This window comes from Mesorhizobium sp. M0029, assembly GCF_040323735.1.
In the GTDB taxonomy this organism is placed as follows: Bacteria; Pseudomonadota; Alphaproteobacteria; order Rhizobiales; family Rhizobiaceae; genus Mesorhizobium.
This window is the reverse complement of the sequence record NZ_JAMYVF010000008.1, coordinates 1-113868: the sequence shown is the minus strand read 5'-3', so window position 1 is coordinate 113868 and position 113868 is coordinate 1. Positions and strand designations below refer to the sequence as shown.

100 protein-coding genes, 1 tRNA gene and 2 pseudogenes (1 of these 103 only partly in view) are annotated in these 113868 nt (G+C 63.3%); 37 read left to right on the top strand and 66 right to left on the bottom strand.

Going from position 1 to position 113868, the window contains the following annotated elements:
• From NKJ76_RS15660 to obgE, 5 genes are all read right to left on the bottom strand, one after another.
• On the bottom strand, positions 1-927 hold the 5' portion of the coding sequence (locus NKJ76_RS15660; protein ID WP_352537830.1) for an MFS transporter. Its footprint begins 354 nt before the window's first position; the window shows 927 of its 1281 coding nt (coding positions 1-927); the start codon lies at positions 925-927; its stop codon lies off the left edge, out of view.
• A gap of 74 nt (positions 928-1001) precedes the next feature.
• On the bottom strand, positions 1002-1634 hold the full coding sequence (locus tag NKJ76_RS15655; protein ID WP_352537829.1) for a nicotinate-nucleotide adenylyltransferase: 633 nt from the start codon (positions 1632-1634) through the stop codon (positions 1002-1004).
• A 203-nt stretch (positions 1635-1837) separates the two neighbouring features.
• The gene (locus NKJ76_RS15650; RefSeq protein WP_352537828.1) at positions 1838-3124 is read right to left on the bottom strand and encodes a glutamate-5-semialdehyde dehydrogenase; all 1287 of its coding nucleotides are present in this window, start codon (positions 3122-3124) and stop codon (positions 1838-1840) included.
• Between the two features lie 3 nt (positions 3125-3127).
• Positions 3128-4306 (bottom strand): glutamate 5-kinase, encoded by a 1179-nt coding sequence (gene proB, locus NKJ76_RS15645; RefSeq protein ID WP_023712014.1) that lies wholly within the window; start codon positions 4304-4306, stop codon positions 3128-3130.
• A 2-nt stretch (positions 4307-4308) separates the two neighbouring features.
• Entirely contained in the window at positions 4309-5340 is a 1032-nt protein-coding gene (gene obgE, locus NKJ76_RS15640; protein ID WP_023737906.1) for a GTPase ObgE, read from the bottom strand.
• Between the two features lie 167 nt (positions 5341-5507).
• On the opposite strand from obgE, the gene NKJ76_RS15635 reads away from it, so the two are divergent.
• Positions 5508-6371 carry an endonuclease/exonuclease/phosphatase family protein gene (locus tag NKJ76_RS15635; RefSeq protein ID WP_352537827.1) on the top strand — a complete coding sequence of 288 codons (864 nt, stop codon included), beginning with the start codon at positions 5508-5510 and terminating at the stop codon, positions 6369-6371.
• A gap of 191 nt (positions 6372-6562) precedes the next feature.
• Here NKJ76_RS15635 and NKJ76_RS15630 read toward each other — a convergent pair whose 3' ends face one another.
• The 3 genes from NKJ76_RS15630 to NKJ76_RS15620 all read right to left on the bottom strand — a co-directional run bounded on the left by NKJ76_RS15630 (position 6563) and on the right by NKJ76_RS15620 (position 8359).
• Positions 6563-7150: a GNAT family N-acetyltransferase gene (locus NKJ76_RS15630; protein WP_023688901.1), complete on the bottom strand. Its 588-nt coding sequence runs from the start codon at positions 7148-7150 to the stop codon at positions 6563-6565.
• 132 nt (positions 7151-7282) lie between these two features.
• Positions 7283-7552, bottom strand: a complete 270-nt coding sequence (gene rpmA / locus NKJ76_RS15625; RefSeq protein ID WP_015315190.1) for a 50S ribosomal protein L27 — start codon at positions 7550-7552, stop codon at positions 7283-7285.
• Between the two features lie 99 nt (positions 7553-7651).
• A complete protein-coding gene (locus NKJ76_RS15620; RefSeq protein ID WP_023688900.1) occupies positions 7652-8359 on the bottom strand; it encodes a 50S ribosomal protein L21 in 708 nt (235 codons plus the stop codon).
• A gap of 369 nt (positions 8360-8728) precedes the next feature.
• Here NKJ76_RS15620 and NKJ76_RS15615 point away from each other — a divergent pair.
• A tRNA-Ser gene (locus tag NKJ76_RS15615) sits at positions 8729-8818 on the top strand.
• 144 nt (positions 8819-8962) lie between these two features.
• Here the strand turns inward: NKJ76_RS15615 and NKJ76_RS15610 are convergent.
• The 8 genes from NKJ76_RS15610 to NKJ76_RS15575 form a co-directional block, all read right to left on the bottom strand.
• Positions 8963-9211, bottom strand: a complete 249-nt coding sequence (locus tag NKJ76_RS15610) for a sulfurtransferase TusA family protein (protein WP_352537883.1) — start codon at positions 9209-9211, stop codon at positions 8963-8965.
• Positions 9212-9219: 8 nt separating this feature from the next.
• Entirely contained in the window at positions 9220-10740 is a 1521-nt protein-coding gene (locus tag NKJ76_RS15605) for a DNA translocase FtsK (protein WP_352537826.1), read from the bottom strand.
• Positions 10737-11252 carry a hypothetical protein gene (locus tag NKJ76_RS15600; RefSeq protein WP_352537825.1) on the bottom strand — a complete coding sequence of 172 codons (516 nt, stop codon included), beginning with the start codon at positions 11250-11252 and terminating at the stop codon, positions 10737-10739. The genes NKJ76_RS15605 and NKJ76_RS15600 overlap by 4 nt, the downstream gene beginning before the upstream one ends.
• Positions 11253-11260: 8 nt before the next feature.
• Complete coding sequence (locus tag NKJ76_RS15595) at positions 11261-12805, bottom strand: AAA family ATPase (protein WP_352537824.1); 1545 nt, start codon at positions 12803-12805, stop codon at positions 11261-11263.
• 19 nt (positions 12806-12824) lie between these two features.
• Positions 12825-13040 (bottom strand): DNA modification system-associated small protein, encoded by a 216-nt coding sequence (locus NKJ76_RS15590; protein WP_352537823.1) that lies wholly within the window; start codon positions 13038-13040, stop codon positions 12825-12827.
• Positions 13033-14172 (bottom strand): DNA phosphorothioation system sulfurtransferase DndC, encoded by a 1140-nt coding sequence (gene dndC, locus NKJ76_RS15585; RefSeq protein WP_352537822.1) that lies wholly within the window; start codon positions 14170-14172, stop codon positions 13033-13035. Before dndC ends, NKJ76_RS15590 begins: the two co-directional genes overlap by 8 nt.
• A gap of 62 nt (positions 14173-14234) precedes the next feature.
• A complete protein-coding gene (locus NKJ76_RS15580; RefSeq protein ID WP_352537821.1) occupies positions 14235-15302 on the bottom strand; it encodes a class I SAM-dependent methyltransferase in 1068 nt (355 codons plus the stop codon).
• 302 nt (positions 15303-15604) lie between these two features.
• Complete coding sequence (locus tag NKJ76_RS15575; RefSeq protein WP_352537820.1) at positions 15605-17584, bottom strand: putative bifunctional diguanylate cyclase/phosphodiesterase; 1980 nt, start codon at positions 17582-17584, stop codon at positions 15605-15607.
• Between the two features lie 267 nt (positions 17585-17851).
• On the opposite strand from NKJ76_RS15575, the gene NKJ76_RS15570 reads away from it, so the two are divergent.
• Positions 17852-18898: a class I SAM-dependent methyltransferase gene (locus NKJ76_RS15570; RefSeq protein ID WP_352537819.1), complete on the top strand. Its 1047-nt coding sequence runs from the start codon at positions 17852-17854 to the stop codon at positions 18896-18898.
• Positions 18899-19174: 276 nt separating this feature from the next.
• On the opposite strand, the gene NKJ76_RS15565 is transcribed toward NKJ76_RS15570, so the two are convergent.
• On the bottom strand, positions 19175-20068 hold the full coding sequence (locus NKJ76_RS15565) for an SDR family oxidoreductase (RefSeq protein WP_352537818.1): 894 nt from the start codon (positions 20066-20068) through the stop codon (positions 19175-19177).
• Positions 20069-20194: 126 nt separating this feature from the next.
• On the opposite strand from NKJ76_RS15565, the gene NKJ76_RS15560 reads away from it, so the two are divergent.
• Positions 20195-21133, top strand: a complete 939-nt coding sequence (locus NKJ76_RS15560; protein WP_352537817.1) for an AraC family transcriptional regulator — start codon at positions 20195-20197, stop codon at positions 21131-21133.
• A 345-nt stretch (positions 21134-21478) separates the two neighbouring features.
• On the opposite strand, the gene NKJ76_RS15555 is transcribed toward NKJ76_RS15560, so the two are convergent.
• The gene (locus NKJ76_RS15555; RefSeq protein WP_352537816.1) at positions 21479-22519 is read right to left on the bottom strand and encodes an alpha/beta fold hydrolase; all 1041 of its coding nucleotides are present in this window, start codon (positions 22517-22519) and stop codon (positions 21479-21481) included.
• Positions 22520-22746: 227 nt separating this feature from the next.
• Between NKJ76_RS15555 and NKJ76_RS15550 the strand changes: the two genes are divergently transcribed.
• From NKJ76_RS15550 to NKJ76_RS15540, 3 genes are all read left to right on the top strand, one after another.
• Positions 22747-23160, top strand: coding sequence for an organic hydroperoxide resistance protein (locus NKJ76_RS15550; RefSeq protein WP_023715919.1), 414 nt, complete (start codon positions 22747-22749; stop codon positions 23158-23160).
• A 136-nt stretch (positions 23161-23296) separates the two neighbouring features.
• Positions 23297-24034, top strand: a complete 738-nt coding sequence (locus NKJ76_RS15545) for a response regulator (RefSeq protein WP_352537815.1) — start codon at positions 23297-23299, stop codon at positions 24032-24034.
• Positions 24035-24039: 5 nt separating this feature from the next.
• Positions 24040-25377, top strand: a complete 1338-nt coding sequence (locus tag NKJ76_RS15540; protein WP_352537814.1) for an ATP-binding protein — start codon at positions 24040-24042, stop codon at positions 25375-25377.
• Here the strand turns inward: NKJ76_RS15540 and recQ are convergent, their stop codons facing one another.
• The 9 genes from recQ to uxaC form a co-directional block, all read right to left on the bottom strand.
• Entirely contained in the window at positions 25378-27210 is a 1833-nt protein-coding gene (gene recQ, locus NKJ76_RS15535; RefSeq protein ID WP_352537882.1) for a DNA helicase RecQ, read from the bottom strand. It lies immediately after the preceding gene.
• Positions 27211-27470: 260 nt separating this feature from the next.
• A complete protein-coding gene (locus tag NKJ76_RS15530; protein WP_352537813.1) occupies positions 27471-27809 on the bottom strand; it encodes a cupin domain-containing protein in 339 nt (112 codons plus the stop codon).
• Between the two features lie 10 nt (positions 27810-27819).
• Entirely contained in the window at positions 27820-28587 is a 768-nt protein-coding gene (gene kduD / locus NKJ76_RS15525; RefSeq protein ID WP_352537812.1) for a 2-dehydro-3-deoxy-D-gluconate 5-dehydrogenase KduD, read from the bottom strand.
• A complete protein-coding gene (kduI, locus tag NKJ76_RS15520) occupies positions 28584-29441 on the bottom strand; it encodes a 5-dehydro-4-deoxy-D-glucuronate isomerase (RefSeq protein WP_352537811.1) in 858 nt (285 codons plus the stop codon). The genes kduD and kduI overlap by 4 nt, the downstream gene beginning before the upstream one ends.
• 20 nt (positions 29442-29461) lie before the next feature.
• Complete coding sequence (locus NKJ76_RS15515; RefSeq protein ID WP_352537810.1) at positions 29462-30238, bottom strand: FadR/GntR family transcriptional regulator; 777 nt, start codon at positions 30236-30238, stop codon at positions 29462-29464.
• Positions 30239-30276: 38 nt separating this feature from the next.
• Positions 30277-31557 carry a TRAP transporter large permease gene (locus NKJ76_RS15510; protein ID WP_352537809.1) on the bottom strand — a complete coding sequence of 427 codons (1281 nt, stop codon included), beginning with the start codon at positions 31555-31557 and terminating at the stop codon, positions 30277-30279.
• Positions 31558-32121, bottom strand: coding sequence for a TRAP transporter small permease (locus tag NKJ76_RS15505; protein WP_023668678.1), 564 nt, complete (start codon positions 32119-32121; stop codon positions 31558-31560).
• 70 nt (positions 32122-32191) lie between these two features.
• Entirely contained in the window at positions 32192-33169 is a 978-nt protein-coding gene (locus tag NKJ76_RS15500) for a TRAP transporter substrate-binding protein (RefSeq protein ID WP_023668677.1), read from the bottom strand.
• Between the two features lie 37 nt (positions 33170-33206).
• Positions 33207-34616, bottom strand: a complete 1410-nt coding sequence (gene uxaC, locus NKJ76_RS15495) for a glucuronate isomerase (protein WP_352537808.1) — start codon at positions 34614-34616, stop codon at positions 33207-33209.
• A 175-nt stretch (positions 34617-34791) separates the two neighbouring features.
• On the opposite strand from uxaC, the gene NKJ76_RS15490 reads away from it, so the two are divergent.
• Positions 34792-36294 (top strand): mannitol dehydrogenase family protein, encoded by a 1503-nt coding sequence (locus NKJ76_RS15490; RefSeq protein ID WP_352537807.1) that lies wholly within the window; start codon positions 34792-34794, stop codon positions 36292-36294.
• A gap of 100 nt (positions 36295-36394) precedes the next feature.
• Here the strand turns inward: NKJ76_RS15490 and NKJ76_RS15485 are convergent, their stop codons facing one another.
• The 6 genes from NKJ76_RS15485 to NKJ76_RS15460 form a co-directional block, all read right to left on the bottom strand.
• The gene (locus NKJ76_RS15485; protein WP_352497658.1) at positions 36395-36802 is read right to left on the bottom strand and encodes a F0F1 ATP synthase subunit epsilon; all 408 of its coding nucleotides are present in this window, start codon (positions 36800-36802) and stop codon (positions 36395-36397) included.
• A 109-nt stretch (positions 36803-36911) separates the two neighbouring features.
• Complete coding sequence (gene atpD, locus NKJ76_RS15480; protein WP_023668673.1) at positions 36912-38483, bottom strand: F0F1 ATP synthase subunit beta; 1572 nt, start codon at positions 38481-38483, stop codon at positions 36912-36914.
• Between the two features lie 70 nt (positions 38484-38553).
• Complete coding sequence (locus tag NKJ76_RS15475) at positions 38554-39438, bottom strand: F0F1 ATP synthase subunit gamma (protein ID WP_023668672.1); 885 nt, start codon at positions 39436-39438, stop codon at positions 38554-38556.
• A 34-nt stretch (positions 39439-39472) separates the two neighbouring features.
• A complete protein-coding gene (gene atpA, locus NKJ76_RS15470) occupies positions 39473-41002 on the bottom strand; it encodes a F0F1 ATP synthase subunit alpha (protein WP_352537806.1) in 1530 nt (509 codons plus the stop codon).
• The gene (locus NKJ76_RS15465; RefSeq protein ID WP_023688887.1) at positions 41002-41562 is read right to left on the bottom strand and encodes a F0F1 ATP synthase subunit delta; all 561 of its coding nucleotides are present in this window, start codon (positions 41560-41562) and stop codon (positions 41002-41004) included. The genes atpA and NKJ76_RS15465 overlap by 1 nt, the downstream gene beginning before the upstream one ends.
• 246 nt (positions 41563-41808) lie before the next feature.
• The gene (locus NKJ76_RS15460) at positions 41809-42204 is read right to left on the bottom strand and encodes an AGROH133_08824 family phage infection protein (RefSeq protein ID WP_023684099.1); all 396 of its coding nucleotides are present in this window, start codon (positions 42202-42204) and stop codon (positions 41809-41811) included.
• A 138-nt stretch (positions 42205-42342) separates the two neighbouring features.
• Here NKJ76_RS15460 and NKJ76_RS15455 point away from each other — a divergent pair, with 138 nt between their 5' ends.
• Positions 42343-42531 (top strand): hypothetical protein, encoded by a 189-nt coding sequence (locus NKJ76_RS15455; RefSeq protein ID WP_023726136.1) that lies wholly within the window; start codon positions 42343-42345, stop codon positions 42529-42531.
• Positions 42532-42547: 16 nt separating this feature from the next.
• Here the strand turns inward: NKJ76_RS15455 and NKJ76_RS15450 are convergent, their stop codons facing one another.
• The 5 genes from NKJ76_RS15450 to NKJ76_RS15430 all read right to left on the bottom strand — a co-directional run bounded on the left by NKJ76_RS15450 (position 42548) and on the right by NKJ76_RS15430 (position 49350).
• Positions 42548-43243 carry an aspartate/glutamate racemase family protein gene (locus NKJ76_RS15450; protein WP_023726135.1) on the bottom strand — a complete coding sequence of 232 codons (696 nt, stop codon included), beginning with the start codon at positions 43241-43243 and terminating at the stop codon, positions 42548-42550.
• A 110-nt stretch (positions 43244-43353) separates the two neighbouring features.
• Entirely contained in the window at positions 43354-44688 is a 1335-nt protein-coding gene (locus tag NKJ76_RS15445; RefSeq protein WP_023726134.1) for a lysine N(6)-hydroxylase/L-ornithine N(5)-oxygenase family protein, read from the bottom strand.
• Entirely contained in the window at positions 44685-46505 is a 1821-nt protein-coding gene (locus tag NKJ76_RS15440; protein ID WP_352537805.1) for an IucA/IucC family protein, read from the bottom strand. The genes NKJ76_RS15445 and NKJ76_RS15440 overlap by 4 nt, the downstream gene beginning before the upstream one ends.
• On the bottom strand, positions 46502-47566 hold the full coding sequence (locus NKJ76_RS15435) for a GNAT family N-acetyltransferase (protein WP_023684094.1): 1065 nt from the start codon (positions 47564-47566) through the stop codon (positions 46502-46504). The genes NKJ76_RS15440 and NKJ76_RS15435 overlap by 4 nt, the downstream gene beginning before the upstream one ends.
• Positions 47563-49350 (bottom strand): IucA/IucC family protein, encoded by a 1788-nt coding sequence (locus NKJ76_RS15430; protein ID WP_352537804.1) that lies wholly within the window; start codon positions 49348-49350, stop codon positions 47563-47565. The genes NKJ76_RS15435 and NKJ76_RS15430 overlap by 4 nt, the downstream gene beginning before the upstream one ends.
• 121 nt (positions 49351-49471) lie before the next feature.
• On the opposite strand from NKJ76_RS15430, the gene NKJ76_RS15425 reads away from it, so the two are divergent.
• Positions 49472-50638 (top strand): MFS transporter, encoded by a 1167-nt coding sequence (locus tag NKJ76_RS15425; RefSeq protein ID WP_352537803.1) that lies wholly within the window; start codon positions 49472-49474, stop codon positions 50636-50638.
• 11 nt (positions 50639-50649) lie between these two features.
• Here NKJ76_RS15425 and NKJ76_RS15420 read toward each other — a convergent pair whose 3' ends face one another.
• From NKJ76_RS15420 to NKJ76_RS15405, 4 genes are all read right to left on the bottom strand, one after another.
• Positions 50650-51933: a RhtX/FptX family siderophore transporter gene (locus NKJ76_RS15420; protein ID WP_352537802.1), complete on the bottom strand. Its 1284-nt coding sequence runs from the start codon at positions 51931-51933 to the stop codon at positions 50650-50652.
• Complete coding sequence (locus tag NKJ76_RS15415) at positions 51930-52310, bottom strand: hypothetical protein (RefSeq protein ID WP_352512157.1); 381 nt, start codon at positions 52308-52310, stop codon at positions 51930-51932. The genes NKJ76_RS15420 and NKJ76_RS15415 overlap by 4 nt, the downstream gene beginning before the upstream one ends.
• Positions 52311-52318: 8 nt before the next feature.
• On the bottom strand, positions 52319-54523 hold the full coding sequence (locus NKJ76_RS15410; RefSeq protein ID WP_352537801.1) for a TonB-dependent receptor: 2205 nt from the start codon (positions 54521-54523) through the stop codon (positions 52319-52321).
• Between the two features lie 279 nt (positions 54524-54802).
• Positions 54803-56986, bottom strand: a complete 2184-nt coding sequence (locus NKJ76_RS15405) for a primosomal protein N' (RefSeq protein ID WP_352537800.1) — start codon at positions 56984-56986, stop codon at positions 54803-54805.
• A 90-nt stretch (positions 56987-57076) separates the two neighbouring features.
• Here NKJ76_RS15405 and fsa point away from each other — a divergent pair, with 90 nt between their 5' ends.
• Entirely contained in the window at positions 57077-57733 is a 657-nt protein-coding gene (gene fsa / locus NKJ76_RS15400; RefSeq protein WP_023688874.1) for a fructose-6-phosphate aldolase, read from the top strand.
• A gap of 83 nt (positions 57734-57816) precedes the next feature.
• Here the strand turns inward: fsa and NKJ76_RS15395 are convergent, their stop codons facing one another.
• Positions 57817-58413 (bottom strand): LPS assembly lipoprotein LptE, encoded by a 597-nt coding sequence (locus tag NKJ76_RS15395; RefSeq protein ID WP_023698237.1) that lies wholly within the window; start codon positions 58411-58413, stop codon positions 57817-57819.
• On the bottom strand, positions 58400-61027 hold the full coding sequence (gene leuS / locus NKJ76_RS15390; protein WP_352537799.1) for a leucine--tRNA ligase: 2628 nt from the start codon (positions 61025-61027) through the stop codon (positions 58400-58402). Before leuS ends, NKJ76_RS15395 begins: the two co-directional genes overlap by 14 nt.
• Before the next feature lie 148 nt (positions 61028-61175).
• Here leuS and NKJ76_RS15385 point away from each other — a divergent pair, with 148 nt between their 5' ends.
• From NKJ76_RS15385 to NKJ76_RS15370, 4 genes are all read left to right on the top strand, one after another.
• On the top strand, positions 61176-61838 hold the full coding sequence (locus NKJ76_RS15385) for a YggS family pyridoxal phosphate-dependent enzyme (RefSeq protein WP_352537798.1): 663 nt from the start codon (positions 61176-61178) through the stop codon (positions 61836-61838).
• A gap of 89 nt (positions 61839-61927) precedes the next feature.
• Positions 61928-62182, top strand: coding sequence for a type II toxin-antitoxin system Phd/YefM family antitoxin (locus tag NKJ76_RS15380; RefSeq protein ID WP_023684084.1), 255 nt, complete (start codon positions 61928-61930; stop codon positions 62180-62182).
• A complete protein-coding gene (locus NKJ76_RS15375; RefSeq protein ID WP_023728699.1) occupies positions 62182-62583 on the top strand; it encodes a type II toxin-antitoxin system VapC family toxin in 402 nt (133 codons plus the stop codon). The genes NKJ76_RS15380 and NKJ76_RS15375 overlap by 1 nt, the downstream gene beginning before the upstream one ends.
• Before the next feature lie 132 nt (positions 62584-62715).
• Positions 62716-63765, top strand: coding sequence for an aldo/keto reductase (locus tag NKJ76_RS15370; protein ID WP_352537797.1), 1050 nt, complete (start codon positions 62716-62718; stop codon positions 63763-63765).
• A 106-nt stretch (positions 63766-63871) separates the two neighbouring features.
• Here the strand turns inward: NKJ76_RS15370 and NKJ76_RS15365 are convergent, their stop codons facing one another.
• Entirely contained in the window at positions 63872-64783 is a 912-nt protein-coding gene (locus NKJ76_RS15365; RefSeq protein WP_352537796.1) for a LysR family transcriptional regulator, read from the bottom strand.
• Between the two features lie 126 nt (positions 64784-64909).
• Here NKJ76_RS15365 and NKJ76_RS15360 point away from each other — a divergent pair, with 126 nt between their 5' ends.
• Both NKJ76_RS15360 and NKJ76_RS15355 read left to right on the top strand, forming a co-directional pair.
• A complete protein-coding gene (locus tag NKJ76_RS15360; protein ID WP_352537795.1) occupies positions 64910-66091 on the top strand; it encodes an MFS transporter in 1182 nt (393 codons plus the stop codon).
• 43 nt (positions 66092-66134) lie between these two features.
• Entirely contained in the window at positions 66135-67169 is a 1035-nt protein-coding gene (locus NKJ76_RS15355; protein WP_352537794.1) for an aldo/keto reductase, read from the top strand.
• Between the two features lie 60 nt (positions 67170-67229).
• Here NKJ76_RS15355 and NKJ76_RS15350 read toward each other — a convergent pair whose 3' ends face one another.
• Entirely contained in the window at positions 67230-67502 is a 273-nt protein-coding gene (locus NKJ76_RS15350) for an usg protein (RefSeq protein ID WP_023668649.1), read from the bottom strand.
• Between the two features lie 306 nt (positions 67503-67808).
• On the opposite strand from NKJ76_RS15350, the gene acs reads away from it, so the two are divergent.
• Together acs and NKJ76_RS15340 are read left to right on the top strand one after the other, a co-directional pair.
• On the top strand, positions 67809-69764 hold the full coding sequence (acs, locus tag NKJ76_RS15345; RefSeq protein WP_352537793.1) for an acetate--CoA ligase: 1956 nt from the start codon (positions 67809-67811) through the stop codon (positions 69762-69764).
• Between the two features lie 9 nt (positions 69765-69773).
• On the top strand, positions 69774-70511 hold the full coding sequence (locus tag NKJ76_RS15340) for an MOSC domain-containing protein (protein ID WP_352537792.1): 738 nt from the start codon (positions 69774-69776) through the stop codon (positions 70509-70511).
• Positions 70512-70577: 66 nt separating this feature from the next.
• Here NKJ76_RS15340 and NKJ76_RS15335 read toward each other — a convergent pair whose 3' ends face one another.
• On the bottom strand, positions 70578-71846 hold the full coding sequence (locus tag NKJ76_RS15335) for a class I SAM-dependent methyltransferase (protein WP_352537791.1): 1269 nt from the start codon (positions 71844-71846) through the stop codon (positions 70578-70580).
• A gap of 387 nt (positions 71847-72233) precedes the next feature.
• A complete protein-coding gene (locus tag NKJ76_RS15330; protein ID WP_023693194.1) occupies positions 72234-73103 on the bottom strand; it encodes a transglutaminase-like domain-containing protein in 870 nt (289 codons plus the stop codon).
• A 180-nt stretch (positions 73104-73283) separates the two neighbouring features.
• On the opposite strand from NKJ76_RS15330, the gene NKJ76_RS15325 reads away from it, so the two are divergent.
• Entirely contained in the window at positions 73284-73949 is a 666-nt protein-coding gene (locus NKJ76_RS15325; protein ID WP_023684076.1) for an HAD-IA family hydrolase, read from the top strand.
• Positions 73950-74091: 142 nt separating this feature from the next.
• On the opposite strand, the gene NKJ76_RS15320 is transcribed toward NKJ76_RS15325, so the two are convergent.
• Complete coding sequence (locus NKJ76_RS15320) at positions 74092-74298, bottom strand: DUF1674 domain-containing protein (RefSeq protein ID WP_023688862.1); 207 nt, start codon at positions 74296-74298, stop codon at positions 74092-74094.
• A 105-nt stretch (positions 74299-74403) separates the two neighbouring features.
• Between NKJ76_RS15320 and htpX the strand changes: the two genes are divergently transcribed.
• Both htpX and NKJ76_RS15310 read left to right on the top strand, forming a co-directional pair.
• Positions 74404-75429 (top strand): zinc metalloprotease HtpX, encoded by a 1026-nt coding sequence (gene htpX / locus NKJ76_RS15315; RefSeq protein WP_023818258.1) that lies wholly within the window; start codon positions 74404-74406, stop codon positions 75427-75429.
• Positions 75420-76805, top strand: coding sequence for an RsmB/NOP family class I SAM-dependent RNA methyltransferase (locus NKJ76_RS15310; protein WP_352537790.1), 1386 nt, complete (start codon positions 75420-75422; stop codon positions 76803-76805). Before htpX ends, NKJ76_RS15310 begins: the two co-directional genes overlap by 10 nt.
• 19 nt (positions 76806-76824) lie before the next feature.
• Here NKJ76_RS15310 and NKJ76_RS15305 read toward each other — a convergent pair whose 3' ends face one another.
• Positions 76825-77676 carry a phytanoyl-CoA dioxygenase family protein gene (locus NKJ76_RS15305; RefSeq protein WP_502902308.1) on the bottom strand — a complete coding sequence of 284 codons (852 nt, stop codon included), beginning with the start codon at positions 77674-77676 and terminating at the stop codon, positions 76825-76827.
• Between the two features lie 175 nt (positions 77677-77851).
• Between NKJ76_RS15305 and NKJ76_RS15300 the strand changes: the two are divergent.
• From NKJ76_RS15300 to purH, 3 genes and pseudogenes are all read left to right on the top strand, one after another.
• Positions 77852-78694 (top strand): annotated as a pseudogene (locus tag NKJ76_RS15300) (helix-turn-helix transcriptional regulator).
• A 217-nt stretch (positions 78695-78911) separates the two neighbouring features.
• Positions 78912-80672: a heparinase II/III family protein gene (locus NKJ76_RS15295; protein WP_352537788.1), complete on the top strand. Its 1761-nt coding sequence runs from the start codon at positions 78912-78914 to the stop codon at positions 80670-80672.
• Between the two features lie 65 nt (positions 80673-80737).
• Positions 80738-82354, top strand: a complete 1617-nt coding sequence (purH, locus tag NKJ76_RS15290; RefSeq protein WP_352537787.1) for a bifunctional phosphoribosylaminoimidazolecarboxamide formyltransferase/IMP cyclohydrolase — start codon at positions 80738-80740, stop codon at positions 82352-82354.
• Between the two features lie 44 nt (positions 82355-82398).
• On the opposite strand, the gene NKJ76_RS15285 is transcribed toward purH, so the two are convergent.
• Entirely contained in the window at positions 82399-83778 is a 1380-nt protein-coding gene (locus NKJ76_RS15285; RefSeq protein WP_352537786.1) for an MFS transporter, read from the bottom strand.
• 262 nt (positions 83779-84040) lie between these two features.
• On the bottom strand, positions 84041-88831 hold the full coding sequence (locus NKJ76_RS15280) for an NAD-glutamate dehydrogenase (protein ID WP_352537785.1): 4791 nt from the start codon (positions 88829-88831) through the stop codon (positions 84041-84043).
• A gap of 131 nt (positions 88832-88962) precedes the next feature.
• On the opposite strand from NKJ76_RS15280, the gene NKJ76_RS15275 reads away from it, so the two are divergent.
• A complete protein-coding gene (locus NKJ76_RS15275; RefSeq protein ID WP_352537784.1) occupies positions 88963-89526 on the top strand; it encodes a peroxidase-related enzyme in 564 nt (187 codons plus the stop codon).
• 26 nt (positions 89527-89552) lie between these two features.
• On the opposite strand, the gene NKJ76_RS15270 is transcribed toward NKJ76_RS15275, so the two are convergent.
• Positions 89553-90164, bottom strand: a complete 612-nt coding sequence (locus NKJ76_RS15270; RefSeq protein WP_352537783.1) for a LysE family translocator — start codon at positions 90162-90164, stop codon at positions 89553-89555.
• A gap of 143 nt (positions 90165-90307) precedes the next feature.
• On the opposite strand from NKJ76_RS15270, the gene NKJ76_RS15265 reads away from it, so the two are divergent.
• Both NKJ76_RS15265 and NKJ76_RS15260 read left to right on the top strand, forming a co-directional pair.
• Positions 90308-91342: an L-idonate 5-dehydrogenase gene (locus tag NKJ76_RS15265; protein ID WP_352537782.1), complete on the top strand. Its 1035-nt coding sequence runs from the start codon at positions 90308-90310 to the stop codon at positions 91340-91342.
• Between the two features lie 340 nt (positions 91343-91682).
• Positions 91683-92312, top strand: a complete 630-nt coding sequence (locus NKJ76_RS15260; protein ID WP_023712046.1) for a DUF1062 domain-containing protein — start codon at positions 91683-91685, stop codon at positions 92310-92312.
• A 55-nt stretch (positions 92313-92367) separates the two neighbouring features.
• On the opposite strand, the gene typA is transcribed toward NKJ76_RS15260, so the two are convergent.
• A complete protein-coding gene (gene typA / locus NKJ76_RS15255; RefSeq protein WP_023681424.1) occupies positions 92368-94197 on the bottom strand; it encodes a translational GTPase TypA in 1830 nt (609 codons plus the stop codon).
• A 197-nt stretch (positions 94198-94394) separates the two neighbouring features.
• On the opposite strand from typA, the gene NKJ76_RS15250 reads away from it, so the two are divergent.
• The gene (locus NKJ76_RS15250) at positions 94395-94673 is read left to right on the top strand and encodes a hypothetical protein (RefSeq protein ID WP_352537781.1); all 279 of its coding nucleotides are present in this window, start codon (positions 94395-94397) and stop codon (positions 94671-94673) included.
• Between the two features lie 47 nt (positions 94674-94720).
• Here the strand turns inward: NKJ76_RS15250 and NKJ76_RS15245 are convergent, their stop codons facing one another.
• Both NKJ76_RS15245 and NKJ76_RS15240 read right to left on the bottom strand, forming a co-directional pair.
• On the bottom strand, positions 94721-96295 hold the full coding sequence (locus tag NKJ76_RS15245; protein ID WP_023830139.1) for an alkaline phosphatase D family protein: 1575 nt from the start codon (positions 96293-96295) through the stop codon (positions 94721-94723).
• Positions 96296-96558: 263 nt separating this feature from the next.
• Positions 96559-97842 (bottom strand): MFS transporter, encoded by a 1284-nt coding sequence (locus NKJ76_RS15240; RefSeq protein ID WP_031199478.1) that lies wholly within the window; start codon positions 97840-97842, stop codon positions 96559-96561.
• Positions 97843-97914: 72 nt separating this feature from the next.
• On the opposite strand from NKJ76_RS15240, the gene NKJ76_RS15235 reads away from it, so the two are divergent.
• Together NKJ76_RS15235 and NKJ76_RS15230 are read left to right on the top strand one after the other, a co-directional pair.
• The gene (locus tag NKJ76_RS15235; protein WP_352519149.1) at positions 97915-98532 is read left to right on the top strand and encodes a TetR/AcrR family transcriptional regulator; all 618 of its coding nucleotides are present in this window, start codon (positions 97915-97917) and stop codon (positions 98530-98532) included.
• A gap of 229 nt (positions 98533-98761) precedes the next feature.
• The gene (locus NKJ76_RS15230; protein ID WP_352537780.1) at positions 98762-99355 is read left to right on the top strand and encodes a hypothetical protein; all 594 of its coding nucleotides are present in this window, start codon (positions 98762-98764) and stop codon (positions 99353-99355) included.
• Positions 99356-99582: 227 nt separating this feature from the next.
• Here the strand turns inward: NKJ76_RS15230 and ppa are convergent, their stop codons facing one another.
• The 7 genes and pseudogenes from ppa to NKJ76_RS15195 all read right to left on the bottom strand — a co-directional run bounded on the left by ppa (position 99583) and on the right by NKJ76_RS15195 (position 104630).
• The gene (ppa, locus tag NKJ76_RS15225; protein WP_023668623.1) at positions 99583-100116 is read right to left on the bottom strand and encodes an inorganic diphosphatase; all 534 of its coding nucleotides are present in this window, start codon (positions 100114-100116) and stop codon (positions 99583-99585) included.
• A 123-nt stretch (positions 100117-100239) separates the two neighbouring features.
• Positions 100240-100746: a GNAT family N-acetyltransferase gene (locus NKJ76_RS15220; RefSeq protein ID WP_023688843.1), complete on the bottom strand. Its 507-nt coding sequence runs from the start codon at positions 100744-100746 to the stop codon at positions 100240-100242.
• 168 nt (positions 100747-100914) lie between these two features.
• Positions 100915-101553 carry a TPM domain-containing protein gene (locus tag NKJ76_RS15215; protein ID WP_023668621.1) on the bottom strand — a complete coding sequence of 213 codons (639 nt, stop codon included), beginning with the start codon at positions 101551-101553 and terminating at the stop codon, positions 100915-100917.
• A 6-nt stretch (positions 101554-101559) separates the two neighbouring features.
• Complete coding sequence (locus NKJ76_RS15210) at positions 101560-102447, bottom strand: TPM domain-containing protein (protein ID WP_352537779.1); 888 nt, start codon at positions 102445-102447, stop codon at positions 101560-101562.
• 35 nt (positions 102448-102482) lie between these two features.
• Positions 102483-102938: pseudogene (locus NKJ76_RS15205) on the bottom strand (TPM domain-containing protein); the annotation flags it as partial.
• A 49-nt stretch (positions 102939-102987) separates the two neighbouring features.
• Positions 102988-103758 carry a TPM domain-containing protein gene (locus tag NKJ76_RS15200; RefSeq protein WP_352537881.1) on the bottom strand — a complete coding sequence of 257 codons (771 nt, stop codon included), beginning with the start codon at positions 103756-103758 and terminating at the stop codon, positions 102988-102990.
• 239 nt (positions 103759-103997) lie between these two features.
• Complete coding sequence (locus NKJ76_RS15195; RefSeq protein WP_023681434.1) at positions 103998-104630, bottom strand: LemA family protein; 633 nt, start codon at positions 104628-104630, stop codon at positions 103998-104000.
• 150 nt (positions 104631-104780) lie between these two features.
• On the opposite strand from NKJ76_RS15195, the gene NKJ76_RS15190 reads away from it, so the two are divergent.
• The 6 genes from NKJ76_RS15190 (at position 104781) to NKJ76_RS15165 (ending at position 110229) form a co-directional block, all read left to right on the top strand.
• The gene (locus NKJ76_RS15190) at positions 104781-105032 is read left to right on the top strand and encodes a hypothetical protein (protein WP_023698736.1); all 252 of its coding nucleotides are present in this window, start codon (positions 104781-104783) and stop codon (positions 105030-105032) included.
• Positions 105033-105165: 133 nt separating this feature from the next.
• Positions 105166-106050, top strand: a complete 885-nt coding sequence (gene pdxY / locus NKJ76_RS15185; protein WP_352537778.1) for a pyridoxal kinase PdxY — start codon at positions 105166-105168, stop codon at positions 106048-106050.
• Positions 106047-106811: a DUF429 domain-containing protein gene (locus NKJ76_RS15180; RefSeq protein ID WP_352537777.1), complete on the top strand. Its 765-nt coding sequence runs from the start codon at positions 106047-106049 to the stop codon at positions 106809-106811. The genes pdxY and NKJ76_RS15180 overlap by 4 nt, the downstream gene beginning before the upstream one ends.
• Positions 106812-106960: 149 nt before the next feature.
• On the top strand, positions 106961-107605 hold the full coding sequence (locus NKJ76_RS15175) for a carbonic anhydrase (protein ID WP_023681438.1): 645 nt from the start codon (positions 106961-106963) through the stop codon (positions 107603-107605).
• 67 nt (positions 107606-107672) lie between these two features.
• On the top strand, positions 107673-108086 hold the full coding sequence (locus NKJ76_RS15170) for a hypothetical protein (protein WP_023668612.1): 414 nt from the start codon (positions 107673-107675) through the stop codon (positions 108084-108086).
• An 88-nt stretch (positions 108087-108174) separates the two neighbouring features.
• Positions 108175-110229 (top strand): M3 family metallopeptidase, encoded by a 2055-nt coding sequence (locus NKJ76_RS15165; RefSeq protein ID WP_352537776.1) that lies wholly within the window; start codon positions 108175-108177, stop codon positions 110227-110229.
• A gap of 159 nt (positions 110230-110388) precedes the next feature.
• On the opposite strand, the gene NKJ76_RS15160 is transcribed toward NKJ76_RS15165, so the two are convergent.
• From NKJ76_RS15160 to NKJ76_RS15150, 3 genes are read right to left on the bottom strand one after another with little or no spacing between them, the layout of a single operon-like run.
• Positions 110389-111864: a M81 family metallopeptidase gene (locus NKJ76_RS15160; RefSeq protein WP_352537775.1), complete on the bottom strand. Its 1476-nt coding sequence runs from the start codon at positions 111862-111864 to the stop codon at positions 110389-110391.
• Between the two features lie 25 nt (positions 111865-111889).
• Positions 111890-112714, bottom strand: a complete 825-nt coding sequence (locus NKJ76_RS15155; RefSeq protein WP_352537774.1) for a carbohydrate ABC transporter permease — start codon at positions 112712-112714, stop codon at positions 111890-111892.
• Entirely contained in the window at positions 112711-113580 is an 870-nt protein-coding gene (locus tag NKJ76_RS15150; protein ID WP_352537773.1) for a carbohydrate ABC transporter permease, read from the bottom strand. The genes NKJ76_RS15155 and NKJ76_RS15150 overlap by 4 nt, the downstream gene beginning before the upstream one ends.
• Positions 113581-113868: the final 288 nt, after the last annotated feature.

Sequence of the window (113868 nt, the reverse complement as noted above, 5' to 3'; positions counted from 1 at the left end):
CACCACCAGCACCGCCAGAGCGCCACCGTCAAAGCCGATAGCCAGAATACCGGCAACGATGGCCAGTGCCGCAGCGCCGGCCAGCACGTAACGGCGATCGGTACGATCCGAAATCCAGCCGAGCGGGATCTGCAGGATCAGCGTGCCGACGGGCATGGCCGACAAAAGCAGCGCCACATCGGCCTGGCTGTAGCCCTTGGCCGTGGCATGGATCGGTGCGAACCCGGCGATCGCCATCGACAGGCCGCCGACGGCCAGCATGCCGGCCACGCCGACCGGCGAGATCCGCCAGGCGCGGCCAAGCGCCACGGAGGCTGCGCGAGGTGGCGGCGGTTGAGCCAACCGCGTCATGCCGACCGGCAGGATCGACACCGCGGTGAAGGCAATGCCGATCAGCGGCGCCTGCGCCGTCGCGATGTCGACCGCCGCCAGCAGGGCATAGCCGACGCCAAGTCCGGCGACATAGGCGACGTAAAACACCGCCATCACCCGGCCGCGAATGGCGTTTGCGACGGCATCGTTGAGCCAGCTCTGGGCGACGATGAACAGGCCGCATATTGCAAAACCGTAAAGCGCGCGCGCCGCGATCCACAGCAGCGGGTAGGTGCCGGCGCCAATGGCAGCATTCGACAGCGCTATCAGCGCCGACAGCACCATGAAGGCGCGGGCGTGCCCGACGCGGCGCACCAGCGGCCCGGTCAGGATACAGCCGGCAAGTCCGCCGGCAGACAGGCCGGTGATGATCAGCCCGGCCCAGGTCGGATCGAAGCGCTCGACGCCAAGCCGGACCGGGATATAGGCGAACATCAACCCGTTGCCGACCGCGATCAGCGCCATCGACACGATTACGCTGGCAATGGCGATCACGGGCGCCGGCGGGGCGCCATGATTGGGGTCGATGTCGGTCTGGTTCACTGAAGTGGCCATATCCAGCGCAGCATCGCCCAGCCAATCGCGAAAGGCCGCCGTAAAAGCGACATCGGCGATCTGGTCTTACGGAGTTACCCCTTGGCTTGCTGGCGAATAGCACTCGATGACAGCGACGAACGCGGGCCGTGAATAAAAGTCCAGGCCGGCGCCTTCATGCGGGCGAGCCGGGGCGCGTCACCCTCGTCGACGCGGGCATAGTCGAAGGTTTTGGCCACGACCGAGGACAGGAAGGACAGCGTCGCGCCCGGGCGGTCGATGACGGCGATCGGGAAGGTCATGACGATCTGGCGCCAGCGCTGCCAGCGGTGGAAATCGCGAAGCGAGTCGGCGCCCATGATCCAGACGAAATCGACGCCGGGATTGCGTGCCTTGACCAACGCCAGCGCGTCGGCGGTGAAGCGGATATGATGCGCCGCCTCGAAGGCGGTGACCTTGATCTTCGGGTTCTTGGCAATCTGCTCCGACTGCAGCAGCCGGTCGCTCAGCGGCGCCAATTCCCTCGTGCTCTTCAGCGGATTGCCTGGCGTCACTATCCACCACAATTGGTCGAGCGCGAGGCGCCGCAAGGCAATTTCCGCCACCAGCGCATGGCCGGCATGCGGCGGGTTGAACGATCCGCCGAACAGGCCGACGGCGAGGCCTTTCTCGGCATGCGGCATGCGGAGGTAGTGCGAGGGGATGGCGGGCTGAAGGGACGACAGCATGGTGCTAGGCACCCCCCTCTGCCCTACCGGGCATCTCCCCCGCAAGGGGGGAGATCAGCAGCTTCGGCAAAGGCACTTTTCTTGCAACGTTAGTGATTGGCGAAAGCGGAAGAAAAAGCTGATCTCCCCCCTTGCGGGGGAGATGTCCGGCAGGACAGAGGGGGGTGTCTGGGCTCAATGCCTCAAGCCCTGACGCGAATGATTCAAGGCCTCACCTGTCCCGACCCGCGCACGCGGTATTTGAACGAGGTCAGCTGTTCGACGCCAACCGGTCCGCGCGCATGCATCTTGCCGGTGGCGATGCCGATCTCGGCGCCCATGCCGAACTCGCCGCCATCGGCGAACTGGGTGGAGGCATTGTGCAGGAGAATCGCCGAGTCGATCTCGTTGAAGAAGCGCTGCACAGCCTCTGCATCCTCGGCGATGATCGCCTCGGTGTGATGTGAGGAGAACGTCTCGATATGGTCGATGGCACCGGCAATCCCGTCTACCAGCTTTACCGCGATGATGGCGTCGAGATATTCGGTCACCCAGTCGGCATCGGTCGCCGGCTTGGCGTCGAAGAACAGCTTCATCACTTCCTGATCGGCATGGATCTCGCAGCCGGCTGCGCGTAGCGCGTCGAGGATCGGCACCAGATGCGTGGAGGCCACCGCGCGGTCGACCAGCAAAGTCTCTGCAGCGCCACAGACACCGGTGCGCCGCATCTTGGCGTTGACGGCGATCCTGACCGCCATGTCAAGATCGGCCGAGCGGTCGATGTAGAGATGGCAGATGCCTTCAAGATGGGCAAAGACCGGCACCCGCGCCTCGCTCTGGACGCGCCCGACCAGGCTCTTGCCGCCCCGCGGAATGATGACGTCGAGATTGCCGGAAAGCCCTTTCAGCATCTCACCGACGGCGGCGCGGTCAGTGGTCGGCACCAGCTGGATGGCGTCTTCGGGCAGGCCGGCGGCCTTCAACCCCTCGACCAGGCAGGCATGGATGGCGGCGGATGAATTGAGCGAGTCCGAGCCGCCGCGCAGGATCACCGGATTGCCGGCCTTGAGGCAGAGTGCGCCGGCATCCGCCGTCACATTCGGCCGGCTTTCATAAATGACGCCGACAACGCCGAGCGGCGTGCGCACGCGCTCGATCTGCAGGCCGTTGGGGCGATCCCAGGCGGCAATCACATCGCCGACCGGGTCCCTGAGCCCGGCGATTTCACGGATGCCATCCGCCATGGCACGGGTGCGCGCCGGATCGAGCTTCAACCGGTCCATGAAGGAGCCGGACAAGCCCGATTCGTGTCCGTTAGAGACATCGATGGCGTTGGCATCGAGAATCTGCTGCTGGCGCGCGATGATCGCGTCGGCCATGGCGAGAAGTGCGGCATCCTTGGCGGCGGCGGTCGCAATCGCCAACGGTCGGGCGGCCGCGCGGGCGCGGCGGCCGATATCAGCCATCAGCGCGACGGTGTCATCCCCGGATTGTTCATGCAACTTCAGCATGTCTCATCCTCCGCTTACCTCGCCCCCGGCCCATACCTGGCCGGCAGCCCGTATCTGGTCACCCGGATCGCTCACCACCAGATCGTCGCGGTGGATCATCGCAGAGCGCGCCTCGTAGCCGAGCACGGTTTCGATCTCGGCGGTCTTCAGGCCTGCGATCCTTACGGCATCGGCGGCATCATAGGCAACCAGCCCGCGCGCGATCTCGCGCCCTTCGGGCGACAGGATCGCCACCGTGTCACCGCGTGAGAAATTGCCGCTGACCAGCCTGACGCCCGCCGGCAGCAGCGATTTGCCGGACAGCAGCGCACCGATGGCGCCGGCGTCGACGGTGAGCCGCCCGGCCGGTTCGAGCTGGCCGGCGATCCAGGTCTTGTAGCCTTTCACCGGATTGGCGCTCGGCCTGAAGAAGGTGGCGCGCTCGCCACGCTCGATCGCCATCAGTGGCGACAGCCTGGTGCCCGAGGTGATGATCATGGCGGTGCCGGCGGCGGTGGCGATCTTGCCGGCATCGAGCTTGGTGCGCATGCCGCCGCGCGACAGTTCGGAAGCGGCCGCCCCCGCCATTGCTTCGATATCGGGTGTAATGCGGTCGACCACCGGAATGAATTTCGCAGCGGGATCGCGCGCCGGCGGCGCCGTATAGAGCCCGTCAATGTCGGAGAGAAGCACCAGCAGGTCGGCGCCCATCATGGTCGCCACCCGGGCCGCCAGCCGGTCATTGTCGCCATAGCGGATTTCGGAGGTCGCCACCGTGTCGTTCTCATTGATGACCGGCACCGCCTTCATCTTGAGCAGCGTCGAGATCGTCGCGCGGGCATTCAGATAGCGACGGCGCTCCTCGGTGTCGCCGAGCGTCAGCAGGATCTGGCCCGATTTCAGCGAGCCCTTGCCCAGCGCATCCGACCACGCGCCGGCCAGCGCGATCTGGCCGACGGCCGCAGCCGCCTGGCTTTCTTCCAGCTTCAATGCCCGTTTGCCGAGACCGAGAATGGTCCGGCCGAGCGCAATGGCGCCGGAGGACACGACCAGGATCTCGGCGCCGCCATTGGCCAGCACTGCAATATCCTCGGCAAGCGAAGCCAGCCAGTCGCGCTTCAGGCCGCTGGTGCGGTCGACCAGCAAGGCCGAACCGATCTTGACCGTGATGCGCCGGTATTTTGTCAGCGACTGCGCCGTCATCGCTATCGGTCCCAGCGGGTCTCGACGGGAGCGGCAGCCCTGTCGCGCGCTTCGCCGACAACCGCCATCAGCGCGCGCAGCACCGCTTCGACGCCCTCGCCGGTGGCCGCCGACAGCAGCATCGGCGCGCGGCCGGCAGCGCGTTTGAGCGACGCAACCTTCTTCTTGCGCTCATCGGCGTCAAGGATATCCACCTGGCTGAGCGCGACGATTTCGACCTTCTCGATCAGCCCATTGCCATAGGCGTCGAGCTCGGCGCGCACGGTCTTATAGGCTTTGCCCGGATTTTCCTCGTGCGCCGAAACCAGATGCAAAAGCACACGCGTGCGCTCGACATGGCCGAGGAACCGGTCGCCGATGCCGACACCCTCATGCGCGCCCTCGATGAGGCCCGGAATGTCGGCGATGACGAATTCGCGCGCATCGATCCGGGCAACGCCGAGACCTGGATGCAGCGTGGTGAAGGGGTAGTCGGCGATCTTTGGCTTGGCCGCGGTGACGGTTGCCAGAAAAGTCGACTTGCCGGCATTGGGCAGCCCGACCAGGCCGGCGTCGGCAATCAGCTTCAGCCGCAGCCAGACATTCATCTCTTCGCCGGGCTGGCCCGGATTGGCGCGGCGAGGCGCCTGGTTGGTCGAGGTTTTGAAATGCTGGTTGCCGAAACCGCCATTGCCGCCCTTGGCCAGCAGGAAGCGCTGGCCGACCACGGTCAGGTCGCAGATCAGCGTCTCATTGTCCTCGGCAAACACCTGGGTTCCGGCCGGCACCTTGAGCGTCACATCGGCGCCCTTGGCGCCGGTCATGTTGCGGCCCATGCCGTGGACGCCGGTCTTGGCCTTGAAATGCTGCTGATAGCGATAGTCGATCAGCGTGTTGAGGCCGTTGACCGCTTCCAGCCAGACATCGCCGCCGCGGCCGCCGTCGCCGCCATCCGGGCCGCCGAATTCGATGAATTTTTCGCGCCGGAACGACACAGAGCCGGCGCCACCGTCGCCCGAGCGGATATAAACCTTGGCTTGATCGAGAAATTTCATTGGACTACGCAGTTTCTGTTGGCCTTGCGGCTTTGCTATAGATCTTGCGCCTTGCTCTAAACCAAGGCGCGGCCAAGGGCGAGGCCGTTTTGCGACTAAAGCGCCGGATGCCCTTTTGTCGGGGACGCGGTAGCAGTGTTCGCGGACGGAGCTTGAGGGGCGCGGGAATGAAGGTTGTAAGCTACAACATCCAGTACGGTATCGGTCTGGATGGCCGCTACGATCTCGGCCGCATCACCGAGGCGGTTCGCGGCGCCGACGTGATCGCGCTGCAGGAAGTGACCCGCAACAATCCGAGGAACGGCAACCGCGACATGGTGGCCGAGATCGGCGAGGCGCTGCCCGAATATTTTGCCGCCTACGGCAGCAATTTCGAGGTCAATGTCGGCTCGCGCCTGGAGGCCGGCCGCGCCATCACCACCACTTTCCAGCTCGGCAACATGGTGCTGTCGAAGACACCGATCCATCTGTCGCGCAATCTGCTTTTGCCGCGCAGCCGTAGCCTGGAGGCGATGAACTTCCAGCGCGGCGCACTCGAGGCGCTGGTCGAGACCCCGCTCGGCTTCATCCGCTTCTATTCCACGCATCTTGACCATCGCAGTCCGGTTGAGCGCGCCAGCCAGATCCGGTTCCTGCGCCAGCGCCTGTTGAACTATGCCTTCGAGGGCGGCGGTCTCTCCGGCATTCCCGAGATCGGCCTGCCGGACCTGCCCTATCCCGAAGCCTTCATCGTCATGGGCGACTTCAACATGCTGCCCGGCTCGGCCGAATATGTCGAACTCGTCGGCCGCCCGGATCATGAATTCGGCATGCCCTTGACCGCCGATCTCGCCGTCGACGTCGCCCAGCGCCTCAACACGCCGGACGTCGTCACCTGGGTCGATCCCACGCGACCCGAAGACACAAGGCGCCACAAGCGCATCGACTACATCTTTACCTCGGCCTCGCTCGCCGGATCGCTGAAGCGCCTGCGGGTCGACCCGCAAGCGGTCGGTTCGGACCATCTCCCGATTTGGGTCGAGATGGGCTGAGTTGAGTCCGATCCACAACCAACGTTTCCAAACCTGTCGTTTGGAGGCACGCGCCTAGGTGTGTTGAGATTCAGGTCAGGCCGAGCCGAAAACACTGGTTTCGAGAACCGGAGCGGAGTGTACTTAAGTACGTGCACCTGAAGCGCATAAACCCGCGTTTGCAGGCCGGCCTCACCTGAATATCAAAACACCTAGAAATGCACCCAGTTTCGAAGACTGATCCAGGTCTTTCTGTCCAGCCGGTACCGCTCGACCGGCACCTGGCCGGCGACGATCGAGTTCAGCATGCCCTGGCCGGCATACTGGAAGCCGCATTTGTGGATGACGCGGCGCGAGGCCGGATTGATCACCCGCGTCGAAGCCTGCAGCACCTGGATCGAGGTCCGTTGGAAGGCGAGGTCGACCAACGCGTGCGCGGCCTCCGTCGCATAGCCGCGCTTCCAATAGGGCTCGCCGATCCAGTAGCCGAGCTCCAGCCCGCGGTCGGTCATGTTGAGGCCGGCGCAGCCGACGAAAATGTCGGTGCCGGCGAGCGTCAGGGCGTAGGCGATGCCGGCCCGGCGCGACCGGGTCATGGCCAGGAAGGCGCGTGCCTCGGCCTCGCCATAGGGGTGCGGCATGCGGGCCAGCATCTCGGCGACATGACGGTTGTCGGCAAGCTCGACCAGTTGCGCGATGTCGGCTTCGCAGGGAGCGCGCATCACCAGCCGCTCCGTGGCCAGCACCGGGCAATCTATCGCGTAACTTTCGTCTTCGGTGTCTTCCGCTTCGGCAACCATTCGACGTCCTCCAGGCAAGAAAAAAGGGGAGATGGAAAACCCATCTCCCCTGATCCTTTTCCTGGCTCCATTCACTGGTTTGGCCAGACACCGGTTCCCGAGATGGGCGCCGGTTTTATAGTGCGGAACCGGCTACTCCGCGGCTTTGGTAATCGGGTTGACCGATACGTAGGTTCGGCCGTTGGCTTTTTTGTTGAAGGTGACTGCGCCGGTCTCGAGCGCAAAAAGGGTGTGGTCCGTGCCCATGCCGACATTGACGCCGGGATGCCAGGTGGTGCCGCGTTGACGGATGATGATGTTGCCCGGGATGACGGCTTCGCCGCCGAACTTCTTCACGCCCAGACGCTTGGAATGCGAGTCGCGACCGTTGCGCGACGAGCCGCCAGCTTTCTTGTGTGCCATCTAACTAACTCCGATGCGCCCTGGGGCGCTTGAATGGTCTTATGAACGCGTTCGCGTTCCGTTTCAAGTCCGATCCGGCAACCTTGTCGCCGGTTCGTTTTACTTCTTCGCCAGTTCCTTGGCCTGCTCGCGCCAGTCGTTGATCTGGTCGGTGCTGAAGGGCATGTGCGCGTCGATCTTGGCCACGTCCTTGTCCGACAGCTTGGCAAGCTGGGCGAAGGTGGTGATGCCCTGCTCGTGCAGCTGGCCGGCGGCAACCGGGCCGATGCCCTTGATCACGGCCAAATCGTCCGGCTCGCCCTTCGGCGCCTTGAACAGCGGCGCGGCGACGGCGGTCTCCGTCTTGGCTTCATCCTTCGGAGCAGCCTCGGCTTTGGCTTCCTTCTTCGCCTTGGCTTCCTTCGGCGCGGCCTCAGCCTTCGCCTCGGGCGCTACGTCAGCCTTGACTTCATTGGCTTCCACCTTGGCTGAGGCCTTCTTGGAAGGCTTGGCGCCACCGAGCAGGATCTCGGCGATCCGCACGGTGGTCAGAAGCTGGCGGTGGCCGATCTTGCGGCGCGAATTCTGCCGGCGGCGCTTCTTGAAAGCGATGACGGTGCGGTTCTTGCCCTGCTCGACGACTTCCGCCGTGACCAGAGCGCCATCGACGAACGGGGCGCCGAAGGTGACATTTTCGCCTTCGCCATGGGCGAGGACGCTGCCGATTTCGACGATATCGCCGACATTGGCTTCGAGCTTCTCGATCTTCAGGAGATCGTTGGCGGCAACGCGATACTGCTTACCGCCCGTTTTAATGACTGCGAACATTTTTTGCCTTTCGCTGTTCGGTCGGCCTCGATGAGCCGCGTCACGCGGTTCGGCCGTCTTTTTGTCAGTCTGCGGGTTCGAAAAACAAGCGGCGTGGAAGAACCCTCCACGCCGATTGCGCGCTTCCCCTAACCGAAGGTTCGGTACGAGTCAAGGCAAGCGGGCGGAATCCTTGGCCACGCCGCCTCCTTGCCGCCCCCGATCTCTCCGGTCGAGGACCGGTTGGCCCCATCTGCCGACGTGGCCGCAACGCAGCCCTCCAGACAGAGCCCGCACAGGAAGCTGAATTCCCCCGCGGATTTGGCCTTGTAACCTGCCCGCCCAGCCGTTATCTAGTGCGCCGCGCCGGCAACGGCCGACCATGACCGCGGAGAGGTGGCAGAGTGGTCGAATGCACCGCACTCGAAATGCGGCATGGGTGCAAGCCCATCGGGGGTTCGAATCCCTCCCTCTCCGCCATATAAATAAGCTAACGGTTTGTTCCTATTTAGCTTTTTTGGAAGGAATGCCCGAGGATGCACCTTTGGCTGCACCTTAAGGAGTTTTGCACGTCTGGCGGCAGCGCCCTATGCCCGCCTAGCGGAAGGCGTTACTTCGTTCAAGTCACCTTCCGCTAATCCGAATGTTGAACCATAGTTCGCCGTCCCTTTCACCCGAGGAAACAAGGTCATGGCGATCGGTCTTTGCAAAGTGCGGTATGTCGATCTTGGCAAGGGGGTCAGTACAAAGGATAAGCATTTCCGTACCCTCAGCCAGGGTCTTAGCTGCTCGCCTCGCCCGGAGCACAGGCAATGGGCAATTCAGACCACGAGCATCAACTTCAAAGGGAGCCCATGACGGCTTTGCAGGCATAAATGGGCTCATATCATTGCTTCCACGTCTGAAAGAGACAGATAGAATCCATGTCCACGGACAAGGTCTTCTCCCGGCCGCTTAATAAGCATGTCACCCCGGCCCAATAGGTCTTCGGCGCCCGTGTCATCCAAGATGATCTGCGACTCGGAACTTTTCTGCACCGTTAGAGCAATGCGCGATGGAATGTTGCTTCGGATCAATCCGCTGAATGTCTTCGCGTCCGGACGCTGTGTGGCAAGTACCAGATGAATGCCAGCCGCGCGGGCTGCTTGAGCAAGGCGGACAATTTTCGATTCGACGGTACGGTCCTGGATAATCAAATCGGCCAGCTCATCAATGAAGGCGACGATGAACGGAAATCCGCCCGCCTTCTTGCGCGCATCGAGGACATTGTTCACGCCTAGCGCCTTCATCCGCGCATAGCGGCTGTCCATTTCAAGAACAAGCGCGTCGATCGCGTTTCGGGCCTCCGTGATTCCGGACGTCACTTCATCGTTCCAGAGATGCTTGCTGCCGCTATAGACAGGAAACTCAACCTGCTTGGGGTCGATCAGACACAGCCGAAGAGTGTCGGGCGTGTGGCGATAAATAAGCGACACGATCAGCACGTGCATGCAAACACTCTTGCCCTGCCCAGTTGCACCGCCGACAAGCAGATGTGGAGCGGTAGCGAGATCGAAATGGATCACGTTCCCCGTCACTCCCTGGCCGGGGAACACCTCCAGTGTCGACGCACTACGCGGAACACCGTTCATGGCGGATTCCAGCTCGCGACGGCCGGCATTAATCCACGTTGATCGAGGACGCGGAACATCAAGCGCAACCGTTCTCGCCTCATCGGAAGGTCCAATAGTGGGCATCATATTTTGCAAGTTCAGCGCCAGTGCCAATCTCTCTAGTCCCTTACGAAGACGATCGAGCTGGTTTACGTCACGCAAGAGGACGCGGTATCGCGAAACTCGGGGACCATGGATGACACCCCTGACCTCAGCGCTCACACCAATATCAGACAATGCCTTTACCAGCTGGTTGGAGATGTCTTCAGACGCAGCCAGTGGCGCATCCGACGTACCTGACCGCAAAGGATCTGAAGGATATTCCGGGAGGTCCGCGCGGCGATTTAGCAGCATGCTGATAAAGGCATCATAGTCTTCGTTTACATCGCGCCAATCGTTCATGAGCAAGGCTGCGCCGCGATGCCAGTGCCCGCGAACTGCTCCCCTGAATGCGTCCATGCTATCCATTGGAGCGCCACCATGCTGAGCCGCGTGTGTAGCCAGTAGTCCAACCCAGGTCGCAACGTCGCTTTGCGTGAAAAGTGATGTCGCTGGAATCTCCAACCCCTTTGCGTCCACGCCATCGTCAGGGAGCGGCCCTCCGGAGAGAGAGCGCCCTATTGCAAGTCTTGCCACATTGGCCTTAGTCGACAATCCAAGCCCTTCCATAAGAGCCTTAGTCTTGCCGTCAGCGTCAGCGCTGGTCCGAAACCGGGACGACATAATTTGCTGAATGGTAAGGGCATTCATTCGGCGGCTTCCATGAAATAACGGTCTTCGCGCGCACTTGTTCGACCGACACCGTCACCAACATCCGTGTGCTCCAGCAAATAGGTCTTGGCCACATGCTTCGAGATACGGCGATGAAATTCCACATCGATTTCCTTATCTTGGCTCAGGAGGATGACCTGCCTGCTCTCGTCGCTTGTCCAAAACTGAAGGATGTTGTGACGGTGGCGACTGTCGAGACGGCCCAGCGGCGTATCGACAACCAGTGGCGCCTTGATTCCGGACACTTTTGCAAGGCCAGCGATTAGTGCCGTGGCAAATATCTGGTTCTCGCCTGCCGAACGGTCAAAGGTGATGGGCTTGCCTGACTTGCCGAGGATTTGTGCGGTTCCGTCATTGGCGATGGCGATCTTCGATACTTGATCCTTGTGCGCAAGCTGGCGGTACACCTGCGTCATTGATGACGCGAGTTCCTTGACCTTGAGAGGAAAGAGGGCCGGAACTAGTTCTTCAATCGCGGTGCGGATACGCACCGACTTCTCTATAGTCGAACGCGCTGGGGAGGATTCGTCCAACTTTTTTCGTCGCGTTCGTAATCAGCCCGTTGCGTGACGATCTGCGTTTCGAGCGCGGTCTTACGGCGCTCGTCAGAACGAATTTCCTCGTCAAGGGCATCGCCCCTTTGCTGCACCTCTTTAAGTTGTTGCGTGAGCGCAGCGAGCGTGCCGTCCCGGTCGATCCCTTCGAGCTTGGATATCTTGCGACCGAGGTCGTCTATGCGCTGCGTGAGCTGCGCATGTTCGGACAAAAGGTCCCCAACCTCGCGTTGGCTGACAGCAATCGAGTCCAGAAACTCCAAGGTTTTGGCTCGGTCCTGAAATCCCAAATATGAGTGTATGATCCTTTCCGCGCAATCATCCGGCGGAGGGTAAAACAGGCAGGCCCATGCCGCGTCGAGCCGGGCTCTCAATGCAGCCATCTGCTCGTCCGACAAGGGCGGCCGAATAATAGGACTGGCTTGCGCTTCCAACGCTGCACGGAATTCATTTTTTCGTGGCTCAAGCGCCTGCTTCTCCCCTTCCCATTTGAAGAATCGAACTTCGGCCTCAAGCTGTCGGCGCATGGCCTCAAGAAGGGGCTTAGAGGCGAGATGAAACGGAAGGCGGCCCGACAGTATCTCTTCCTGAGCGCGCATATTCTCGCGCTGCTTCACACGAAACTGTTCACGCTCTTCGACCAGTTCCTTGTACGTGGCGGTATCACCCCCACCCCCGCCTGCCGACGTGACTCTTTCAAGAAGAGACTGGAATTCGTCGGCGAGAAGCCGCTTCTGTTCCCTAGCTGCATCAATATGATGGCTGAGCTCCTGATCTTGCTTTTCATGCTCACTCAAACTGCGCTCTAGTTGGCCGAGCCGTTCTTCATCGACTGTGACAACGCCCTGACGCCGCGAGTTCTCGAACTGCCGCAGCCGGTCCGCGAGAGAGCGTAAAAGCACGACGCCTAATAAGCCTTCGAGCCCCTGCTTTACCTGCTCGATGCGGCTTTGATCTGCGAGCTTCTTTACTTCTTCGCCATCAAAGAAAAAGAAGGGAGCAATGTGGGCGGGCACGAAAAAGTCGTCCAGCGTGTCTGCAAGATTGAAGCCGTTCTTGCCGTCAGACCGCGGCATGTCGGGCACATTGCGTGTTATCGTGCGTACCGTGGCCTCTTCGTCGGTCCAACTGCCATTGCTCCGAAAATACCACTTTCGGGTGATTTCAATGGCTTTCGCTTTGCTCCGGTTGACGGTGACGCGAACCAGCATCGTGTCGCGCCCGTCTCGAAGAGCCTCGCCATTGAACGCCTTCTCTAGAAAAGTCGGGTAGCCTCGGACGTCATCCGTCTTCAATCCGGCGCGGGCCAGATGCGCCATAGCGTCCTTGCCATAGAGGCAGAGATAAAGGGCCTCCAGCACCGACGTTTTTCCATAGCCGTTCATCCCGCCGATGAGGACAACATTCTTACCGTTGGCAGGCTCAGGGAAAATGAACTCCTGGTGCTGGTAAGACTTAAAACAAGTAAGCTCAATCTTCGAGATCCACATGGCCCCGGTCCCCTTTGATTCAGTCCATGCGCCCAAGTATTTCTTCAATTCGTGGATAAATTCCTGATGCTCGCTCTTGATGCTGGCGCTCTCGTTGTAGGGTAACTAGCTCGGTCAAGACGTCGATGGGGATCTTGTATTGATTGCATATCCGTTCAAGTATCGCGAGTGCATCCTCATCTGCCCATAGCGGGAGGTCGCTCAAAGAATTTTCCGCCATATTTTCATCAGACACTGGCCAAACTCCCACTGTTTTGCAGCTCATCAGCCCAAATCTGACGAATCTGACGTATCTCAGATTCAGAGATCAGCTCCCCGTCGAAGTTCTCTTGAATCTGCATTAGCCTGTCAAATATCTCCTTTCGAGCGGCAATGGTGAAGGGTCCAGGGATATGCCTGCCATTGACGTCAAAGGTGAGTCGGCCGTTTCGACGAAAGGCTTGCCGCATATCCGTTCGGTTGCGGATGGACTTCAACCAATCGCGGAACTCTATCAGAGGCTGATAGTAAAACATCCCAGAGTCGACGAACCCCTGCAGACTCTTATCCTTCTCCACAACAGTGCAAGTCCAGCAGCCAAATCTGCTGTTTGATGTTCCGCAGCCGGGCGCTTCGTCAGCAGAGAGGACTACAGGGCATTCGCCGCCCTCCGAATCTCGATAGAGCTGAATTAACGAAGCGTGGCTACCGCCCCATGGCGCATGGGTAGTGCCAAGAATTTCCCAAACTTCGTCGATTGCGAGGTCCAGGATGGGCCGGAAAATAAAAGCTCCCGGCAGTCGGTCATGCTCCGATAGATTTTCGCCGCGCATGTTGCGGCGACGATCTATCGATCTCTGCCTGCTTTGGCTTTCGTCGCGACGAACGCCAAGGACAACAATTGCTGCACCCGAAGCAGAAACTTGGCGCTTGATGTAGCCGCTAGTCGGTTGAATTTTTAGCCGATCCGTGCACCAGCGCATCGTCATATTTGGGCTTGGATAGCCTTTGCCGATGAGAAGGACCCAAAACGTCTTGTCAGGGTCGGGATGAGTGCGCGCTACAGTCATAGGAAAACCGAGCGCTATGGCAGCATCCTCAATCTGGCGTGTCACTGTGTTGAGGTGCGACATAACCAAAGGCGACTCGACGAGCGTATCGTTGGATACGATGTGTATCGGGCGCGTGCGCTGGGATGGCCTAATCCCCATCAACATCTCGAAGATAGCATGAGTTACGAGAGTGCTGTCTTTCCCGCCGGAGAAGCCAACGATCCATGGAAATCTCTGGCTTTCAGAAAGGTATTCTTCCCTTACGTGATCGACCGTCGCTCGCCAAAGGCCCTCTACCGTAGCCGATTGATCCGCTTCTCTTACCGCAATACCCATGTTCGACTGGCTCACTTTGCTGGTGCACGCACTTCTGTTCGCTGATTTTGGGCGGCAGCTCCCTACGACCCAATCAGCAACTTGTGGGGTTGCCCGTCCTTGAAAAGGACGACTCGCTGCCACCTTACGTCCGGCCTCGACAACAAGTCCGCCGCCTCGCTGATTGACGACGTTGTCAGCCCGGCACCGGCAGCGAGGTCCTTGAGTTCTTCAAATGAGACGGCGTAAATACCACGCTTTGGATCGGTAGGGCCCAGGCGTAGCGTGACGTATAGCAGCCCGTCATCCTTAAGCAGTTCTAACATGCGTCGGATGGCGGCAGCACGATCGGCGCTCGGCAAATGCATCCAGACCGCACTTAAGATAACCAGATCATACTTCCGTTGCTGCACTCTGGCGAGTGTCGGCAACCGATCCTGAAGCCAACTAATCTTCTCGGAGTCATGAAGTCTCTGGGCGAGCTTTAGCATGCCGCTGGATGGTTCAACGGCAACCACAGTATTACCCTCCACAGCCATCCAGGCCGCATCACGACCACTGCCTGCCCCAATATCGAGAATATCCAAGGGGGCCGATGCGCGGAGTGCGTCGGCAAGTTCAGGGTGTGCCCTCTCAAAGGGCATCGATTCATATGCGTCAGCCAATTCCTCGGCGCGGGAGTCATAATAGGCAACGGCTTGCGACTTGGATGCGTACACTTGGATTCCTGTAACAAAAAGCTGTAGTAGACTGACTGCAGCAGCGCCACCTAGCACCCATTGGAAGACCCTCTTCACAACCGTCCGGCCTGAGAAGAGGCCATCACCGCAGAGTTTCCCGTCGCCTTCCGCCTTCACGAACCCATTGGGATAGGCGGCTTCGAACCATTTCAGATAGCCGCCCATTATGAATCGTATCCGGCTTAGTGCAATGAGCAACCCGAAATTGCCCGCCGCTGCAAGGGCGAGCAAGCAAGCCTGCGTGAACATAGATGATTGAGACGTGGAGACACCGTACCACAGCCCGCCCGTGAGAGTCATGGCTATCAACGGAACTTGCCACATCAGCGTATTCAATGAGCGGAAATGTTCCGCGTTTTGATTGTAAGCCGCTAAAAATAGCTCGTCCTTCTTTTCTTGTCCTTCGTTCACAACGCTCCCCACGAATCAACACCTTCAACATATCGTACGTCAGAATGTGCGACACGAATGCTTCGGATTGGAGCTTTCCCCGCAGAACGTTGGGAACTGTCACCCATCTATCGGGGAAGGGCATTTTCGCTTGAACGGAAGTTTCTTTCCACCATGGGAAATTCCGGTTCGATGCTCGTGCCGATCTTCGATCGGCCGCTGCTAGAGCAATGTCAGGAAACCTGTGAAACGGTTTTCCGTCCGAGTTTGCGTTGAATCAAAGAGACAAAGCGTTTCGCCGTTCCGTGAAACGGTGAAACTCTCTAGGCAACGAGGCCTTGCCTGACCTGGTCTATTTCTTCGATCGGGACCGGATGCCCGGTCAGGAAGCCCTGCATCAAATGTACCCCCAGGCGCTGCAGCAATATGTACTGCTCCTCGGTTTCAACGCCCTCGGCGAGCACGACATGGCCGAGATTGCGAAGCAGTCCGACCATGTCCCGCAACAGGCTCAAGCCACGAGACGTCTGGCAATCATGGAGGAAGCTGCGATCGATCTTGACCACGTCGAATTTGAAACGGCGCAGCCATGTCAGGCCGGCAAATCCCGTTCCGAAGTCGTCCAGCCAGATCTGGACGCCCAATTTTCGCAGCCGCTCCACGTTTCTGACCGCTTGCGCCTCCAGAAAGATGTCACTGCCTTCGGTGATTTCGATGGCCAGTCTCTGGGGCGCAAGGCCGTGCCTGCCAAGGATTTCGGTGATCCGGAGTGAAAAGTTGGGAGCCTTGAGCTGAAGAACGGATACGTTCACCGTCACGACCGAGCCCAATCCGTATTCCGCCATGTCACCGCAGGCTCGATCGATCAGCCATGTACCCAGTTCCACGATCGCTCCGGTCTGCTCGGCAACGGGTATGAATACGGACGGACTGATCATGGTGCCGTCGAAGTCGCATACACGCATCAGACTCTCGTGCCCCAGCACGCGGCCCGACGCCAGCTCGCGAATTGGCTGGTAAGCGACAGAAACGAGCTGGTTGGAAACTGCCACCTTCAGCAGTTCTGAAAGATTTTCGCCGGAGCGATCCTGGCTGGTGGCGTGCGGGTCGTAAATCGTGAACGTAGCCCGACCGGCAAACTTGGACGCGTAGAGCGCGCGGTCAGCTTCCTGCAGCAGGATTCTAAGCTCTATGCTCTGATCGGCGCGCGTCAACGACGCCCCGGCACTGATCGTGACGATGTTGAGCTTGTCGCCCCGATCAGGGTGGTAGATATCCAAATCCTCTACAGCGCGACAGAATTTCTTCGTTATCTCATGAAGGTGAGCCCGCCCGGTGACCTTGCAGAGAATGACGAATTCTTCTCCGCCATAGCGGGCCGCGATGGCGTTGTTGGCAGCCGCCATCTCGGAAAGGACATGGGCGAGTTTGATCAGGCAATCGTCGCCGGCCTGGTGACCAAGTCCGTCATTAAACCTTTTGAAGTAGTCGACGTCGATCAGAATGAGCCCTATCTCGTCGTCGTCCGCGGCCCAGTCTTCGCGCAGCTCCGAGAATTCTCGAATGATCGCCCTGCGGTTCTTCATTCCCGTGAGCGGATCGGTGTCGGCGATTTCAGTTAGCTTTTGCCCCTTCTTGATAGCAGCCTGCTCCTGGAATTGTGCCCGAAGCGCGTGCAGGAAAGTCTGGTACCGCTCCAGACTCAGCCGCCAGGAAAGATAAAGCGACAAGACGAGGCAGTTCACGAAATAGGCCGACAACACGACCCGACCGGCGATGTCGGCCTGAAGGGAGAACATCGCGGCGTACACAAAGCTTGCGGCGACCGTCGCGGAGGCAAGGGCTGAAAGCCAAAAACGGAAGTTGAAGAACAGATTCGCACCCAGGATGAACACGGTGCCAAAAACCATGAAATGGGAGAGGGCATCCTGATGCTCTGTTCCAACAGCGGAGACGAGCCACCCAAGGGCACCGGATACAATCGCCAGCGCTGCTACAAGGTGCAAGGTGGCAAGGGCAAAGCCCCGTCGGGCGACAAATTCGACAAGCGCAAGGGAGGTGATCCCTAGCGTAACGCGCGTCAAAACAAGCCGGCCGGCGACATCCGGAAAGAGAAACCAATCGAAAAGGCCATAGGCCACATAGCTGAATACAGCAGCCGCAATACCCCATCGCACAAGACTGCGATTCTCATCGGCATCCTTCTGCAGGAACAGTGCCAGCAGTTCCGGATCGGCGGAATGCCACCGCGGACGTCCAATCGCTGCCGCCACCTTCTGGGCAACGTCCTCGCTCAGTTGCATCGCAACGCTCCTCCGCGATCTGCAGTAGCGAATGCAACAGCCGACGTCGCCTGCGGTCGGGGAATGAAGGCGTCCCTGTCCGCAAGAAAAGTCAGATGTCGCTAACCGAGGGTAAACGGGCGGTTCGGATTTAGCCAGTTTGCAGGATTGATGGCCGTTCCATTGATTAAAATTTTACTTAAATTTTATTAAAATTGTTAGCATTGGTTGGCGGCGCACCTATGCTGCTGGCCGGGGACCGGGGCGGTAAACCGGAGAGTAAACGGCATGCCTATCAAGCCAAAACTGCAGCTCGACCAATACAGCCTGGTCACCACTAGGCTGATGAAGAAACATGTTGCGACCTCCGAAGAGGCGGCTGACTCCGACGAGTTGAGGGACAGCACGGCCCAGCTCGCCCTGATACTGGACCTTGCTCATCAAGCCTTTGCGCGAAACAAACCGGCCGCCCCCGTCGTCCATCGTTTGGCGGGGCGACTCCACAAGCTCCGCCGGCAGGTTGCTACCGCGGTTTGGCAGAAACTCGTTCCTTTGGCTCAGCAGCATCGGGTCGCGGAATATTTGCTCCAGGACCCGTTCACGCGGTGGTCGGTCGAAAAACCGCGCGGGTATTCGGGCGATGCAGGCCTGCTGGATATTTACTACAAGCATCCGATCGCCGACGAGATCGTGGCCTCGTCGACCTTACTTGGTCGGCAAATCTATGCGTACACCAGTGAAGCTGCCAGTTCGGTGGCGGGGCGCGAGCGGCGGGATATTCTGGCCAGGACCGTGGACGAGACGGCCAGCAGTGTGGAAAAGGCTGAGGTGCTGGCGATTGCCTGCGGCCACCTCAGGGAAGCCGAACGCTCCGACGCGTTGGCCAGGCATAAACTGCAGCGTTGGATCGGCCTGGATCAGGACCCCGTCAGCGTAGCCACGGTGAACCACGACTTTGCCGGCACGGCAGTCGAGGCAGTCCAGGGTTCCGTACGCGGCATCCTGCGCCGCGCCTACGCCCTTGGCACATTCGATCTCGTCTACGCATCGGGGCTTTACGATTACCTGCCGCGTGCCATCGGCGTCCGCCTGCTTCAAAGAGCCATGGAACTCGTCAAGCCCGGTGGCGAATTCCTGTTTGCCAATTTCAGCGACGAGATAACGACGGATGGTTACATGGAGACTTTCATGGATTGGCCGCTCATCCTACGTTCGGCCGACGATATGTGGGACATCATCAATGCCGCCCTCGGCGGGAGTCCTTTCGACGCGAAAGTCTACTATGGCTCGAACCGGAATATCGTTTACGGCAAGGTGAGGAAGGGCGATTTCTAACTAGGCGCGGGAATCGCGCGCGCATCCCCGTAACAAGGTAGGTCTGCCATGACGAGGCCATACCTTCGCCGGCTTTCCGGCGACGGGCGAGCAGGTCGTCCGGGCTGCGGGCGGCCTACGCCGTGTTCGTTCTGATTGCCGCCATACAGATGTGGCGGCGGTTCCAGCAGCACGACAGTGCTGCCCGCTCGGCGGGCTGCGTCTGGCCGTGTTGCTGGCACTGCCGCTGATCGCCAGGCTGTCGGTCGTGCAATGCAACGCGACTGGCCGGCCTGATCAGGCCTCGAAATAGCGGGCACGATCGAGATCGGCGATGAGCCCCGGCCCGGTCGGCTGCCATCCCAGTGCAGTGCGGGTCTGCTCACTTGACGCCGACAAGTCCCTGCCGATGAAATGCCCGAGAAAGCCGAAATGCGCAGCCGCGTCCTCGGGGCCTATGGAAACGACCGGCAGGCCGAGCCGGCGGCCGATGATCTCGGCGATCTCTTTGCTCGCCACGCCCTGTTCGGCAACCGCATGATAGCTGACGCCGCCCGCCCCCTTCTCCACCGCCAGCCTGTACAGGGTGGCGGCGTCGAACCGGTGCACCGCCGCCCAGCAATTTGCGCCGTCGCCGACATAGGCCGAGACGCCCTTTTCACGCGCAATGGCAATCAGCATCGGCACGAAACCGTGATCGCCCTCGCCATGGACGGTCGGCGCCAGCCGCACCGTCGATGCGCGCACCCCGCGCGCTGCGAGCGCCACGGCCGTTGCTTCCGAAGCGCGCGGCATGGCGGCCGATGGAGGCGCGGGTTTGTCGTCTTCGGTTGCCGGCCTTCCCTGCGCAAAACCGGCGAGGCCGGAGGTGACAAGCAGCGGCCGCTCGGAACCCTCGAGCGCCGCGCCGAGCGTTTCGATGGCGCGCTGGTCAACTGCGCAACTGGCGGCGAATCTCGAAAAGTCGTGGTTGAAGGCCGTGTGGATGACGCCATCCGATTGGGCAGCGCCGCTGCGCAGGCTGTCGAAATCTTCGATATCGCCGCGATGCGCCTCGGCACCCGCGGCCACGATCGACTCCGCACCTGCTTCCGACCGCGCGAGGCCAAGCACCTGATGGCCCGCCCCGAGCAATTCCTGCACAACAGCCGAACCGACAAAACCGGTAGCCCCGGTAACGAACACACGCATGATGATTTCTCCTTGGTTTTTGTCGAGGGCCGTACAGGCAGCCCGTTGCGAAGGAGATAGAAGTTTGAGATCATACGATCTATACTGTAAAATCTGAGATATCTTCGCAATCGTCCGAGAACGCTCATGGATCCGCTGTCAGACGTGCTGTCGCTACTGAAGCCGCGCAATTACCTGTCGGCTGGGCTGGAAACCGGTGGCGACTGGGCGATCCAGTTTCCTGACCAGCAGGCCGCCATCAAATGCGGCGCCGTGGTGTCCGGCCGATGCTGGCTGTCGGTCGAGGGCGTCCCTGACGCGGTGCGGCTGGACGTGGGCGACTGTTTCCTGTTGCCGCGCGGCCGCCCTTTCCGGCTTGCCAGCGATCTCGGCCTGACGACGGTCGATGCCCGAACGATCTTTTCACCGGCGCGGACCGGCGGCATCACCGTCCATAATGGCGGCGGCGATTTCCTCCTGGTCAGCAGTCGCTTCACGCTGTCCGGCGACCATGCCGGCATCCTCTTGCGGATGCTGCCGCCCATCGTCCACATCCGCGGCGAGAGCGACCATTCGGCGCTTCGCTGGCCGGTGGAGCGGATGATGCAGGAATTGCGCCAGCGGCGTCCCGGCGGCTTTCTCGTCGTCGAGCACCTCGCCCACATGATCCTGATCGAGGCCTTGCGCCTGCATATGACCGCGCAAGGCAATGTCGGCTGGCTGTTCGCACTGACCGACAGGCAGATCGGCGCGACGATCGGCGCCATGCACGAGGACCCTGCACATGGCTGGACGCTGCAGCAACTTGCGGAGCGCGCTAACATGTCGCGATCGACTTTTGCGCTCAGATTCAAGCAGACGGTCGGGGCCTCACCTCTGGATTATTTGACGCGCTGGCGCATGATGCTCGCCGGCGACCGGCTGATGCATTCCGGCGATCCGGTTTCCGTCATCGCGCTGGCGCTCGGCTACGAATCCGAAAGCGCCTTCAGCACGGCATTCAAGCGCGTCATGGGCTGTTCGCCGCGGCAGTACAGCCGCCGGGAGCCGGACCTGACTGCGCAGGCCGAACGCGATGCCGCCTGAGGCGGCGATCCGATCGCCTTGATTACCTTGCCCTTAGAGGCTGTAGCGCGAACGAAACTCGGTGAACGACATCGCCAGATGGTTCTCGTCCATGCCCTGCTCCCATAGCCAGACGGGCGCCGAAAATTCGGCGCGCCCCGTTCGTTTCATGCAAGCTGTAAACGTCGCCCGAAGCTCAGCGAACGCAATACGAATGGCGGTCTATTGCCTTCGCTGAATTCGGGCATATTAGCTGTATCTACGGCCGCCTCTGTGAAACCCTTCACCAGAACTGTCTAGGAGGCGCTTCGTGTCTTCCCACAAACGGACGGCCACTGGCCGCCCGTTTCGTTTCCAGCGACAGGATCAATAGCTGTCGACGTCGATGACGGCCTGGGCGAAAGCCTGCGGCGCTTCCTGCGGCAGATTGTGGCCGATGCCGCCCGCGATCGTCCGATGCTCATATTTGCCCGAGAACTTGTTGCGATAGGCCTTTGGGTTAAGGTGCGGCGCGCCATTGGCGTCGCCCTCCAGCGTGATTGTCGGCACGCCAATGATGGGGCCAGCGGCAAGCCGGTTTTCGAGCTCATTATATTGCGGATCGCCCGCCGCCAGCCCGCCGCGCCAGCGGTAATTGTGAATGACGATGGCGACATGGTCAGGATTGTCGAAGGCCGCGGCGCTGCGGTCGAAAGTGGTGTCGTCAAAATTCCATTTCGGTGACGCCGTCTGCCAGATCAGCTTGGCGAAATCATGCCGGTATTTGTCGTAGCCGGCCGCGCCGCGCTCGGTGGCGAAATAGAACTGGTACCACCAGTCATGCTCGGCGCTCGGCGGCAGCGGCACCTTGCCGGTCTTGATGTTGCTGACGAGATAGCCGCTCACCGAGACCAGCGCCTTTGCACGCTCCGGCCACAGCGCCGCAATGATGCAGGCGCAACGCGCGCCCCAGTCGAAACCGGCAAGGATAGCCTTGGGGATACCGAGCACATCCATCAGGGCTACAATGTCCTGGGCGACCACCGATTGCTGGCCGTTTCGCATCGTTTCAGCTGACAGGAAGCGCGTCGTGCCATAGCCGCGAAGATAGGGCACGATCACCCGGTAGCCCGCCGACGCCAGCAGCGGCGCGACTTCGACAAAGGCGTAGATATCATAGGGCCAGCCATGCAGGAGAATGACCGGCGGCCCATCGGCCGGACCAGCCTCGGCATAGCCGATATCGAGGACGCCGGCCTTGATCTGCTTCAGCGCGGCGAAGGTCGTATTCGCCCCCGGCGTGGGCAGGGTCGCCGCCTTTGCCGTACTGGCCAGTGCGCCGGCCGAGCCGGCCAGGCCGGCGGCGGCGAGGGTTAGGGCCGCCGTACCGAAGAAGCGGCGGCGGTCGTGGTTGATTTCGTCGGTCATGGTTTCTCCTACTGATTTGATACCGGCTGGAAAGGATGGCCCCGGTGTATCTCGCATGTGTTCCCATGCGCCGAAATTGAAAGCTGAAGTAGCAATCCGGCACCCGGACACACTGAGATACATTTCCAGCCGATCAGCACACATTCGGGATACGTCGTGCGCCTCTTATGCGGATATCGCGGGCCTCCTGGCCTTCGACGCAACGCTATCCTCCCTCAATGATCCCCATGACCACGATCGAAAAAGTTCTCTACACCGGCAAGACCCACACCACGGGCGGCCGCGACGGTGCATCCCGCAGCTCGGACGGCCACCTCGACATCAAGCTTTCACCGCCCGGTACCGGCGCCGGCACCAATCCGGAGCAGCTGTTTGCCGCCGGCTGGTCGGCCTGCTTCATCGGCGCCATGGGCCTGGCGGCACGCAAGATGAATGTCGCCTTGCCGTCCGATGTCGCCGTCGATGCCGAAGTCGACCTCGCGACATCGGAGGGTGGCTATCTGCTCCAGGCTCGTCTCAATGTCAGCCTTCCCGGTGTGGATCGGGAGACTGCCCGCGCTGTGGTGGAAGGGGCGCATCAGACTTGCCCCTACTCCAAGGCCACGCGTGGTAATATCGGCGTCACCATCGAGCTGGTCTAGCCAACTGGCAAAAACAACGGCATCGCAGCCGGCAGCTTATCGCGTCTCGCGGATACACTGCCGGCGGCGCTTGATGCACTTTCCCCAGGGAAAATGTACAGGTGACATCAGGCGAAGAAGACAGGAAGCATCCACGATGGATCATGTCGATCACATCCTGATCGTCGATGACGATCGCGAAATCCGCGAGCTGGTCTCGGGCTACCTCAAGAAGAACGGCCTGCGCGCCACCGCCGTGCCGGACGGCCGGCAGATGCGCGCCTTCCTCGAGACGGATTCCGTCGACCTCATCATCCTCGATGTGATGATGCCCGGCGATGATGGCCTCGTTCTGTGCCGGCAATTGCGCGCCGGCAAGCACAAGGCAACGCCGATCCTGATGCTGACCGCCCGCAACGACGAAACAGACCGGATCATCGGCCTGGAGCTGGGCGCGGATGACTATCTGGTGAAACCTTTCGCCGCGCGCGAGCTTCTGGCCCGCATCAACGCCGTGCTGCGGCGAACCCGCATGCTGCCGCCAAATCTCCAGGTGACGGAGACCGGGCGTCTGCTGAAATTCGGTGCGTGGCGTCTCGACACGGTGGCACGTCACCTTCTCGACGAGGATGGCACCGCGATCGCGCTCAGCGGCGCCGAATACCGGCTGCTCTGCGTCTTCGTCGACCATCCGCAGCGTGTCCTGAACCGCGACCAGTTGCTCAACCTGACGCAGGGGCGCGAAGCGGAGATCTTCGACCGCTCCATCGACCTGCTGGTCAGCCGCCTGCGCCAGCGCCTGCGCGACGACGCGCGCGAACCGGCCTACATCAAGACGGTGCGCAGCGAAGGCTATGTGCTGTCCACGCCTGTCGAAATCAGCGAGCCGGGCTGAGCCCGATGGCAAGTTTCCGGCGCTTCCAGCCCTGGCCGCGCACATTGCGCTCGCGGCTGTTCCTGATCCTGCTCGCCGGCCTGATCGTGGCGCAGGGTCTTTCCTTTGTGCTCCTGATCGCAGAGCGCTTCGCCTCGGCCCAGACGATCATGACCGATACGCTGGACAGGGATGTGAAGGCTGCGATCGCCATCCTCGACCGCGTTCCCGCGGCGGAACGGGCGCAATGGCTGCCGCTGCTCGACCGCAACACCTATCGCTATGAGTTGGGGCCAGGGTCGCCCGGGGTGCCCGAGCTGACCGGCAGAGGCCGGTTGATAGGCGCGACCATCAGCGCTGCAGCCGGCCCGCATCTCCTAGTGAGGGTCGAGGCCATTCCCGCTGACGGAAACCGTCTTCAGGCGCATTTGACGCTGAGCGATGGCGCACCGCTGACCATCGACGTCCACCCCTCGCTGATGCCGCTGGCGCGATGGCTGCCCTATGTGCTGGTGGCGCAGCTGCTTTTGCTTGTGCTGTGCAGCTGGTTCGCCGTCCGGCTGGTCATCCGTCCGCTTGTCGATCTGGCCAACGCCGCCGACAAGCTCGATCCGGGCAAGCCAACGCCACGTCTCAGCGAATCCGGACCTCTGGAAGTCGCGCATGCCGCGACCGCCTTCAATTCGATGCGCGAGCGCATTGCCGAGCACCTCGAAGAGCGCATGCAGATCCTTGCCGCGATCTCCCATGATCTGCAGACGCCAATCACCCGCATGAAGCTGCGCGCCGAATTGTCGGACGAGACGCCGGGGAAAGAGAAGCTGATGCACGATCTGGCCGAGATCGAGAACCTCGTGCATGAGGGCGTGGCCTATGCCCGCAGCGCCCGTGGCAGCCTCGAAAAGCCGTCGCGGATCGACCTCGGCTCCTTCGTCGAAAGCCTGGTCTATGATTACCAGGACACCGGCAAGGCAGTCTCCGCCGGCGCGGAAATCGATGCCGCGGTGGTGACGCGCCCGCAAGCGCTGCGGCGCGTCCTCACTAACCTCGTCGACAATGCGCTGAAGTTCGCCGGCGAGGCGGAGGTCTCGGCGGCAAAAGGGCTTGGCGACCACGTCGTCATAAGTGTGCTCGATCGCGGCCCCGGCATTCCGCACGACCAACTCGAAGCGGTCCTGCAACCGTTCTTCCGCCTCGAGCAATCGCGAAACCGGGACAGCGGAGGAGCCGGATTAGGCCTGGCAATCGCCTATCAATTGTCGCTTGCTATCGAAGGCAGGCTGGAGCTGAAAAACCGACCCTGCGGCGGATTGATCGCCGAAATCCATTTGCCAGATCGGATGCAGGCGAGCCGCAACGCGTAGTCACCCGCCAGCTTGATGTTCGGCAATGGCGCTCAGAAAAGCCTTGCCGAACTCCTTGAGCTTGGCCGCACCTACGCCGTTGACCCCGGCGAAATCGTCGAGGTCTTGCGGACGACGCTCGGCCATGTCGATCAGTGTACGATCCGAAAACACCACATAGGCCGGCACCTGGCGTTCCTTGGCCAGACGCAGCCGCAGCGTCTTGAGCGCCGCGAGCAGCGACGCATCTACATTTTCGCTCTGGGGGCTCTGCCCGGCGCGAGCCGCGCGGCGCGCGGCGCGCGTGCGCATCTCGACCCGATACTGGAACGGCACCTCGCCCCGGCCGAGTGCGTGGCCCTTGTCCGCGATGGCCAACCCGCCATGGCCGGCCGGGTCCGGCATCAGGAAACCGTTCGCGACCAGCTGGCGAATCATAGATTGCCAAAAATCCTTCTTGTGCGCGGCGCCATTGCCGAAGGCTGCCAGCCTGTGATGCCCCCTTGCCGCGATCTTTTCAGTCTCGTGGCCGATGAGGATGTCGATGACATGGCCGGCGCCGAAGCGCTCGCCGCTCTGCGCCACCGCCGCCAGGATGAGGCGCGCCTCGGCGGTGCCGTCGGTGCGCGGCGCCTGTTCCAGGCAATTGTCGCAATTGCCGCAAGGGACCGCCTCTTCACCGAAATAACCGAGCAGCACCTGGCGGCGGCACTCGGCCGTCTCGCAATAGCCGATCAGCGTATCGAGCCGGCCATGCGAGCGGCGCTTGTGCTCGACAGCGGCGTCCTCGTCGTCGATGAACATGCGGCGCATGCGGATATCGCCGAGGCCGTAAAGCATATGCGCCTCAGCCGCCCGCCCGTCACGACCGGCACGGCCGATCTCCTGGTAATAGGCTTCCAGGCTGCCGGGCAGATCGGTGTGGAAGACATACGCGACATCAGGCTTGTCGATCCCCATGCCGAAGGCGATGGTCGCCACCATGACGACGCCCGACAGGGTCATGAAGGCGTTTTGATTCGCATCGCGCGCCTCCTTGCTCATCCCGGCGTGATAGGCGAGCGCGGCGACGCCGTTCTTTTCGAGGAAGGCCGCCATCTCTTCGGTCTTCTTGCGCGACAGGCAATAGACGATGCCGCTACGCCCCTGATGGCGTTCGATGAAGTTGAGCAACTGCCGCTTGCTGTCCTGCTTGGGCTCGATGGCTAGTTTGATGTTGGGCCGGTCGAAGCCAAGCACCTGCGTTTCGACACGCCCGCCAAACAGCCGTGTCTCGATGTCTGCCCGCGTCGTCTCGTCCGCCGTCGCCGTCACCGCAATGATCGGCACGTCGGGAAATATGCCGCGCAGTTGCGAAAGGTCCTCGTATTCGCGCCGGAACGCCGGCCCCCACTGCGAAATGCAATGCGCCTCGTCGATGGCGATCAGGCTGACGTCGAGCTTAGCCAACGCATTTAGCATGCGCTCGGTCATCAGCCGTTCCGGAGCGAGATAGAGCAGACGCGTCTGCCCGGACGCAACGCGGCGCCATGCCGCGACATTGGCATCACGGTCGATCGAGGAGTTGATCGTATCGGCGGCGACGCCGGCAAGGCGCAGTGCGGCAATCTGGTCCTGCATCAGCGCCACCAGCGGTGAAACGACGATGGTCAGCCCGCCCTTGACCAGCGCCGGGACCTGATAGCACAGCGATTTGCCGGCACCCGTCGGCATGACGGCCAGCACATGGCGGCCACCAAGCAGCGCCTCCATCACCGCGGCCTGTCCGGGACGGAAAACGTCGAAGCCGAACACGTCCTTGAGGACGCGCCGTTTGGGATCGTGCGTCGGCACGCTTGTCGTCGATATCTGCATCACTGATGTTTCGATCGGCCGCCCGAAGCAGCGGCGTGGACAGAACGATTAGCGCAGCCCCTGCGTGACCACAACAAGCAGCAGCAACACCCCACCGGCGATCGACCTGGTCGGCATCGTTAAACCTATCTTCACCATGTTGCGGCAACGTCCAACCCTGCGGCGATGTTTCGAGTACCGCTGCGCCACGAGCGCACAGGCAACAACCCGCGCCTCCCAGGAGGCGCGGGTTTCCTGTTTCTGGAATTGCCGAAAAAGGTTCAGGCCAGGAAATCGGCGCGGTGCGGGGTAAAGCTGTCGACCAGGCGCCCGGCCTCCAGCGCCTTCACGCCGTGCACCAGATTGGACGGCACGATGAAGCTGCCACCGGTCTCGATTGTTTCGGTGCGGCCGTCGATGGTCACCTCGAAGCGACCTTCGGCGACATAGCTGGCCTGGACATGCGGGTGCGAATGCAGTGCGCCGACGCCGCCCTTGTCGAAGCCGAACTCGACCATCATCAGCTCATCGGTGGAGACGAGAACGCGGCGTCTGTTGCCGTCCGGCGTCGGCGTCCAGGCGCTCTCGTCTGGCTGGGCGAAAATCTTAGCTTCAATCATGACCATCTCCTCACCGGGCCAGCCAGCCGCCGTCCACGGGAACCACCGCGCCATGCATATAGTCGGACGCCGGCGCCAGCAGGAAGACAGCGGCATCGCCTATGTCTTCCGGCCCGCCCCAACGTCCCGCCGGAATGCGCGCCAGGATGGCAGCACTGCGGTCGGGATCGGCGCGCAACCCCTCGGTGTTGTTGGTTTCGATATAGCCGGGCGCAATGGCATTGACATTGATGCCTTTGGCCGCCCATTCGCAGGCAAGCAGCCGAGTCACGCCGAGCGCGCCATGTTTCGACGCAGTATAGGACGCGACGCGGATGCCGCCCTGGAAACTCAGCACCGAGGCTATGTTGACGATCTTGCCGCGCCGCCCGGGATCGGCCAGCACGTGTCTGGCAAAACCCTGGCTGAGAAAGAACAGTGTCTTCAGATTGACGTCGATGACGTCGTCCCAATCGGCCTCGGAGAAATCGACCGCATCGGCGCGGCGGATGATGCCGGCATTGTTGACCAGCCCGTCGATCGGGCCGGTCTTTTCCCAGACCTGATCGAGCATCGCCTTGGCGGCCGCATGGTCGGCAAGATCGCATCGCACCGCCTCGAACTGGCCACCGGCTTCCGCGACTTGTCTTTCCGTGTCGTCCATCACAGAGCGGCCGACGCCAATGACGGTGCCGCCGGCGCGCGCGAGCGAGACGGCGATGCCCTGGCCGATGCCAGTGTTCGCGCCGGTGACCAGGATACGCTTGCCGGCCAGGCTGAAGGAGGAAGGTCCGCTCAACGCAGTTCGCCCAGCGGCACCGGATCGACATCGGTATAGTCGACATTGTCGCCGGCCATCGCCCAGATGAAGGCGTAGTTCGAGGTGCCGACCCCGGAATGGATAGACCAGCCTGGCGACAGCACCGCCTCCTCGTTGGCCATCACCAGATGCCGCGTTTCGTCGGGCTCGCCCATGAAATGGAAGACGCGCGCCGTCTCCGGCAGGTCGAAATAGAGATAGGCCTCCATGCGCCGGTCATGCACATGGCAAGGGATGGTGTTCCACACCGAGCCCGGCGCCAGCTGCGTCATGCCGACGACCAGCTGGCAGGTCTTGACCCCATCGGCATGGATGAACTGGAAGATCGAGCGCTCGTTGCAGCTTTCCTTGCTGCCGAGATCGAGACGCTTGGCATCGCCGATGCGGATCAGCCGGTTGGGATAGGTGTGATGCGCCGGCGCGCTGAGCAGGTAGAATTTGGCAGGCTGGCCCGCATCGGCCGACGCGAACGAAACGTCGGTGATGCCCATGCCGAGATAGAGCATGTCGCGCGCCTGCAACGGGTGGGCCTCGCCATTCGCCGTCACTGAGCCGGCGCCGCCGATATTGACGATGATCAACTCACGGCGATCGAGAAAATTCTTGGTGCCCGTCGGCTTGATCGCTTCCAGCGGCAGCGGCGCTGCCGCCGGCACGGCGCCGCCGACGATCATGCGGTCATAATGGGCGTAGGTCAGGCTGACGCGTCCCAGCTGGAACAGGTCGTCAATATGGAAGTTGTGACGCAGCTCGTCGGTTCCCATGGACGCTGCGGCGACCGGGTCGATGGGGAAACGCGAGGTGAAATCGGTATGCGGGTGACTTTGAGACATTACTGCTCCGGCTGAAATGGTTATTCGGATGCCGCCGCCTTGACCGAGTCGGCGTAGAAGACCTGGCGGGCGTGCAGTCGCTCGCGGTAGCGCTGCTGGCTGGCCGTGAGATGGGCGCGCATCGCCTCGCGCGCGGCCTCCGCGTCGCCTGACGTGATCGCGTCGAGGATCACCAGATGCTCGCGCTGCAGTCCGCGCTGATAGCTGTCGGATTGCACCAGTTCGGTCGACCAGGGCGAGGTCACGTCGCAAGGAATGGCGCGGCGTCCAAGCACATCGAGCATCTCGACATAGAACGGATTGTTGGTGGCGCTGGCGATTGCCCGGTGGAAGGCGAGATCGGCCGGACCAGTCGGCTCGCTGTTGAGAAGCAGCCGTTCGAATTCGAAGAACGCTTCCTGGATCGCTGCTTCCTGCGCGGCGTTGCGGCGGATGGCGGCGAGCCCGGCCGATTCGATTTCGACGGCCAGGCGCACTTCGAGCACATTAAGCGCGATGGAATCCTTGCTGCCCATGTCGGCGGCGAGCGCGCCGAACATCGTTGAGATGTGCTCGGTGACGAACACGCCTGCGCCCTGGCGCGCCTCGACCAGCCCGTCGGCGGCGAGCTTGGCCAGCGCTTCGCGGATGACGGTGCGGCTGACGCCGAACGTCTCGGTCAGCTGGCCCTCGGTCGGCAATTTGTGGCCGGGCAGGATCTCGCCCGCCTGCAACTGCCTGCGGATCGTCGCAACGACGGTCTCCGACAGTTTGGGTTTTCTCTCGACCCTGAGATCAACAGCGCTATCCGATGCCATATCGCACCCCTGTTTGAAGACGCCTATTTGAAGACGCCCTATTTGAACACGCTCGGCAACCAGAGCGAAATCGCCGGAATATAGGTCACCAGCCCCAGGACCACGATGCCCGCGCCATAGAACGGCCAGATCGAGCGCATCGCTTCCCAGACCGTAATCTTGCCGACGGCACAGGCGACGAACTGCACCGTGCCGACCGGCGGTGTGTTCAGGCCAATGCCGAGATTGAGGATGGTGATGACGCCGAAATGCACGGGATCGACGCCGTAATGGGTGACCAGCGGCAGGAAGATCGGCGTGCAGATGATGATCATCGGCCCCATGTCCATGAAGGTGCCGAGCAGCAGCATCAAGACGTTGAGCAGAAGCAGCACCACCAGCGGATCGGTGGAGATGGCGTTCATGCCTGCGATCAGCAGCACCGGCACTTTGAGATAGGCCATCAGCCAGCTGAACGAGGCCGCCGTGCCGATGATCAGCAGCACCATCGAGGTCGTGCGCACCGCGCCCTTTGTGGCATGGACGAAATCGCCCCAGGCCATCGACTGGTAGACGAAGACGGTGACCAGCAAAGCGTAGATGATGGCGATGCAGGAGCTTTCCGTCGCCGTGAAAATGCCCGAGCGAACGCCGCCGAAGATGATACCGATAAGCAGAAGTCCGGGGATGGCGATGACCGCCAGCTCGCCGACACGCGAGAAGCCGGGAAAGGCCTCGACCGGGTAGCCTCGGCTGCGGGCGACGAAATAGGCAGTGACCATCAGCGAAGCGGCGAACAGCAGGCCAGGCAGGATACCGGCGGTGAACAGGTCGGCGATCGAAATCTTGCCGCCGCCGGCGATCGAATAGATGATCATGTTCTGCGACGGCGGCAGAAGCAGCGCGATCAGCGCCGCCATTGAGGTCACGTTAACGGCGTAGTCGGCGCCGTAGCCGCGCGCTTTCATCTGCGGGATCATCAGCCCGCCGACGGCAGCGGCTTCCGCCACCGCCGAGCCGGAAATGCCGCCGAACAACGTCGCGGCGATGATGTTGACCTGACCGAGCCCACCGCGGACATGACCGACCAGCGAGCCGGCAAAGGAAACGATGCGTTGCGCGATGCCGCCGCGCACCATCAGGTCGCCGGCAAAGATGAAGAACGGGATCGCCATCAGCGAGAACGCCGACATGCCCGACTTCAATTGCTGGAACACCACCAGGGGCGGCAGGCCGAGATAAAGCACGGTGGCGAAGGACGCCGCACCCAGGCAAAAGGCGATGGGCGTGCCGGCAAACATCAAAAGCGTGAAGACGCCAAACAGGATCCAGAGTTCCATCTAGGCCTCCTGCACGGCCGGCATTTCCGGCACTTCCTCGAGATTGATATCCTTGTCGATGTCGGCGCCGGACCAGCGCAGCGCGATGCGTTCGGCCGAGAACAGGCAGATCAGAAAGCCGCCGGCAACCAGCGGCAGATAGTCGAAACCGCCGGGAAGTTCGAGCGCCGGGATGACAGTGTGCCAGGTCAGCCCGACCAGCTTGCAGCCGTACCAGACCATGCCGAAGCCGAAGCCAAACGCGATCAGGTCGGACAGGGTGCGCAGCGCCCATTTGCTGCCCTTGGGCAGGATATAGAGCAGCACGTCGAAGCCCATATGGTAATTCTCGCGCACGCCGACGGCAGCGCCCAGGAAGATGAACCAGTTCATCAGCATGATGGCGGTGACTTCGGTCCAGCTCGGTGACGCGTTGAGCACGAAGCGGGAAAACACCTGGTAGGCAACAAGCGCGGTCATGGCGACCATCCCGATGCCCGCGAGATAGAGCGCACCGTCGCAAATCTTCGAAAGCACCGCGCTGAAGCGCGGTGGCGCTCCGCTCCTGGCCGTTCCCGCAGTCATCCGATCCTCCCGGTCTTTCCGTCCCCTAAAAGCGATTGGCGGGGCGGCGCCATGCCGCCCCGCCAGAAAATCACTTGGTCGCCTGGATGCGCGTCGCGAGGTCCTTGAGCTCCGGCGTCTTCAGATACTTGTCGTAGACCGGCTTCATCGCATCGATCAGCGGCTGCTTGTCGATCTCGCTGACCTTGACGCCGGCCTTCTCGACGATCTCTCGCGACTTCTTCTCCTGCGCGTCCCACAATTCGCGCATCTTGACGACGCTATCCTTGGCCGCCTGCTTGACGATCGCCTGGTCTTCCGGCGTCAGTCTGTCCCAGCTCGATTTCGACATCACCAGCACTTCCGGCACGATCTGGTGCTGGTCGACGGTATAGTGCTTGGCGACTTCGTAGTGCTTGGCGGATTCGAAGCTGGGCCAGTTGTTCTCGGCGCCGTCGATGACACCGGTTTCGAGCGCCGAATAGACCTCGCCATACGCCATCGGCGTGGCATTTGCGCCAAGCGCGTTGACCATATCGACGAACACGTCGGACTGGATGACGCGGAACTTCATGCCTTTCAGATCGGCGATCGAGGTGATGTCCTTCTTGGTGTTGTAGAAGGAACGGGCGCCGGAATCGTAGAAGGCAAGGCCGACCAGATCATGCGTCTCGAAGGCCTTGAGGATCTCGTCGCCGATCGGCCCGTCCATGACATGGCGCATGTGCTCGACCGAACGGAACATGTAGGGCAGCGACGGCACCGCGGTTTCCGGCACGATGCCGTTGAACGGACCCATCGAGACGCGGTTCAGATCGATGACACCGGTCTGCGTCTGCTCGATCGTGTCCTTTTCCTCGCCGAGCTGCGCCGAATGATAGACCTCGACCGAATAGCGGCCGGCGGTGCGCTCCTTGATGAGCTCGCCGAGATATTTGACCGCCTCGACAGTCGGATACCCGTCCGGATGGGTGTCGGCCGAGCGCAGTACGGTCTGGGCGCCGGCAACGCCGATCATCAGCGAGCCGAAGGCGAATGTGGCTGCCACCAGTTTTGAAAAATGCAACATGACTGTCTTCCTCCCTTTTAAAATTCACGCGCCCGGCTCACAGCCGGTACGCCTTCTTGGCAAGCGTGTAGGCAAGCTCCCGCGCCAGCTCATGCGCCTCGTCCTCACGCAGCCGGTGCTCGGCGACGAGACGGGCGAGAAAGGCGCAGTCAACCCGGCGCGCCACATCGTGGCGGGCGGGTATGGATGGAAAGGCGCGGGTGTCGTCGTTGAAACCGACAGTGTTGTAGAAGCCGGCGGTCTCGGTGGTCATCTCGCGGAACCGGCGCATGCCTTCCGGGCTGTCATGGAACCACCAGGCAGGCCCGAGCTTCAGCGCCGGATAGACGCCGGCAAGCGGCGCCAGTTCGCGCGCGTAGCTGGTCTCGTCGAGCGTGAACAGAATGATGGAGAGGTCGCGCTCCAGCCCGACGCAGTCGAGCAAGGGTTTGAGCGCCGCGGCATAGTCGGTGCGGGTCGGAATATCGAAGCCTTTGTCGCGGCCGAATCTCTGAAAAATTCCGGGCGAATGGTTGCGCCATGAGCCGGGATGGATCTGCATTACCAGCCCGTCGTCGCGGCTCATCTTGGCCATCTCGGTCAGCATCTGGGCGCGAAACAGCTTGCGCTCGCGCTCGTCGTCCGAGCCGCGGCGGATGCGGTTGAACAGCTCTTCCGCCGCCGCATCGGAAAGATTGGCGGTCTCGGCCGTCGGATGGCCGTGGTCCGATGAGGTTGCGCCGAAGCTTTTGAAGAAAGCGCGGCGATTGCGATGCGCGTCGAGATAGCCGGCCCATGTGCCGGTGTCGCAGCCGGTGATCTCGCCCAGACGATCGAGATTGGCCGAAAATCCTTCGAAGTCGGGATCGACGACAGCATCCGGCCTGTAGGCAGTGATGACGCGGCCCTGCCAGCCGCTGTCGCGGATCGTCTTGTGCCATTGGAGATCGTCGAGTGCGCCCTCGGTCGTCGCGATGACCTCGATGTTGAAGCGCTCGAACAGCGCGCGTGGGCGATAATCGTCGCGCTGCAAAAGCGCCGCGATGGTGTCGTAATGGCGGCTAGCGGTGCTGGCGTTGAGCGGCTCTTCGATGCCGAACAGATGCTCGAGCACATGGTCGAGCCACAACCGCGTCGGCGTGCCGCGGAAGAGGTAATAGTGCTCGGCGAAGCGCCGCCAGATCGCCCTGGGATCGGTCTCGACCGGCGAGCCGTCGAGGGTCGAGACGCCGAGATCTTCCAGCCGCACGCCCTGGCTGAACAGCATACGGAAAATGTAGTGGTCGGGCACCACCAGCAATTGCGCGGGATCGGGGAATGGCTCGTTGAGCGCATACCAACGCGGATCGGTGTGGCCGTGCGGGCTGATGATCGGCAGGTCCTTGATGCCGGCATGGAGATCGCGCGCGATCGACAGCGCGCGCCCTTCGGCGGCAAAAAGCAGATCCGGATCGGTCAGTCCCGCCACGTCGTTCCTCCCAGGGGCGATATCGGTAGGATTGGAAAGAAATAATGTCAACATACAAAAACTGGATTGTTGTATGATGACTTTTAACCGGCGTCAGGTCATTGTGCGGCGGAAGAGCGGATGTTACGCCGCTAGCAGATCCCGCCCCGCACACCATCCAGCGACAAGCCGCGCCATGACCAGCAGACGCCTTTCCAAAGCAACAGTGCAATCCTTGCCGGCCTCGGTCGCGGTCCCCCCCTATGATCGCGCCAGTGTCGCCCCAGGCATGGTCCATCTCGGCGTTGGAGCCTTCCACCGTGCCCATCAGGCCGCCTATGTCGATGACTGCCTAGCGGCCGGCGAGACCGGCTGGGGCATTGTCGGCGTCTCGCTGCGCAGCCCCGACACGCGCGATGCGCTGACGCCACAGGACGGGCTCTACACGCTGGCGGTGCGCGGCAGCGATGGCGAAGCGCTGCACATTATCGGCTCGATCCAGTCGATGCTGGTCGCGCCGGAAGACCCCGGCGCGGTGCTGGCCGCGCTGACCGACCCGCGCACCCGCATCGTCACCCTGACCATCACCGAAAAGGCCTATCTCAGGGCCGCCGACGGCAGCCTCGACGAAAACCATCCCGATATCGTCCACGATCTGGGCAATCCCGGATCTCCCAGGACAGCGCATGGATTCCTGGCGGAAGCGCTGGTGCGACGCCGGGCCGCCGGCACGCCGCCCTTCACCGTGCTGTGCTGCGACAACCTTCCGGCCAATGGCGCCACGCTGCACCGGCTGCTGGTCGGGTTTGCAAAACTGCGCGATGCCGGCGCTGCTGCTTCAGGCGACGCTGCCCTCGCCGGTCATATAGCCGATGACGTTGCATTCCCATCGAGCATGGTCGACCGCATCGTGCCGGCAACCACCGATGCCGACCGGGCGCGCATCGCGGTCGAACTCGGCCTCGAGGACGCCTGGCCGGTGATGACCGAACCGTTCCGGCAATGGGTGATCGAAAACAGGTTTCCAGCCGGCCGCCCGGCCTGGGAGAAATTCGGCGTCACCATGGTCGAGGATGTCCGGCCGTTCGAGGACATGAAGCTTCGGCTGCTCAACGGCGCCCATTCGGGCATCGCCTATATCGGCCTGCTCAGCGGCCACGTCACCGTCGACCGCGCCTTCGCGGATCCCGCGATCCGCGCGTTCGTCGACCGGCTCTGGGCCGAGGCCATCCCGACATTGCCTGGGGATGCCGGGCTCGACACGTCAGCCTATACGGCCGAACTTGCCGAACGTTTCTCCAACACAGCGCTTGCCCACCGCACGGCGCAGATCGCCAATGACGGCAGCCAGAAATTGCCGCAGCGCATTGTCGCTACCGCCATCGCGCGCATCCAGGCCGGCCTGGTCCCGGAGCATCTGACGCTGGTGATCGCCGCCTGGATCGCCGCCTGCGAGGCGCGCGGCAAGGACCTGCCGGAAGCCCACTTCACCGATCCGCTCGACGCGACGCTGGCCGCGCTCGGAGCGCAGCCGACGCTGGAACGGGTGGTGACGGTGTTTGACCTCGCCGGCTTCGCCAGCGGCAGCCCCGAGCGCCAGACGCTGATCGAACTGGTTGCCGCCCATCGCGAGCATATCCTGCAGGGCGGGGTGGCGCTCGCGCTCGCGGCACTGGGTGTACCGGGAAAGACCAGGTGACCTGACGTCGCCCGGATACAAAAAGCCGGGCTTAAGCCCGGCCTGTTTCATACCTTTGCCCGACCATGACCTCTCGGATCACGTCCAATCATTCTGCGGCTTACGCCGGCAGCAGCGCGCCTTCGAGCGTGGTAAGCTGGCTAAGGAACTGCTCCGCCTTGCTGCGGCTCTGGTCGTCCTTGGCGTCGGCGGCGTCTTCCTTGGCTTCCTGGATGCGGCGGGCGAGATCGGCGCGGTCGATATCGCCGACGGCGACCGCCGATTCGGCCAGCAGCGTGCAGCCGGCCGGGACGATGTCGGCAAAGCCGCCGAACACCACATAGCGCTCTTCCTTGCCAGCCGCTGTCTTCAGCGTGACGACGCCCGGCTTGATCGTGGTCATGACCGGCGCATGGTGCGCCATGACTGTCATTTCACCTTCGGCGCCTGGAATGACGACGGACTCGACCTGCTCGGAAACCAGGAGGCGCTCCGGCGAGACCAGTTCGAACTTGAAAGCTTCAGCCATGTCAATTTAGTGAGTAGGGAATAGTGAGTAGGGAGTAGGGAGAGGACAGCTGTCCTGATCACCCGGCCGCTATTCACTACTGACTACTGACTACTCCCTATTGCCTTGATTACGCTGCTTCAGCCGCCAGGCGCTGAGCCTTCTCGACCGCTTCGTCGATGCCGCCGACCATGTAGAAGGCGGCTTCCGGCAGGTGATCGTAGTCGCCGTTGCAGAGGCCCTTGAAGCCCTTGATTGTGTCGGCGAGGTCGACCAGCTTGCCCGGCGCACCCGTAAACACTTCGGCGACGAAGAACGGCTGCGACAGGAAGCGCTCGATCTTGCGGGCGCGGGCCACCGTCTGCTTGTCCTCTTCCGACAGCTCATCCATGCCAAGGATGGCGATAATGTCCTGCAGCGACTTGTAGCGCTGGAGGATCGACTGCACCTGGCGGGCGACGGCATAGTGCTCCTCGCCGACGACCAGCGGATCGAGCATGCGCGAGGTCGAGTCGAGCGGATCGACGGCGGGGTAGATGCCCTTTTCCGAGATCGCGCGGTTGAGCACGGTCGTCGCGTCCAGGTGGGCGAACGAGGTCGCAGGCGCCGGGTCGGTCAAATCGTCGGCCGGCACGTAGATCGCCTGCACCGAAGTGATCGAACCCTTGGTCGTTGTGGTGATGCGTTCCTGCAGCGCACCCATGTCGGTGGCCAGCGTTGGCTGGTAACCCACGGCCGAAGGAATACGGCCGAGCAGCGCCGACACTTCAGAACCGGCCTGCGTGAAGCGGAAGATGTTGTCGACGAAGAACAGCACGTCCTGGCCCTGGTCGCGGAAATATTCGGCGACCGTCAGGCCGGTCAGGCCGACGCGGGCACGCGCGCCCGGCGGCTCGTTCATCTGGCCATAGACCAGTGCCGCCTTGGAGCCTTCGCCGCCGCCCTTCTTGTTGACGCCGGACTCGATGAACTCGTGATAAAGATCGTTGCCCTCGCGGGTGCGCTCGCCGACGCCGGCGAAGACCGAGAAGCCGCCATGCGCCTTGGCGACGTTGTTGATCAGCTCCTGGATCAGAACCGTCTTGCCGACGCCGGCGCCGCCGAACAGGCCGATCTTGCCTCCGCGGGCGTAGGGCGCCAGAAGGTCGAGCACCTTGATGCCGGTGATCAGGATCTGCGCTTCCGTCGACTGTTCGACATAGGTAGGCGCCGGCTGGTGGATGGCGCGCATCTCGATGCCGTCGACCGGGCCTTCTTCGTCGACCGGCTCGCCGATGACGTTGATGATGCGGCCGAGCATGCCCGGGCCGACCGGAACGGTGATCGGCGCGCCGGTGTCATAGACGTCCTGGCCGCGAACCAGGCCTTCGGTGGAATCCATGGCGATGCAGCGCACGGTGTTTTCGCCCAGATGCTGGGCAACTTCGAGCACCAGGCGGTTGCCGACATTGGAGGTTTCGATGGCGTTCAAAATGGCCGGCAGATGATCGCCGAACTGCACGTCGACGACGGCGCCGATGACCTGGCGAACCTTGCCGATGGCGCCGGTCTTCTTGACGGCAACGCTCGTCGTCTTCGCTGCCGGGGCCGCGGCCTTGGCGGGCGCGGCCGCCTTCTTGGCCGGAGCGGCCTTCGCCGCTGCTGCCGGAGCCTTTGCGGCCGCTTTGGGGGCCGTCTTCGCGGGGGTCGCTGCTTTCGCCATCGTCTTTACCCTTCTCGTCCTTTGTTTCTCACGCTCCATCAGAAGGTCGATGACCTCCTGGCGGTCGCGCCTAGAGCGCTTCGGCGCCCGAAATGATTTCGATCAGTTCCTTGGTGATCTGCGCCTGCCGCTGGCGGTTATAGGTGATCGACAGTTTGTTGATCATGTCGCCGGCATTGCGCGTTGCATTGTCCATGGCGCTCATTTTGGCGCCCATCTCGCCGGCTGCGTTTTCGAGCAGCGCGCGGAAGACCTGGACCGAGATGTTGCGCGGAATGAGGTCGGTGAGGATCTCGCCCGGCTCCGGCTCGTATTCGTAGACGGCATTGCCACCGGCGGTCGCTTCGGCGGGAGCCGAAGCCACGCCGGCAGGAATGATCTGCTGCGCGGTCGGAATCTGGCTGATCACCGACTTGAACTGCGAATAAAACAGCGTGCAGATATCGAAGCCGCCTTCGCCGAACAGATGGATGATCTTACGGGCGATCGCATCGGCATTGACGAAGCCGAGCTTCTTGACATCGCGTAGGTCGACGCGGTCGATAATCAGCGAGGCATAGTCTCGGCGCAGAATGTCGAAACCCTTCTTGCCGACGCAGATGATCTTGACCTGCTTGCCGTCGGCCAGAAGCCGGCGGATATGGTCGCGGGCCAGACGTGCGATCTGCGAGTTGAAGCCGCCGCACAGGCCGCGCTCGGCCGTGCAGACGACGAGCAGATGCACATCGTCCTTGCCGGTGCCGGTCATCAGCGCCGGGGCATCGCCGCCGCCGCCGATCGCCTGCGTGATATTGGCCAGCACCGCACCCATCCGCTCGGAATAGGGACGCGCCGCCTCCGCTGCTTCCTGCGCGCGACGCAGCTTCGCCGCGGCGACCATCTGCATCGCCTTGGTGATCTTCTGCGTCGCCTTGACCGAGGCGATACGGTTACGAAGGTCTTTTAATGAAGGCATGCTTCAAACCTGATCCCGAGCGTCCGGCTTCTTCTCAAGCGAAGGTCTTGGCGAAGGCGTCGATCTCGGCCTTCAGCTTGGCGCGCAGATCGTCCGACAGCGCCTTTTCCTTGCGGATGCCGTCCAGCACGTCCTTGCCGGCCGAGCGCATATGGCTGAGCAGGCCGCGCTCGAACTTGCCGACCTGGTTCAGCGCCAGCTTGTCGAGATAGCCGTTGACGCCGGCGAAGATCACCGTGACCTGCTCCTCGACCTTGAGCGGCGAGAACTGCGGCTGCTTCAACAGTTCGGTCAGGCGCGAGCCGCGGTTGAGCAGGCGCTGCGTGGCGGCGTCGAGATCGGAGCCGAACTGCGCGAACGCAGCCATTTCGCGGTACTGCGCGAGCTCGCCCTTGATCGAGCCGGCGACCTGCTTCATCGCCTTGATTTGCGCCGACGAACCGACGCGCGACACCGACAGGCCGACGTTGACCGCCGGACGGATGCCCTGGAAGAACAGGTTGGTTTCGAGGAAGATCTGGCCGTCGGTGATCGAGATCACGTTGGTCGGGATGTAGGCCGACACGTCGTTGGCCTGCGTCTCGATGATCGGCAGCGCGGTCAGCGAACCGCCGCCCAGATCGTCGTTGAGCTTGGCGGCGCGCTCGAGCAGGCGCGAATGCAGGTAGAACACGTCGCCCGGATAGGCTTCGCGACCCGGCGGGCGGCGCAGCAAGAGCGACATCTGGCGATAGGCGACGGCCTGCTTCGACAGATCGTCATAGCTGATCAGCGCATGCATGCCGTTGTCGCGGAAATATTCGCCCATGGTGGCGCCGGTGAACGGCGCCAGGAACTGCATCGGCGCCGGATCGGAAGCTGTGGCGGCGACGATGATCGAATATTCAAGGGCGCCGCGCTCTTCGAGAACCTTCACGAACTGCGCGACCGTCGAGCGCTTCTGCCCGATGGCGACGTAGACGCAGTAGAGCTTTTCCTTTTCCGGCCCGTTGTCGTGCACGGCCTTCTGGTTGAGCATCGTGTCGAGGATGATCGCGGTCTTGCCGGTCTGGCGATCGCCGATGACCAGCTCGCGCTGGCCGCGGCCAACGGGGATCAGCGCATCGATGGCCTTGAGGCCGGTCGACATCGGCTCGTTGACCGACTTGCGCGGGATGATGCCTGGCGCCTTGACGTCGACGCGCTTGCGTTCGGTCGCCTTGATCGGGCCCTTGCCGTCGATCGGATTCCCGAGCGCGTCGACGACGCGGCCGAGCAGGCCCATGCCGACAGGCGTATCGACGATGGCGCCGGTGCGTTTGACGATGTCGCCTTCCTTGATGTCGCGGTCGGCGCCGAAGATGACGACGCCGACATTGTCGGCTTCGAGGTTGAGCGCCATGCCGCGGATGCCGCCGGGGAATTCGACCATTTCGCCGGCCTGGACATTGTCGAGGCCGTAGACGCGAGCGATACCGTCACCGACGGACAGCACCTGGCCGACTTCGGAGACCTCGGCCTCCTTGCCGAAATTCTTGATCTGGTCTTTGAGAATTGCGGAAATTTCCGCGGCGCGGATGTCCATCAGCCGACCTCTTTCAGTGCAAGCTTGAGCGAATTGAGTTTGGTTTTGAGCGACGTATCGATCTGGCGCGAGCCCATCTTGACCACCAGCCCGCCGAGCAGCGACGGATCGACGGTAACAGTGATGGCCACGTCCTTGCCGGCGACGCCTTTCAGCGCGGCCTTGAGTTCGGTCTGCTGGGCAGCCGTCAGTTCATGCGCCGAAGTGACCTCGGCTGATGTCTCACCGCGCTGTTCGGCGGCGATCTTGCGAAAAGCCTTGATCATGCCGGGCACCGCGAAGAGCCGGCGGTTGCGGGCGACGACGCGCAGGAAATTGCCGGTCAGGCCGGTGATGCCGGCCTTGTCGGCGATCGACGCGATTGCCTTGGCCTGGTCCTCGCTGGAGAACACCGGGCTGTTGATGAGGCGCGTCAGGTCGGCGCTGTCATCCAGCATCCTGGCGAAACTGTCGAGGTCGGCCTCGACCTTGGCCACCGAATTCGACTGCCGCGCAAGTTCGAACAGCGAACCCGCGTAGCGTTCTGCGACACCCGAGATTGGCGATGACGATTGAGCCACGGACCGTCTTTTCTCTTGTCTGAGGGGCCGCAGATTGTTGGCGCGAGCAAAAACTCTGGCTAAATCTTTGACCTTACTAAGTTTTTCCAAGCACGGAGGCGCGGCTTCCGCTATCCCCGGCCGAAAGTCGATTGCCGTCTAGCACAGGCATTTTAAGACCGCAATGCGTCGTCCCGCATGCTTTTCGGGCACTATTGTCGCATCCGGCCGCAGAGTTCAACCGAAGCCTTTGGATTGGCTGCCGATTCAGGGCAGAAAGCCGAAGACGAAGGCAAGCGGCAACGCGGCCAGGACGAGTTCGACGACGATCGACGCCCAGTTGAAAGGCGTGTTGGCGCCGTCCGACATCATAGACAGCAAACGGCCAAAAGCGGTGAACAGCCAGGAAAAGCCGAGTGCCATATAGAGCCACGGCTGCGCCAACAGAATGCAGCACAGGCTGACGCCGAGATAGAAGCCCGACATCCGGCCGCGCCCTTCCGCGATTGCCGCTGCCCTTTCGGGCCGGACCTGCAGCCGCAGAATCCGAAATGCCAGCCCTGGCGCGAGGAAAAACAGCAGACCGAGCGCCAAGGTGACGACGGCGCTGGACCAAGCCAGCCATTCGCCCTGGCTGGTCGGCCACGGAAACGCAAATTCCATCTTGCTTTCATCCCCTCACAGCAATGCCGGATGTATTGAATGTCGCTGCAAAAAGAAGTCAAGCGCGCGGCAGTTTTGGCACGCAATTCGTGAAGGAGCGGAAGGCTGTTTAGGCCGCGCGCGCGTCCGGCCAGCATCGTGGCCAACCTGTATTGTCAGGCGACGCCTCACTCCTATCTGCAGGACCGGTTTTGCACAGCCAAAGGCCCCGACACCGATCGCCTTTATTTCCTGACCGGGCACCTCAATCTGGCCGGCACGGAAGCAGATCGATGGAAGCTGAAAGTGGTCGGCAGCGGCAATGTCGCCGTGGCCGCCCAGCCCTGATCTCTGTTTTGGCCCTTCAGGGCAGCATGAATGCGACCGCCGCCTCGGCATGGATGCGCGTGGTGTCGAACACCGGAATGTCGAAATCGCGCTCGCCAATCAACATGGTGATCTCGGTGCAGCCCATGATGACGCCATCGATCTTCTCATCGCGTCGCAGACGGGCGACCTCGTCGATATAGGCCGCCTTCGATGCCGCGCTGACGATGCCCCGGCAGAGCTCGTCGTAGATTACCTGGTGCACCATGTCGCGCCCGGCCTGGTCCGGCACCACGGGCTGCAGCCCGTATTTCTCCGTCAGTCGGCCCTTGTAGAAATCCTGCTCCATGGTGAAGCGGGTCGCCAGCAGCGCCGGCCGCTTGACGCCGGCGCCCTTGACCGCGACGGCCGTGGCGTCGGCAATGTGGATAAGCGGGATCGACACCGCCGCCTGCACCCGGTCGGCGAGCTTGTGCATGGTGTTGGTGCAGATCAAAAGCCCCTCTGCGCCGCCCGCCTCCAGCTTGCGCGCCGCATCCGCCAGCAGCACGCCCGCACTGTCCCAGTCGCCATGATGCTGCCGGTCGGCGATTTCGGCGAAGTCGAAGGAATAGAGCAACAGCTTTGCCGAATGCAGCCCGCTCAGCCGCTCGCGCACGATCTCGTTGAGCAGGCGATAATAGATCGCCGTCGATTCCCAGCTCATGCCGCCGATGAGGCCAAGGGTTTTCATGCGCTGAGCCTCCAGCAGGACCGAACGATCTCTCTCACAGAAAAGCTTTACGGGTCGATGTCAACCTTAACGCGCGCCGTACCACGCTCTTCGGCCCGCCTCCACAAACATCACCGCGCGCCCGATTCGGTCATCCTCGCATTGGCGCCGAGATGATGCAGGCTTTGTGTCGTGTGCCTTGAACTCCAGGCAACCGGCGGATCGGGCAGATCGAGATCGAACTGTGCCCGCCCGAGCAGCGAATTGACGATCTTGGCGCTGCGCCAAGCCATCAGGCTGAGCTGCGGCTCGGCTATGCCATGGCTGAGCCGGCCGGCATTGAGCGCGTAGATCCGGCGGTCGTCGGGCCCGTCCCATTCGACCTCGAAGCTGGCGTTGAGCCTGTAATGACCGCGCTCGTCCAGCGCGATCCTGTTCATGAGCGGCGCCATGCAATCAGGAATGGCAAAGGCATAGCCGGTGGCCAGAACCACCGCATCGACGGTGCGCGTCTCGATGGCGCCGTCGAAGCCGTTGCGCATGATCAGCCGGTATTCGCTGCCTTCCCGCGTCACGTTCAGCACTTCGCGGTGCGGCGTCATGTTGACCGCCGTCGTTTCCTCCGAGAGGTGCCGCAGCGTGTAAAGCTGGCGATAGATCGCCTTCAGTGTGCTCGTCGATGCGCCGTCACCGGCAAGCAGTTGCTGTTCCAGGATCGTCTCACGCCGCCCTTGCGGCAGCCGATGGAAGCTTTCGACATAGCCCGGCGTGAAGAGTTCGTCGGTGAAAGGCGAGTCGTCCAGTGGCAGGAAATTCGGCCGCATCGAGATCCACTCGATTTCGCGGCCGGCGAAGCGGTCGGAGGAGATCAGATGCAGAAGCACTTCGGCGCCGCTCTGGCCACCGCCGATCACGGCGACACGCTGTCCGCTCAGGCGATCGAGGCGGTTGGCGGCCTGGGCGTTGTGGAAGCATTGATCGGAGGCCGCCGCCCGCGCCCAGGCGGGGATGTTGGGCACCAGCCCGACGGCAATGGCGAGATTGCGCGCGTTCACCTGCTCGCGGCCGATACGCAGCCTGAAATTCGTTCCGTCGAAGTCGATCCGGTCGACGGCGCTGGCGAAGCGCAGCGAAGACAAGTTCTCGCCGACCCATCCGAGATAGCGGGCGAATTCCGGCCGCGGGATGGCTGAGAAATCCGCGTTGAGGAATTCATAGAACCGCTTCTGCGCGACCAGATAGGACATGAACGACCATGGGCTGGTCGGATGCGTCGCGGTGACGAGATCCTTGAGGAAGGATGTCTGCAGTTCGACGCCCGGCAGCATCATGCCCGGGTGCCATTCGAGCCGCGTCGCCCTGTCGAAGAAGCGCGCGTCGACGCCGTCCACCGCATCGAGATGGGCGGCGAGGCTGAGGTTGAACGGCCCGATGCCGATGCCGGCGAGGTCAAGCGTATGGGTCATGGCGAACTCCTTGTGGAGCTGGCTGGGCTGATGGGAGATCGCCGGGCTGACTCGGGGTTAAGCGGATTGTCGAGCGGTGTGCCGAGGTCAGGCAGAGGGCGTTCGCCGCTGTCGCCGTACCCGATCGCGAACCGCACCTTGTTGATGGCGATGCGCGGAATCTTGGGCGCAAACAGATCGAAAAGCGCGAACCGTTCCGACAGATCCGGGTTCTGCGCCTGGTAGCGCCGGATGGCGCCGGCGAGGATGGCATAGAAAATCCTCTCGTCGAAGCGGTCCCAGGCGGCCAGCGCCTCGGACAGGAAGCGCAGGACGCTGACGATGTGGCCGGTCTGCAAATGCTGGAGAAGATGTGCCGGGGGCCGGCGCTTCAGCGTCGACAGGATTTTGGGGTCGAGGCCGGCCAGTTCGGGAAACGGCTGGTCGACGAGATCGAGGTCGCCCTGGAAATCCTTGACCGCCACGCCGAGAGGCGTCGCTCCGTCGAGGATGATGGTGACGTTCTGGCCATGGGCGATGAAGCCGACGCCGTAACGGCACATGAAGTGGTAGAGCGGCACGAAGGCCGTGGAGAACAGGCGATCGAGCCATGCCTCCGGACCAAGGCCGGACTGCTCCATCAGGGCGCTGGCGATCGGCCTGCCGTGGGCGTCGCGCTGCGGCAGGGCGCCCATCATCATCGGCCGCTGGCCCGCTGTCAGATCCTTTTCGGGGCTTTCGCGCCATATGGCGCCCAGCATCTCGCAAAACTGATAGGGCGCGCCTTCAACGCCGGTATAGTGCGGATGCGGATAGAAGGCGCCGGCGACTTCCTTCAGCACCTTGACGTCCTTGAGCACCGGGTCCGCGGCCGCCACCGTGGCCAGCCAGCGCGACAGATCGGCGCCGATCGCCATGTATTTGCCCGGCACGCCGCGCCACGCTGAGGTGTTGAGGACGGTCAGCGGCAGCTTGACGTGCAGCGCCTCGGGCCGTGCCACATTGGCAAGCGTGCGCAGCGACTGCAAGGGCAGGAACGGATCGCCGAACTGGCCAAGCGGCACCAGCCGGCCGGCGGCGATCTCGCTACCATATTGCGAGGCGATCATCGCCTGCCACTGCCAGGGGTGGACCGGCAGCAGCCTATGCGTCGATCGCGAGATCCCGGCGGCGCTGAAAGCCGCTTCGAGCCTTGCGCGCTCGTAGTCGCCGAGTGCGGCCTGCAGCAGCGCCTCTTCGTCGAGCCCGCAGTCAAGCGCCAGCAGGCAGCGATCGCTGGAGGCGGCAAGCCAGAAGAGCTGGAATGCGGTGGCCGATTCTGGCGCGTAGCGCTCGAAGTCGTCCCGTCCCCAGCCAAGCCGTCCCTTGTTGGCAGGGGCCTTCGGATGGCCGTCGAGCAATGCCTGCAACTCGGTATCCGGCAGCGCGGCTAGATCGGCGGCCGGTCGATTGCCGCGTGCCTTAGCGATCCGCATGTCGGCCATCAGCGTGTTGTAAAGCTCCTTCGCATAGGTGCAGAATGTTGCCGGCGACATGCCGAGCGTCTCGCGCGCGTCGGCGAAGAAGGCGACCGCATCGTCGACCGGCAGCTCGATGCCGGCGTCGCGAGTCAGCGTCTCCGGACGGACGGCGATCTGGCCCCACAGGCGCCGCGTCGCGGCAAAGCGATAGGTCACGCCGGGGCCGGGCGTCAGCTCCCATCGGCCGGGCGAAAGCTCGCGCGGCGACAGGCACTCCTCGAAGGTCAGTTCGGAAATGGCCTTGGCGACGGCGTCGCGGTTGATCGCGGCCCAGCGTGTCGCCTCCCCCGCTTTGGCAATCGGTTGCTGCACCGTCACAGCGGCACCTCGCGGAAGAAGCGCTCGCGTTCGCAGCAGACCAGCGCCGCGCGCTTGTGCGGGAAGTCGAACTCCTTGACCTTGTCGTAGGCGGCGCCGGCGCAATAGCTCAGCATCTTCTGGTGCGCGGCGCGTGGCTCGCCGACGACGCGCTGCGTGCGCGGCTCGTCGAGGAACAGATAGTGGGTGACGGAGCGGAACAGTGACAGCGTCTTCGGCCGGCCGAGATGGCGCATATTGCCGATCAGCCCATGCCAGCCGCGGTCCCAGTCGAGCGGCTCATAATAGGGCCCGAGCCGGTCCTCCTTGGCCCAGTAGAACTCGAAATAGCCGGTCGGCTCGCCGTCGAAGCTGGCGATGACGCCGAAAATATGCGGATCGCTTTCCTGCTCGGCGAGATATTTGTCGAGATCCTCATGGCTCTGGGCAAGTTCCCAGAAGAAGGCGACGCGGCCATCGTTCATCCAGCGATGGAAGAGGTCGAGATCGGTCCGGCGGTCGATCGGCCGCAGCGACACGGTGAGGCCGATTTCCGGAATCCAGCGTTCGTACATCGGGCCGCAGGGGCGCGGTTGGCGCAATGGCGGCAGCCGGTCTTCCGGGCCGATAGCGGTCGTCAATGCCGGATAGGTGACATGCGAGGCCTGGCTGCGCCACAGCAGCGGCAGCTGGCGCAGGACCGAGCGATGGATGACGGCGCATTCCGGTTCACCCGGAACCGTCTCGGTGGCCAGCGCCGAAACCGGCCACAGCGTCTTGGCCGCCGGCAGGAAGGCGCAGTCGAAGGAAGGATGCAGGCGCAGCGCGGCGTCGACGAGACCTGCCAGGATTTGCGGTTGGTCGAGGCGGCCGCCAATGAACGCGACATCGTCGATGAGCAGGCGGCCATCCGCGTCGGAGATGCGGGCCTGTCCCACCGCTGTTCCCTCAGCGTTGACCAGGCTGACATGGCCATCGCCGGCACGGATGGCGAGCGGCTCCGCGGCCGAGGCCAGATGCTGCCATCCTTCGTTGCCGGCGACGGTGGCGGGTGACCAGTTTTTCGCAGCCTCGATGTTCATGCGTATTCTCTCACATGCAGGGGGTTCGGAAGCTCGACGTAACCTGCCAGCGGGTCGGTCACTTCGGTGTTCTCATTGATGTCGCGCAGCGCGATCAGGAAATTGCCCTTGGCGGCGAGCGTCGGCGCGTTGAGCAAATAGTCGACGCAGGACCGGTCAGCCATCGGCGTGGCGGCCAGCCGCTCGAGCGAGCGGCGGAATATCGCCAGCAGATCGTCTTCGTTGGTGAGGCCAGCGGCCGCAAGGGCTGCGACGGCGGCGAAAGCGCCATTGACGACCAGATAGTAGCCGAACAGCTTCGCGGCCGCTTCCGCTGGGAAGACATGATCGCCCGCCTGACCAGCCTCGGGCACGAATTCGCGCAGCCTGGGCAGGAATTCCTCGACATAACCGGTGCCCTGGCAGTCGCGAAAATAGAGCGCATTCGGCCAGCCGCCGGCGAGGCCGACGACGAGGTTCTGCTGATGGGCGCCGAACAGCAGGCCGAATTCCGAGAAGGCAACGATAAACGGCTCGATGGCGGCATGAAGGAAACGCTCGAACCACAAACGCGCCGTTTCCTCGACAGGTCGCTTCTCGTCGCGGGCGATACGGTGGACCAGGTCGGACAGATGGCTTTCGGTACGGCCGGGATGGCGCTCGCAAAGCGCGCCGAGAACGGCAGCCGGCGGATTGCCCGTGCCGCGAAACGGATTTTCGCGAAACGAGACGATGGTATCCGTCATCAGCCGGCCGTCTTCGTCACGCAGGCCGAACCAGGCGGGCTCACCCAGCACCGTCATGGTCGGGCAGCGCCGCTGCAAGGCATCGCCAAGCTTGCCCTTGACCAGCCGGTGCACCGAAAGGCCGCGCCGGCACTCATGCTCCTCGACGATGCGCCTGGAATTGGTCAGGCGCAGGCTGAGCGAGAATTTCAGCATCCACTCGGCTTCAGACGAATGAACCGTGCGCAGCGAGGTCGTGGCCCGCCACGCTGGTCCGCCGAGCCCAACATCGACGATACGACCGGCGCGAAACAGGCGCTCGACGCGGTCTTCCAGCATGAGCCGTACGGCCTGCCACGGATGCATCGGAACGAGAACCTTGCCCTGTTGCTTGCCAGCCCGAGCAAGCAGCTGCGGATCGCTGGCGGCAAGCCCGCGGACCATCTCGGTGACATCTAGCGGCTCGACGCTGCCTCCAGTGAGGATGGTCGGGGCGACGGCCCACCAGCGCAGTTTGAACGCATTGCAGTATTCATGCCCGAAGCGCGCGGAATCCGTGTGCGTGAACTCTTCGCGACTCATCGGCGCCGGATGCACGGCATGGCCGAAGCGCAGGGCGCTTTCGGCATCGATGAAATCAGGATCGCCTTCGGAGAAGGGCCGCGACGATCCCCGCGCCGCAGTCGCCCCATCGATTGCGGCGATGCTGGCCAGGCTGCGGCGCAGGAAGGTCAGCCGGCTTTTCGCTGTCGCCCGGCCGGCAATGCCGGGATCCGCCAGGATCAGCGCCAGAAGGCTGAAAAGGTCGATCTCGGTCGCTTCGCCATCGGCCCCCTCGTTACTAATATCGAGGCGCCAGAGCGGCATCGCGAAATCGTGGTAACCAACCTTCGAGCGATGCCGCGCCTCGACGAGCACCGCCGCGCGCGAGGCAGGGAAATTCAGACGCAGCACGGCCGCCTGCGGCCGAAACAGCCCGGTTTGGCTGGCGTCGACGAATTCCCAGCCATCCCATTCCCGCAGCAACGCGTTGAGGAACGGGCTTAATGCAGAGGAAGATTCTGGTTTTACTTGTTCCATGTGCATCCTCATAAATCCACACAATACTGTAGTATTATATCTTGTACGCTGTCGTTATTAGAACATTTCTGTTGATTATTTATTATAACCAGGAAATAAGCTTCGCGTTATGACGACCGGTATGAAAAATCGATCTTCGCTTCTGCGCCGCCTGGCAATCGCGGTCTCGGCAATCGGCTTCGGCCAGTCGGCCTTCGTATCGCTCGTTCCCCTGGTGATGGAGCGGCTGAGGCTCGACACGTTTGCCATCGGCGCGGCAACTGCTGTCGGCGCGGCGGCCTTTCTGGTCGGCTCGCCGCTGTGGGGTCGCATGGGCGAGCGGCTTGGCCATGCCAGGCTGCTGCGCTTGCTCGGCCTCGCCATGCTGGCCGGCCAGGCGGTGTTCGCCATTCTGCTGATAGCCGGCACGGGAGCCGCGCTGGGCATCGCTTTGCTGATGCTTTCGCGAACCGTGTACGGTTTTGCCGCGTCCGGCGTCATGCCGACGGCGCAGGTCTGGGCCAGCCGCTCGGTTGCCGATGACAGGCGACAGGCCGCGCTGGGACTGCTTGGCGCCGGCGTCAGCATGGGGCGGCTGGCCGGCGCGCTGGCGGCAACGGCTGCCGTCCTGTCGCCGCTGCTGCCGCCCATCCTGTTCCTGTTCAGCCCGCTGTTGCTGTGGCTCGCGCGGGGCAAAGGGGAAGCCGGCGGACGGACCGACGGCAGGGCGGCCGACGTCGGCCGTGGAATATCGCCCTTCGATCGCCGCGCTCTGCCTTGCCTGGCGATGGGCTTGTGCCTGACGCTCGGCTTCGGACAGGTGCAGATGATGCTCGGCCCGATGACCCAGCAGCGTTTTGGCCTTGGTGCGACGCAGGCCACGACGGTGGCCGGCCTGGCCCTGATGCTGGTCGCCGTCGTCATGGTTCTGGTCCAGGGACTGCTCATGGCGCGCCTGCGGCTGGCGGAGCGCAACAGCGTCATCGTCGGCTGTCTCATGGTTTGCGTCGGCATGACGGCGCTGGCCGTCACGGCCAGCCATGTTGCCTCGGCAGCGTCTCTGGTGGTGGCGGCGGCCGGCATTGCCCTGGCTACACCCGGCTACACCGCCTGGCTGATGAAGCGCCTGGAGCCCGGCGAGCAGGGCGCGGCGGCCGGCTGGCTCACCAGCACCCATGTGCTCGGCCAGAGCATCGGCGCATTGGCCGGCGGCTTCGCCTTCACGCTCTGGCCCTTTGCGCCGCTGGCCGGCTGCGCGGCGCTGGCTCTGGCCGCCGCCGGTCTTGCAGCCATGGTTCATAAGCACTAGCGAACCCGCGCTCATTCGGCGACCTCCGGCAGCGGCATCGGCGTTCCTGGCTGGGTCTTTGCGGCATTGGCGAAATGGGCATTCAGCATGCGATAGGTCGCCACCACGGCGATGCCCGACAGCACTGTCGCCAGGTTGAACAACGCGGAGTAGCCGAGCATGTCGGCAAGGCGGCCGGCAAGCATGGAGCCGACGAGGTAGACGATGAGCTGGGCGCAGGACAGGATGGTGAAATCGGTGCCGGGTTGGTCCGACGACGTGACGGACATGAACAGGCTGTAGAGCGCCACGATCTCCATGTAGCGCACCAGCGTCTGCAGGAACGAGGCGCCGAAGATCGGCCAGAAGCCGGCGATAGCGCCGAAAGCGTGCAGCGCGAAGATCAGGAAGCAGATGGTTCGCAGCGCGCCGAGCAGGCCGAGCACCGAGGCGGCGCCCCTGTTGTGCAGCAGCCACGCCGCCAGCGCCGAGCCGCCGAGCCCGACGGTGAGCGCGGCACCGCCCGAGAGATAACCGATGATGTCGAGCGGCACGCCGGCATCGACGAGATAGGAGCCTTCCATCGACTTCACCAGCCCCTCGCTGGCGCGGTAGATGAGCGCGATCCACAGGATCTGGCGTGCCTCCGGCCGGCGCAGAAAGCGCAGGATCGAGGGGCGGTCGATGGCCGCCTGCGGCGCGCTGGCGACGGGATCGGTCTCGCGCATGGCGAAGGCGGCGACCAGCGGGATGATGGACAGCGCGGCCACCATGGCCACCATGGTTTGCCAGCCGGCATGATGATAAGCCAACAGGCCGAGCGTGCCGCCGAGAACGACGCCGAGCGCGACGGCGCCGCCCTGGATCGCATTGCCGATCGGCCTGTCCTTCGGGTCGAGATATTTGGCCGCGTAGCCGTCGGTGGCGATGTCCTGGGTCGACATCAACAGGCTCACGACAAGGCCGACGGCAAAGATACCGGCGACATCGGTCGGCTCGATCCAAAGCATGGCCGCGATGCCGGCGATGACGCCGATCTGGGTGATGATGACCCAGCCGGCGCGATGGGCGCGGGCCACTGGCCGAAAGTGATCGACCAGCGGCGCCCACAGGAATTTCAGCACCAGCGGCAGCATCAGCAGCGCCATCATGCCGATGGCGGTGCGCGACACGCCTTGCTCGCGCAGGATCGGCGGGATCGTCGCGGCAAACAGATAGCTCGGGATGGCCTGCGCCAGATAAAGGCAGGCGAGAACGACGAAAAGCCGCAGGCGCGAAAGCCCGGCGGGCGCCGGCCGGTCTGTGTCGCCGCTCATTTGAGATAGTCCTTCGGTGCGTAACCGTTCAGGAAGGCGCCGGCCTCCGCCCGGCTGCGGGTGACGAGCACTGGAAAGCCGAACAGGCTTTGCCAGACGCGCTGCATGTTCTCGTCGGCGGCGGTGCGCACCAGTGCGCAGGCGCGACAGATCTTTTCGAGCTGCTCGCGTTCCGCCTTGTACCAGAGGTTTTGCGCCTTGCGCTGGGCGTCGCTCAGCGCGATCTCGATGCCGATATCGACCAGCAGCACGAACGGCTCTAGTTCCTGCGAAAGGCGGCCGAGCGCCTCGATATAGCGCGCGCCATCCGCCGGATCGGCGGGCGCTTCTGCCAGCAGCGAGACCAATGCACCGTTTCGTTGGAGAGACACCGCCATCGCCGCCCTCAGAATGTGATCTGGTAGGACAGAGCGACCGAACGCCCCAGCCCCGGAACGTCGGCGCCGCGCGTCGCCGATGCGGAAGGGTTGATGTAGTAGGTGTCGAACACATTGCGCACGGCAAGGTTCAGCACGCTTTCATTGGCGAACGTCTTCGATACGGCGAGATTGACCAGCGCAGCGCCGTCCAGGTCCTGGGTGGCGATGCGGTCGCGCCCGGAAAACAGCTCCAACTCGCTGCGCAGGGTCAGCTCGTTCTCGAAACGGGTGGTGAGATAGACCAGGCCCTTGTAGGTCGAGGGGATACGGTTGTTCGGCAGATACTCGTTAGCTTCGATGTGGCCGTCGTGATCCGCATCGTATTTGCCTTCGACATAGCCGACCGATCCGCCCAGCGTAAACATGCCGCTGAGATCTGCCTCGAGATTGGCTTCCACGCCCCAGATGCGTTCCTTCTGCTGCGATACCCGGTTGTTGACGATGTCGTAGCTGACGCCGTTGTCCGAGGTCGACAGATAGGCGCTGACGCCGCCGCGATAGTCGCCCCAGTCGCCGCGCAGACCGGCTTCCCAGGTGTTCACCAGCTGGGGTTCAGGCGCGATATCGGCATAGCTGATCGCGTAATCCGGCGCGTTGGTGCACGGCAGCAGCGGCCGGATGGCGGTGCCATAGGCGTCGCAGGTTTCGGCGTTGGAGTTCAACCCGGCCCGGCGGGTGAAGCCGCCAATGTCGGTCAGGCTGTAGCCTTGCGAGAAATTGCCGAAAAGCTGCATCCTTTCGGTCAGATCGTAGACGGCGCCGGCGTTGAAGGTGACGGCGTCGTAGTCGAACGAGCCGCCGGTCACCTGGATCGCCGGCAGGCCGATAATGTTCCGGCCGAGCAGAACGGCAGCGGCAGGCCGGGTGAAGTCTTCAACGTTGAGATAAAACTGGTCGTAGCGCGCGCCGCCGCTGATGCGAAAGCGATCCGTCACCGGAATTTCGCCCTGCGCAAACAAGGCGACCGAGTTCTGGGTCGTGGGCGAGATGGCGTCCTGGCCGTTGGTCAGCTGCTGATCGGTGGCATCGAAGACGTAGTCGGCGCCCCAGGTCAGCGTGCTGCCCTGAGTGATAAAGTCCATCGGAGTGTTGACGGTCAGGTTGACGCCGCTGCGCCGCGATTGCAGCGCCGTCTGGTTGAAGTCGGCGGTCGGGTCCGTACCCGGCGGCAGGATCACCGGCCGCGTCGGGTTCGTCGGTAAATACACCTGGCTGTTGACGGCCGAGAATTTGGTAAAGGGCGACTGCTTGAAGATGTCGTTGTAGAACGCCTTGACCTCGAGGTTTCCGAGCGCGAAGTCGCTGTCGGTGTATTTGGCGGTCAGATATTTCGAATCTTCCTTCAGCGGCTTGCCTTCATAGGGATCGCCGAAATCCGGGGAGACGGGATTGGTCGTGTAATCGGTGAACCAGTCCGGCTTCTGGTTGGCATAGGTCCAGTCGACGCTGGCCTCGAAGCGCCTGGAATCGAACTGGTAGCCGGCCACGCCGAACAGATTGCCCGTGCCGGTGCGGTCGCCGCCGCCTTGGCCAAGCATGGCGTCCGAAGCCACCTCGTTGCCGTGGCCGTCATAGGTGCGACGCGACAGATCGCCGGACGCCGAGAAGAAATAGTCGAAATCGCCTTTCTTGCCCTCGACCGAGACGCTGGTGCTGGGCCCGGCCGATTTGCCGGGATTCTCGGTGAAGGCGGTGACGCCGGTGCGCACTGTCACCTTCGGCTTGTCGCTATCGCCGCGCTTGGTGATGAAGTTGATCGTGCCGCCGGTGGCCCCGGCGCCATAAAGGCTGGACGCGCCATTGATGACTTCGATGCGCTCGACCGAATTCAGGTCGATCATCGACAGGATGCGTGAGACGTCCCGCAGCGGTGTGTTGCGCGGCACACCGTCGACCATGATGAGAACGCTGCGCCCGCGGAAGGTTTCCGAAGCGCCGGAAATGGTCTGGTTGCGTGGCGCGTAGCCGGGGACGATGCGGCTGATCAGGGTCGCGGCGTCGATATTTTCCTGCGTTGCTTCCTCGACCTGTTCCTGTTCCACGACCTGGACAGACTGGGCGACGCTGGAAATCGACCTTTCATTGCGGCCGGTGACCAGGATCTGGTCGAGCACGGTGGCTCCCTGCTGGTCTGTCGGAGCGGTTTCCTGGGCAAATGCCGCGCCTGCCATAATCGACGAACCCAAAGCCGATGACCAAAGAAGCGTACTGAAAAATCTGCGCATGCTGTCCCCATCCATGCCCTGGTCCCCAGCGCCAGAGCGGAAAGGCCCAGTTATAATTCATGATAAAACGAGTCAACATTTATTTGTGGCTTTTCAAATCAGGATTAGTCAGCGAACGGATGGGAGCCGGGTACATGAACGGCGCGCATTTTAGCCGGCACTAAGATGCTGAGTTTTCTTGACAAACGGCTTACGGGCGGCCGGCGGCGGCGTCAGCCTTTGTGCTTACAAGAAGCTCTGCGGATCGATGTCGACCTGCACGCGGACCGAGCCGCGCTGCTTCGGCCCTTCGGCCAGCATGGTGCGGATGAAGCCTTGGATGTCGGCGCGCTTTTCACCCTGGATCAGCAAACGGAAACGATGGCGCCCACCGAGCAGCGACAGCGGCGCCTCGGCCGGACCGAGCACGAACAGGTCGCTGGCCTGGGGTGCTGCACGGCGCAGGCCGCGCGCGTGGCCTTCGGCCTCGGCCCGCGTCACCGCACTGACGATGACGCCGGCAAGCCTGCCGAAGGGCGGCAGGGCTGCCCGTTCGCGCTCAGTGATCTCGCGTTCGTAAAAGGCCTCGGCATCGCCCGAGACGATCGCCCGCATCACCGGATGGTCCGGCTGGAAAGTCTGCAGCAGGCCGAGGCTCTTCTTGCCGGTGCGGCCGGCGCGTCCAGTCACCTGGCTGAGCAATTGGAAGGTGCGCTCAGCGGCGCGCGGATCGCCATTGGCGAGGCCGAGATCGGCATCGACGACGCCGACCAGCGTCATGTTGGGAAAGTTATGGCCCTTGGCGACCAGCTGCGTGCCGATGACGATGTCGGCCTCGCCATTGGCGATGGCCTCGAGCTCCAGCCGCAGCCGGCGCACCCCGCCCATCAAATCGGATGATAGGACGATCGTGCGCGCGTCGGGGAAATGCGCCACGACTTCTTCAGCTATCCGCTCGACGCCAGGCCCGCAGGCGACCAGATGGTCGAGCGTGCCGCATTCCGGACAAGCCTCCGGCCGCTTCTCATTGTGCCCGCAATGATGGCAGACGAGTTGGCCGCGAAAGCGGTGCTCGACCAGCCAGGCCGAACAAACCGGGCAGCCGAAGCGGTGGCCGCAGACTCGGCACAGCGTCAGCGGCGCATAGCCGCGCCGGTTGAGGAACAGCAGCGACTGCTCCTTCTTCTCCAGCGTACGTTGCATCTGGTCGATCAGCAGCGGCGACAGAAAGCCGCCGCGGGCCGGCGGCGCGCGCCGCATGTCGATCGTCTTGAGATCGGGAAGCGCGGCTTCGGCAAAGCGCGCCGACAGCACCGCCCTGCTGTAGCGGCCCTGCTGCGCATTGACCCGGCTTTCGACCGATGGCGTCGCCGACGCCAGCACCACCGGGAAGCCGCTGATATGGCCGCGCACCACCGCCATGTCGCGCGCATTGTAGAAGACGCGATCCTCCTGCTTGTAGGCGGGGTCGTGCTCCTCGTCGACGACGATCAGCCCGAGCTCGCGGAACGGCAGGAACAGCGCCGAACGCGCCCCGGCAACGACGCGCACGCCGCCTTCCGCCACCTGCCGCCAGACCTTTTCGCGCATTCGAGGCGGCAGGTCGGAATGCCATTCCGCCGGCTTGGCGCCGAAACGCTGCTGGAAGCGTTCGAGGAAGGCATGCGTCAGCGCGATCTCCGGCAGCAGGATCAACACCTGCCTGCCCTGGTCGAGGGCTGCCGCCACCGCCTCGAAATAAACTTCCGTCTTGCCCGAGCCGGTGACGCCGTCGAGCAGCGTGACGTTGAAAGCAGCGGCCGCGACATTGGCGCGCAGCATGGCGGCCGCGTCTGCCTGGTCCGGCATCAGCTCCGGCATGGCGTAGGAGGGATCGGGCGCGGCGACCACCGGTCGAGGCGGGATCATCACCGTCTCGAACACGCCTTGCGCCTTGAGTCCCTCGACCACCGTCGACGACACGCCCGCCGCGTGCGCCAGGCCGGATCGCGTCCAGGCAAGCCCCCCTTCCGCCGTCTCCAGCACGCGCGTCCTGGCATCCGTCATCCGGTCGGGCATGACGAGGGTCCGCTGCAGGCCCTCGATCCATGGTTCGGGATCGAACGCCTCCGGCGCGCGCAACAGCATGCGCGCCACCATGCCGGGCGGCGACAGCGTGTACTGCGCCAGCCAGTCGACAAAGCGGCGCATGCCGCGGTCGATCGGCGGGCAGTCGAAGACCTGTTCGATCGGGCGCAGCTTTTTGGCGTCGACATTCTCGACCGCACCATCCCAGACGATGCCGGCAACCTGGCGCGGACCGAGCGGCACGCGCACGATCGAGCCCAGCACCACGCGCATGCCGGCGGGCACAGCGTAGGTGTAGGGCCGTTCGGCGGGCATCGGCACCAGCACCGGCGCGGCTGCGACAAAGGGCGAATCTTCGATCATCGGGCGTGACCTTGCCCCGACTTTGGTCTAGATCAAAGGGCAACCCCGAATGTGCATGGCATGCACATGGAAATCTTTCAGGAGACCCCCATGAAATTTTTTGTCGACACCGCTGACATCAAGGACATCAAGGAACTGAACGACCTGGGGCTGCTCGACGGCGTGACCACCAATCCCTCGCTGATCCTGAAATCCGGCGGCAAGATCGCCGAGGTCACCAAGCAGATCTGCGACATCGTCAAGGGCCCGGTTTCGGCCGAGGTTGTTGCGGTCGAATACAAGGACATGATGGCCGAGGCCAACATCCTGGCCAAGATCGCCGACAATGTCTGCATCAAGGTGCCGCTGACGCTCGACGGCCTGCGCGCCTGCAAGACGATCCGCACCGAGATGAACCGCATGGTCAATGTAACGCTGTGCTTCTCGGCCAACCAGGCGCTGCTGGCGGCCAAGGCCGGCGCCTCGTTCATCTCGCCCTTCGTCGGCCGCGTCGACGATACCGGCGCGGACGGCATGGAACTGATCCAGGAGATCCGGCAGATCTACGACAATTACGATTTCGACACCGAGATCCTCGTCGCTTCGGTTCGCACCGTGAACCACGTCAAGCAGGCAGCCCTGATCGGCGCCGATGTCGTTACCGCGCCGGCCGCGACGCTGAAGGCGCTGGTCAAGCACCCGTTGACCGACAAGGGCCTGGATCAGTTCGCTGCCGACTGGGCCAAGACCGGCCAGAAGATCGGCTGAGATCGGGTTCGATACAAAAAGGCCGGGAAACCGGCCTTTTTATTGCGGACTGCTAAAGTCGAGTTGGCAAGGCTAGGAAACGCTCAGGCCTTCTTGCCGTGCCTGACCAAGTCCTGGGCGACCGACAGGCTCACCATTTCAGCCAGTTCGCGTGCGGCGCGGTTCTCGGCGTCGAGCTGCGCTCGATAGGAGGCGAACTCCTGCGTCGGCTTGTCGAAGGATGATGGGATCGACCGCTTGCCGGTGGCGATCACCACGCCGGTCCTGGCATCGGTCAGCACATAGTTTGCGGTCAGCGTCACCGTGCCTGCCGTCGGTTCGTCTTCGTCGGTCTGGATCTGCACCACCGCGGCCGATTCGACCAGTTCGGTGACACCGAGATCGAGCATGTAGACCGGTGCCGTCGTTTCGCCGGCACCCTGGCCGAAGGCGAAGATCAGATTGTTGCGGACCTGCTGGGCATAGCGGGTCTTGACCGGCTTGACCGCGATCGAGGCGAGCTCCGCCGACGCGCTGACAGTCGAGCCTGCCGTCAGCGGCGCGCTCGAATAGAGCGGCCTGACCGTGCAGGCCGAAACCAGCGTCATCGAGGCCACCAGCCCGCAGAGCGCGGTGCGGCGCAGCACATGCGTCGTCTTTCCGAAGTCAAGCCCCGTCTTTTTGAAATCAGGCAACGACATTGACGATCCTCTGCGGCACGATGATCACCTTGCGGGGCGCCTTACCTTCCAGCGCTTTCTGCACGAAGTCGAGAGCCAGAACCGCTTTTTCGACCGCACCTTGGTCCGCGTCGCGGGCAATTGTCAAATCGCCGCGCTTCTTGCCGTTGACCTGAACCGGGAGCACGATCTCGTTGTCGACCACCAGTGCCGGATCGTAGACCGGCCAAGGCCGTTCGGCGACCAGATCGGTGCCGCCGAGCGTGTGCCAGCACTCTTCGGCCAGATGCGGCATGACCGGCGCGACCACATGCACAAGGATCTCCACCGCCTCGCGGCAGGCGCCTTTCAGCACCGCGTCGGCCTTGCCCTCGGCGACGTCGTTGAGCGGCGCGGTCAAGGCATTGGCCAGTTCGTAGATGCGGGCGATGGCCCGGTTGAAGCCGAGCTTCTCGATATCCTCGCCGATAGCCTTCAGGATCTTGTGCGCGGCCTTGGAAACGGCCCCCGCCTCGCCCTCCGGCGCCGCCTGCGGCTTGGCGCCGTCAAGCGTCTCGGCGGCAATGGACACCAGGCGCCAGACACGCTGGATGAAGCGATGTGCGCCGGCGGCGCCATCGTCCGTCCATTCGACGTCGCGCTCGGGCGGCGAATCCGACAGCATGAACCAGCGTGCGGTGTCGGCGCCGTAGCCGTCGGTGATGTCTTCCGGGCTTACCGTATTCTTCTTCGACTTCGACATCTTTTCGAGTGAGCCGATCGCCGCCTCTTCGCCGGTGGCGATCTCGATGGCGCGGCGCTTGCCGCCGACATCCTCGATCCTGACCTCAGCCGGCGACAGCCAGCGGCCATTGTTCGACGCACCGCCGACGCGGTAGGTCTCATGCACCACCATGCCTTGCGTGAACAGGCCCTTGAATGGCTCGGCCAGGTCGAGATGCCCGGTCGCGCGCATGGCGCGGGTGAAGAAGCGCGAATAGAGCAGATGGAGGATCGCGTGCTCGATGCCGCCAATATACTGGTCGACGGCCAGCCAGTCATCGGCAGCCTTGGGCTCCGTCGGCTCATTGGCCCAGGGCGCGGTGAAGCGCGCGAAATACCAGGACGAATCGACGAACGTGTCCATCGTGTCGGTCTCGCGGCGCGCATCCTTGCCGCATTGCGGGCACTTCACATGCCGCCAGGTCGGGTGGCGGTCGAGCGGATTGCCGGGACGGTCGAACTCGATGTCGTCGGGCAGCTTGACGGGCAGGTCGGCCTTCGGCACCGGCACGACGCCGCAATCCTCGCAATGGATCATCGGGATCGGGCAGCCCCAGTAGCGCTGACGCGAAATGCCCCAGTCGCGCAAGCGGAAGTTCACCTTGCGCTCCGCCATTGGCCGGCCGCCGATGGTCTTCTGCTCCAGGAGCTTTGCCGCCTCGTCGAACGCCTGCTCCGGCTTCAGGCCGTCGAGGAAACGCGAATTGATCATCACGCCGTCATCGACATAGGCCTCTTCCGTGACCTGGAAGGTCTTGGCGTCGGCATCTTCCGGCATCACCACCGGGATCACCGGCAGGCCGTATCTGTTGGCGAAATCGAGGTCGCGCTGGTCGCCCGACGGGCAGCCGAATATGGCGCCGGTGCCGTATTCCATCAAAACGAAATTCGCGACGTAGACCGGCAGGGTCCACGAGTCGTCGAACGGATGCACGACGCGGATGCCGGTGTCGAAACCTTTCTTCTCGGCCGTCTCCAGTGCGGCCACCGACGTGCCCATATGCCTGATTTCGTCGATGAACTTGGCCAGATCGAGATTGGTCTCGGCGGCCTTCCTGGCCAGCGGATGGTCGGCGGCAACCGCCATGAACGACGCGCCGAAAATGGTGTCGGGCCTGGTCGTGTAGACCTCCAGTTCCTTCGCATCGCCAACCGGAGCGGCCAGCGGCCAGCGGATCAGCAGCCCTTCCGAGCGGCCGATCCAGTTCTGCTGCATCAGCTTGACCTTTTCCGGCCACTCGCCGAGACCATTCAGCGAGTCCAGCAGGTCCTGCGCGTATTCGGTGATCTTGAAGAACCACTGCGTCAGCTCGCGCTGTTCGACCAGCGCGCCCGAACGCCAGCCGCGTCCGTCGATGACCTGCTCGTTGGCGAGCACCGTCATGTCCTCCGGGTCCCAGTTGACCTTGGAGGATTTACGCGTCACCAGCCCCTTCTCGACGAAATCGAGGAACAGCATCTGCTGGCGGTGGTAATAGTCGACGTCGCAGGTAGCGAACTCGCGAGACCAGTCCAGCGACAGGCCCATCATCTTGAGCTGCTCGCGCATGGCGGCGATGTTGGCGTAGGTCCATTCCTTGGGATGGACCTTGTTCTGCATCGCCGCGTTTTCGGCCGGCATGCCGAACGCGTCCCAGCCCATCGGATGCAGCACGTTGAAACCCTTGGCCCGCTTGTAGCGCGCCACCACGTCGCCCATCGTGTAGTTGCGGGTGTGGCCGATATGTATCTTCCCTGAGGGATAGGGGAACATCTCCAGCACGTAGTATTTCGGCTTCGGGTCCTCATTGTGCGCTTCGAACAGCTTCTTCTCGGCCCAGGCTTTCTGCCATTTGGGCTCTGACGCGCGCGGATTATATCGTTCGGTTGCCATCGGATGATTTTCACTTAAAAGCAGGCGCAGACCGCCGGACAAGGCCCGGTGGCCAAGGTAAATGTCGTCGCGGTGTTCACCATGGATTGCCGGACCCGTCAACTGCGCCGAGCCGGCGAGCGCGATTAAAGACAGGCAGGATATAGGCATGGCCAGCGCCGTCGAACAGTTTTTCGCCGTCAAGACGAGGATCGCTGCCGCCGAGCGCGAGGCCAGCCGCAACGCCGGCTCGGTGACACTGGTTGCGGTGTCGAAGACTTTCGAAGCCGACGCCATCCGCCCGGTCATAGAGGCCGGCCAGCGCGTCTTCGGCGAGAACCGCGTCCAGGAAGCGCAAGGCAAATGGCCGGCGCTGAAAGCGGAATTCCCCGACATCGAATTGCATCTGATCGGCCCACTGCAGTCGAACAAAGCGAAGGAAGCCGTTGCGCTCGCCGACGTCATCGAGACCCTCGACCGCGAAAAGATCGCCGCCGAACTCGCCAAAGAGATCGCGCGCCAGGGCCGGGCGCCAAAGCTCTACGTCCAGGTCAACACCGGCTCGGAGCCGCAGAAGGCCGGCATCGAGCCCCGCGACGCCGTCGCCTTCGTCGCCCGCTGCCGCGATGTCCATGGCCTCGCCATCGAAGGCCTGATGTGCATCCCGCCGGCCGACGAAAACCCCGGCCCGCATTTCGCCTTGCTGGAAAAGCTCGGCAAAGAGGCCGGGGTCGCAAAACTGTCGATGGGCATGTCCGGCGACTTCGAGACCGCCATAGCCTTCGGCGCCACCAGCGTCCGCGTCGGCTCGGCGATTTTTGGCGGCCGATAACCTCGGTGATCTCGCGGCCCTAACAGTAGCAATTGTTGCTGCATCGCTGCAGCAATGCTATATCTAGCCAAGCTAGCTAGGTATCTTCCATGAACTGGCATCTGCAGGACGCAAAAAACAATCTCTCGAAGCTGGTTCAGCAGGCTCGTGAAAAGGGCCCGCAGACCATCACCTTGCGTGGAAAGCCCGCTGCTGTCGTGTTGGCCGCTGAAGAATACGAAAGGCTCGTCGGCTCTAAGCCCTCACTTGCGGAATACCTTCTTTCCGGTCCCGAGTGGGACGACGACTTCGTCGAAGAGGTCAATCGCCGCTCCAAGGGGCCCGGCAGAGACGTGGACCTCTGATGTTTCTTCTGGACACGAACGTCGTGTCGGGTGCGCGAAAGCGAGAGGGGCCAGTGGCGGATTGGATAATCAAGCAAGAGCGCCAGTCTCTGTTTCTAAGCGTCATCACGCTCGGTGAAATCGCACGCGGAATCGAAATGAAGCGGCGAAACGACCCCGACACTGCAAACCATTTAGCAGCGTGGTTCCACGGTCTGCGCCACAGCTACGAAAACCGAATTCTCGGCATAGACGAGAGCATCGCTGCCCAATGGGGTCGCATCTCCGCGATCCGCACGCGCGGCGACGCAGATGGGCTTATAGCCGCGACGGCGCTCTTCCACGACCTCATACTGGTCACACGCAACGTCGCCGATTTCGACGATACTGGCGTCACAATGTTCAACCCTTGGGAAGCCTGACCCGCCTGTGTTGATTCGGTGTTGGGGTCGGCCGCAGGTTGAGCCAGAGCCGGCCCATCATTGCGCCACGACTGGAAACGAAACGCGCCGTTCCTATTTGCTTGGCGTCATCACCAATCTGCTGGAGCCACCATGCGCTACAATCAACTCGGAAATACGGGGATGTTCGTCTCGGAACTCTGCCTCGGCACCATGACCTTCGGCGCCGCGGGCGAGAATGCCCAATGGGGCCTGATCGCCAGCCTCGACCAGAAGGGCGTCAACGACATCGTTGCCCGTTCCATCGCCGCCGGCGTCAATTTCTTCGACACGGCCGACGTCTATTCATTCGGCCAGTCCGAACGCCTGCTTGGCCAGTCGCTCAAGGATCTTGGCGTCAAACGCTCGGACGTCGTCATTGCCACCAAGGTGCATGGCGCCATGGGCCAGGGCCCGAACGAGCGCGGCTCTTCGCGCGGCCACATCATGGATTCGGTCGAAGGCAGCCTGGAGCGGCTGCAGCTAGACCATATCGATCTCTACCAGCTGCACGGCACCGACACCGTGACGCCAGTCGACGAGACGCTGCGGGCGCTCGACGATCTCGTTGCCAGCGGTAAGGTCCGCTATGTCGGCGTCTCCAACTGGGCGGCCTGGCGCATCGCCAAGGCGCTGGGCGTTGCCGAGCGCAAGGGATTTTCCCGCTTCGAGACCATCCAGTCCTATTACTCGATCGCCGGCCGCGACCTCGAGCGCGAGATCGTGCCGCTCATCAACGAGGAAAAGCTCGGCCTGATGGTCTGGTCGCCAATGGCCGGCGGCCTGCTGTCGGGCAAATACGGCCCCGGCGCGCCCGGCAATGGCGAAGGCCGCCGCGCCGCCTTCAACTTCCCGCCGGTCGATGAGGACCGCGCCTGGGCGGCTGTCGCCGTGATGCGCGAGATCGCCCAGAAGCACGGCGTCAGCGTCGCCACGGTGGCGCTCGGCTATGTCCTGGCCAAACCTTTCGTCATGAGCGTCATCATCGGCGCCAGCCGCATGGAGCAGCTCGAGCAGAACCTTGCCGCGGCCGAGGTGAAGCTCGACGCCGACGATCTCGCCAGACTGGATGAGGTCAGTGCGCTGCCGGCCGAATATCCCGGCTGGATGCTGGAGCGTCAGGCCGCCGGTCGCCGCCCGGCGCCGTTCACGCCGAAGAAGTAGTCGCCGCCGGTTGGATGCTGGGGAGCCAAAGGGGCTCCCCAAAATCGTTCAGGCTCTGTTTTTGTTGATCATGATCTTTTCCGAAAACCGGATTCCCCTTTCGGGATCATGCTCCCATCCGAACGCTCTCGACCAGAAAGTCGAGAAAGGCCCGCACCCGTGCCGGCAAATGCCGGCCCTGGCCGACATAGACGGCGTGGGTGGGCTCCTCGTCGCCCGGATTGAAATCCTCCAGCAGCTCCGTCAGCCGGCCCGCCGCGATGTCATCGGCCACATGCCAGTGTGCCAGCCGGGCGATGCCGGCGCCGCCGACCGCCATCAGCCGCATCGATTCGCCATCGCCGACCAGCGTGTTTCCGGTGATCGGCACCATAACGGCGTTCCCGGCTGCATCGACAAACTGCCAGCCATCGACATGCCGGACAAAGCCGAAAGCCATGCGATTGTGCCGGCTGAGATCGGCTGGAATCAGCGGTGCGCCATGTGTCTTGAGATAGGACGGTGCGGCAACGACCGTCATCCGGGTTTGCCCGAGCTTGCGCGCCACCAGCCGCGATTCGCCGAGCGGCCCGGCGCGGATGGCGACGTCGGCACGCTCAGCCATCAGATCGATGACGCTGTCGGTCAGCACCAGATCGACCGAAATCTCGGGATAGCGTTCGAGGAAATCAGGGAGCAGCGGGATCAGCCGATGCACCCCGAAGGGCACATAGGAGTTGACGCGCAGCCGTCCGCGCGGCGCGGCACCCACGGCCGCCTCGCGCTCGGCCGCTGCCATATCGGCCAGGATGCGCACCCCGCTGTCATAGAACGCCGTCCCTTCCGGCGTCAGCTGCAGCTTGCGCGTCGAGCGGGTGACCAGCCCCGCGCCGAGCCTTGCCTCCAGTCGCGCGATCAGCTTGCTCACCGCCGACGGTGTCATACGCAGCGAACGAGCCGCAGCCGAGAAGCTGCTCGCCTCGACGACGCGGACGAACACTTCGATCTCGCCGGAACGGTTGATATCGGGTCTGGCCATTTGTGAATCTATTTCACAGCAAATATGCCCAAGGCAAGTCTGGTTCACAAGGCATGGCAACACGATCTCTGCGGTCGGGGCGCGGGTCTGGACAGCGCGCTCATCGAGTTCGAACTGGAAACCGCCATGCCTCTTGCTCTCTACGCCCTCGCTGCCGGCGCCTTCGGCATCGGTGTCACCGAATTCGTCATCATGGGGCTGCTGATCGGTGTCAGCAAAGATCTCGGAGTCTCGATCTCGGCCGCCGGCCACTTGATTTCGGGCTACGCGTTGGGCGTCGTCATCGGCGCGCCGCTTTTGACCATCGCCACCGGCAACTGGCCCCGCAAGACCGTCCTTCTGGCCCTTATGGCGATCTTCACGCTCGGCAACCTCGCCTGTGCGATCGCCCCCGACTACTGGACGCTGATGGGCGCCCGCATCATCACCGCCTTTGCCCATGGCACTTTCTTTGGCGTCGGCTCGGTGGTCGCCACCGGCCTGGTCGCGCCCAACAAGAAAGCCTCGGCGATCGCGCTGATGTTCACCGGCCTGACTATCGCCAACATCCTCGGCGTGCCCTTCGGCACTTGGCTCGGCCAGACCTTCGGCTGGCGCGCCACCTTCTGGGCCGTAACCCTGGTCGGCTTGGCAGCCTTTGCCGTCATCCTGCTTCTGGTGCCGCGCAGCAAGGAAGCGCCCGAGAAGACCAATCTGCGCGCAGACCTCGCAGTGCTGCGCCGCACGCCGGTGTTGCTCGGCCTCGCCACCACCGTGCTCGGCTATGCCGGCGTCTTCGCCGTCTTCACCTACATCGCCCCGCTGCTCACCGAGATCACCGGTTTTGGGGAAGCCGCCGTGTCGCCGATCCTGCTGGTCTTCGGCGGCGGTCTTATCGCTGGCAATCTGCTTGGCGGCAAGGTCGCCGACCGCTGGTTGGTGCCGGCGGTGCTCGGCAGCCTCGTGGTGCTGGCGTTGGTGCTGGCCACAATGACCTTCGCCGTCCACAGCCAAATCCTGGCCGTCATCTGTGTCGGCCTGCTTGGTGCCGCCGCCTTCGCCACCGTGGCGCCGCTGCAGATGTGGGTGCTGGAAAAGGCGCAAGGCGCGGGCCAGAGCCTCGCCTCGTCCTTCAACATCGCCGCCTTCAACCTCGGCAATGCCGCCGGCGCTTGGCTTGGCGGCGCGGTGATTGCCCATGGCCTCGGCCTCGGCTCACTAACCTGGATCGCCGCTTTGCTGCCGGTCGCGGCTCTTGGCGTCGCTGCCCTGGCGCTGCGCCTCGATCGCGCCCCCACAATCGGGGCGCCGGTCTGCGCCCAGTCATGAGCATCACGCGCAATCCTTCTTCGACATCATCAAGGAGCATAAAATGGATTATCGACGTCTCGGCACATCGGGCCTGAAAGTGCCCGCACTCTCTTTCGGCGCCGGCACTTTCGGCGGCTCCGGGCCGCTGTTCGGGGCCTGGGGCAACAGCGACGCCAAGGAAGCGCGGCGGCTGATCGACATCTGCCTCGAGGCCGGCGTCAATCTGTTCGACACCGCCGATGTCTATTCGAACGGCGCCTCCGAGGAAGTGCTTGGCGAAGCCATCAAAGGCCGCCGCGACGCGGTGCTGATCTCGACCAAGACTTCGCTGCCGATGGGCGACAGACCGGCCGACTACGGCTCGTCGCGCTCGCGGCTGAGCAAAGCCGTCGACGCCGCCCTGAAGCGCATGGGCACCGATTACATCGACCTGTTGCAGCTGCACGCCTTCGATGCAGGCACGCCGATCGAGGAGGTGTTGTCGACGCTGGACGACCTCGTGCGCGCCGGCAAGCTGCGCTATGTCGGCGTCTCCAACTTCTCCGGCTGGCAGGTGATGAAATCGCTGGCGGAAGCCGACAAGCACGGTTATCCGCGCTACGCCGCGCATCAGGTCTACTACTCGCTGGTCGGTCGCGACTATGAATGGGAGCTGATGCCGCTCGGTATCGACCAGGGCATCGGCGCGCTGGTGTGGAGCCCGCTCGGCTGGGGCCGCCTGACCGGCAAGATCCGCCGCGGCCAGCCCCTGCCGGAAAAGAGCCGGCTGCACGACACCGCCGATTTCGGCCCGCCGGTCGCGGACGAACATCTCTACCGGGTCATGGATGCGCTTGATGCGATGGCTGAAGAGACCGGCAAGACCGTGCCGCAGATCGCCATCAACTGGCTGTTGCGGCGCCCGACCGTGTCCTCGGTCATCATCGGCGCCCGCAACGAGGAACAGCTGCGCCAGAACCTCGGCGCCGTCGGCTGGGCATTGACGCCGGAGCAGGTCAAAAAGCTCGACGCCGCAAGCGAAGTGACCGCGCCCTACCCGTACTTCCCCTATCACCGCCAGGAAGGTTTCGCCCGACTGAACCCGTCTGCGGTGTGATCGCACGACGTTGAAGCTGCCAATCTCCCCCCTTGCGGGGGACATCAGCTATACTGCCGCTCAGTGCAGCACGAACTCCCCATCCACCTTCCGCCATTCGTTCGGCGCGATCAGCTTCTGGTGCGTGTAGCTGATCGAATGCAGCGGCCCGTCGAGCCTGGCCTTCCAGAACTCGATGAACTTGATCAGCACCGGAAACTTCGGCGCCAGATCGTAATCCTGCCAGATGAAGCTCTGCAGCAGATGCGGGTGGTCGGGAAAATGGTACAGAATCTTGGCCGTGGTCAGGCCATACCCCTTGAGCATCAGGTCCATTTCGGAATGATCGCGCATGACAGCCCCTTGGCCTAGTTGATTCTCCATTCCTCCCAACACCGAATTGTGCGCGCCGTTCCTTAACTGTCTATGATTTTCCTGATCCCAATCGGGTTTTACACACGAAAACATGCGGTTAGCAGCGACCGCCGCCGAGTGCTGATACAACCGAAAACGGAAGCTGCGGCATCCCGCCACGCGAATCCAACGTCTAATGTTGCCGTCAGCGCGGAACTGTTAATAATGCCGCCGAATTCGCGGCTGCGTCGCCGTGATCCTGGCTGTGGTCAAGCCGGCGGGGTGGTTTGGGAGGAAAGTGAAGACATGTCCGAGGTGAAGATCCACCGCGTCCAGCCGGCGTGGAAGAAGAATGCGCTGATCGACAACGACACCTACCTCAAATGGTATGCCGACAGCGTGAAGAATCCGGACAAGTTCTGGGGCAAGCACGGCAAGCGCATCGACTGGTTCAAGCCGTTCAGCAAGGTCAAGAACACCTCCTTCGAGGACAAGGTCTCGATCAAATGGTTCGAGGACGGCGAAACCAACGTCTCCTACAACTGCATCGACCGCCATTTGAAGAAGCGCGGCAACCAGACAGCCATCATCTGGGAAGGCGACAATCCCTACGACGACAAGAAGATCACCTATAACGAGCTCTACGAGCATGTCTGCCGGCTCGCCAATGTGATGAAGAAGCACGGCGTCAGGAAGGGCGACCGCGTCACCATCTACATGCCGATGATCCCGGAAGCGGCCTACGCGATGCTGGCTTGCACCCGCATCGGCGCCATCCACTCGATCGTCTTCGGCGGCTTTTCACCGGACGCGCTGGCCGGCCGCATCGATGACTGCAAGTCGACCTTCGTCATCACCGCCGACGAAGGCCTGCGCGGCGGCAAGCCGATCCCGCTGAAGGAAAACACCGACAGAGCGATCGAAATCGCCGCCAAGGCCGGCACCAAGGTCGATAAGGTGGTCGTCGTTCGCCGCACCGGCGGCAAGACCGGCTGGGTCCAGGGACGCGACATCTGGTACCATGACGAGATCGCCACGGTGAAAGGCGACTGCAAGCCGGAGAAGATGAAGGCCGAGGATCCGCTGTTCATCCTCTATACCTCAGGCTCGACCGGCAAGCCGAAGGGCGTGCTGCACACCACCGCCGGCTATCTCGTCTATGTCTCGATGACCCACCAATATGTCTTCGACTACCATGATGGCGATATCTACTGGTGCACCGCCGATGTCGGTTGGGTCACCGGCCACAGCTACATCGTCTATGGCCCGCTCGCCAACGGCGCCACCACGCTGATGTTCGAGGGCGTGCCGAACTACCCCTCGCAGTCGCGCTTCTGGGAAGTCATCGACAAGCACAAGGTCAACATCTTCTACACCGCGCCGACGGCACTGCGCGCGCTGATGGGCGCCGGCGACGAACCGGTGAAGAAGACCTCGCGCAAGTCGCTGCGCGTGCTGGGCTCGGTCGGCGAACCGATCAATCCGGAAGCTTGGGAGTGGTATTTCAACATCGTCGGCAACGGCAAGGTGCCGATCGTCGACACATGGTGGCAGACCGAAACCGGCGGCATCCTGATCACGCCGCTGCCCGGCGCCACCGACCTCAAGGCCGGCTCGGCGACGCGGCCCTTCTTCGGCATCAAGCCGCAACTGGTCGACGGCGAAGGCAAGGTGCTGGAAGGGGCGGCCGACGGCAATCTCTGCATCGCCGATTCCTGGCCCGGCCAGATGCGCACGGTCTATGACGATCACGACCGCTTCGTGCAGACCTATTTCTCCACCTACAAGGGCAAATACTTCACCGGAGACGGCTGTCGCCGCGACGCCGACGGCTATTACTGGATCACCGGCCGCGTCGACGACGTCATCAACGTTTCCGGCCACCGCATGGGAACGGCCGAGGTCGAATCGGCGCTCGTCAGCCATGAGAAGGTGTCGGAAGCAGCTGTCGTCGGCTATCCCCACGACATCAAGGGCCAGGGCATCTACAGCTACGTTACCTTGATGAAAGGCGTGGAGCCGAGCGAGGAACTGCGCAAGGAGCTTGTCGCCCATGTCCGCAAGGAGATCGGCGCCATCGCCTCGCCCGACAAGCTGCAGTTCGCGCCCGGACTGCCGAAAACCCGCTCCGGCAAGATCATGCGCCGTATCCTGCGCAAGATCGCCGAGGACGATTTTTCCGCACTCGGCGATACCTCGACACTGGCCGATCCGGCCGTGGTCGATGATCTGATCGCCAACCGCCAGAACAAGAAGGGCTGAGGGGATTTGATGGCTGCACTGGGCGCAGTCACGGAGCTCTGGCGTTACCCTGCAAGTTCGCTTGCCGGCGAACGCCAGGACGCCATTTCGGTCGGCCTTGAAACCATCGACGGCGACCGGCTGTTCGGCCTTGTCGATGTCTCGGATAATGAGATCGCGCGGCCCGACCGCGACGCCAAGTGGCACAAGGTGCCGCGCATCCGCACCCGGCTCACCAACGATCGCGAGTTGGAGATCGCCGTTCCCGACGGCGACTGGCTGGCAGTGCCGGCTGTGGAATGCGACCAAGCCATCTCGGCCTATCTCGGCTTCGCCGCCTCGATCCGGCCGTTCAGCCAGGACAACGCCCCCAGCTACACCGGCCCGCTCACCGCGGCGCGCTACCGCAAAGCGCCGATCCATCTCTTGACCACCGCATCGCTGGCGCGGCTAAAGGCGCTGCACCCCGAAGGCATTCCCGATCCGCGCCGCTTCCGCCCCAACATTGTCGTCGACATGGCGGCGGTCGAAAGCTCGTTTCCCGAGACCGAATGGATTGGCCGCAAGCTTGCCATCGGCGACCTGCTGGTGACCGTCTCGGAGCCGTGCCGCCGCTGCGGCTTCACCATCATCAGCCAGGACGGCTTCGACCACGATCCCGGCATCCTGCGCAATCTGGTCCGCCACAACGCCCATAATCTCGGCGTCTATTGCACTGTGGACAGGCCTGCCCGTGTCGAGATCGGCGCGCCGATGCGGTTCGTGTAGGCCTCTACCGCGAGGCAGCGAATCGCAGACCTTGGAAAGCGTGGGGTTCGGCCCCGAATCCTATCCCTACCGATACAGATCCGCCCGTGTCGGCGGCAGCCCGCTCGGGCCGCGTGCGCGTTTGGTGACGACGGTCTGAAAAATCTGCGCCGAGGCGCGCTCGAAGGTGATCGAGCAGCCGGTGAGATAAAGCAGCCACAGCCGTGCCTTGGCCTCGCCGACTTCGGCGACCGCCTCGTCGAAGCGAGCCTGCAGCCGCTCGGCCCACAGCCGGCAGGTGCGCGCATAGTGCTCGCGCAGATTCTCGACGTCGTAGACCAGGAAGCCATGCGCCTCCAGATTGCCCAGCGTCATGCCGATCGTGTCGAGTTCGCCGCCTGGGAAAATGTATTTGAGCAGCGCCTTGAACTCCGGCCCCTTGCGCAAGGTTTTCTTCAAGTCGCCCTTGCTGCGCCTGGTGATGGCGTGGTGCAGATAGATGCCGCCGGGCTTCAGCAAGCGATGGATGGTCTTGAAATATGTGGCGTGGTTGGCGAGGCCGAGATGCTCGAACATGCCGATCGACGATATCTTGTCGAAGGAGCCTTTGAGCTCCGTATAGGATTTGATTTCGATGGTGATGCGGTCCTGCAGCCCTTCGGCGCGGATGCGCTCGCGGGCGAGATCGGTCTGCGCCTGCGACAGCGACACGCCATGGCCGACGACGCCGTAATTTTTGGCCGCATGGATCAGCATGGCGCCCCAGCCGCAGCCGATGTCGAGCAGCTTTTCGCCCGATTTCAGCCTGAGCTTGCGGCAGATATGGTCGAGCTTGTCGGCCTGCGCCTGGTCGATGCCATCGGCGAAATCCTTAAAGTAGCCGCAGCTGTAGACCATGCGCTCGTCGAGGAAGAGCTGGTAAAAGGCATTCGAAATGTCGTAGTGATGCTGGATCGCCTCCTGGCTCGACCCGCTGACATAGGGGTTGCGACCCGACAGATCGGTGCGTGCACTCATCTGCTTGCGTGACAGGAGCACCGCCGGCAGGTCGCGCAGGATCGCCAGCTTCGGCAGCGACTTGAGCTTGGTCCTCAGCTTGCCTTGCGACGGCAGTGCGTAGAAATCGAAAATCGTCCCATCTTCGATGTCTATCGTCTTGGAGATCCACATCTCGATCAGTGTCGACAACGATGGCCGCTTCACCACCTGCCAGACGATGTCCTGGTCGTTGATGGTGAGCACGGGCCCGGTGGCGGGACCGATCCGCTCGCCGGTCCACAGCTTGACCGCAAAACCCGGCTTCAGCGTTTCGATCACCGTTCGCACGATGCGCGCGGCCTTCTCGGCTGCCTCCATGGCCATCCTCCCGAGTCCTGACAATCCACCTTGCATGGATTTTGCCCGCCCTCGCGGCTCTTCGCAACCCGGCGCAAAAGGCGGCTCGCCAGCTATTTCAAATCGGCATCTTGTTTTTTGCTGCAACGCACCCCATCATCTGTACGTGTTCAACAAATCGAAAGGAGGTGATCCGATGTCGAGTGATTTCGTTTTCCAGAACGTGGCCTCAGCGGATTGCACTTTCGGGAAGCAGTCTTCCCGTTAAGGCGCGATAAGCGCGGCGGGTGACCTCGGTCGCCGCCATTGGCCGCGCCACGGACGGAAACACGGAAGGCCGCCGGCTTCGTCAAGAAGCGGCGGCCTTTTCCATTTCCGGATTGTGTGTCGAAGCGGATCAGAATCCGGTCACGCCAGCATCCGCGCGCTCACCGTCTTGTCGACGCCGTGATAGGGCGGGTTGAACAGATTGCCTTCCTGCTCGTAGGTCCAGACCTTGAACAGCGAAAGTTGGTGCGGGCCGAAGCTGTGCAGCAGCGGGACATCCGTGGCATCACGACCGCGCGCGATGACGACGCGGCCTATCCTCGGACGATTATGACGGGGGTCGAACGTGTACCATTTGCCGTCGAGGAACACTTCCATCCAGGCCGAAAAATCCATCGGCGCCGGGTCGGCCGGCACGCCGATGTCGCCGAGATAGCCGTTCACATAGCGGGCCGGGATGTTCATGCAGCGGCAGAGCGTGATCGCTAGATGGGCGAAGTCGCGGCATACACCAACCTGCTCCTCATGCGCTTGGGCTGCGGTGCGCGTCGACCGCGCATAGCCATAGCCGAAGGACAGCCGGTTGTGGACATAGTCGACGATCGCCTGCACCCGCGCCCAGCCGGAGGGAACATGGCCGAAAAGCTGCCAGGCCAGACTGCTCAGATGATCGGTCTCGCAATAGCGGCTGCCGAGGAGGTAGCCGAGCACATCGTCCGGCAGTTCCGCCACCGGCACTTCCCTGGCCAGCGTGTTGACCGCGTCAGGCTCCCCGCTGTCCTCGACGGCTGCGTCATAGAGAATGCGGAAACTGCCTGCGGGTGCGGTGAAGCGGCGGCAGGTATTGCCGAACAGATCGTGATAGACCTTGCTCGGCACTGAAGGCGACGTCAGCACGCGCGTCTGCCGTTTGATGTCGGCCTGACGATCCCTGTGGATATCAAGCAGCGAGATGACCGGCGTGGCGCCGACGCATTCAATGGCGATTTCGTAGCCGAGCCGGATCAGCACAATGATTGCCCCTTCGATCCCGTGGAAAACAGTATGCTCAAAACGCCAGAGGCGGGACCATGGTTCCTTGGAACTATCGAAAAGGCTCTCCCGCGGCTTCCCAGGCAGGCGTGGCGACGTTACGGTCGCACGACATGTTTCGACCCTCCCGAAACGATCCCTAACCCCGTGGAAAATCTGATGTTTGCAGGCAGAAAATTCGCCGCGTTCCTGTTCGATATGGATGGCACGGTGCTCAATTCGATCGCCTCGGCCGAGCGCGTCTGGGCGGCGTGGGCGCTTAAGCACGGTCTCGACGTCGAAGCCTTCCTGCCGACGATCCATGGCGTGCGGGCGGTCGAGACCATCACCAGGCTGGCGCTTCCCGGCGTCGACCCTGTTCATGAGGCGTTTGTGCTGTTGCAGGCCGAGTCGGACGATGTCGAAGGCGTGCTGCCGATCGCCGGCGCCGTGCCGTTCCTCAACGCTTTGCCGCCAGAGCGCTGGGCGATCGTCACCTCGGCGCCGCGCCCGTTGGCGCTGCTGCGCATGCGGGCCGCCGGCATCCCGGTTCCCGCCTTGGTGGTCGCGGCCGAGGATGTGTCGCACGGCAAGCCGGCGCCCGACTGTTTCCTGCTGGCGGCAAAACGGCTCGGCGTCGATATCGGCGACTGTCTGGTCTTCGAGGACGCACCGGCCGGTATCGCGGCGGCAGAAGCAGCGGGCGCGTCGGTGATGGTGATCAGCGCCACTCACCAGCATCCAATGACGACTCAGCACAACTCGATTGGCGGCTACGAAACCGTCTCCATCGCCATCGATGACAGCGGCTGGATGACGCTGGGGGCACAGCGCAGCGCGGCCTGAGGAACTGGAGGACTGGAGGACTGGAGGACTGGAGGACTGGAGGACTGGAGGACTGGAGGACTGGAGGACTGGAGGACTGCTATGCGCCTTTTTCTTCAACTCTTCAGTTCACCAGTTCCCCAGTTCTTCCCTTCCTGAACCCCTAGAAATCGCTAGCCAGCCCCTTCACTTCCCAGTCGCCGTAGCGGCCGGGTTCCTTGCCGCCGCGGCCGCCGATTTCCTTCGGCAACGCAGCTTCCTTCTGGCGATATGCTTCACGGCGCGCCTCGGCTTCAGCCAGCGCTCGGCTGGCCGCCGGCGTCAGGTCCTTCTCCCGGTCGGCATCGGCTTTGCTGGGTTGGTCGGTCATGCGATAGTCCGGGCGGATTGAAACGAAGGGCGGCGTTTCCCATCATATAGCCATGAGTTCACCCCGATCGACCTTTTTTTGCCACGGCCGCACAGGGAGCAGATGATGAGCACGCTACGCACCACCATGCTTCTGGCCGCGATGACGGCGCTGTTCATGGGCGTCGGCTTTCTGATCGGCGGCACCGGCGGCATGATGATCGCCTTCCTGGTCGCCGCGGGCACCAATCTGTTCAGCTACTGGAATGCCGACAAGATGGTGCTGTCGATGAACCGCGCCGTCGAGGTCAACGCGAAGAACGCGCCCGAATTCCACGCCATCGTCGAGGCGTTGGCCAAGCAGGCCGGCCTGCCGATGCCCAAGACTTATCTGATCGACAATCCGCAGCCGAACGCCTTCGCCACCGGCCGCAATCCCGAGAACGCCGCGGTCGCGGCCTCGACCGGGCTGCTGGAGCGCCTGTCGCATGAGGAGGTGGCGGCAGTCATGGCGCATGAGCTGGCCCACATCCAGCATCGAGACACGCTGACCATGACCATTGTCGCGACACTCGCCGGCGCCATCTCGATGCTCGGCAATTTCGCCTTCTTCTTCGGCGGCAGCCGCGACAACAACAACCCGTTCGGCTTTGTCGGCGTGCTGGTGGCGATGCTGGTCGCGCCCTTCGCCGCCATGATCGTGCAGATGGCGGTCAGCCGCACGCGCGAATACGAGGCCGACCGGCGCGGCGCCGAAATCGTTGGAAATCCGCTTTGGCTGGCATCAGCGCTTGACAAGATCGCCCGCGGCGCCGAACGCATCCGCAACCCGGATGCCGAACGCAATCCCGCGACCGCGCATCTCTTCATCATCAATCCCCTTCACGGCGAGCGCATGGACAGCCTGTTTTCGACCCACCCGAACACCGACAACCGCATCGCCGCGCTGCAGGCGATGGCGCGCGACATGGCAGGCCGCCAGCCGGCGCCGCGCCAGGCGCCGACGCCAGAGCAAACAGAAGAATTCCCGGCCGATGTCGAGCAAGGCCCGTGGGGCAAGGCAGCACAACCCACGCCGCCGACCAAACCGGCCAAGCCGAAAGCCAATCCGTGGGGCCGCAATCCGACCGGACCCAAAGGTCCGTGGTCGTGAGCGGCGCCAGATCCCGGCCCGCACATTCAGGCGATCGCGAAAACAGCTCGGACGAATTCGTCGCCGGCCTCGCCGCGCGCAAGGCAGCGGCGCGGCTGCTGGCCGCCGTTATCGACGCCAAGACGCCGCTCGACGGGCTGACCGACCACGAGAACGGCCATCCGCAATACAAGGTGCTCGACCTGCGCGACCGCGGCCTGGTGCGCGCCATACTGGTGACCGCGCTGCGCTACCGCATGACCATTGCCGGGCTCCTCGCCCGCCGCCTTGAAAAGCCGCTGCCGCCCAACGCCACAGCGCTGTCGCACATCCTGCATGTTGCGGCGGCGCAGATCCTGTTCCTCGACATCCCCGACAGCGCCGCCGTCGATTTGGCTGTGACCCACGCCAAGTCGGACCCACGCACGCAGCGCTTTTCCGGCCTCGTCAACGGCGTGCTGCGCACTTTGGTGCGCGCCAAGGAGACCGAACTGCCGGCAGCTCTTGCCGCCACCGACGAGGCGCCAAAATGGTTCTCCGACCGGCTGAAGGCCGCCTATGGCGCCGAGATGACCAGACAGATCCTGGCGGCGCATCGCGTTGAGGCGCCGGTCGATTTCACGGTCAAGGCCGATCCCGAACTGTGGGCCGAAAAGCTCGGCGGCATCGTGCTGCCGACCGGCACGGTGCGAGTGGAAAAGCTCAACGCCTCCGTCACCGAACTGCCGGGCTTCAGCGAAGGCGCATGGTGGGTCCAGGACGCCGCCGCCAGTTTTCCGGCGCGGCTGTTCGGCGATGTCAAAGGATTACGCGTCGCCGACCTCTGCGCCGCCCCCGGCGGCAAGACCGCTCAGCTGATCCTTGCCGGCGCCAAAGTCACCGCCGTGGACACCTCGAAGAACCGGCTGGCGCGGCTGACGCAGAACCTCGAACGGCTCGGGCTGTCCGCCGAGATCGTGCAGGCCGATCTGCTGAAATACCAGCCGGCGGAGCTTTTCGACGCCGTCCTGCTCGACGCGCCCTGCTCTTCCACAGGCACGGTTCGGCGCCACCCCGACGTGCCATGGACCAAGACGGCAGCCGACGTCGAAAAGCTAGCCGATCTGCAAGCAAAGCTGCTCGCCCGCGCCGTCACTTTGGTCAAACCGGGCGGTCGGATTGTTTTTTCCAACTGTTCGCTGGACCCGATCGAAGGCGAGGATCTGTATCGCGTCTTTCTGGCCGGCAACAAAACCGTCGCCGACGATCCACTGCAGCCCGGCGAAATCGCCGGCATCGACGCCTTCCTGACCCCGCAAGGCACGCTGCGCACCACACCCGCCGATCTTGACCGTGGTTCGCCAGGGGTTTCCGGCCTGGACGGCTTCTTTGCCGCCCGCATGCGACGTCTGGCCTGACTCCGACGCGACGACATGCCTAAAGCATGTCGTCCAAGGACCAGTGCTTCCCCCACCTTGCATCGATCTCATCATCGACATTCTGGTAGCGGATATCGGTGGAGAGCCGGATACGCCCCTCCGCGCTCTGGTTGGTTGTCGAGGCGTGGATCATGTAGGGCGAGTGGAGGACGACATCGCCGGCCTCGAAATCCGCGATCAGCCAGCGTGTATCGAAGCGCTCCGCCATGTCGGGCAGGTCCTTCGACACCCAGCCGCCCTCGCTCATGTTCCGGTTGTAGGCGCTGATGCGCTCCTGCGGGCTCAGCCCGGCATTGTCCCTGGCGAACCGGGCCTCCATGTCGAGGCCGATGGCGTGCGATCGCTCGAGATAGACCAGGCCGCCCATGTCGACGGGAACGTCGCCGATCGGGATCCAGGCCGTGACGATGCGGCTGGTGCCGCCGCGAAGATAGACGAGATCGTAATGCGCCGGCGTCGCCACGGTGGTGCCCGGTTGGGTGAAGCGCATGATCTTGCGCTTGTGCAAATAGGACAGCCCGCCGACGAACGCATCCATCAGCCGGGCCATCCGGGGCTGTGCGCAGAACCCTTCATAGGCGGTGGAGCGAACCAGCGCCATCAACCGGCGATCGGCGAGCTGACGGTCGAACGTGCCGGCCGCCAGGCCAAGCGCGGGATCGGACCCGGGCTGCAGCAAGCCGGTGTCGGCCAGATACGAAAACACCCAGCCGCGAAAATCTATGACGTCGCGGCGCGGCAGCATACCTTTCAGCCAGACATAGCCTTGCTCGGCAAGGAGGCCTCGAATGGCATCGATGCCGATCCCGGCGTCGTTTGGCACGAGATGACCCAACCGGTTCGGCGCCATCGATAATGTCTTGCCGTTGGCGTTCAGATCGATTGACGCAACAGGACTCCGTCGTTGCATGCCACCTGTTGAGCTTGACATTTCAGCCACCTGCGATTTTCCATCCTTAGCTGGAAATGCCATACTGTTTGCACACTCGCCCATGGACGGAACGAAGCCATGGACTTTTTCGCTCATGAACGATCTCTCTTACGCACTCTACAGATCCGCACCGGCCGCGGCCGGCGGCCTGTCGGTTACAGGGATTGGTCGGCATCGCGTCACGCAGGCGATCCAAGCGCGCAAATTGCCGGAATTCGCCGTGGTGCTGATTGAGAACGGTCAAGGCTGGCTTGAAACCAGGACTGCCGGCATGCAGACGATCCAAGCGCCGGCCCTGTTCTGGCTGCTTCCCGGGAGGATGCATTCCTTCGGGCCGGACGCATCGGGCTGGCTCGAACGCTGGGCGCTCTTCGACGGGGCCTTGATACGCGATTTCACCCGGCTGCGGCTGATCGCCGAGGACGCCCCTGTCGTCCCCTTGCGCGACCTCGACAAAATGCAGCGGCTGTTCGACAGGCTGCATAGTGAGCTGTCGCTCGATACGATGCTGAGCCAGGCAGAAGCCGCCGCCACGATGCATCGCATCGTCGTGCGTGCTGCCCGCCAGGCAATGGATTGGAACAACCGTCAACGAAACCCCAGCCTCCAGGATGCCGCCGACATGTAGCCCATCGTCGACGAATTGCGCCGCTGCGCGTGCGACCCGGTGGATTTCGATGCCTTCGCCGCGAAATTCTCGATGTCGCCGGCAACCTTGCGGCGCAGATTTGCGCGGGCAGCCGGCATGTCGCCCAAGGCCTTCCAACTGCGCACGAGGCTCGACCGCGCCAAACAGATGCTGGCCGCCTCCGATTCGCCCATCGAGTCCATTGCGGCCGCCGTCGGCATCCACGACGCCTTCTATTTCTCCCGTCTGTTTCGCGACCGCGAAAACTGTTCGCCCAGCGAATTTCGGTCTCGCCACAACCGCAAGTGAGTGCCGGATTGCCGGCCTTAAACCCGCGAAGCGCTTGAGTTTTTTCGGGGTGGGTCGGTGGCCGGCAGCGTGAGGCGCTTCACGTCGGCGGAATTCGACTTCGCATAAGTTCTTGAATCATATAAGCTTGTGCTGGGGTACCGGAACATGATGCCGAAACCTGCGACGCGGTTTTCGGACGACAGCATGCTCTATCTCCAGGCGACGAGGAGGGGTTTTGGCACTGGCTGCCGGCAGCACGACACGTCTGTGGACGCTTGTCGCTAAGGAGTTTTGGCGCAAGACGCGCCGGCGCCTTCGCGCAGGGCCAGTCTATCGCTGGCGCTATTCCGGGCGCACGCCCGAACGCGTCCTGATTGCACCGCCCGACCTCAGGCTCGCCGATCCGCAGATCGCGCTCGAGATCTACTATGGCCGCTATCCGCTGTCGGGACACCTCGTCGAGACCGGCGGCAAATCGCCATTCCAGATCGATGTCGCCAATCGCGGCTGGGTGAAGACGCTGCACGGCTTTCGTTGGCTGCGCCATATGCGCGCCGCCGGCACCGAGCTGGCCGCCGCCAATGCACGCGCGCTTGTCTCCGACTGGATCGCCATGCATGGCAACCAGATTTCCGGCATAGCCTGGGAGCCCGGCACCACCGCCAAGCGCGTCATTGCCTGGTTGCAACACTCCTCGGTTGTCCTACAAGGGGCCGAATTTCCGTTCTATCGCGCCTTCCTGAAATCGCTCGCCGTGCAGATCCGCTATCTCCGCTCGATGGCGCGCGAAATGCCGGACGGCAAGGACAGGCTGCGCGCTCGCATCGCGCTTGCCTTCGCCGCGCTGTCGCTGCCGGCGCCGGCCTCCGCACTGCGCGGCGCCACCCGCAACCTGGCGGAAGAACTCGACCGCCAGATCCTTCCCGATGGCGGCCATATTTCGCGCAACCCGATGGCGGTGCTCGAACTTCTCGCCGATCTCCTGCCGCTGCGTCAGACCTATGCCAATCAGGCCGAAACGCCACCGGCCGCCCTGATGGGCGCCATCGACCGCATGCTGCCGGCGCTCCGTTTCTTCCGCCATCAGGATGGCAGCCTGGCCCGCTTCAACGGCATGGGCGCGACCATCCACGACCGCATTGCCACCATCTTGCGCCACGACGACACCGCCGGCGCGCCGCTGCTGCACGCGCCGCATTCCGGCTATGAGCGCCTGTCGATGGGCGGCGTGACGGTGATTGCCGATACCGGCCCGTCGCCGGCCGTCGATGTGTCCAACGCCGCGCATGCCGGGTGCCTGGCCTTCGAACTCTCGTCCGGTCGCCAGCATTATATCGTCAATGCCGGCATCGACACCTATGGCGCCGCCGAGTTCCGGCCGCTGGCCCGTGCCACCGCGGCGCATTCGACCGCCACCATCAACGACACCTCGTCGGCGCGGTTTTCCCATTCGCTGCGCGTCAACGACCTGCTCGGCTCACCCTTGCTCGGCGGCCCGCAGCATGTGCCTTGCAAGCGCATCGACCAGAAGGGCACGCAAGGCTTCATCGCCCGCCATGACGGCTATATGCAGCGCTTCGGCTTCCTGCATGAGCGCGAGCTGAAACTGTCGAGCGAGGGCAATGTGCTCGCCGGCAGGGATCGCTTCCTCCGCCCGGGCGGTGCGGCGATCCGCAACAATGGCCGCGACTTCGTCGTGGTGCGCTTCCACATCCACCCTGACATCAACCTTTTGCAGGACGAGCATGACCGCCTGGTGCTGACCGCCGACCAGGCCGACACCTGGGTGTTCACCTGCACCGAAGTGGTGCCGGAGGTCGAGGAATCGATCTATTTCGCCGGCCTTGGCGGCCCGCGCCGCAGCCGCCAGATCGTGCTCGCCTTCAAGGCCTCGGAGATCGCCGAGGTGCATTGGCAGCTCACGCGCACCGGCATCGCCGGCCGAGAACAGCTGAGCGTCGTTGCCGGCGCCGGCTTGATCGAGCTTCCGGCTTGATTTCCTGACCTCATGTGCTACGGCCCGGCAACGCTCTCCAATCAGCCCTGAAAGGCCGCCAGCCCATGGCCGTCGCCGCCAAGAACATTCCGGCACCCGACCTCGTTCCGGTCCGCCGCGCCCTGCTTTCCGTCTTCGACAAGACCGGCCTGACCGACTTCGCCAAAGGGCTGGTCGCGGCCGGCGTCGAGCTGGTCTCGACCGGAGGTACGGCAAAGGCGATCGCCGAGGCGGGGCTGGCGGTGCGTGACGTCTCGGAACTGACAGGCTTTCCCGAGATCATGGACGGCCGCGTCAAGACGCTGCACCCGTCGGTGCACGGCGCACTGCTCGGCGTGCGCGACGATCCCGAACACGCCAAGGCGATGCACGATCACCGCATCGAGCCGATCGATCTGCTCGTCTCCAATCTCTACCCGTTCGAGGAGGTCCGCCGTTCCGGCGCCGACTATGCCGCTGTTGTGGAGAACATCGACATTGGCGGCCCGGCGATGATCCGCGCTTCGGCCAAGAATCACGCCTATGTCGCCATCGTCACCGATCCCGGCGACTACGCCTCGGTGCTGAACGCGCTGGAGATGAACATCGGCTCGCTGTCGCTGGATTTCCGCCAGAAGCTGGCGGCCAAGGCCTTTGCCCGCACCGCCAGCTACGATGCGGCGATCTCCGGCTGGTTCGCCGAAACGCTTGAGATCGAGCACCCGACCTGGCGCGCCTTCGGCGGCAGGCTGGAAAGCGTCATGCGCTATGGCGAGAACCCGCATCAGAGCGCCGGCTTCTACGTCAATGGCGACAAGCGGCCGGGGGTCGCCACGGCTCGCCAGTTGCAGGGCAAGCAGCTGTCCTACAACAACATCAACGACACCGATGCCGCCTTCGAGCTGGTCGGCGAGTTCGATCCCAACCGCTGCGCCGCCGTTGCCATCATCAAGCACGCCAACCCGTGCGGCGTCGCCGAGGACGCTTCGCTGGCTGCTGCCTATGCGAGAGCGCTGGCCTGCGACCCGGTTTCGGCCTTTGGCGGTATCGTCGCCATGAACCGCATCCTCGATGCCGAAGCAGCGCAGGAGATCGTAAAAACCTTCACCGAGGTGATCATCGCGCCGAACGCTTCGGAGGACGCTGTCCGCATCATCGCCGCCAAAAAGAATTTGCGACTGCTGGTCACCGGCGGTCTGCCCGATCCGCACGCCGGCGGCATCACTGTGAAATCCGTCGCTGGCGGCATGCTCGTCCAAGGCCGCGACAACGCGGTGGTCGACGATTTCGAACTGAAGGTGGTGACCAGGCGCGCGCCGACGGCGGCCGAGATGGCCGACCTCAAATTCGCTTTCCGCATCGCCAAGCACGTCAAGTCGAACGCCATCGTTTACGCCAAGGACGGCGCCACGGTCGGCATCGGCGCCGGCCAGATGAGCCGCGTCGATTCCTCGCGCATCGCCGCCCGCAAGGCGCTCGACGCCGCCGAGGCGGCGGGCTTGGCCGAGCCGCTGACGCAAGGCTCGGTGGTCGCCTCCGACGCCTTCTTCCCTTTCGCCGATGGGCTGATCTCAGCCATCGAAGCCGGCGCCACTGCCGTCATCCAGCCCGGTGGCTCGATGCGCGACGAAGACGTCATCGCCGCCGCGGATGAACATGGCATCGCCATGGTGTTTACCGGCGTGAGGCATTTCAGGCATTGAGCGCCTCTGCCTTTTCCCACAAGGGGAGAAGGAAAAGTGCGTCGCTATTCCACCGGCTGATCCGCCGGGTACGGCGTCCAGATCAATATCGCGATCCCAACGCCCAGGAACAGCACGATGGCCGCCATGCCGAGCCGCGCCGAGCCGCTGGCGAGCGTGATCGACGCCACCATGAACGGCGCCAGGAAACTCGTGGCCCTTCCGGCCAGCGCATAGATGCCGAAATAGCGGCCGGATTCGGCTGCGGTCACGCTGCGCGCCATGTAGGAGCGTGACGACGCCTGCACCGGTCCGAACGCCAGCCCGATTAACAGGCCATAGAAAATGTAGGCCTTTTCCGCCGCCGTGCCGAACAGGCCGCCACTATCGGCTCCCGGCATCATCCAGGCGCCGAACAACGTGTAGCCTGGCCCGGTCGAAACGATGCCGATGGTGGCGATGCTGAGCAGGACGAGCGAAATCATCACGATGGTCTTGGAGCCAAGCGCGGTGTCCAGCCATGCGGCAACCAGGCAGCCGACGATGGCGACGACGTTGAGAATAATGCCGAACATGCCGATCTCGGTGATCGACCAATGGAACATCGCTGCCGCAAAGGTGCCGCCCAAAGCGAGCAGCGCATTGACGCCGTCCTGATAAATCATGCGGGCGACAAGGAAGCGGAAGATGCCTTTGCGCCGGCGCACTTCAGTCAGCGTCGACTTCAGTTCCGACAGCCCCTCGCGCACCGCCGGCCCGATCGGAATGCCTTTGATGGCGTCTGGCGTGAAGAAGAACATCGGCAGGATGAACAGGAAATACCAGCCGGCCGACAGCGGCCCGGTGGCGCGCGCGTCCTCGCCGAGCTTCGGGTCGAGCCCAAAGAGCGGGTCGATGCCGATGATCGTCTTGCCGGTCTCCAGCGAACCTGCAAGACAGGCGACAACAAAGATCAGCGCGATCATGCCGCCGAGATAACCAAGTCCCCAGGCAATGTTGGAGACGTGGCCGATCTCGCTCTTCGGCACCAGGCGCGGCATCATCGAATCGTTGAACACGGTCGAGAATTCCGCCGCGACCGAAGCGAGAGAAAAGAACAGCACCACCAGAAAAAGGTTCGAGCCGGGAGCGGCGAACCATAGCAGGCAAAGGCTGATGATCTTGATCGAGGCGAAGAACGCAATCCACGGCTTGCGCGGCCCGGTCTGGTCGGCAATCGAGCCGAGGATGGGCGACAAAACGGCAATGACCAGGCCCGCAACAGCGATGCCGTAGCCCCAGGCCGCCTGGCCTGAGACCGGATCGCTCGCCATGCGCGAGACGAAATAAGGGCCGAAGATGAAGGTGGTGACGACGGTGAAGAACGGCTGCGCCGCCCAGTCGAAGAACATCCACCCCCAGATGCCACGCCCGGATGCCCGCTGCGCTGTTTCTACCGCCGCCATGATGATTCCCCCGGCACCGCCCGTGTCGGGCGCCATGTCTGCATGTTTCGAATGCTCATGCAAACCGCCAAAGATTCGCGCTGCCCCTCACCTGGATGTCGCCGCTGTCTACCTGCATAGAGACGCGAAGAAAGGCGCCGCGCCCCTACCTCCCCCTTGTGGGGAGGTCGGACCGAAGGTCGGGGTGGGGGTCGGTGCCGCACCCCCACCCCGCTGCTTCGCAGCGACCCTCCCCACAAGGGGGAGGGTAAAGTCCCGAGCCTCACATCCCCGTCAGATCGCTCATCAGCCCCGAAGCCACCGACAGCCTGGACACGGTGATATCCCCGCCTTCGGTCAGCGCCTGCAGCCGCTCGCGAATGCGCGCCACGCGCTCGCCTCCGGCTTCCAGCCAGGCCGCCACAGGATCCGCCGTCCCGGCATGGCCGGCGAGAGCCGCCACCGCAATGCCGCGCCGCGCCGCGCCGATCGTGTCGGTGGCGCGCGACAGCGCCAGCTGGTCGTAATAGTCCGACGGCGTGATTGAACGCGCCGCCTCTTCGACGCGCGGAATGCGGAAGGCATCGCTGACGGCGAAGAACGCCTTGGCCGAGGCGACGACGTCGGCATTGGCCGTGCGCGCCGTCAGTGCGATGTCGGGGATCAGTCCCGCCACATCGGCCATTGCCAGCTGCCCGGCGAGCTTTTCGGGGGCGCCGGCCTTGAACAGGCCATACCGCCTCTCCTCGACCCGCTCGCGCGAGAAGGCCGGTAGCAGCGAGAGCAGCTTCGGCTCCAGCGCCATGCGCGCCTCTTGCAGTTCGGCAATGCGCTGGCCGAGCGCTGCGGTGCCGGCATCGTTCTTCAGATACCAGCCGCTGGTCACGAAGATAAGCCGGCTGACGGACTGGTAGAGATCGAGCTGCGCCTGGCCGTCGATGTGGCTGTCCAGCGCATCGATCTCCCGATAGAGCGCCGGCAACGCGAAGCCGTCGCGCACCACGGCGAAGGTGCGCACCACGTCGGCCGCGCTGCGCCCCGTGGCTTCCTGCAGCCGGTTGACGAATGACGGTCCGCCGCGATTGACGAGATCGTTGGCGACGACGCGGGCGATGATTTCGCGGCGCAGCCGGTGGCCATGGATCTCAGCCGCATATTTCTTCGCCATCCGGTCAGGGAAATAGCCCATCAGGTCGCGGTCGAAATGCGCGTCGTCAGGCACGTCGCTGGCGACGATGTCGGAAAACAGCACGATCTTGGCATAGGCGAGCAGCACGCCAAGCTCCGCCCGGGTCAGCGGCTCGCCACGCGCCTCGCGCTCAGCAAGGGCGGCCGGCGACGGCAGCGTCTCGACAGCGCGGTCGAGCAGGCCCCGAGCCTCCAGCGCCGCCATGAACCGGCTCTGGTGCGCGATGTCGGCAAGGCCGCGCTTGCGGGCGATGGAAAGCGCCAGCGTCTGTTCGTAATTGTTGGACAGCACGAGGCCGGCGACCTCGTCGGTCATCTCGGCCAGCAGCTTGTTGCGCGCCGGCCGGGTCAGCGATCCCTTGCGCATGGCGGACGCCAGCGCGATCTTGATGTTGACCTCGACGTCGGAGCAGTTGACGCCGCCCGAATTGTCGATGGCATCGGAGTTGCAGCGACCGCCATTCATGCCGAATTCGATCCGGGCACGCTGCGTGACGCCGAGATTGGCGCCCTCACCGATCACTTTGGCCCGCACATCGAGCGCGGTGATGCGGATGGCGTCGTTGGCGCGGTCGCCGACTTCGGCATTGGTTTCGCCCGAGGCCCGTAAATACGTGCCGATGCCGCCGAACCACAGAAGGTCGACGTTCGCCTTGAGGATAGCGGTCATGATCTCGGCCGGGGTCGCGGTGATCTTGGCGAGGCCAATCGCCGCCGCCGCTGCCGCAGGCAGCGTGATCGACTTCTGGCTGCGCGAGACGATGACGCCGCCTTCCGACAGCTTGGTCTTGTCATAGTCCTGCCAGGACGAACGCGGCAGCGCGAACATGCGCTCGCGCTCGGCCATCGATGCCACCCTGTCCGGATCGGGATCGATGAAGATGTCGCGATGGTCGAAGGCGGCGATCAGCCTGGTCTGCGGCGACAAGAGCATGCCGTTGCCGAACACGTCGCCCGACATGTCGCCGACGCCGACGACGGTGAAGGGGGTGGTCTGGATGTCGCGGTTGATCTCGCGGAAATGCCGCTTGACCGCTTCCCAGGCGCCCTTGGCGGTGATGCCCATCTTCTTGTGGTCGTAACCGGCCGAGCCGCCGCTGGCGAAGGCATCGTCGAGCCAGAAACCGTGTTTCTCCGAAATGGCATTTGCGGTGTCGGAGAAGGTTGCCGTGCCCTTGTCGGCGGCGACGACAAAGTAGGGGTCGTCAGGATCGCGCCTGACGACGCCGGCTGGGGGTATGACGCCATCGAGGCCGATATTGTCGGTGATCGACAGCAGGCTGGAAACGAAATTCTTGTAGGCCGAGGTGCCGGCCTCGAAGATGGCGTCGCGGCCGGCGCTCATCGGCAGCTTCTTCGGATAGAAGCCGCCCTTGGCGCCGACCGGCACGATGACGGCGTTCTTGACCTGCTGCGCCTTGACCAAGCCGAGCACCTCGGTGCGGTAATCCTGGGCGCGGTCCGACCAGCGCAGGCCGCCGCGCGCAACCGGGCCGAAGCGCAGATGCACGCCTTCGACCTCGGAACCATAGACGAAGATCTCGCGCCACGGCCGCGGCGCCGGCAATCCTTCGACCGCTTGCGAGTCCAGCTTGATCGCCAGTGACTGGCCCCGCGCCTTCGTTCCCGCAACGAAATGATTGGTGCGCAACGAGGCTTCGATCAGGTTGAGATAGCGGCGGATGATGGTGTCGTCATCAATGTTGGGGACTTCCTCCAGCGCGTCCTTGATCTTGGCCTTGAGGTGCTTGGCGGCGATGACGCCTTCCGTCTCGGCGGTCGGGCCGAGACGAGCGACGAACAGTGCATGCAGGCCGCGCGCAATGTCGGGATAGCGGTTGAGCGCGGCCGCGATGAAATCCTGGCTCTGCGGGATACCGGCTTGCTGCAGGTAGCGGCCATAGGCGCGCAGAATGCTGACTTCGCCCGACCACAGGCCGGCGGTCTGGGCAAGCCCGTTATAGCTGTCATTGTCGATGTCGCCGCGCCAGACCGACAGGAACGCGTCCTCGAACAGCGCGCCGCCATCGCTGAGGTCGATCGGCTTGCCGTAGCTGTTCTCCAGCTCCATGTCGTGGACGAAGACGGTGTCGCCGCCGTCCTCGCCAACTTCGAAGGTGCGCTCGCTGATGACGCGGAAGCCGATGTTTTCCAGCACCGGCACGCGACGCGACAGCGCTACCGGGCTGCCGTGGTGGTAGATCTTCAGCGCTGCCTGATGGGGTTTCTGTTCGGCATGGCGGTAATAGTCGATGGCGATCGGGTTGGCGGTGCTGATGCCGGCGATGCGCCCCGCATCCTTCAGCGCGATGGCCGCGCTGAAGGAATCGCGATAGCTCTCAGGCAGACGCGCGGCGATCGCCTTCAGCGATGGATCGCCGCCGACGGCTTCCGCGGCTTCGGCCAGCGCGTCGTCCCAGGTTCGCACGATATCGCGGATCGCCGCTTCGATCGCCGCCTGCTCGACCTTCGGCGTCTTGCCGCCGGAGCGGCCGATGATGAAATGCACACGCGCCAGCCCGCCCTCCGGAAACGCCGGATAATAAGCCGACAAACGGCCCTCGAAGACGGTCTTGAGATAGGTGCCGATCTTCTCGCGCACGACGCTGTCATAGCGGTCGCGCGGCACGAAGACGAGGATCGAGACGAAGCGGTCGAACTGGTCGGCGCGCACCAGCGCCCGCACCCGCGGCCGCTCGACCAGGCCGAGAATGGCCGCGGCGTGCTTCTTCAGGATCGGCACCGGCACCTGGAACAGTTCGTCGCGCGGATAGCTCTCCAGAACGTTGATCAGTGCCTTGCCGGAATGGTCGTGCCGGTCGAAGCCGGACTTGGCGATGATGGTCTCGGCCTTTGACCTCAGATACGGGATTTTCATCACCGAGCGCGTGTAGGCAGTCGAGGTGAACAGGCCGACCATGCGCAACTCGCCGGCAAGCGTGCCCTTGGCGGTGTAGGTTTTGACGCCGATATAATCGAGATAAATGCGGCGGTGCACCAGCGACTTGGCGTTGGCCTTGGTAACGATCAGCGGCTCCGGCCCATGCAGGAAGGCGCGGATTTCGGGCGTCGTCGTCACCGCCTCGGTGCCGCGCCGGAGCACCAGCACATCCGGGTCGGCGAGGATGCCGAGACCGGGCTTGTCGGCGCGCTCCAGATTGCCGCTCTCCGTGCCGCCGGAATATTTGAACTCGCGCATGCCAAGGAAAGTGAAATTGTCGTCGCGCAGCCATTCAAGGAAGGCGATGGCCTCGGCAACGCTCTTCTTGTCGAGCGGCACGGCGGAATAGCGGAATTCGGAAATCGCCTGGTCGAGACGGGCGAGCATCGGCTTCCAGTCGCTGACGGCGGCGCGCACCTGGTTGAGCATCTTGCGCAGGCGGTCGGCCAGCGCGTCGGCCTGCTCCGCCGTCAGGCGCGGAATATGGACATGGACGACGCTCAGGCGGTCGTGATTGCCATCGTCCTTGAGGGCGCTGCCGTCGCCGAGGATCTCGTCGACGCCGGCCTTGCCGTGACGCACGACGATGACCGGATGGGTGACCAAAGTCGGTTCGCCGGCAGTTTCTGTGATCTCGCCGAGGATCGAATCGAACAGGAACGGCATGTTGTCGTTGACGACGGTGATGATCGTCATCGGGCGGCCCTCGCGGGAGACGCCCGACCCGGCATCGACGGCGACGACACTTTGGCCCTTCTTGTGGGCGGCGACCGCACGTCCTGCCAGGTCGGCGGCGCGCTCCAGGTCGGCGGCGTCATAGGCGGCAATGTCTTCGGCCGGCGCGCGGGCCAGCAGATAGTCGGCGAGCCTGGCCGGCTTCCCGTCGGGTTTCACCCCGGCGGTGGCTGTTTTCTTCGGCTTAGCTGCGGATTTCACGCTCGCCATGTTGTCCTCCCGTCACATGCTTTTACGACTATGGTAGCAGATGACCGCTGTTTGGCGACAAAGGTTTGACGGCTCGATAAGAATTACAGGAATTCGACGGTCAGGCGGCGGTGAACCAGGAGGGAGACCCCATGTCCGGCAAAATCAGCGCACTTGACCTCGGTATCGCGGAACTGAGCGAGGCGACAAAAGCCTATTTCGCCAAATGCGAGGAAAAGCTCGGCCTGGTTCCCAACGTGCTTCTTGCCTATGCCTTCGACGAGAAGAAGCTGCGCGCCTTTACCGACACCTACAATGATCTGATGCTGGGTGAATCCGGCCTGTCGAAGCTGGAACGGGAGATGATCGCGGTCGTCGTTTCCTCGATCAATCACTGCTATTATTGCCTGACCGCGCATGGCGCGGCGGTGCGCCAGCTCTCCGGCGATCCGGCTCTCGGCGAGATGATGGTGATGAACTTCCGCGCTGCCAATCTTTCACCGAAACAGACGGCGATGCTCGAATTCGCCGTCAAGCTGACGGAAGAGCCGGCAAAGATCGTCGAGGCGGACAGGGAAGCACTGCGCAACGCCGGCTTCACCAACCGCGACATCTGGGACATCGCCTCGACCGCCGCCTTCTTCAACATGTCGAACCGCGTGGCGGCGGCCATCGACATGCAGCCGAACGACGAATACCACGCCATGGCGAGGTGAAAGTTTCCTTCTCCTCGTAGGAGAGGTCAACGCGCCGCGATGGCCCCGGCAGCGCCGGCCATCGTCGTGGCGCTGATTCGGTTGGCGATCTTCATGGCGCGCCTGCTTTTGAGCAGCTTGCGCGCCCGTGAGGCCGCGACGACCCAGGCGAGATCGATGGCGATCAGAACCACCGCCATCGTCGCCGTCAGTTCGACCCAGCCGATGACACTCACCGAAGCGAGGTCGATGATCGTCGGCAGCAGCGCCAGATAGAACATCATGATCTTGGGATTGCCGAGCGTCACCGCCATGCCGGCAAAGAACAGTTTTGCCGGCGAATCCTCGCGCGGCATCTCGCCTTCTTTTGCGTCGACAGGTGCGGTCCACATCCTGAAGGCGAGGTAGGCGAGGTAAGCGACGCCGATCCATTTCACGACGACGAAGGCGAAATGGAAGGTCTGCGCCACGACCGCCAGCCCGAACACCGCCAGCGACAGCCAGATGGCCTCGCCGATCCACATGGCGAGCAGGAACGGAAACACGTCACGAAAGCCCTTCGAGATGACGCGGGCGACAAGGGCTGCGATCGACGGGCCGGGCGAGCCGGCGGCGACGAAGAGAGCGGCGGCGAAGATCAGGAGCGAGGTGAGGTGCATGACGGAGCCCTTCGAGCGTTGGGTGGCAAAGGATATCCGATCGCTGGCGATTTGGCATCCTGCAGCCTGATGGGCCAGCCGACGCGGCAAATTTCAGCGGCCGGACCTTGCCCGCGCCAGTGGTTTGAGAAAGGATCGCGGCCGTGAAATCAATCGTCATCCACACGGCAAAAGACCTGCGCATCGAAGAGTCCGATCCGGGCGTGCTGGGCACCGGACAGGTCGAAATATCGGTCGAGGCCGGCGGCATCTGCGGCTCGGACCTGCACTATTACAATCATGGCGGCTTCGGCGTGGTGCGCCTGCGCGAGCCTATGATCCTCGGACATGAGGTCGCCGGCACGGTGAAGGCGCTTGGCGCCGGCGTCTCCAGCCTCGCCGTCGGCGACCGCGTCGCTATTTCGCCCAGCCGGCCCTGCAATGCGTGCCGATACTGCCTGCAGGGCGTGCAGAACCAATGCCTCGACATGCGATTCTACGGCAGCGCCATGCCGATGCCGCACATACAGGGGGCCTTCCGCCAGCGCCTCGTCGCCGAGGCTTGGCAGTGCCACAAGATCGCCGATTATGTCTCCATCAACGAAGCCGCCTTTGCCGAGCCGTTCGCGGTAACGCTGCATGCCGTCAACCGCGCCGGCTCGCTGCTCGGCAAGCGGGTCTTGGTCACCGGCTGCGGGCCGATCGGTGCGCTCAGCATCCTTGCCGCACGTGTCCACGGCGCGCGTGAGATCGTCGTCACCGATGTCATGGACGCGGTTCTGGCCAAGGCCAACGAGATCGGCGCCGACCGCACCATCAATGTCGCCACAGATGCCGACAAGCTCGCTGGCTACAATGTCGAGAAGGGCAGTTTCGACGTCATGTTCGAATGCTCCGGCAATGAGCGCGCGGTGCGAGCCGGGCTCGATGTGCTGAAGCCGCGCGGGGTGCTCGTGCAGCTCGGCCTAGGCGGCGACATGTCGCTGCCTCAGAATCTCATCGTCGCCAAGGAGATCGAAATGCGCGGCTCCTTCCGTTTCCACGACGAGTTCGCGCTGGCCGTCGATCTGATCAACAACCGTCGCGTCGACGTTAAGCCGCTGCTGACCGGCATCTATCCAATGGACGAGGCGGTTGCGGCTTTCGAGATCGCCGGCGACCGCAACAAATCGATGAAGGTACAGATCGCCTTCGCCTGAGCAGGGCGAGACACCCTATGAACCTTGCCCGCTCGGCATCTTGCCGCTAGAAGAACCGTCCCGACATTCATTTCGAGCTTCGTTTTGCCTCAGTAACCGCCGGTCTCGCCAACTCCCCTGATCACGCTTGGCAGGGCGCCGCATTGAGCGGTGCCTGCTCCATTTCACGTGTTCCTCAGGCGGCGGTTCGAGACCGGTTTGGCACTGCTGAACCGTTGTCGCGCGCTTTGCCGCCCGTGACAGCTGATTTCCGACATAGCTAGCTCTCGCCACGCCGTGCCCGCATGGGCATCTCGCCATTGCCGACCTGAAGAACTTCCACACTGGAAGGTCTTCCGGCTTGTCCCAACATCTCGCTATCCACTGGGCAATCACGCCCGAAATCGCGCCTCGACCCCTGGTCCACTGCAACCGCTGCAGCGCCGTGAAAGCCTATCGCTGCAGCGACAAATTCCGCGTCAACGCCAATGGCAAACGCATTGATGTCTGGCTGATCTATCGCTGCATCGACTGCGACAATTCGTGGAATTTCGGCATTTTCGAACGCTGCAACCGCCGCGACATCGAACCCGCGCTGCTGGCAGCGCTCGAAAGCAACGATCCGGCCCTCGCCCGCCGCCATGCCTTCGATGTCGTGGCTTTGCGAAACCGGGTCAGCCGCGTCGAGGAGTTTCCCGATGTCGCCGTTCACAAACACCGGCTCGGCGGCGAAGGCCGACCCGCAGCCGCGCTTGAAATCAGGCTTGGGCTGGAAATGCCGACATCGCTGCGGCTCGACCGTCTGCTCGCCGGCGAACTCGGCATCTCCCGATCAAGGCTTCAGGCGCTGGAGGAGAAACGATTGCTGGTTGTTGTTCCCGAAGGCGCCAGAGCTTTGCGCAAGCCGGCCGGCGACGGCACGGCGATTCGCATTGACCTGGCCGACGAGCCGGATCGTGAAGCCATCATTTCGGCTGCCGTGGGTGAATGACAAGAGGGGCGAAGCACCGGTGCTTCGCCCCTCTCGAATTTAGACAATCAGACGATTACGCCGCGCCCACAACCTTGGCCGACTTCTCGAAGCGCTTGCGCTCGTTCGGGTCGAGATAGAGCTTGCGCAGGCGGATGGTCTTCGGCGTCACCTCGACCAGCTCGTCGTCCTGGATCCAGGCCAGCGCGCGCTCCAGCGTCATGCGGATCGGCGGCGTCAGCTTCACCGCCTCGTCCTTGCCGGCGGCGCGGATGTTGGTCAGCTTCTTGCCCTTCAGCACGTTCACTTCGAGGTCGTTGTCACGGCTATGGATGCCGATGATCATGCCCTGATAGACCTTGACGCCCGGGTCGATGACCATCGGGCCGCGGTCTTCGAGGTTCCACATGGCATAGGCCACTGCCTCGCCCTGTTCGTTGGAGATCAGCACGCCGTTGGTGCGGCCCGGCAGTTCGCCCTTGTAGGGCTGGTAGGCGTGGAACAGCCGGTTCATCACGGCGGTGCCGCGCGTGTCGGTCAACAGTTCCGACTGGTAGCCGATCAGTCCGCGCGTCGGCGCGTGGAAGACGATGCGCTGACGGTTGCCGCCCGAAGGCCGCAGCTCGACCATCTCGGCCTTGCGCTCCGACATCTTCTGCACGACGATGCCGGCGTGCTCCTCGTCGACGTCGATGACGACTTCCTCGACCGGCTCCAGCAATTCACCGTTCTCGCCCTTCTGCATGACGACGCGCGGACGCGACACGGCGATTTCAAAGCCTTCGCGGCGCATCGTCTCGATCAGCACGGCCAGCTGCAATTCGCCGCGGCCGGAAACGAAGAACGAATCCTTGTCGGGCGATTCCTCGATCTTGAGCGCGACATTGCCTTCGGCTTCGCGCAGCAGGCGGTCGCGGATGACGCGGCTGGTCACCTTGTCGCCTTCAGTGCCGGCGAGCGGCGAATCGTTGACCAGGAAAGACATGGTCACGGTTGGCGGATCGATCGGTTGCGCATGCAACGCCTCGGTCACCGCCAGGTCGCAGAACGTGTCGGCGACGGTGCCTTTGGACAGGCCGGCAATGGCGACGATGTCACCCGCCTGCGCCTCTTCGATCGGCTGGCGCTCAAGGCCACGGAACGCGAGGATCTTGGAGATGCGCCCGGTTTCTATCTGCGTGCCGTCATGGTGGAGCACCTTGACCGCCTGGTTGGACTTCAGCGTGCCGCTCTCGATACGGCCGGTAATGATGCGGCCGAGGAAGGGATTGGCTTCCAGGATGGTGCCGATCATGCGGAACGGGCCGGGATGAACGGTCGGCTCCGGCACATGCTTGATGACGAGGTCGAACAGCGGCGCCAGGCCCTGGTCCTTCGGGCCTTCCGGATTTTCCGAGACCCAGCCATCGCGGCCAGAACCGTAGAGGATCGGGAAGTCGAGCTGCTCGTCAGTGGCGTCAAGCGCTGCAAACAGGTCGAACACCTCGTTGACCACTTCGACGTGGCGGGCGTCCGGACGGTCGATCTTGTTGATGACGACGATCGGCTTCAGGCCGACCTTGAGCGCCTTGCCGACGACGAACTTGGTCTGCGGCATCGGGCCTTCGGCCGCGTCGACCAGCACGATCGCCGAATCCACCATCGACAGGATGCGCTCGACCTCACCTCCGAAATCGGCGTGGCCGGGGGTGTCTACGATGTTGATGCGGGTGTCCTTCCAGTCGACCGAGGTCGCCTTGGCCAGGATGGTGATGCCGCGTTCCTTTTCGAGGTCGTTGGAATCCATGGCGCGCTCGGCGACGCGCTGATTGTCGCGGAAGGAACCGGATTGCCGCAGCAATTGGTCGACGAGGGTGGTTTTTCCATGGTCGACGTGCGCGATGATCGCGATATTACGAATTTTCATTTTGTGGTCTCGGGAGCGTTGCAGGCAGCAGGCCAAAGGGCGCCGCCTCTTTCGGTTGCGCGGCTCATACAGGGTTTTTCGCAATTGCGAAAGAGGAGGCGCACCACCAAATACTCATCAAATCTTAAGCATCTCGGTGTGAGATGGTTTTGTTAACCAAGGCGGGAACCTTTCTGGGCCCGGGTAGTTCGAAATTCATGACCGACAAACTCAACCGATTTTGGCCCCTCATCGCTTCGGTCGCATTCGCTGCCGTGCTGGCGGCCAATGCCGCTCAATCGGCCGCCACGGTGAAGGAAGCCAATCCGGCTTCGTCGTCCGACCGGACGGCCGAGCAGATGTTTGCCGACGCCCCTGATGGCGTCGACCCCGTGGTCACCGGCCCGGTCAGCGCCTCTTTCAAGCAGAGGCAGCGGGTTGCAGGCTGCGACAGCGCGGTGTGGCCGAAGATTCCGACGGTTTGCTACCCGGACTGACGGCTGCCCATTCCAGGCATAGCGATCCTTCGCACCGACCCAAAGGCTTACGCCGACCGCACCGGATCGAGCGTCACCTTGTAAAGCTCGATGTCGTCGCGATCCATAAGCCGCACGGTCAGCTGCTCTGTCGCCCCTGAAATGTCCACCAGGCCAAAGAACTGCAGGCCGGCCGAGGGTGGCAGGTTCTGGCCCTGTTCGGTGGTCGGCGCCTTGATGAATTTCAGCTCCGGGCCGAAGGTCATGTCGAAATCATTGGGACCGAAGGTACCGGCGTGGATCGGGCCCGAGACGAATTCCCAGAAAGGATTGAAATCCTGGAACCGCGCCTTGTCGGGGTTGTAATAGTGCGCCGCCGTGTAGTGGACATCGGCGGTCAACCAGACCGTGTTGGTGATGCCGGCAGTCTTGATGTAGCGCAACAGGTCGGCGATCTCGAGCTCGCGGCCTTTGGGCAGGCCATTGTCGCCATTGCTGATGGCTTCCGCGCCGACCTTCTTGGCGCCGTCGTCCCAGACGACGAGGCCGAGCGGCATGTCGGCGGCAATGATCTTCCAGGTCGCCCTGGAATTCGTCAGCTCGCGCTTCAGCCATTTCGTCTGCTGTTCGCCCAGCATGCGTGACTGCGGCGTCATGTCCTCCTGCATGTCGGGGCCGTTCGGGCCGCGATAGGAGCGCATGTCGAGGAAGAACACGTCGAGCAGCGGCCCATGCGCGATCTTGCGGTAGACGCGGCCGGGCTCGGACGGCTCGTAGCGGATCGTCGTCATCTCATGGAAGGCGCGCGCCGCACGCGCCGCGAGCACATGGACGGATTTTTCGGTGTAGCGGCTGTCGGCGCCGAGATTCTTCGAATCCGACCAGTTGTTCAGCACCTCGTGATCGTCCCACTGGTAGAAGGTCGGGCAGATGGCGCTCAAGGCCAGAACGTTTTTGTCCATCATGTTGTATTTCCACTGGTCGCGGTACTCATCCAGCGTCTCGGCCACCTTGCGCTTGCCGTCGATCAGGACGACGTTTTTCCACTTGCCGCCGCCAGGCAGGTCTACCTCGTCCTTCATGGCGCCATCGGCATAGATGGTGTCGCCAGAATGCAGGAAGAAATCCGGCGTGTGCCTGGCGATGGTGGCGTAGGTTTTCATGCCGGTCTCATCGATTCCCCAGCCCTGGCCGGCCGTGTCGCCCGACCAGGCGAATTTTATGTCGCGCTTCGAGGCGGGTGCTGTGCGGAAACGGCCGACGATCGGTTCGGAAACGGCGTTGATATCCGACAGGTCGGCGGCAGTCATCCGGTAGAAGATATCCTGGTCGGAGGCGAGGTCGGTGAGCAGGCGCTTGACCGTGAAGTCGCTGGCCGGCGAGGTATCGAGCGGCGCCAGCCGCGTCGCATTGGCGAAGTTTTCCGTCGACGACACTTCGAACATGACGCGCGAAGGCCGGTCGGTGCGCGTCCACACCATGCCGCTCGAGGCATCGACATCGCCGGACTGGACGCCATGGGTGAAGGCCGGGCGCTGGCTGGCGCGCGAATAATAGGGCAAAGCGAGCCCCGATGCGCCGAGCAGACCGGCGGCGCTGGCAGAGGTGACGAAAGCGCGGCGGGTCAACGAGATCTTGTTCATGGCTGTCTCCTGATGGCTTCGAACGGTGCCAGCAAGCTCCAGCTTCAATGTTTCAGCCACATCTCGGGAAGATGAAACTTTGATAACAATCGACAGGTGATCTCCGCCCTTGAGGGGGGAGATGTCGCCGAAGGCGACAGAAGGGGGTCGCCTCGCTTGGAGCGCCGACCTCCTATGCGCAAGAGGCTGAGTCCGGTCGCACGGCCCCCCTCTGGCCGCTTCGCGGCCATCTCCCCCCTGATGGGGGAGATTAGTACCGCGCCTTACGCCGCTTGCGGCTCCGGATCGAAAGCCGGCCTGCTCGTATTGATCAGCAGCGACAGACACGCAGCCACGATCGCCGTCAAACCGGCGATCAGGAAGGCCAGTTCGTAATTGCCCTGCAGTTCGCGCATGGTGCCGCCGAAGGCGGCGGCGGTGGCGGCGCCGACTTGGTGGCCGGCTACGATCCAGCCGAACACGATCGGGCCGCTGCGGTCACCGAACGCCTCGTTGGCGAGCCTGAGCGTCGGCGGCACGGTGGCGATCCAGTCGAGACCGTAGAGCACGGCGAAGATGATCAGGCTAGTCGCCGAGAAGCCGGAATAGGGCAGATAGATTAGCGCCAGGCCGCGAATGCCGTAGTAGACGCCGAGCAGCTTGCGCGGGTCGAAACGGTCGGTGAGCCAGCCTGACAAAGTCGTGCCGATCAGGTCGAAAATGCCCATCAGCGACAGCAGGCCCGCGGCCTGTACCTCGGGGATGCCCATATCGCCGCAGAAGGAGATCAGATGCGTGCCGACCAGCCCGTTGGTGGTGAAACCGCAGATGAAGAAGGTGGCGAACAGATACCAGAAGACGCGGGTGCCGGCGGCGCGGCGTAGCGTGTTCAGCGTATGCGCCAGGAAATTGCCTTGCGATGCCGGCGACACCGGCGGCACGTCATCGGCCCCTGCGCCATAGCGCACCATGCCGATCGAAGCGGGACGCTCCGGAACCAACAGCCAGACCAGCGGCAGAAGACAGGCGGTGGCGATAGAGACGGCGGTGGCGACGGGCTGCCAGCCGCCGGACTGGGCGAGCGATGCCAGTAGCGGCAGGAACACCAAGAGGCCGGTGGCGCTGGAGGCCGACATCAGCCCCATCACCAAGCCGCGATTGGTCTTGAACCAGCGGTTGACGATGGTGGCGCCGAGCACGGTGGCGACCGCGCCGGAGCCGATACCTGAAAACACGCCCCAGGTGAGGAACAGATGCCATGGCTCGGTCATCAGCAGGCTGAGCGCGGTCGAGCCCGACATGATCACAAGCGAGGCAAGCAGCGTGCGGCGCAAGCCGATACGCTCCATCAGTGCGGCCGCAAACGGCCCGGTCAGGCCGTAGAGGAAGATGCCGATCGCGGCGGCAATCGAAACCGTATCGCGCCCCCAGCCGAAGCTTTTATCCAACGGCAGCATCATCACGGAAGGAGCCGAACGAAGCCCGGCCGCGATCAACAGGCAGAGGAAGATGACGCCGACCACGACGAAAGCGTAGCGCTGGCCAAAGGGACGGGATTGAGCTATCATGTTACTGACCGGTACGTTGCAGGTGGGGACATGTATACGTACCGATCGGTAACACGTCAATCGAGTCATACCATGCCAACGGACAAAAATATTGAACTGACCATCAAGGACGGTCATGCAGCCGCACCGCCCAAGGCTGCCAAGAAAATCCTCGACGTGGCCTACGACCTGTTCTACCGCCGCGGCATCCGGGCGATCGGCGTCGACGAGATCGTCAAGCGCGCCGGCGTCACCAAGCCCAGCCTCTACCGCAGCTTTCCCTCCAAGGACGAGCTCGCCGCTTCCTATCTCAGGCAATATGACCGTGAGTATTGGGAGCGTTTCGACGAAGCCGTGGCTGCCCATCCCGGCGACCCGCGCGCACAGCTCAGGGCTTTTCTGACTCGCGTCGGCAAGCGCACGCAAAGGCCGGACTATCGCGGCTGCGGCATGACCAACGCGGCGGTGGAATATCCCGAACATGGCCATCCGGCGCGTGTCGTCAGCGAGGCCAACAAGCAGGAGTTGCGCCACCGCCTGCGCGCCATGGCCGCAGCGATGGGCGCTAAAGACCCTGACACGCTCGGCGACGGCCTGCTGCTGTTGATCGAAGGCGCCTATATCAGCGGCCAGCTCTTCGGCCTGGGCGGCCCGGCGCAATCGGTGGCCCGCAACGCCGACCTGCTGATCGAGGCGAGCTTGAAGAAATAGCATTTTCTAACGTTGGCGCCGCCCCTCACCTGCCTGCATCCTTTCCCGGAAATGGGGCGAGGGACGCTCTCATCACGATTTCGCCAATTGCCAGCGTTGCGCTTCTCCCCGTTCACGGGGAGAATTGCCCGGCAGGGCGATGTGGGGCGGCGCCAACGTTGAGATTGGCACGCTAGGCCGGCTGCAGATTTGCCGATAGGCTGGGGCCAACCTCAAGGGAGACGTCCGCATGCGAACCCTGCTGCTTGTTCCATTCGCCCTCGCCGCCCTCTGCCAGGCAGCCCATGCCGATGGCATATCCAGCGTCTACACCGACCTCGATTCGCAAAAGGATTGCGTGACCTATGCGCAGGCCGAGGAAGGCGATGGTGACTGGGCCGAACTCGCCTGCTCCGGCTATCGCGGCTATCCCGTGCTGATCGCCTATGACGATGCGCGTGAATCGCTGTTTTACGGGTTTCCGCCGGGCGGCGAGATGACCTCGGTCTGGGAGAGCTTTTCCGGCCTCAACTCGTCCGGCGCCAAGGTCGAATGGCGCATCGAGACCAAGGGCGAGGTTGCCGTTCCCTTCGCCGTCATCCACCGCCGCTCGATCAGCAATCCCGAGGACGAGAACAAGCCGACCGAAGTGCTGCTGGTCGCCAAGGTCGCCCAGATGGAAGCCCGCGACGGCTGCACCATCGGCCTCGTGCTGGCCACCGGCAACCCGCAGGCCAATGACCAGGCGCGCAAGCTGGCGGACAAGGCGAAGAGTTTCGCCTGTGGCAAGGACAAGCACACCGTCATCGGCAACGTGCCGGCGTTTGGTCGGGTGGATAACTAGCCACGTGGGTGCAAGGCACCCCCCTCTGCCCTGCCGGGCATCTCCCCCTCAAGGGGGGAGATTGGCAGCTTCGCTGGCGGCGCTTTTCTTTCGGCGCTGAAAATTGACGAAAGCCGTTGCGACATCCGATCTCCCCCCTTGAGGGGGAGATCGCCGGCAGGCCAGAGGGGGGTGCCTCGCGCTGGCGTTTGCCGCTTACTTGAACGAGACGCAGGCCTCTCTCGGCGCTACTTCGCCGCCTTCGCCCGTGCGATCGCGTCGACGATCATCTTCTTGGCGTATTTGGAATCGTGCCAGCCTTCGATCTTGACCCATTTGCCGGGCTCGAGATCCTTGTAGTGCTCGAAGAAGTGCTGGACCTGGTCGCGGGTGATCTCGGGCAGCTGCGTGTATTCGGTGACGTTTTCGTAGCGCAGCGTCAGCTTCGGCGACGGCACGGCAATGACCTTCTCGTCCTGGCCGGCATTGTCTTCCATCACCAGCACGCCGATCGGCCGCACATTGATGACGCAGCCCGGCACCAGCGCGCGGGTGTTGCAGACCAGAACGTCGATCGGGTCGCCGTCGCCCGACAACGTGTGCGGCACGAAGCCGTAATTGCCGGGGTAGCGCATCGACGTATGCAGGAAACGGTCGACGAACAGCGTGCCGGCCTCCTTGTCCATCTCGTACTTGATCGGCTCGCCACCGATCGGCACCTCGATGATGACGTTGATGTCCTCGGGCGGGTTCTTTCCGATGGCAATGGCTTCGATTCGCATGGCTTAAATCCCTCTCTCGATGTCCAAGATCGATAGCGGGCGGCGCGGCATGGTGCAATGCGGCGATTGGTGCGAAGCGCTAACGGAAGCGCACGGTTTATGATGATTTGTAACCGAGACCGGTCATTCCCAGACGAAGGCGACCTTCTTGAGCGCCCTCTGCTCGAAAATCTCGACGCCTTCGGCGACGTCACGGCCACCCGCGCCGGCATAGAAGGAAAGTGCGTTCTGGTTGTCTTCCAGCGCCCACACCACCATTCCCTTCAGCCCGTGGTCGGCAAGCCGCGCCCGCGCCGCCTTGAACAGCCGGCTGCCGAGCCCGATGCCCTGATATTCCGGACGCAGGTAAAGTTCGTAGATTTCGCCCTGTTGCTTCAGCTCGCGGGCGCGGTTCTTGCCGATCGTGGCATAGCCGGCGATGGTGCCGCCGATCTCGACCACCAGAACGGTGGCGGCGCGGCGGATGGCGTTGGCCCACCAGTCGGCGCCGCGGCGGTTGATCATCGAGGTCAGCGAGCGATGCGGGATGATGCCGGAATAGGCGCCCTCCCAGGCCAGCTGGTGCACGTCGGCAATGGCGCCGGCGTCGCGCGGTTCGGCTTTCCTGATGTCGATGCTCAGCGTATTCATGATTTGTTAACCATAAACCCGCATCGGCCATTTGCAAGAGTCGAGGTCAGCCCGCCGACCGCTTTCTCACAGCCGATCGCGACACTGCTGACAATGGGCAAAGCCTGCCTGGAAAACGCGCCCAGCCGGCGCGGTCAGGCGTCCGTCCGGGTAGCGCGTGCAGGCTCTTCAGATCTCGACGAGATGATCGTCCAGCTCATTGGCGTCGCCCGACGTCACCGGGAAATGCTCGGCCAGCACCGCGCCGACCTGCCCGATCGCCTTGACGAAGCCGTCGGCGAGCCGGTCGTCACCGGCATGCTGCAGGAGATCGCGCACCACGCCGTCCCAGACATGCTGGCCGACCTTGCTGTCGATGCCCGAATCGGCGACCACTTCGGCATAACGCTCGGCGATCGACACGAAGACCAACACGCCGGTGCGCGCCGTGGTGCGGTGGACATTGCGGGCGAGGAACTGCCTGAGCGCATTGTGATGTGCCGCCTGATAACGCTGCCGGCGCGGCACCAGATGGATGCGCAAGCCCGGCAGCGCCCACAAAAGCACCAACACCGAGGCCAGTGCCAGCAGTTGGACAATGACGAAATGCGGCAGCCGGATCGACAGCCACCAGGCTTCCAGCCCATAAGCGACGGCGAGGCTGGCAATCAGCATGCCCGATGTCGCCATGAAGGCGGCGGGAAAGAAATAGCCGTCGCTGGCATGCGCAACGACGCAGTAGATCTCGCCGTCGGTTTTGGCCTCGGCCGCGCGGATCGCGGTGGCGATGCGCTCATGGTCCTGTGGGCTGATCGGTCGTGTTGCCATCTTCTCTCACCAGCTCCCTGAAGACCCGCCACCGCCAGACGAACCGCCGCCGCCTGAAAACCCGCCGCTGCTTGAGCCCGAAGACCAGCTGCTGCCCGAACTTCCCGATGACCATCCGCTGCCCGACGACGAACTTGTTGTCCAGCTGCTGGAGCCCGAGGACGATCCGCTCGGCCCCTGGCCGTAGCGAAAGGTCATGCCCAGCCATTTATACACGCCCGGCGACAGCTTGGTGCCGAAGATCGGCGGCAGGAAGGCCATCGCCAGGCCGCCGAAGAACATCGCCGCCCACAGGATCAGGAAGACCGCGACGACGGGATCGATGGGCGTGCTGCGGTCGGCCGGGTTGCGCTTGCCGCGCGCCTCCAGTTCTTCCGGGTTGCCTTCCAGCACCATGACCATGTCGTCGACGGCCTTGGAAATGCCGCCGGAGAAATCACCGGCGCGGAACGCCGGCACCATGTCGTTTTCGATGATCAGTTTGGTGTGCAGGTCGGTCAGCGTGCCTTCCAGCCCGTAGCCGACCTCGATGCGCATCTTGTGGTCGTTCTTGGCCACCAGCAGAAGCACGCCGTTGTTTTCGCCGGCCTGGCCGAGTTTCCAAGAGCGGAACAGCCGGTTGGCGTAGGGTTCGATCTCCTCGCCGTCGAGGCTGTTGATCGTGGCGACGACGATCTGGTCGGAGCCTTTGGTCTCGAAATCCGCGAGCTTCTGAGTCAGTGCCGCCTTGGTCGCGGCGTCGATAATACCGGCATTGTCGACCACCCGCCCGGTGAGTGCCGGCAGGTCTGCCGCCAAGGCTACAAACAGCATGGTGAGCATCGTCAACAGGGCGATGCCGATCGTCGCGGCTGCGCGGCCAGGTCTTGGCGGATTGAAGACGCGTACTGTCATGCCGTCACCAGTTCCCCTCAACCACCATGACTGTCCTCAATCACCATGATCATGTCGTCGACCGCTTTGGAAATACCGCCGGAGAAATCCCCGGCGCGGAAGGCCGGCACCATGCCTTCAATGATCCGTGTGGCGTGCTGGTTGGTGAGCGTGGCTTCCAGCCCGTGGCCGACCTCGATGCGCATCTTGCGGTCGTTCACGGCCACCAGCAGAAGCACGCCATTGTTCTTGGCCTTCTGGCCGAGCTTCCAAGCGTTGAACAGCCGGGTGGCGTAAGGCTCGATCTCCTCGCCGTCGAGGCTGGGAACCGTCGCGACGACGATCTGGTCGGAGCCTTTGGTCTCGAAATCGGCCAGTCTTTGGGTGAGCGCCGCCTCGGTCGCGGCATCGATGATGTCGGCATTGTCTACCACGCGTCCCGCGAGGGCGGGCAGCTCCGCTGCCAGCGCCGCGACGCTGACGAGCAAGACCAGCAAGGCAGCGCCGGTCATCGTGGCGAAGCGGCCATGCCAGGGATTGGCGATGCGTGTGGTCATCTCTTCACCAGCTTCCCGAGGAGCCGCCGCCGCCGGACGAACCGCCGCCGCCGGAAAAGCCGCCACCACCGCTTGAACCCGACGACCAGCCGCCCCCGCCCGAAGACCCGCCGCCGCTGGACGACCGCCGGCCCGGCTCGAATGTCATGCCGAGCCAGCGATAGCGGCCGGGACCGAGCTTTCTGCCGAAGATCGGCGGCAGGATGGAGGCAGCCATGCTGCCGAGGAAGATGATCGCCCAGATGCTGATGAAGACGGCGAAGAACAGATTGTCGGTATTGATGGGCGGGTTCTGGTTGCGCTCGCCGCGCGCCTCCAATTCCTCCGGATTGCCTTCCAGCACCATCACCATGTCGTCGACGGCCTTGGAAATGCCGCCGGAGAAATCGCCGGCGCGGAACGCCGGCACCAAGTCGTTTTCGATGATCAGCTTGGTGTGCAAATCGGTCAGCGTGCCTTCCAGCCCATAGCCGACCTCGATGCGCATCTTGCGGTCGTTCGGCGCCACCAGCAGCAGCACGCCGTTGTTTTCCTTGGCCTGGCCGAGCTTCCAGAAGCGGAACAGCCGGTTGGCGTAAGGCTCAATCTCCTCGCCGTCGAGGCTGGGGATGGTTGCGACGACGATCTGGTCGGAGCCTCTGGTCTCGAAGTCGGCGAGTTTCTGGGTGAGCGCGGCTTTGGTGCCTGCATTGATGATTCCGGCATTGTCGACGACGCGGCCGGTCAGCGCGGGGAGGTCGGCGGCGAAGGCGGTGAGGGGCAGGAAGACGGCCAGAAAGGCGAGAAGAACACCAAGGTTGGCGTTCCTTCGCGTCCCCCTCTGTCCTGCCGGACATCTCCCCCTCGAGGGGGGAGATTGGCAATCTCGCTGCCGACGCTCAGCCGGCAACGCTGATAATTGGCGCAAGGACAGAAGACAGCTGATCTCCCCCCTTGAGGGGGAGATGTCCGGCAGGACAGAGGGGGGTGTGAAGGAACGCAAGGCTGGCAAAGGCCAAGCTCACCCAGACGTCATCACCCGCCCTGCTTCGTGCCGAAATCGACCTTCGGCGGCTGCATCTTGTCTTCTTCGACGGTGAAGTTGGCGAAGGGCTCGTTGCTGCGGAACCAGAAGGTTGCCCATAGCACCGACGGAAAGGTCCTCAGCGTCAGATTGTAATCCTTGACCGCCAGGATGTAGTCGCGCCGCGCCACGGCGATACGGTTCTCGGTGCCTTCGAGCTGCGCCTGCAGCGCCAGGAAATTCTGGTTGGCCTTGAGGTCGGGATAGGCCTCCGACACCGCGATCAGCCGCGACAGCGCGCTGGTCAGCCCTGATTGCGCATCCTGGAACTTCTTGAGCGCTTCGGGGTCCTTCAGCGTTTCCGGCGTCACCGTGATCTGCGTTGCCTTGGCGCGCGCCTCGACCACCGCATCGAGCGTGTCCTTTTCATGCGAGGCATAGCCCTTCACCGTCTCGACCAAATTGGGAATGAGGTCGGACCGACGCTGATACTGGTTCAGCACCTCGCTCCATGCCGCCTTGGCGTTTTCCTCCGCCGTCGGGATGGTGTTGAAGCCGCAGCCGGCGAGCAGAGGCAGCACGACGGCCATCATCAGCACGGCCGGCAGACTGCGGAAAGGGAAGGCAAGGCGCTGGGCAAACATGGTGAGGTCCCTCGACAGAAGTTGCATGCGAAGCATTAGCACAATCCGCGCTCAAGAAAATGTCTGCCGCTGGCGCGCATTCATGCGCCGGCGAGGCCCTGTGATTGATCGCGCGAACACGGTATGGTTGCCGGCAAACAGGACAGGACCATGGCGGAAGGCCGCGACGATGACAGCGAATCGCGCCGCATTATCGAGCGCGTGGCGAACGAGGGCGGCCTTGGCGGCGCATCGCTGGTGTCACGGGCAGCGAAAGGCGCGCGCGATCATGTTACCGCAGCGGAGGCCGACCGATCCGATCCGATCGAGGTCTGGGGCACCCGCATCGGTCGCGCACTTGGGCTCATCGTCGCCCTCGGCCTTTTGATCTGGCTCGTGTACTACGTCTCCCGGGGTAGCTAGACCATGATCCTGACAAGTAGGAACCGGTTTTCTCGGACAAACGGGAACCGTTTTGTCCGGAGATCATCCTCCAACCAAAGAGATAGATCAGGATGACGATTCAACGAAAAATGATCCGTATCTAGGATTTTCCATGAACAGCGAAAAAGCCGACGCGCCGCGCGCGGTCATCGTCATTTCCAGCCATGTCGCCCGCGGCTCGGTCGGTAACCGCGCCGCCGTGTTTGCGCTGGAGACGCTGGGCTTTCCGGTGTGGGCGGTACCGACGGTCATCTTGCCCTGGCATCCGGGCCATGGCCGCGCCACGCGCATCGTGCCGCCGCTCGACCAGTTCAAGGCGCTGATGGCCGATCTCGAGCGCGCGCCCTGGCTGGGTGAGGTCGGTGCGGTGCTGTCGGGCTATCTCGGCGAGGCCGGCCAGGCCGACGCCGTCGCTTCGCTGGTCGCGGCCATCAAGGCCAAGACGGCGGACGCGATCTATATATGCGATCCGGTGATGGGCGATTCCGGCGGGCTCTACGTGCCCGAGCTGACGGCCGCCGCCATGCGTGATCGACTGATGCCGATCGCCGACATCGCCACCCCCAACCGCTATGAGCTGGAGTGGATGGCCGGCGCGCCCTTGCCCGATCTGAAATCCGTGATCTCGGCCGCCCTCCATGCCGGACCGTCAACAATGCTGGTGACGTCGGCACAGTCGATGATGACCGGCGGCACCGGCAATCTGCTGCTTGACGGCACCCAGGCGCTGCTGTCCGAACACCGCCTCATCGACAAGCCGCCGAATGGCCTCGGCGACCTGACTGCGGCCGTCTACCTCGCCCGCATCCTGTCGGGGCAGCCGCCGATCAAGGCGCTGCAATCGACCACCGCCGCCGTCTACGAAATCCTGGCGCGAACCGCCAAGCGTGGCGGCGACGAGCTGCAGCTTGAAACCGATGCCCAGAGCCTGTCGCACCCGATGGCGATGGTGCAGCTGCGCCACCTCACCCATCCGGGGCGGGACCGCCGGGCGTGACCTCGACCGTGGTCGTCGGCGTAGACGGCTGCAAGGCCGGCTGGATCGCCGTCCGCCGCGATCTGGACGCCGCGCCGTCAGTCCGCGTCTTTCCCAGCTTTGCGGCCCTGCTCGACGCCTTGCCCGCCGATGCGACAGTGGCCGTCGACATGCCGATCGGCCTGCCGGACGTCTCGCAAAGAGGCGGGCGCGGGCCGGAGACCTTGGTACGGCCAATGCTCGGAGCACGGCAATCCAGCGTCTTCTCTATCCCGTCCCGCGCGGCCCTCTACGCCGACATCAGCGACTTCACCACGGTCGAGGCCTGGTATGAGGCGCATCGGCGCGCCAGCGAGGTGGCCAGGGCGACCTCCGATCCGCCACGCGGCGTCTCGATCCAGGCCTTCGGCATCTTTGCCAAGATACGCGAGATCGACGCGCTGCTGATCGCACGTCCGCAACTGCGCCGCCGCGTCTTCGAATCGCACCCCGAAGCGGCCTTCTGCCGGCTGAACGGCGAAAAACCGATGACGCTGCCGAAGAAGATCAAGGGCGCAGTCAATCCTGCCGGGATGGAAGAGCGCAAGGCACTGCTCTGCCGGCACGGCTATACCAGAGCTTTCCTTGGCCAGCCGCCGCAACGCGGTGCTGCCGCCGACGATTTCCTCGACGCCGCAGCGATGATGCTGATTGCCGGACGCATTGCCGGCGGCGAGGCAAAGCCGTTTCCCGACCCGCCGCTTGCCGACCGTTTGGGCATTCCCCTGGCGATCTGGGCGTGAGGCAAGCGGCGAGCCATGCGTGCGGCATGGCGATTTGCGACGAAGCCATCCGCAATTCGGCATTGCCCGCGACGGGCATTTGCCGTTAGAGCCTTTCTAACTTGAAATGAGCTGCCGTCGCTAACCCCGAAAGGCTTCATCCCTAGCCCATGCCCCATCTCCCCGAACATCTTTGGACCGGCTACCGCAACTTCATGAATGGCCGCTATCTCACCGAGAGCGGACGCTATCGCGAGCTCGCCCGCGAAGGGCAGGCGCCCGAAACCATGATCGTTGCCTGCTGCGATTCCCGCTCTGCCCCCGAGGCGATCTTCGACGCCGGTCCGGGCGAACTGTTCGTCCTGCGCAATGTCGGCAATCTGGTGCCGCCCTATGCGCCGGACGGCGAGTTCCACTCGACCTCGGCCGCGCTCGAATTCGCCGTGCAGAGCCTGAAGGTTAAAAACATCGTGGTGATGGGCCATGGCCGCTGCGGCGGCATCCGCGCCGCGCTCGACACCAATTCGGCGCCGCTGTCGCCCGGCGACTTCATCGGCAAATGGATGAGCCTGATCGCGCCGGCGGCCGAAACCGTTTCGTCCAGCACGTTCATGACGGCAACCGAACGGCAGACGGCGCTGGAGCGTATTTCCATCCGCTATTCGATCGCCAATCTCAGGACCTTCCCTTGCGTCTCCATCCTCGAAGGCAAGGGGCGGCTGTCGCTGCATGGCGCCTGGTTCGACATCTCGACAGGCGAGCTCTGGGTGATGAACAAGGACACTGGCGACTTCGAGCGGCCGGATTTGACGTAGACCCATGATCCCGAAAAGTGGGAACCGGTTTTCGGATAAGGGCATGGTCAAATAAGAGGAGGGAAGAATGCGGGTTTGGCGTGCGATCGCTTTCGCCGTAGCGGCGCTGCTGATTTCGCTCGTCCCTGCCCGCTCCGATGACGGCGCCATTATCGACCGCTGGTATTCGGCGCTGCTGGTCGCCGATCGCACCGAATTGTCGGACCTGCTCGCCGACGATGTCCGCATCAAGCTCGACGATCTCGGCGTCGTGCAGTCGAAGCAGGAGTTCATCGCGTCGATCGACGAATGGAAGGGCGCGGTCGCCGGCGCCGCAATCCGGCATCGCGTCGAAAAGAGCGAGGCCGGCGTCACCACTGTCATCGCCTGCTATGATTTCCCCAACAATGACATGCTGATGCAGGAAACGTTCGCCGTCACCGGCAACCGCATCACCGCCAGTTCGCAAGCGGCGATCGCGGAAAATTGCGACGGCTTCTGACGCGGGCTTGAACGGCCGCGCTGTTGCGCCGCGCCAGTCATCGCCCTACATCGGTCAGCAAGCTCCGCCAATCATCGAAAGATCCCCCATGCCGTCCACGAAAACCGTCGATCTCGCCGCCCATCCGCTGACCAAATGGCAAGGGCCGCTCGGCCTGCCGGATTTTGCCAGCATCGGCGACGATGATTTCTCCTCGGTGTTCGACGCGGCGCTGAAGGCACATGAGGCCGAAATCGATGCGATCGCCGGCAACAAGGATGCGCCGACCATCGAGAATACGCTGGCAGCCCTCGAGCTCGCCGGTGAGCCGCTAGACCATGTTTCGTCGATCTTCTGGTGCCGGGCCGGCGCCCACACCAACGATGCGATCCAGGCGCTGGAGCGTGAGATCTCGCCGAAGATGTCGCGGCATTTCTCGGCGATCTCGATGAACGAGAAACTGTTTGCCCGCATCGACGACCTCTACCAGCGCCGGGAGACGCTAAAACTCGACGCCGAGACGCTGCGGGTGCTGGAGAAGACCTGGAAAGGCTTTGTGCGATCGGGCGCAAAACTCGACGCCGACGGCAAGAAGCGGCTGGCCAACATCAGCGAGGAGCTGTCCTCGCTCGGCACCACTTTCGGCCAGAACGTGCTGGCCGACGAGCGCGACTGGGCGCTGTTCCTCGACGAGGCTGATCTTGCCGGCCTTCCGGACTTCGTGAAGAGTTCGATGGCCGAAGCCGCCGAGACGCGCGGCCAGAAGGGCCGCTACGCCGTCACTTTGTCGCGCTCAATCTATGAGCCGTTCACGACCTTTTCTGAACGCCGCGATCTGCGCGAGACCGCTTTCCGCGCCTTCACCATGCGCGGCCAGAATGGCGGCGCCAGCGACAACACCGCAGTGGTGCGCGACATGCTGAAATTGCGCGCCGAAAAGGCCAGGCTGCTCGGCTATGCCTCGTTCGCCGCGCTGAAGCTCGACGACACCATGGCCAAGACGCCGAAGGCGGTGCACGACCTCCTCGACCCGGTCTGGGAGAAAGCGCTGGAGAAGGCCGCCGCCGACCAGAAGGAGCTGGAGCGGCTGTCGACCAAGGCAGGCAGCAACGAAAAATTCGCCGCCTGGGACTGGCGCTTCTACCAGGAGAAATTGCGCGCCGAAAAATTCGACTTCGACGAGGCGGAACTGAAACCCTATCTGCAACTCGACCGGGTCATCGACGCCTGCTTCGACGTCGCCACAAAACTGTTCGGCATCACTTTCGAGGAGAAGAAGGGCATCGCCGCCTGGCATCCCGACGCGCGCGTCTTCGTGGTGAAGAACGCCGATGGCAGCGAGCGCGGCCTGTTCCTCGCCGACTATTTCGCCCGATCCTCGAAGCGTTCTGGCGCCTGGATGAGCGCGCTGAAGTCTGGCTACAAGCTTGGGGATGGCTCAAAGCCGGTGATCTATAACATCATGAACTTCGCCAAGCCGCCGGCGGGGGAAGCGGCGCTGCTGTCGGTCGATGAGGCCAAGACCCTGTTCCACGAATTCGGCCATGCTTTGCACGGCATGCTGACCGACGTCACCTGGCCGTCGGTGGCGGGCACCTCGGTTTCCCGCGATTTCGTCGAACTGCCTTCGCAGCTCTACGAGCACTGGCTGACGGTGCCCGCAGTGCTGGAAAAGCATGCGCTGCATGTTAAGACCGGCAAGCCGATGCCGAAGTCGCTGCTCGACAAGATGCTGGCCGCCCGCACGTTCGGCGCCGGTTTCGCCACGGTCGAGTTCACAGCGTCGGCGCTGATCGACATGGCGTATCACGCGCGGCCGGATGCGCCGGCGGAACCGCTGCGTTTCGAAGCCGAAACGCTGGAAAAGCTTGATATGCCCGACACCATCGCCATGCGTCATCGCACCCCGCATTTCGGCCATATCTTCTCAGGCGACGGTTATTCAGCCGGCTACTATTCCTACATGTGGTCGGAAGTGCTCGACGCCGACGCCTTCGCCGCCTTCGAGGAGACCGGCGATCCCTTCAACCCGGCGCTGGCGGAACGGCTTCGGAAGAATATCTATGCCGCCGGCGGGTCGAAGGATCCGGAGGAGCTGTACACGGCGTTCCGCGGCAAGATGCCTTCGCCGGAAGCGATGATGGTGAAGCGGGGATTGGTGTAGCGCGGCTTTCCCTTCTCCCCCTGTGGGAGAAGGTGGATCGGCGCGAAGCGCCGAGACGGATGAGGGGTGTTCCAGGGAACGCCGACGCCTCACTCCGCTGGAACACCCCTCATCCGTCGCCTGCGGCGACACCTTCTCCCACAAGGGGAGAAGGTGAGCCTATACTGCCCAAGGATCCGCCACCCTGGGCCACACCGGCCGCGTCAATTTCTTGTAATCCGTCACCGCCGGATTGCTCGGATACGAACTCGGCGCTGAGACATAAATAATCTCCGCCGCGATCCGTTCAAAGCCGGCGTAGAAATGGTTGGTCGACTTGATCAGCAATATGTCCTTCGACAACGGATCGACGCCGATGTTGGAGAAAATATCCGGCTCGAAGGTCTGCGTGCGGTTGGTGTTGAGGATGATGTCGACCTCCGTGCCCTCGATGCGCACCAGCGCCGTTGGTCCGAGCGTCACCCGGCTCGGCCCGAAGCTCTGCCAGCCCTCGGGGACGGCTTTCAACACCTTGACGCGCGCATCGATCGGTTCGCCGGCCAGCGGCCCGGCCTTGCCGCCGAAGCGCAGGTCGATGACGGCGCCTTCGCCTGCCGCCTGGCAAAATGTGACGGCGATCGGGTCCCAGATCGTCGCCACGCCAAAATTGTCAACGCCCTGTTCCAACATGGCGCGCAGCACAACGGTACCGTCGCCGGCGACGCCACCGCCGGGATTGTCCCAGATGTCGGCAATCACAACCGGCTTGCCGGGGTTTCCCTTGCGCACGGCCAGTGCCCGCGCGATGCCATCCTCGGTGTTCAGCATCGTCATCGCCGTCCTTTCGCGTATGGCGTAAAGCTCGCGCCCGAGCCTCTCCGCCAGCGCATCGCCCTTGGCCTTGTCATTGTCGGTCACGACCAGGATGCGCGTGCCCATTTCCGGCACGTCCGCCGCCATGAAGCCGTGGATGACCGAGACCGACAGCACGCCGTGCTTGCCGTGCAGCGCCTTGATGCGGTCGACGAAGGAGCGCATCGGCTCGCGGCTGGTCGGCAGCACCTGGATCATGCGGCAGTCGAAGGTCGAGATCACCGGCTTGATCTCGTCGCGCGCCGCCGCCAATCCAAGCTCGACGACATGTTCGCCGCGCTCATAGAAGTCGGTGTGCGGGAATTCGAGGAAATAGGCCATGACATTGCATGCCGCGACGCGCTTTGGGGTCAGATGACTGTGCGGGTCGAGCTCCACCGCGATCACCACGTCGGGCCCGACGATTGCGCGAACCCGTTCCAGCAGATCGCCTTCGCAATCGTCATAGCCTTGCGCCACCATGGCGCCGTGCAGGCCGAGGATGACGGCGCCGACCGGCAAGGCTGCCTTCAACTGGCCGAGAATCTCGTCGCGCAACGCCTCATAGGTCTGCCGCTGCACCAGCCCGCCCGGCTCCGCCCAGGTGGCGGTGCCTTCGATGACGGTCAGCCCTTCGGCAGCCGCACGCCGGCGCAGCGCGACCATCGGCGAGGAGCACAAGGTCGGCGTGTCTGGATGCTTGCCCGGCCCGGCATAGAACGCCATCTCGAACGACGCCCGGTCGGTCGGCACCGGCGAGAAGGTGTTGGTTTCGGTCGCCAGCGAGGCGGTGAAGATGCGCATGAAAGCTCCGTTGTGAATGGCGCCGTTATTTGACCGCCCCGAGCGCCAGCCCGCGGACGAGATAGCGCTGCAGCCAGATGAACAGAATCGCCACCGGCAGCGTCGCCAGCAGCGTCGCCGCCATTACATGGTGCCATTCGATCGTGTAGCGGCCGGCGACCAGCGAGAACACCTGGATCGGCAGCGTGTAACTTTCCTGGCTGCGCAGCATTGTGAGCGCAACGACGAACTCATTCCAGGCGTTGATGAAGGTGAAGATGGCGGTGACCGCGATTGCCGGCAGGCAAAGCGGCAGAAACACTTTTCGCAAGGTCAGCCAGCGGCCGGTGCCCTCCATCCACGCTGCTTCCTCGAGATCGCGCGGGATGGTGTCGAAATAACTCTGCAGCATCCACACGGTGAAGGCGACGTTGAAAGCCATGTAGATGACGCCGAGCGCCGTCGTCGATTCGATCAGGCCCCAGGCGGCCATCAGCCGGAACAGGCCAAGCACCAGCACGATCGGCGAGATCATCTGCGAGATCAGCAGGAACTGGCGGAAGGCGCCATACCCGGCAAAGCGAAACCGCGACATGGCATAGGCGGCCGGCACCGAGATCAGGATGGCGCCGACGGTGGCGATAACCGAGACATAGAGCGAATTGGCTAACGCCTGGCCGAATCCCGTCGCCACCCACATGTCGGCAAAATTCGACCAGTGGAATTCGCTTGGCCACCAGGTCGGCGACAGCACCTCCTGCCGCGGCTTGACCGCGGTCAAAAACATCACCGCGAAGGGGAAGATCGTCACCACGAGCAGCGGCGAAAGCAGCAGCCAGGCGATGATCGTGCGCTTCAGCTTGGGCGTCATGTACGCTGCTCCCGCATGGCGAGGCGCACATAGATCATGGTGAAGATCAAAAGGATGGCGAACATCAGCAGCGATACCGCCGAGGCCTCTCCAAGCTTGCCGATGCGGAAGGCCAGTTTGTAGAGGTGGGTGACCAATATGTCGGTCGAGTTGGCCGGCCCGCCCTGCGTCATCACCCAGATGATCGGGAAGGAATTGAAGACGTAGATGGTGTTGAGCACGATGGCGATGTTGATGAACGGCTTCAGCAGCGGAAAGGTGATCTCGCGAAACTGCTGCAGCGGCGTCGCCCCTTCCAGGGCGGCCGCCTCGTATAGATCGTCCGGGATTGATGACAAGCCGCCGAGGAAGATCGTGGTGGTGAAGGGCACCGTCACCAATATGCCGATCAGCACCTGCATCGGAAAGGCGGTCTCGGCGCGCGCTAGCCACTGGATGTTTTCATGGATCAGGCCGAGCCCGATCAGCGCCGAATTCAGCATCCCGCTTTCGCCGTTGAGCGCCCAGCGCCAGACCACCGCCGTCATCGTCAGCGACACCGCCCAGGGCAGCATGATGATGACGCGGGCAATGCCGCGGCCGTAGAAATCGGTATTGAGGATCATCGCCACGGGAACGGACAACAGCAGCGCGCCGCCGACCACCAGCACGGTCCATACGCCGGTGCGCCAGAGTGCCGCCAGGAAATCGGGATCGGCGAGGAAGGCGGAATAATTGGCGAAATCGTTGAAGTCCCGCAGCTGCCCAAAACGGCTGACATCATGCGTCGATATCTGGATCAGGTCCCAGACCGGCCAGAAGATGACGACTGCGGCCAGAAACAGGCTGGGCAAGGTCAAGAGATAGGGCAGGTAGCGATTTTGCATCGGCCGGATTCGTACCGCGTTGGACATAAGTGGCGCTGGCGTGCCAGCTCGGATCAATCTCGCATATCGGTCTAAGGCAGCGCTTCAGGGTTTGAATCTCCTGCGGACGTTTGCGCTGTCCCTCACCTGCCTGCCCATCCTCCGCAACGGTTGCGGAAGGGAGCCCTTCCTCTCCCCCGTCGATCGGGGGAGAGGTGGGGCGCGAAGAAACAAAGAAGAGGGGGGGAGGGACGGGGGGGGCGAGGCGGGGGTGTATGCACCAATGGCGGGCCGACGTGGGTGCTTTTG

What these genes read in the sequence shown, in the direction of transcription:
- NKJ76_RS15370 (WP_352537797.1), top strand. Translation starts at nt 62,716, where the DNA reads ATGCGCTACAATCAACTCGGAAATACGGGGATGTTCGTCTCGGAACTC.
- dndC (WP_352537822.1), bottom strand. Translation starts at nt 14,172, where the DNA reads ATGGGTATTGCGGTAAGAGAAGCGGATCAATCGGCTACGGTAGAGGGC.
- NKJ76_RS15175 (WP_023681438.1), top strand. Translation starts at nt 106,961, where the DNA reads ATGCCCCATCTCCCCGAACATCTTTGGACCGGCTACCGCAACTTCATG.
- htpX (WP_023818258.1), top strand. Translation starts at nt 74,404, where the DNA reads ATGAGCACGCTACGCACCACCATGCTTCTGGCCGCGATGACGGCGCTG.
- NKJ76_RS15595 (WP_352537824.1), bottom strand. Translation starts at nt 12,805, where the DNA reads ATGTGGATCTCGAAGATTGAGCTTACTTGTTTTAAGTCTTACCAGCAC.
- leuS (WP_352537799.1), bottom strand. Translation starts at nt 61,027, where the DNA reads ATGGCAACCGAACGATATAATCCGCGCGCGTCAGAGCCCAAATGGCAG.
- NKJ76_RS15380 (WP_023684084.1), top strand. Translation starts at nt 61,928, where the DNA reads ATGAACTGGCATCTGCAGGACGCAAAAAACAATCTCTCGAAGCTGGTT.
- NKJ76_RS15245 (WP_023830139.1), bottom strand. Translation starts at nt 96,295, where the DNA reads ATGAACAAGATCTCGTTGACCCGCCGCGCTTTCGTCACCTCTGCCAGC.
- proB (WP_023712014.1), bottom strand. Translation starts at nt 4,306, where the DNA reads ATGACGGCGCAGTCGCTGACAAAATACCGGCGCATCACGGTCAAGATC.
- NKJ76_RS15545 (WP_352537815.1), top strand. Translation starts at nt 23,297, where the DNA reads ATGGATCATGTCGATCACATCCTGATCGTCGATGACGATCGCGAAATC.
- NKJ76_RS15655 (WP_352537829.1), bottom strand. Translation starts at nt 1,634, where the DNA reads ATGCTGTCGTCCCTTCAGCCCGCCATCCCCTCGCACTACCTCCGCATG.
- rpmA (WP_015315190.1), bottom strand. Translation starts at nt 7,552, where the DNA reads ATGGCACACAAGAAAGCTGGCGGCTCGTCGCGCAACGGTCGCGACTCG.
- NKJ76_RS15550 (WP_023715919.1), top strand. Translation starts at nt 22,747, where the DNA reads ATGACCACGATCGAAAAAGTTCTCTACACCGGCAAGACCCACACCACG.
- NKJ76_RS15530 (WP_352537813.1), bottom strand. Translation starts at nt 27,809, where the DNA reads ATGATTGAAGCTAAGATTTTCGCCCAGCCAGACGAGAGCGCCTGGACG.
- NKJ76_RS15515 (WP_352537810.1), bottom strand. Translation starts at nt 30,238, where the DNA reads ATGGCATCGGATAGCGCTGTTGATCTCAGGGTCGAGAGAAAACCCAAA.
- NKJ76_RS15365 (WP_352537796.1), bottom strand. Translation starts at nt 64,783, where the DNA reads ATGGCCAGACCCGATATCAACCGTTCCGGCGAGATCGAAGTGTTCGTC.
- typA (WP_023681424.1), bottom strand. Translation starts at nt 94,197, where the DNA reads ATGAAAATTCGTAATATCGCGATCATCGCGCACGTCGACCATGGAAAA.
- atpA (WP_352537806.1), bottom strand. Translation starts at nt 41,002, where the DNA reads ATGGACATCCGCGCCGCGGAAATTTCCGCAATTCTCAAAGACCAGATC.
- NKJ76_RS15605 (WP_352537826.1), bottom strand. Translation starts at nt 10,740, where the DNA reads ATGAATGCCCTTACCATTCAGCAAATTATGTCGTCCCGGTTTCGGACC.
- NKJ76_RS15500 (WP_023668677.1), bottom strand. Translation starts at nt 33,169, where the DNA reads ATGTTGCATTTTTCAAAACTGGTGGCAGCCACATTCGCCTTCGGCTCG.
- NKJ76_RS15165 (WP_352537776.1), top strand. Translation starts at nt 108,175, where the DNA reads ATGCCGTCCACGAAAACCGTCGATCTCGCCGCCCATCCGCTGACCAAA.
- NKJ76_RS15235 (WP_352519149.1), top strand. Translation starts at nt 97,915, where the DNA reads ATGCCAACGGACAAAAATATTGAACTGACCATCAAGGACGGTCATGCA.
- NKJ76_RS15560 (WP_352537817.1), top strand. Translation starts at nt 20,195, where the DNA reads ATGGATCCGCTGTCAGACGTGCTGTCGCTACTGAAGCCGCGCAATTAC.
- NKJ76_RS15155 (WP_352537774.1), bottom strand. Translation starts at nt 112,714, where the DNA reads ATGACGCCCAAGCTGAAGCGCACGATCATCGCCTGGCTGCTGCTTTCG.
- NKJ76_RS15305 (WP_502902308.1), bottom strand. Translation starts at nt 77,676, where the DNA reads ATGGCGCCGAACCGGTTGGGTCATCTCGTGCCAAACGACGCCGGGATC.
- NKJ76_RS15270 (WP_352537783.1), bottom strand. Translation starts at nt 90,164, where the DNA reads ATGCACCTCACCTCGCTCCTGATCTTCGCCGCCGCTCTCTTCGTCGCC.
- NKJ76_RS15650 (WP_352537828.1), bottom strand. Translation starts at nt 3,124, where the DNA reads ATGCTGAAGTTGCATGAACAATCCGGGGATGACACCGTCGCGCTGATG.
- NKJ76_RS15170 (WP_023668612.1), top strand. Translation starts at nt 107,673, where the DNA reads ATGCGGGTTTGGCGTGCGATCGCTTTCGCCGTAGCGGCGCTGCTGATT.
- NKJ76_RS15250 (WP_352537781.1), top strand. Translation starts at nt 94,395, where the DNA reads ATGACCGACAAACTCAACCGATTTTGGCCCCTCATCGCTTCGGTCGCA.
- NKJ76_RS15475 (WP_023668672.1), bottom strand. Translation starts at nt 39,438, where the DNA reads ATGCCTTCATTAAAAGACCTTCGTAACCGTATCGCCTCGGTCAAGGCG.
- NKJ76_RS15460 (WP_023684099.1), bottom strand. Translation starts at nt 42,204, where the DNA reads ATGGAATTTGCGTTTCCGTGGCCGACCAGCCAGGGCGAATGGCTGGCT.
- kduI (WP_352537811.1), bottom strand. Translation starts at nt 29,441, where the DNA reads ATGTCTCAAAGTCACCCGCATACCGATTTCACCTCGCGTTTCCCCATC.
- NKJ76_RS15435 (WP_023684094.1), bottom strand. Translation starts at nt 47,566, where the DNA reads ATGAACATCGAGGCTGCGAAAAACTGGTCACCCGCCACCGTCGCCGGC.
- NKJ76_RS15220 (WP_023688843.1), bottom strand. Translation starts at nt 100,746, where the DNA reads ATGAATACGCTGAGCATCGACATCAGGAAAGCCGAACCGCGCGACGCC.
- NKJ76_RS15360 (WP_352537795.1), top strand. Translation starts at nt 64,910, where the DNA reads ATGCCTCTTGCTCTCTACGCCCTCGCTGCCGGCGCCTTCGGCATCGGT.
- NKJ76_RS15195 (WP_023681434.1), bottom strand. Translation starts at nt 104,630, where the DNA reads ATGTTTGCCCAGCGCCTTGCCTTCCCTTTCCGCAGTCTGCCGGCCGTG.
- NKJ76_RS15215 (WP_023668621.1), bottom strand. Translation starts at nt 101,553, where the DNA reads ATGGCAACACGACCGATCAGCCCACAGGACCATGAGCGCATCGCCACC.
- ppa (WP_023668623.1), bottom strand. Translation starts at nt 100,116, where the DNA reads ATGCGAATCGAAGCCATTGCCATCGGAAAGAACCCGCCCGAGGACATC.
- NKJ76_RS15320 (WP_023688862.1), bottom strand. Translation starts at nt 74,298, where the DNA reads ATGACCGACCAACCCAGCAAAGCCGATGCCGACCGGGAGAAGGACCTG.
- pdxY (WP_352537778.1), top strand. Translation starts at nt 105,166, where the DNA reads ATGAACAGCGAAAAAGCCGACGCGCCGCGCGCGGTCATCGTCATTTCC.
- acs (WP_352537793.1), top strand. Translation starts at nt 67,809, where the DNA reads ATGTCCGAGGTGAAGATCCACCGCGTCCAGCCGGCGTGGAAGAAGAAT.
- NKJ76_RS15385 (WP_352537798.1), top strand. Translation starts at nt 61,176, where the DNA reads ATGGCCAGCGCCGTCGAACAGTTTTTCGCCGTCAAGACGAGGATCGCT.
- NKJ76_RS15190 (WP_023698736.1), top strand. Translation starts at nt 104,781, where the DNA reads ATGGCGGAAGGCCGCGACGATGACAGCGAATCGCGCCGCATTATCGAG.
- atpD (WP_023668673.1), bottom strand. Translation starts at nt 38,483, where the DNA reads ATGGCGAAAGCAGCGACCCCCGCGAAGACGGCCCCCAAAGCGGCCGCA.
- NKJ76_RS15490 (WP_352537807.1), top strand. Translation starts at nt 34,792, where the DNA reads ATGACCAGCAGACGCCTTTCCAAAGCAACAGTGCAATCCTTGCCGGCC.
- NKJ76_RS15230 (WP_352537780.1), top strand. Translation starts at nt 98,762, where the DNA reads ATGCGAACCCTGCTGCTTGTTCCATTCGCCCTCGCCGCCCTCTGCCAG.
- NKJ76_RS15555 (WP_352537816.1), bottom strand. Translation starts at nt 22,519, where the DNA reads ATGACCGACGAAATCAACCACGACCGCCGCCGCTTCTTCGGTACGGCG.
- obgE (WP_023737906.1), bottom strand. Translation starts at nt 5,340, where the DNA reads ATGAAATTTCTCGATCAAGCCAAGGTTTATATCCGCTCGGGCGACGGT.
- NKJ76_RS15355 (WP_352537794.1), top strand. Translation starts at nt 66,135, where the DNA reads ATGGATTATCGACGTCTCGGCACATCGGGCCTGAAAGTGCCCGCACTC.
- NKJ76_RS15620 (WP_023688900.1), bottom strand. Translation starts at nt 8,359, where the DNA reads ATGTTCGCAGTCATTAAAACGGGCGGTAAGCAGTATCGCGTTGCCGCC.
- NKJ76_RS15430 (WP_352537804.1), bottom strand. Translation starts at nt 49,350, where the DNA reads ATGGAACAAGTAAAACCAGAATCTTCCTCTGCATTAAGCCCGTTCCTC.
- NKJ76_RS15505 (WP_023668678.1), bottom strand. Translation starts at nt 32,121, where the DNA reads ATGACTGCGGGAACGGCCAGGAGCGGAGCGCCACCGCGCTTCAGCGCG.
- NKJ76_RS15565 (WP_352537818.1), bottom strand. Translation starts at nt 20,068, where the DNA reads ATGCGTGTGTTCGTTACCGGGGCTACCGGTTTTGTCGGTTCGGCTGTT.
- NKJ76_RS15285 (WP_352537786.1), bottom strand. Translation starts at nt 83,778, where the DNA reads ATGGCGGCGGTAGAAACAGCGCAGCGGGCATCCGGGCGTGGCATCTGG.
- NKJ76_RS15575 (WP_352537820.1), bottom strand. Translation starts at nt 17,584, where the DNA reads ATGCAACTGAGCGAGGACGTTGCCCAGAAGGTGGCGGCAGCGATTGGA.
- NKJ76_RS15510 (WP_352537809.1), bottom strand. Translation starts at nt 31,557, where the DNA reads ATGGAACTCTGGATCCTGTTTGGCGTCTTCACGCTTTTGATGTTTGCC.
- NKJ76_RS15150 (WP_352537773.1), bottom strand. Translation starts at nt 113,580, where the DNA reads ATGCAAAATCGCTACCTGCCCTATCTCTTGACCTTGCCCAGCCTGTTT.
- NKJ76_RS15610 (WP_352537883.1), bottom strand. Translation starts at nt 9,211, where the DNA reads ATGCCTGCAAAGCCGTCATGGGCTCCCTTTGAAGTTGATGCTCGTGGT.
- NKJ76_RS15415 (WP_352512157.1), bottom strand. Translation starts at nt 52,310, where the DNA reads ATGGCGGTGTCTCTCCAACGAAACGGTGCATTGGTCTCGCTGCTGGCA.
- NKJ76_RS15240 (WP_031199478.1), bottom strand. Translation starts at nt 97,842, where the DNA reads ATGATAGCTCAATCCCGTCCCTTTGGCCAGCGCTACGCTTTCGTCGTG.
- NKJ76_RS15325 (WP_023684076.1), top strand. Translation starts at nt 73,284, where the DNA reads ATGTTTGCAGGCAGAAAATTCGCCGCGTTCCTGTTCGATATGGATGGC.
- NKJ76_RS15375 (WP_023728699.1), top strand. Translation starts at nt 62,182, where the DNA reads ATGTTTCTTCTGGACACGAACGTCGTGTCGGGTGCGCGAAAGCGAGAG.
- recQ (WP_352537882.1), bottom strand. Translation starts at nt 27,210, where the DNA reads ATGCAGATATCGACGACAAGCGTGCCGACGCACGATCCCAAACGGCGC.
- fsa (WP_023688874.1), top strand. Translation starts at nt 57,077, where the DNA reads ATGAAATTTTTTGTCGACACCGCTGACATCAAGGACATCAAGGAACTG.
- NKJ76_RS15420 (WP_352537802.1), bottom strand. Translation starts at nt 51,933, where the DNA reads ATGAGCGGCGACACAGACCGGCCGGCGCCCGCCGGGCTTTCGCGCCTG.
- NKJ76_RS15630 (WP_023688901.1), bottom strand. Translation starts at nt 7,150, where the DNA reads ATGGTTGCCGAAGCGGAAGACACCGAAGACGAAAGTTACGCGATAGAT.
- purH (WP_352537787.1), top strand. Translation starts at nt 80,738, where the DNA reads ATGGCCGTCGCCGCCAAGAACATTCCGGCACCCGACCTCGTTCCGGTC.
- NKJ76_RS15485 (WP_352497658.1), bottom strand. Translation starts at nt 36,802, where the DNA reads ATGGCTGAAGCTTTCAAGTTCGAACTGGTCTCGCCGGAGCGCCTCCTG.
- NKJ76_RS15405 (WP_352537800.1), bottom strand. Translation starts at nt 56,986, where the DNA reads ATGATCGAAGATTCGCCCTTTGTCGCAGCCGCGCCGGTGCTGGTGCCG.
- NKJ76_RS15635 (WP_352537827.1), top strand. Translation starts at nt 5,508, where the DNA reads ATGAAGGTTGTAAGCTACAACATCCAGTACGGTATCGGTCTGGATGGC.
- NKJ76_RS15395 (WP_023698237.1), bottom strand. Translation starts at nt 58,413, where the DNA reads ATGTCGTTGCCTGATTTCAAAAAGACGGGGCTTGACTTCGGAAAGACG.
- NKJ76_RS15335 (WP_352537791.1), bottom strand. Translation starts at nt 71,846, where the DNA reads ATGGAGGCAGCCGAGAAGGCCGCGCGCATCGTGCGAACGGTGATCGAA.
- NKJ76_RS15410 (WP_352537801.1), bottom strand. Translation starts at nt 54,523, where the DNA reads ATGGCAGGCGCGGCATTTGCCCAGGAAACCGCTCCGACAGACCAGCAG.
- NKJ76_RS15275 (WP_352537784.1), top strand. Translation starts at nt 88,963, where the DNA reads ATGTCCGGCAAAATCAGCGCACTTGACCTCGGTATCGCGGAACTGAGC.
- NKJ76_RS15450 (WP_023726135.1), bottom strand. Translation starts at nt 43,243, where the DNA reads ATGAAAACCCTTGGCCTCATCGGCGGCATGAGCTGGGAATCGACGGCG.
- NKJ76_RS15160 (WP_352537775.1), bottom strand. Translation starts at nt 111,864, where the DNA reads ATGCGCATCTTCACCGCCTCGCTGGCGACCGAAACCAACACCTTCTCG.
- NKJ76_RS15210 (WP_352537779.1), bottom strand. Translation starts at nt 102,447, where the DNA reads ATGACAGTACGCGTCTTCAATCCGCCAAGACCTGGCCGCGCAGCCGCG.
- NKJ76_RS15280 (WP_352537785.1), bottom strand. Translation starts at nt 88,831, where the DNA reads ATGGCGAGCGTGAAATCCGCAGCTAAGCCGAAGAAAACAGCCACCGCC.
- NKJ76_RS15540 (WP_352537814.1), top strand. Translation starts at nt 24,040, where the DNA reads ATGGCAAGTTTCCGGCGCTTCCAGCCCTGGCCGCGCACATTGCGCTCG.
- NKJ76_RS15350 (WP_023668649.1), bottom strand. Translation starts at nt 67,502, where the DNA reads ATGCGCGATCATTCCGAAATGGACCTGATGCTCAAGGGGTATGGCCTG.
- NKJ76_RS15570 (WP_352537819.1), top strand. Translation starts at nt 17,852, where the DNA reads ATGCCTATCAAGCCAAAACTGCAGCTCGACCAATACAGCCTGGTCACC.
- NKJ76_RS15340 (WP_352537792.1), top strand. Translation starts at nt 69,774, where the DNA reads ATGGCTGCACTGGGCGCAGTCACGGAGCTCTGGCGTTACCCTGCAAGT.
- NKJ76_RS15445 (WP_023726134.1), bottom strand. Translation starts at nt 44,688, where the DNA reads ATGACCCATACGCTTGACCTCGCCGGCATCGGCATCGGGCCGTTCAAC.
- NKJ76_RS15425 (WP_352537803.1), top strand. Translation starts at nt 49,472, where the DNA reads ATGAAAAATCGATCTTCGCTTCTGCGCCGCCTGGCAATCGCGGTCTCG.